The sequence below is a fragment of the Pantoea sp. S-LA4 genome, from assembly GCF_054482835.1.
Genome location: NZ_JBTLRC010000002.1, coordinates 1437110 through 1549449, shown reverse-complemented (window position 1 = coordinate 1549449; position 112340 = coordinate 1437110). Strand labels below are relative to the sequence as shown.

Genomic DNA, 112340 nt, shown 5'->3' with positions numbered 1-112340 from the left:
CGCTTTACAACAAGCTGGGCGATAAGCTGCCGATGCCGCATAAGTTTGCTTTCGGCATGGTGCTCTGCTCAGGGGCGTTTCTGGTGCTGCCGGTGGGCGCGAAGTTCGCCAGCGATGCCGGTATTGTCTCGGTTAACTGGCTGATTCTGAGCTATGCGCTGCAGAGTATCGGTGAACTGATGATCTCCGGTCTCGGCCTGGCGATGGTGGCCCAGCTGGTGCCGCAGCGTCTGATGGGCTTTATCATGGGCTCATGGTTCCTGACCACCGCTGGCGCGGCAGTGATTGCCGGTAAAGTGGCGAATCTGATGGCGGTGCCGGAAAACGTGACCGATCCGCTGATGTCACTGGCGACCTACAGCCGCGTATTCCAGCAGATCGGTATCGTTACCGCGGTGATTGCTCTGCTGATGCTGGTTACTGCGCCGTTGCTTAACCGCATGACCCAGGATACTGACGCAGAAACGAAAAAAGCTGAGGCGTAATTTCCTGACGCTTCTCCAGCCGGGCTCTGCCCGGCTTTTTTTTTGCTGCGGCGGCTCCGGTCGCAGATCCTGATCCGCGTCACTGGCAATTCTTCGCTGAGCCTTTACTATGCTGTGATCCCATCGCATCAAGGAGGCCTGGTCATGAAACTGTTTTGCAAAGCGGGTGCCTGCTCTCTCTCACCCCACATTGTCATGCGCGAATGCGGGCTCGACTTCACTCAGGTGAACGTTGATCTGGCAAAAAAACTCACGGAACGGGGCGACGATTTTCGGCAAATCAATCCCAAAGGTCAGGTACCGGCGCTGCAGCTCAGTGATGGCACGGTACTGACTGAAGGCGTGGCGATTGTGCAGTACCTGGCAGATCTCAAGCCCGATCGCCATCTGCTGGCGCCTGCCGGCAGCCTGACGCGCTATCACACCATTGAATGGCTGAGCTACACCAGCAGCGAGCTGCACAAAGGCTTTACGCCGCTGTTTCGTCCGGACACCACGGACGAGGAGAAAGCGCGGGCACGTACGCAGCTGGAGGCGAAATTTCGCTATGTCGATGAGAGCCTGCATGACAGACAGTGGCTGATGGGGCTGCGCTTCAGCGTGGCCGATGCGTATCTCTATGTGGTGACGCGCTGGGCGAAAGCGCTGAAGCTCAATTTATCGGGATGTGAAGCACTGGAGAGCTGGTTCAGTCGGGTAGCGGCGCGTCCGGCGGTGCAGGCGGCGTTAAAAGCCGAAGGGTTACAGTAAGGGAACCACTTAATAAACAGGGCCGCTGAAGCGGCCCTGTTCCGTTTTACAGTTTTTCTGCCGCGAAGTGCTGCGTTGGCGCGGCAATCGCATCCTGAGCCGCCACCAGCTGCAGTTCATACTCGCCCATCTGATGGGTTTTCAGCATCACTTCATACACTGCCGCCGTTACGTGCTCCAGCGCATCCTGCAGGCTTTTGCCATGCAGCAGATTGACCAGCAGCAGGCCGCTGGTCAGATCGCCCACGCCGACCGGCTGACGTACGCCAAAATCGACCAGCGGACGGCTGATGTGCCAGGCATCTTCAGCGGTCACCAGCAGCATTTCAAAGCGATCGCTGCGACGGCCGGCACGTGCCAGATGTTTGACCAGCACCACTTTCGGTCCCTGGGCGATCAGCGCCCGTGCGGCATCCACCGCGGCAGCGACATCGGTAATGCTGCGCTCGCTCAGCATCTCCAGCTCCAGCAGATTCGGCGCGATGATATCGCTGGCGGGCATCGCCATTTTGCAGTGAAACTCCGCCACGCCCGGTGCCACGATGCAGCCTTTTTCCGGGTGACCCATCACCGGATCGCAGAAATACCAGGCGTCGGGATTGGCCGCTTTCACCTGACGGACAATCTCTAATATCTGTTCGCCCTGCTCCGCCGATCCCAGATAGCCGCTCAGCACCGCATCACAGGTTTTCAGGCGGTCAATGTCAGCAATGCCTTTCACGATATCGGTTAAGTGGGTGGCGGGCATCACCGTGCCGGTCCAGTGACCATATTGGGTATGGTTAGAAAACTGTACGGTATTCAGCGGCCAGACGTTCGCGCCCATGCGGCGCATCGGAAACTCAGCCGCCGCGTTACCGGCATGACCAAAAACAACGTGCGACTGAATCGCTAAAATATTTTTCACTTGTTTGCCCTGTCCTGCCATAAAAAAGGGCCGGAAACCGGCCCTGAAATCTTACTGCCAGTTAATCAGGCAGTAATGTTTCTTGCCGCGACGCAGTAGCGTGTAGCGATTAAACAGCTTATCACTGTCGCTGAAGCGGTACTCGGCGTCCGACTGCTTCTCACCGTTCAGTGAGACTGCGTTTGATCCGATCATGGTACGTGCCTGGCCACGTGACGGCACCAGCTCCGCTTTCACCAGCGCCTGCTGCAGATCATCGTCAGCACCCAGCACGATGGTTGGCATACCATCCTGCGCCAGCTGGTCGAAGTCTGCTTCGGTCATCTCGCTGATGGCGCCGGAGAACAGGCTGTCGGTAATGCGTTTTGCGGCGGCCAGTCCGGCTTCACCGTGTACCAGACGCGTTACCTGCTCAGCCAGCACATACTGCGCGCGTGGCGCGGTGCCGCTGTTTTTGTCCTCTTCTTCCAGCGCATTGATCTCTTCAATGCTCATAAAGGTGAAGAACTTCAGGAAGCGGTAGACATCAGCATCCGCGGTGTTGATCCAGAACTGATAGAACTTGTACGGGCTGGTTTTCTTCGCATCCAGCCAGACTGCGCCGCCTTCGGTTTTACCGAATTTGGTGCCGTCAGACTTGGTGATCAGCGGAACCGTCAGGCCAAACACCTGGTTCTGATGCAGACGACGGGTCAGATCGATACCGGAAGTGATGTTGCCCCACTGATCCGAGCCGCCAATCTGCAGCGAGACGCCGTGGCGCTCGTTCAGACAGGCGAAGTCGTAGCCCTGCAGCAGATTGTAGGAGAACTCGGTGAAAGAGATGCCCTGGTCGTCACGGTTCAGACGCTGCTTCACCGCTTCTTTATTGATCATCTGGTTCACGGAGAAGTGTTTGCCAATATCCCGCAGGAAGGTCAGCACGTTCATGCTGCCAAACCAGTCGTAGTTATTGGCGGCGATAGCGCTGTTGCTGCCGCAATCGAAATCAAGGAATGGCGCCACCTGCTGGCGGATCTTTTCAACCCATTCATTGACGGTTTCGCTGGTATTGAGTTTACGCTCTGCGGCTTTAAAGCTGGGGTCGCCAATCAGGCCGGTCGCCCCGCCAACCAGCGCCACCGGCTTGTGTCCGGCATCCTGAAAACGCTTCAGGCAGAGCAGCGGTACCAGATGGCCCAAATGCAAGCTGTCAGCAGTGGGGTCAAAGCCGCAATAGAGCGAAATTGGCCCCTGCGCCAGTTTCTCTGTTAACGCGTCTTCATCCGTCACCTGGGCGATCAGGCCCCTCTCTTGCAATTGTTGTATCAGGTTACTGCTGGTCATCACTGACTCCAAATTGATCAGACTGCACCTATGCTGGTACACAGCTTTCCGCTGAGTTGCGGAATCGAAAAAATAAGGGCTATAGCATAAAGCGCTGACGCCTTCTGTGCCAGCGCTGAAAGGCGGGAATGTTACCGATTCAGGGTGCCAGTCGGTCGATTTTCCAGCCGTCGTGATCGCGCTGATAGAGGAAACGATCGTGCAGGCGATGTTCGCCGCCCTGCCAGAACTCCACCGTGTGAAATTTCACCCGGTAGCCACCCCAGAAACTGGGCAGCGGGATCTCGCCCTGCTGGAACTTCTGTTTAAGCTCAAGGAACTTGCCTTCCAGAATGCCGCGCGCCGAAATGCGGCTCGACTGCTTCGAGACCCAGGCGCCAATCTGGCTGTCACGCGGACGGCTGTGGAAGTATTTCAGCACCTCCAGCGGCGACAGCTTTTCCACTTCGCCCAGCACCAGCACCTGACGCTCCAGAAAGTGCCACGGGAAATGCAGCGAGATGCGCGGGTTGTGCGCCAGCTGCAGTGCCTTGCGGCTGCCCAGATTGGTATAAAACACCATGCCCTGCGCATCAAAATGCTTCAGCAGAACGATGCGTTGCCACGGCTGCCCTTCCTCATCCACCGTCGCCACGGTCATCGCCGTGGGATCGGGCAGTTTCGCTTCGCAGGCCTGGCTCAGCCACTGTTCAAACAGCGCAATCGGATTGTCCGGCAGATCCTTGCGGCGCAACCCGCCGCGGGTATATTCACGCCGCAGGTGGGCGATGGTGTGCAGCGTTTCGCTGTCGCTCATAATGTTCGCCTATTCAGATAAACAGTCAGCTGGCGGGTTGCAGCTCACAATCATTGACGACAATTTTATCGTTACGTTCGATAAACGCGCCGTTTCCTTTGGACCAGAAGACGTAGTTGCCGTCACTGTAGCGGGCGCCAGAGGCGGACACCGTCTGTTTCAGCGTCAGCGGCTGACCATCCATAATAAAACTGACCTGCTGCTGCGCTTCATCAAGCGTGACGGTCAGCGGCAGCGTCCCACAGCGGTAGTGCAGCGTCTGGGGGGCCGGCGGTTGTTTATGCATCAGGCTACAGCCCGACAGCAGCAGCGCAGCGGCAACGGTTAATCCTTTCAACATAAGCGGGTCTCCTTCACGAGTGAAGCTGGCATTATAAGAAGGATTTGGCGTGAAGTAAGTGGGAATCCACGCCAATCTGGCCGACAGCTGACATTGAGGTGCTTTATTGCGGTTTATCAGCCGGTTGTCTGAATGCACGCGCGGCTTAATCAGGCTACGCTCTATAGATCTGAAGCGAGGGAGACAAAAATGAAATTTGATAACGAAGATGCGTTTAAACTGGCGGTGGCCTTTATGAACCACAAAGAGAACGCCACCATAGCCAGCAGCTACTTTAAAACCTTTATCGACACCTACCAGAAATTCGATCGCTGGCTGAGCGCCTCCGATCCGATCAATGCGATGAAAGCCGAGAAAGCGGCCGCCAAAGCCGGGGAAGACTCGCTGCTCTGACGGCTCTGCCTGCTGAACCGTCTGACCGATCGGTACGGTTCATCGCCACGCGTGATTTTCACGCTCCGACCCGGTAGCGCATCAGGCTACCGGGTCATCAATTTCCGCAATCAGACTGGCATCCTGATGATGAATATTGCCCACCGCCTGGCTTACCGGATGCCAGGCAAATTCCTGTTCCGGCAGCGCCGCCTGCTGCGCAATCTCAACCGCCCGCTCTGGCGTGGTCTGCGGGCTTAACCACTCCGCCACGGCACTGGCAGCCAGCACCAGCGGCCGCCGATCGTGAATATCCACCATTCCTTTGTCGCTGGCGGCGGTGACAATCACAAACCCCTCTTTGCCATGCTCACGGTCATAAGGCGCTTTACCGATGGCGGCAAAGAACAGCGGCTGCTTCTGGCGATGATAAATAAACCACGGCTGCTTTTGCCTGCCGTGCTTTTGCCACTCATACCAGCCATCTGCCGGCACCACGGCCCGACCGTGCGCCCACAAGGGTTTAAACATACGCCCCTGCGCGGCGGTTTCGCTGCGCGCATTGATCAGCGGCGCCTTATGCCACCAGTCGGGACCGTACCCCCACAGCACCGGGTCTAGTTGCAGCTGGTCGTCACGCTGATTCAGTACCAGCACCCGGGTGCCGGGCGCAACGTTGTAGCGTCCGATCGGCTGCGGATCGTAAATAATCTCATCTTCAGGAATCGCCAGCGCATCGAAATAGTCATTCCGGCTGCTGTACTGCGCAAATCGTCCACACATAATCACCTCCCTCATCAAGCATAGCTGACGCTGGCGGCACAACGTGGGCAACGGCAGCACTATTATTCCACTGGTCAAACCTCTGGCCTGCGGATTATTTGCGTAAGATTTAACCGAGTGAAGAAATATTCTGCGCGGCACGTTTCGTTGGCAATAAATGCTATATCCCGGCGGCAGCAGCGCGATTATTCCCTGTTACGCCGGTTTCTGATTAAAAATCGCGCAACGAAGCGCAGCAGGGCCAGCAAAAATGATAAAGGCGTCTATGCTGTATACGTCTGGATTCACTTCAAGGAGAAGAAAAAATGAAAATGAAATCTCTGTCAGCGGTCGCGTTGCTGGCACTTTGTTTAGGTACGCTGGCAGGTTGCGCGTCTAACCAATCGATTAAGACTACTGATGGCCGCACTATTGTCACCGATGGTAAGCCACAAATTGATGATGATACCGGTCTGGTGTCCTATCGCGATGCTCAGACAGGCAAAACTGAGCAAATCAATCGCAATGAAATTAGTAACATGAGTGAACTCGACAACTAATAAAGGTGAATACGATGAAAAAAGCGCTGATTTTACCTCTTGCTGCATTGATCGGTATGACCGTATTAACCGGTTGCACCCGTACCAGTTACGCTATTCACACCAATGACGGCCGTACCATTATTAGTGACGGCAAACCGTCTGAATCAGATGCCGGTCTGCTGGCGTATAAAGATGCCAATGGCGTGAAGCAACAGATTAATAAAGCTGACGTCAAAGCCGTATCTGAAGTGCCAAATAAATAATTATTGGCCATCCCGTTATAAAGCCGCCGCTGTGCGGCTTTATTTTTGCCTGTTGGCTGCCGAAATAACCCCGCCGCTGAGGATATGCCTCGTCTGCGCGGCTGTCTCACCCTTTCTCACCCGGGCATTCAGCTGAAATAACGTCCGCTGGTTGCCCCTTCGCTTATCTGAATTTCAGGCACATCCGCAATTTTTTACCACTCTCATTCATTCCCCCGGTGCGATAAAAAAAGCAGCGACGTTTCTTTCAGAACAATATCAGCCATTTAAAGCGATTAAAAAAAGTTCATTTTATTTCCTGATGGTTTTAATAGTCTCTGCCCTGGGTTAGTAACCTTTCGTTCAGGCTGTTTTTTACTAGAATAATTATTGTGTTATTTACGTTTTCACTCAGGAGGTTACCCATGGTATTTCACGATAAATCAACCGGACATATGATTCTTGGTGAAGCAGCCATTAACCTGGCCTTTCAACAACAGGATATTACGCTGGTATCGCTGATCCGACAGTTGGGTGAGATGGCTGAAAATGAGAGTAACGACGATCGCGTGGCGCAGATTGCTGATGCGCGCAACTGGCTGAAAAGTTTTATCAATGCCTCTACCCGCGATCGCGCCGAGCTGAACTGGCTGGTGGTGACCGGACAGGAACCGGTAGAACTTAAAAACACCCGTTAACCTTTTCTCTGGCTGCCGTTCAGCCGAGGGCACCTCATCCGGTGCCCGCCTCGCCCCACCTTATCGCCCTCTGACATCTTTATGCCGTCCTACAGCCAGAAAAGTGCCTCTCCGGCCGCTGATTCGCTGTGCTCAGGGCACCCTGTGCCGCAGCATCAGGTGCTGCACCGGGCACGGCGGTCAGGGTCATCGTGGCTGGCCTGCTACTCAGCGACTGGTTCGCCGTTTTCGGTGACGCTCTGGTGCAACGGATGTTTCGCCGCATCGGTTTCGAATCCGCCACGGGCAGCAAAAACGGAACAACCAATGGCTGCCACAAGCGTCAGTAAGATAGAGGTTTTCACAAAACAGGCCTTAATATTTTACGCAGGATAATGGAGCAGGAAGCCTGGCACACTACGGGGTAATCGGAAAGGCCGGAACGCGATTTCTCTGGCCGGAAACGGCCGGGCTAGTGAAGTTTACGCGCCAGAATACGAATCGCTTTCCTGCAGGATAAGCGTGTATTCCGGTCGGGAGAGCGAACACGCAGGCTGTGCAGCGCGTTGATAATTTCATGCACACTCAGCGGCTCATCTGGCCTGATAAGGCGTGAGACCACTTTTCCTATCAGAGCACGGATCTCATCATTGATGGTTAGGTCGTCGTCTGTCACTGCTTACTCCCTGACGTCTGGCTGGCGGCAATGGTCACGCCAGTGATTAAGCGGGTGAGTCCCCTCGCTTTCTCTTTTTCTTTTTTGCTCTTTTTGCTTTTTTTTGCCGTGCATTACTGACGCCCGTTTAACGGCCACTTTAGGAAGCGATCACCTCCTAATCGGGGAAATTTCAACCCAATACTTTCAGTGCCAGGGCGAGAGTCTGTTGTTCATTGGCCACATCCCTGACTTTGCCCGCGACCCGCAACCCGTAGGCGAGGCAGATAATCAGCCCGGCGGCGGCCTCAACATCCAGCGTGGCGGAGATGGAGCCATCCTGCTGCCCCTGCTCCAGCAGCGAGACCAGTAAGCCCTGATTGCGCGACACCACCTGACCGATGCGTTGCGCCAGTGCGTCATCCAGCGTCTGTAATTCAATCGCGCTGGCAACCACCAGACAGCCGCGACGTCCCTCTACTGCGCGCGCTGAGTCCAGATAGAACTGCAACAGTTCAGCGATCTTCGCCCGCCCGCTGTCAAGCGGCTGCAGCCGACGCCGTAGCTCGGCGTTACGCAACAGCAGATAACGTTCAAATACCTGCAGAAACAGGGAGCGCTTATCTTTAAACGCCTTATAAATACTGCCTGCCGAGAGGTTCATCGCCGCACCCAGATCGTTCAGCGATGCTGCGTGATACCCCTTTTGCCGAAAAACAATCATGGCCTGATCCAGAGCCTGTTCAATATTGAACTCTCTGGGACGGCCCCGCTCTTTGTTTTTGTGCTCTGTGGCTATCGTGATCATCATTACCGGCCAGGGGAAAATGCGCTCCCGTAAAATCAACGGGGGATTGTATCTCAGGCACTGATAATAAGTATACCGCGCTGATTATTTTCACCGGCCGCGCGGACGGATGATCCATCAATTAATCACCTCAATGGTTAATATCGCTACTCAATTTATCACTTTCAGTCCGGCACTATTTTCTCAGGCAGCGAAAAAATCTGCCGGTTATTTATCCGGAAAAAGTGTGGCCTCAGCCTGACGATCGGCCTTTTGCTGCCTGCGCCGCTCACTATTTATTTTGGTCAGCCACAGCATAAATTGTTTATTCAGCAGGCTGGCATGGTTCTCATTATCTGCAAAACAGATAAACAGCTGAGATTTTATATTATTGTTCTCATCGACCGCATAAATTTCATATTCATCATCGCGACGGGTTTTGACTATCGCCGTGAAATGTATTGCAGGCCAAAGATTAATTCTGGCTTCAAATTGTCTAAAGTTCATCACATTTACCTAAATATTTTATCAATACACCCGATCAGCTAACAACTGGTCGGGCCAGGTAAAGGATAGCGCTGCAATAATTTCGCTGCGTGATAAAAAAAGCTTTTCAGCGGTTAGGGGGCGACTAAACGTTCGGGTACGGCGATTCACTTCACCACGGCTATCGGTAAATCGCTCAGTCGGGTGGTGTAGGCCGGTGACAGCATCTCTCGCTTCATCGCCCACTCTTTATGGATGCCCTGACCGGCAAACCAGAGTTTGCCTCTGCCGCTCTGGTTAATGCTATCCACCAGCTGCATCAATACCTCGCTGTCAGGCCGCGGCGCAACCTCATCAAACAGGTTAAGCTGCGCCACGCCCTGACTGAAGAAGTCTCCCAGCAGGATACCGGCTTTCATGTAGCGGTGCCCCTCTATCCAGATATTATCCAGGCACGTCATCGCCACGCGAATAATGTCACGCGTATCATGGGTGGGCGTCAGCAGCTGGCCGGTGGACTGATTGCCGTAAAAGGTTTCACCGGCCGCGTGCGGGCTGGTACGAACAAACACGCCGACCTGTCGGCAATACTGTTTCTCCTGACGCAGTTTTTCTGCGGCCCGTTCCGCATAGGCGCAGATCGCCTGGCGCATCTGCTGGTAGTCTGAGATACGGCTGCCAAACGATCGCGAGCACATGATTTGCTGTTTAACCGGGACAAACTCTTCCATCTCCAGGCAGGGCTCACCGCGCAGTTCCCTGACCGTGCGCTCCAGCACCACATTAAAATGTTTACGGATGGTCCAGGTGCTCTGGGCAGCTAAATCCCGCGCCGTCTCGATCCCCATCGCCTTCAGCCGTTTAGCGATACGTCCCCCCACGCCCCAGACATCCGTCACATCCGTCAGCGCCAGCAGTTTTTCCTGCCGCTCGCGGTTTGACAGGTCGACAATGCCGCCGGTTTTGCTCCATTTCTTGGCGGCAAAATTGGCCAGCTTAGCCAGCGTTTTGGTCGGCGCAATGCCGACGCCGACGGTCAGATGAGTCTCTTTCAGCACCCGCTGCCGGACCTGATGAGCAAAGGTCTCCAGCGCCATGCAGTTGCGTACGCCGGTCAGATCCATAAACGCTTCGTCGATCGAGTAAATCTCAACCGAAGGCGCCATTTCTTCCAGTATGGTCATCACCCGATGGCTCATATCGGCGTAGAGCGCATAGTTTGAGCTGAAGACCTGCACCGCATGGCGCGTCAGTTCCTCACGCATTTTAAAATAGGGCGCGCCCATTTTGATGCCCACTCTTTTCGCCTCGGCGCTGCGCGCAATAACACAACCGTCGTTATTCGACAGTACGACTACCGGCTTGCCGCGCAGATCGGGCCTGAACACCGTCTCGCACGAGGCATAAAAACTGTTCACGTCGACCAGCGCGAACATAATTAATGGGTCGATTTAATAACAAACGTCACGACGCCAAACACCTCAAGCGCCTCTTCGGTTTTGATGGCGATCGGCTTAAATTGGGTATTCATGGGCATCAGTTGCAGGCAGGGATGAAGCTGGAGGCGTTTAACCGTGAATTCACCGTCGACGGCGGCAACCACTATATCGCCATGCGCGGCGGTAAGTGAACTGTCAACCACCAGCATGTCGCCGTCGTTAATCCCTGCGTCAATCATCGATTCGCCGCTGACCCGGACAAAATAGGTAGCGCTTGGCCGCTGAACCATCAGTGCGTTCAAATCAATTCTTTGTTCGACATAATCCTGCGCCGGTGAAGGGAAGCCGCAGGGAATGCGTTCGATATATAACGGTAATGGCATGACGGCGCGGAGGTCCGCAGGTTTGATGAATTCCACAATTTCACTCCTTTTCCAGATAACTGTATATAAACACAGTAATATCGAATCCCCCTTTTAATCAAGCGTAACGGAAAAGGTTTAAGCGAAGGGGTTGAAGACAATGCACTTTTTTTTGTGGCTTTTTTTCACCCTGACGTCATATTCAGCAGAAAGTGGTCACTATCGCCGCATGACCTGAGCGGCGTGAGTTTTACATTAATCGTCGTGGCTAATGAATGATGCTGATTTAAGGAAAATCTGACAACGTTTCTCTGCTGCCACCGTTGTTTGAATATCCGGCGTGGCATGGTTATTCTGCGGTTTTAATCATGGAGGTGTTATGTCAGACGACAATCGCATCACGCATCTTGAAAACGAAGTCCGTCAGTTGAAAGTTGAGACCACCGTATTAAAAGCGATCCTGGGTCAGCAGATCGCACTCAATAATCTCAATTACAAGGGTAAATTTGATGATGTGCTGGCGGCGCTGGCGAAAGAATATGCCGATCGTGGGCTGGATGAAGGGGATAATCGGGCGATCCATGACACCCTGCGTCAGTACATTAAATATGAGCCACCATCCATAGAATAAGCCAATACCCGGCAGCGATGACGTTGCCGGGTATCCCCTGCTCTCCAACGCGCCAGCCGCCGGGCATAAGGTGACTGCACGTTAACGGCAGGCTTATACCTCGCTATCGCTCTCCAGGGCATCCTGAATCGCATCGGCCAGATTAGCGATTTCATTGGCGACCGCCTGCAGATCCCACGCCGTTTTTGAACCGGTCGCCGAGGTTGATGCGCTGACCGACTCTTTTGCTACTGCCAGCGCAGCCGCCACTGCCACCGTGCGCTTATGTTGTTCTTGTGTGATGCCCGCAGGCGGAAGTGCAAAGTAGTCATTAACCATGATCATCTCCTTCTGATTAAGTAAGCGCTCAACCTTAGCCTTCTGAGTAACGGGTGTGAAGTGAATTATGCTGACTCAGGGATCGGGCGGCCAGGATTGCAACGATCGTGAACGCTGCCAGCGTCAGGAGAGCCGCTTTTCCCTGGCTAAACCTGTACAGGTTTTCATGAAAAAGACGGCAGAAGTACAGACTTTAGCAAAAAGGTCTGAACAAAAATTTTGATAAAAAAAACGCAGAAAGCGAGACGATATAATTTCAACAGGCTGTAAATAAACAACATTAACCAGGGATTTTGTTTAAATCCTGTAAACATGCATTTAAGATACAGCACCGACCAGATAAAATTTTGCGAATTTCGTTGTACAACTTTGTCATTCTTGTATAGCTTTAGGCCGTGATGTTAAGTCACTTGTAACGAAAGGTGCATTGCACCGCATCTGAAGGTGTCGTGGATTTCCACCTTCAGATGCTCTTTTTTTTTGCGTCGTCCGTTAACCGGACCTGATCTGGCGCACTGACCCCCTTTTTGATGAGGCCTGATATGCAAACGACAATCAATACAGAGTCTCAGATTTCTGAATACTTCATGAACTCTGGCACTCCGGTCACTAGCGAGAAAGAAGTGATTGCAGCTGTCCATGCTGAACTCGCGCAATATAAAACCCACGTTTCCGGTAAAGACGTTGTACTGGGCCTGATTCACCGCCTGGAAAGTGAGCGTGACGTGGTTAAACAGGATATTTATCGCCAGGCGCTGGAACATGTTCTGCAGAGCGCGTCGTCGACCAGTAACAGCTAACCATCCTGTGTCTGTTGTGAGGGATCACTGATTAGCACGGATGCTTTTCCTTCCCAGAATTTGCCCCGCTTGCGGGGCTTTTTTACGCCCGTTTTTCAGGCCATAAGCATCCTGCCGGCAGGTTAATTTCCCGTCACTAATGGACCAGTAGTTTATCGCCTTTTCCCGCTTTTTTGCCGCTTATCGCCCCTGACTCCCCGGTTAATTGCTCTCGTTACGCTTTCTTTTTTCGCTATCCCTGTCCAGGCTTTTTCCTGCATCGAGTGTAAACACTGACGAGGAAAATAATCATGTTTCATCATTCATCAAAACTCCAGTTCCCGGTTCGCGTCGAGAAACCAGATCCAGAATTTGCCATGCTGTTACAGCAAGCCATCGGTGGTGTAGAAGGTGAAATTCGTGTGGCGATGCAATACTTTTTCCAGGCGATGGGCGCGCGTGGCGATGCCCGGATTCGGGATCTGCTGATCTCTACCGCAACTGAAGAACTCAGCCATATCGAAATGCTGGGTTATGCGGTGGCACTTAACCTTGAGGGCGCACCGCTCTCTTACCAGGAAGCCTCGGCGAAAGATCCGGTGGTCAATGCGATTCTGGGCGGCATGAACCCGCGCCATATCCTCTCTTCCGGTCTGGCGGCCCTGCCGGTGAATGCCAATGGTGTTCCCTTCGATATGAGCCATATCTACGCCTCCGGCAACGTGGCGGCTGACATGCTGGCCAACGTGACTGCAGAAGCGACCGGCCGTGTGCTGGCGACCCGCCTGTACAATATGACGGAAGACAAAGGGATGAAGGATTTCCTGTCGTTCCTGATTGCTCGCGACACCATGCACCAGCAGCAATGGCTGGCGGTGATCGAAGAGATGGGCGGCCTGAATGCCTCGCTGCCGATTCCGAACAGCTTCCCGCAGGAGCATGAGGCGCAGGAGCACTCTTACTACTGTCTCAACACCTCACTGGATAAACCGCTGCCGGAAGGCCGCTGGAGCAATGGCCCGGCCTACGACGGTCACGGCCAGTTCAGCGCCAAACAGCAGCCGGAGATCCTTGGCGATGAGCCGCTGCTGGGTAACGCCCGTCCAGGCTCGGGCGCGCAGCAAGAGCAGATTGACGGCATTGCATCACCGAAGCCTTAACTGACGCAGGCGTGCCGGTCAGGGCCACACCGCGCGGTATAACCCTGACCGGTTGTTTTACGCGAACGGATTTTTATGGAGGAATATTCATGTCATCGACTCAACGCCCGCAACCCCCTTTTGCCGAACAGCAACAGACGCCGCCCGGTAAGACTGCGGCTATGCAGCCACAGCCCGATCATGGCGAGCAGAGTTATCAGGGCTCCGGTCGCCTGAAAGGGAAAAAAGCCATTATTACCGGCGGTGATTCCGGCATTGGCCGCGCTGTCGCCATCGCATTTGCCCGCGAAGGGGCCGATGTTCTGATCTCCTATCTTGATGAGCATGAAGATGCACAGGATACCGCCCGGCTGGTTGAAGAGGCTGGCCAGAAAGCGGTTCTGGTCGCTGGCGATATTACCGAAGCGGCTCACTGCTCCGCTCTGGTTGATAAAGCGGTAGAGGCGTTCGGCGAGATCAATATCCTGGTGAATAATGCGGCTTTTCAGATGACGCGCGAATCGCTGGACGAGATCAGCGATGACGAGTTTGATCGGACGATGAAAACCAATCTTTACGCCCTGTTCCGCATCACCAAAGCCGCCGTACCGCATATGCCGCCAGGCGGCTCGATCATTAATACCGCCTCGATCAACGCCGACCAGCCGAAACCGAAACTGCTGCCCTATTCGGCGACCAAAGCGGCTATCGTCAACCTGTCCGGTAGCCTGGCCGCAATGCTGGCTGATAAAGGCATCCGCGCCAACGCGGTGGCACCCGGACCGATCTGGACGCCGCTGATCCCGTCGACCATGCCGGTTGAGCAGGTGAAAAATTTCGGCAGTGAAGTGCCGTTGCAGCGGGCCGGTCAGCCTGCCGAACTGGCCCCGGCCTATGTGATGCTGGCCAGCGACGAAGCCAGCTATATTTCGGGCGCCACCATTGCTGTCACCGGCGGTGTCGCGATTATCTGATGTCGCTTCCCCTTACTGCCCGTGCGGTAAGGGGAAACTCAACGGCTGCGGTCAGGCTATCCGCTGCTGCTGTTGCGCCCATTGGTAGAGCTGTTCCCGCGCCAGATTCTTCATTTTCACTTCACACATGATGTCGAACGCCTGAAACGACAGCGCCCAGTCATTGAGCGTGGCATTGAAGTAGTAATCGGAGTGCGCCCGCAGCTTGCTTTTCGATACGCCCAGCTGTTGCTGATCCGGCCAGCCCTGTTGCGGAATAATCCCTTCCTGTGAAATCGAGTAGTGCAGCACCGGTCGTACGCCGCGCCATGAGGCGATCACCGGCGCGATCCGCGCATCGTCAGGCTGGATAAACGCGTTCTCCTTCACCCAGTGATGATGAATATCCAGCACCACCGGACAGAGTGCCGCGGCCTGCAGGACATCATCCAGCGAACAGGAGATCTCGTCGTTTTCCACCGTCAGCATCAGCCGCGCTTCCGGACTCAGCTGGCCGAACGATCGTTTAAAACCGTCGAACCCTGCCTTACCGTTCATATGAATGTTGATCTTAAAATCCTGAAAAGATTTGCCATAGCCCATCAGACAGGCACAGAGCGCGTGATACTCCACATCCTGCAGCGCGCGGGTGACCACATCGGGATTATCTGACGCCAGCACCGTGTACTGTCCCGGATGAAACGAGAGCCGGATCTGATGCGCACGCGCCAGCTCACCGCAGCGGGCGAACAGTGGATAGAGCTCGGGTAAAAATGCCTCAAACAGCGGCGTCGCTTCCGGTACGGTATAGAGCGGCAGCAGATCGCTGCCGATGCGCATCATCCTTAATGGCTCCGGCAAGGTTGCCAGCTGCTCCAGCGTCAAATAAAGCTGGTTGAGATTGGTTACGGAGATCTCATAAATCAGTTGATTACGTTGCTCGTGCGGTAAACTCAGAAACCGTTTACGCGTGGTGGCGCGGAACGGGAAAAACTGTTTGCCATCGCTGTTGAGATACTTACATGCAAAGCCTAATTTCATGTCTGCTCCTGATTTATGCTTATCAGAAGTGTAACAGGCCTCAGTGACTCAGCCAGTCAGGCCGGGCTTTCAGACAATGACCGGATAAAAGGAGATTCGCTATGCAGGGTGCTGATATCCAGCGCATCGCTATTGAGACCGCCGAGCGGCTGCCTGCCGCCGAGTGCAGTTACCCGTTTGGGCCGGAACATCAGGTTTATAAAGTGTGCGGAAAGGTATTTTTACTGCTGACTACGCTGCGGGGTGTGCCGATCATTACCCTGAAATGCCAGCCGCAGCAGGCGGAACTGCACCGGGCGATCTACGCCACAATTACCGCCGGTTACCATATGAATAAGCGCCACTGGATCACCGTCTACCCTGGCGACGGGCTATCAGCGGGCCTGATCCAGCAGCTGACAGAAGAGTCGTATCAGCAGGTGGTAAAGGGAATCCCTGTCTCACGTCGGCCGGTCTGGGTTGGCTGAGGCTTCGCTTATTCAGCTATAGAATCAACAGATTAGCAGCGCGCGATCGGCGGCCATCCTGCTCTTTAGCTGGCATAATCCAGCCGGCAAACTAAACTTAACCCTGTGACTAGCTAGTCCTTCTTATCTACGGAACCTGATACGAGGCCTATCTATGACACAACAGAAATACCGGGGTGGTGCAGGCAACTTTGCCAATGACCCGGACCGTGCCAGTGAAGCTGGAAGTGCCGGTGGCAAAGCCAGCGGAGGCAATTTCAAGAACGATCCTGAAAGAGCCAGGGAAGCTGGCCGGAAAGGCGGTAAAGTCAGTCGGCGCACCTCGAAGTAGATCTGAGTGAAGCGCTTTAGGATTTTGTACGCCAGGGAGTGGCGACCTGTCCCGCATAAAAAACCCGCCGTTACGGGCGGGTCTGTCAGAGACTGAAGCGAGCTATCAGTGATGCAGCATCTCATCCACAACCTGCGCGTTGGTCATCTGATACGGATAGTAGGTCGGCCAGTTATCCATCTCCTCCAGTAACGCCTGCTGCGAACGGTTACCCATAAAGATGTGGAAATGCGCTGACTTGCGCGGTGCAATTGTATGGTCGCTGAACTGCACATATTTCGGCGCTTTGCTGTCAGCCTCCGGGCATTCAAACAGGTAACGCACCCCTTTCTTTCTGGATGCATAGGTCAGGATCTGGTGGCCGGCATAACGGTAGTGGCAGGCACTGACCTGCTCACCGATGTGAAATTCCATCACGCCATTTTCAATGCCGATCGTGTCAACCTGCGTGGCGTAGCCTTTGCGATAATAGGCTTTGACCTGCGAGGCGGTTTTGCTGCTATCCTGCTGCGCCTTCTTCTGCCATACCGGGTCCAGTTCGCCGCTCTCCAGCAACGGATAGACCGACTGCCACAGGCCATCCCAGTCAGACAACGGCCGATCTTTGACATCAGCATCCGCGAACACCCCTTCCGCCGCTTTCTGCTCCAGGGCGGATAACGGTTTGCCGTGCGAATGCCCGCCGTGCGCCACCACCTGATGACTGATGAACAGCGCGCCCAGCGCCATCGCCCACTTAACTGTATGATTTACCAACGTCGCGATCCTCGATAGAAGTAACAAATTGCAATGTTATGATATAACATTACCAACTTCAATCGCGAATGCGTCCCGACAGCAATTAAACCGACGCGTAGGCTGGATCATCGTTACAGAACAGCGCCAGCTTGTTGCCTGCCGGATCGCGCAGATAAGCCACGTAAAAATTCGGGTTATAGCGCTCGCGAATGCCCGGCGCGCCTTCATCAGTGCCGCCTGCCCGCAGGCCCGCCGCATAAAGCTCGTCAATCATTTGTCGTGTCGGCGCCCGAAAGCCCGCCATATGGCCATTACCCGGCTGTGCGGCTTCGCCATTCCACGGCTTTGCAATATAGACGGCACCCGGCCCGTTTTGCCGATCGGGCACCTCCGGCAGCGAAAAGATCAGCTGTTCGCCATCAGGCTCAGCGAGATAACCCAGCGGCAGCAATACTGCCCGATAAAAGTGACCAGAGAGCGCCACGTCATTCGCACCAATGAACAGATAACTCAGCATAACCGCCTCCAGATAGTGAATGTTGGTCAGTAATAAGCGAAACGCCAGCGTGCTTTACAGATGAATGTTCTATTTTAGTCGGTCAAAAATAAGCACGTCGATTGCAGTTAAAGTGTCGCCTTAACCCCAGCATGGGTCAGGTTGTTCTATATTTAGTGTCGTCGAAAGTAAAATAACCGCTGGAGCATGGATTAATGTCGAAAGAAACAGAGAAGAAAGAACTGAGCCACCGCGCCCCCACCACCGGTCCGGAATCATCAGAACCGGGTCTGGGTTCGCTGGCACCTCAGGATGGTTCGCATCAGCCACCCGCCGAACCCACCCCGCCAGGCAAACAACCCACCGCGCCAGGCAGCCTGAAAGCCCCTCAGACTCACAATGCCAAACTCGACCAGCTCAACGCCAGCCGTAAAAACGGCACCAACAGCCCGCTGACCACCAACCAGGGCACCCGCATCGCCAACGACCAGAATTCGCTGCGGGCCGGTTCGCGTGGGCCGACGCTGCTGGAAGACTTTATTATGCGTGAGAAGATCACGCACTTTGACCATGAACGTATTCCGGAGCGCATCGTGCATGCGCGCGGCTCAGCGGCGCACGGCTATTTCCAGCCTTACCGCTCGTTAAAAGATCTGACTAAGGCGCAGTTCCTCAGCGATCCGAATCAGGTGACGCCGGTTTTTGTGCGTTTCTCCACGGTACAGGGCGGTGCCGGTTCCGCCGATACGGTGCGTGATATTCGCGGCTTCGCCACCAAGTTTTATACCGAAGAAGGCGTCTTTGACCTGGTCGGCAACAACACCCCGGTGTTCTTTATTCAGGATGCGCATAAATTCCCTGACTTCGTGCATGCGGTCAAACCCGAGCCGCACAACGAAATCCCACAGGGCCAGAGCGCCCATGACACCTTCTGGGATTACGTCTCGCTGCAGCCGGAAACCATGCACAACGTCATCTGGGCGATGTCTGACCGCGGCATTCCGCGCAGCTATCGCACCATGGAAGGCTTTGGTATTCACACCTTCCGCCTGATTAATGCCGCAGGCAAAGCGACCTTTGTCCGCTTCCACTGGAAGCCGGTGGCGGGCAAAGCCTCGCTGCTGTGGGATGAGTCGCAGAAACTGACCGGTCGCGATCCCGATTTCCATCGTCGCGATCTGTGGGAAGCGATTGAAGCGGGCGATTTCCCGGAATATGAGCTGGGCCTGCAGCTGATCCCGGAAGAGGATGAGTTCAAATTTGATTTTGATATTCTGGACGCCACCAAACTGATCCCGGAAGAGCTGGTGCCGGTAGAGATCGTCGGTAAGATGGTGCTTAACCGTAACCCGGATAACTTCTTCGCCGAGACCGAACAGGTGGCGTTCCATCCAGGCCATATCGTGCCGGGCCTCGATTTCTCCAACGATCCGCTGCTGCAGGGCCGCCTGTTCTCCTATACCGATACCCAGATCAGCCGTCTGGGTGGACCGAACTTCCACGAGATCCCGATCAACCGTCCAACCTGTCCGTACCATAACTTCCAGCGTCAGGGGATGCACCGTCAGGATATCGACACCAACCCGGCCAACTACGAGCCGAACTCCATTAACGATAACTGGCCGCGTGAAACCCCGCCAGCCGCTGAAGGTGGCGGTTTTGAAAGCTATCAGGAGCGCATCGAGGGCCACAAAGTGCGCGAGCGCAGTCCGTCATTCGGTGAGTACTATGCGCAGCCGCGCCTGTTCTGGCTGAGTCAGACCCCGTTCGAGCAGCAGCATATTATCGGCGCTTACTCGTTCGAGCTGAGCAAAGTGGCGCGGGCCTATATCCGTGAGCGGGTGGTTGATCATCTGGCACGCATCGATCTCGGCCTGGCAAAAGGCGTGGCGGATAATCTCGGACTCGCCCTGACCGCCGATCAGCTGAATATCCAGCCACCAAAAGCGGTTAACGGCCTGACCAAAGATGACAGCCTGAGCCTCTACGCCACGCCGGATGGTGAGATCAAGGGCCGTCAGGTTGCGTTACTGATCAGCGATGGCGTGAAGGCGGCAGATGTGCTGTCGATTATGCAGGAACTGAAAGCGGTGGGCGTGCATACCAAACTGCTGGCCTCGCACATGGGTCAGGTACGCGCCGATGATGGGTCGGTGCTGCCGATTGATGCCACCTTCGCCGGTCTGCCATCGCTGACTTTCGACGCGGTGATCGTGCCGGATGGCAACATCGACGCCCTGCTGTTAAGCGGTGATGCGCGTTACTTCCTGCTGGAAGCCTACAAGCATCTGAAAGTTATTGGCCTGTCAGGCGACGCCCGTCGCTTCAAGGCGCAGTTCGGTCTGGAGGAAGCGGAGCAAGAAGAAGGCATTGTTCAGGCTGATAAAGCAGAAGGTGCCCTGATGACGGACTTTATCCAGGCGATGAAGGCACACCGCGTCTGGTCACGCAGCCAGAAAGCGCTGTCGGTTCCGGCCTGACGATCACGACGCGCTAATGCGTGTCAGCTCCTCAGTAAAAACTGCCCTTCGGGGCGGTTTTTTTTTGCTCACAATCCGGTCGTCAAGCGACGCTGCCGCAGCCAGAGATGCGCCGATCATTTCATCTTTTTGACCCGGTTTTCACGGAACAGCAAGGTGACGACACCGAATATCCCGCCGGTCAGAAAACCGTATTCAAGATCGGCGGCATCCTTACGGATATCCCGCAGTCTGATCAGCGCCCTTTCCGCATCTGGCGCGATAATTTCCTCAAACTGTTTCTGGTAGCCGTCAGCTTTAAGCCGTTCGGCTGCCGCGGTGTCCTTCCGGTCGGCAGCCACCAGCTGACGGCCTTTCCTGAAAAAGAAAAATTCGGGCATGCTGAGTTCCTTTGCAGTCACGATTTGAAGCTTCAACATAACCGCAATCGGACGCTGCGCCCAGCGGAAACTCAGGCCTGGGCAGCCAGGCAAAGCGATATTGATCAGACGCCGGCTTATCCGCGCTGACCGTAGCCTGCGTGTATTGTATTATCGGTGGAGACGGGTCGAATGCGGGTCGGGTTTGTGGCGTGGCTCTTTACATCTTTCGTGTCATTCGTCAGAAACGGCAGATGAGGCAGGATGACAAACGTTAAAGGATGGACCAACCGTACCGATACTGTTTCAATAACTGATTAGAACGCGTAAAAACAGCCAGGAATGGTCGATGGCACGAAGAAGAGAGCTCAAAGGAATTAGCCATTCTCTGAATGGCAGTTTTGTCAGTCGAAACAACGATTACAAGGGTTTCTGGACTATAGGCCTGTTGAAACAATTTTCAATTGGCCAGGGACTTAAATCAGTGAAGTTTACATTTCCCATGTATATAAGCCGTGCAAATTCTGATCTGATAAATGATACAGGGCACCGTTATACGGTCATGCTGGCAGATCTTATGCTGAAACAGCAACTACCTAACTCATGGGTTAAAAAAGCAGGTATTGTCATCGATTTTTATCCAAATGATAACGCCGCTCAGTCAGCTGAATATCATACATCAGGTGATCCTTTTAAGTGCCTTTGTCAGATAACTGATGACAGGGGTTCTGATTATTCTTCCATCATTTATGGCCGGTGTCTCCCTCACTCCCCGGCGCGAGAATTACGATCAAACCGTTATCTCTGCTGATAATTTCTTAAAAGCTTAAACAACAACCTGAGCTGGCCCTCAAAGTGGAAATCCAGCCGAAACAGGAAGCTGCGCCAGACGCTAAAGTTAAGAGAACATGTCGTAAAAGTGGAAATATTACTCACTGATAAATAAGGGAATATAATGGTGAAAAGTATTACTTATTTCAAAGATAATTTCAGGAAATGGTTTACTGCTGCAGTGGTATACATTCTGTTAGGTGGCTGGTGCTGGTATACATTGTGGGCAACAAGCATTTCCCACGATACAGTTTTAAAAAAATCGGTCCCTGAATGGAAAACCTATATTTTATCCGGCCTGTTTATGGGCATCATTATTTTGGCACTGGCTTGCTGCAGGGACACTTTTAATAAAAAGTTAAAATCTCTGTTTAATGCATTCAGTGGCGGTTTTATTCTGGGTTTTGTGTTGTCATTAAATTGTTATGATGTCTATGTTTATCTCTTCCCGGACAATGTTATAGGCTATGAATCGGAATATGAAGTTGTCTTCCCAGGCCCGTCAAGAGGCAAGTACGGGCATTGTGAAGCAGGTCTCTGGCTAAAGGATCAGAACACCCGCAGATGGAAGCAGCTTTGTATCAATAAAGAGTATCTGCACAATCACCGTAAGCAAGGAATGACAGGAGTATGGGTAACCGCTCGTGTAAATAATATTGGCACTTACATCGTGAAATATGAATTTATCTACCGGTAGATTGAGCTGGCTATAGTGATTCGCTGAAGTTATTCGCCAGGGCCTCAATCGCTATCTTCTTATTCTGCGTCAGTAAAAATGAGTAATAGTCGTTAAGGTCCGCCCTTCACTCTTAAAACATTCACCCTTTACAATCGCTGCGCAGCAATCCAGTCCCTTCCCGATTGAGCTCAAACACAACGAGCTCAACCTGGCTATCAGGCACTGGCCGTCAGCATCTGGCTGACGGCCATCCACTCAGAAGGCTTGCCAGTTCTGGTTATCCGCCTGCGGGCTGACCGCAGCAGGACGCAGTGGACTCAGCACCGGCCGGACCGGCTCGGCGGCAAACGCCGTCTGCAGACTGCCGGTTTTGAACACCGACACGGTTTTACGCAGATAGCTGGCCTGCTCTTCCAGCGAGGCGGCGGCGCTGGCCGACTCTTCCACCAACGCGGCGTTCTGCTGCGTCACGCCATCCATCTCTGACACCGCGATGCAGACCTGCTCAATGCCACGCGTCTGCTCGACCGACGAGGATGCAATCTCTTCGATCAGCTGGGTGACCCGGCTGACCGAGGTCACGATACTTTCCATCGCCTTACCGGCTTCAGAGGCATGGCCAGCCCCGGCTCTGATCCGCTCGGCTGAGCGATCGATCAGGCCACGGATTTCCTGAGCGGCACTGGCGCTGCGGCCTGCCAGTGAACGCACCTCGCCCGCCACCACCGCAAATCCGCGGCCCTGCTCACCGGCACGCGCCGCTTCAACTGCGGCGTTGAGCGCCAGAATATTGGTCTGGAAGGCGATGCTGTCGATAATCGCAATGATGCCAGCGATCTGCCCGGAGCTTTCACTGATCTGCTCCATATTAGCGATGACCCGAGCCACCGTCTCGCCGCCCTGGGTAGCAGTGGTCGAGGCCTGTTTCGATACCGCCGTGGCCTGCTGTGCATTGTCAGCGTTGAGCTTCACCGTCGAGGTCAGCTGCTCCATGCTGGCTGCCGTTTGCTCCAGCGCCGCCGCCTGCTGTTCAGTTCGGGACGAGAGATCGGTGCTGCCGGCTGAAATTTCCGCCGCGCCGGTAAAGATAGAGCGCGTGGCGTCATCAACCGAGGTGATGGTGACCACCAGCGCATCGCGCATCTGCTGCAGTTCAGTAATTAACAGGCCCATCTCATTGCGGCCTTCCTGCTGAATATCTGAGGTCAGATCGCCAGCCGATATCGCGCGGATATAGCCGGTCAGTCGGCTAAGCGGGCCGATAAGTCGTTTTTGTAATCCAACCCAGACGGCGAAAATGATCACTCCGGTCACCAGACCCAGGATCAGCAGGGTCCAGAGCGCGTCGGTCAGGCTGCGCTGGTTCTGTTCAGAGGTATTTTTCATCAGCTGAATGTTGACCGCACGCCAGGCTTCATAGGCGCTGTCGAGCCGATCCTGCGCGGCCTGCGCTTCCAGATTGCCGTAAGCCTGATAGTTGCCCTGCTTCAGGAAGTTGACCGACGCCAGCATGGTCTCGTGCATTTGCTGATAGGCGGCCTGCACCTCAGCGGCCTGAGCCTCATCCTGTCCCGCTTTGCGTGGCAACGCCTGCCACGCACGATACTCAACATCGGCGGCGGCGGCGGACTGCCCTGCTTTATCCAGCAGTGACGCCATCGCGGCCAGTGACGCCGGGTCCTGCTGGTTTTTGAGAAAACGAATCGCCACCCGGTTAATGGTTACGCGGGTTTTAATCAGGGTTTTTACCGCATCGCTCAGGTGTTGCTGTTGCAGCGTCAGCTGTTCTGCCGCCACGAAGTTCTGGTCGGCTTTTGAGACGGCGTTATACAGCAGAAAGCCGGTCAGGCTCAGCAATGCGGTAAAGATTAAAAGTACCGCGAGAATACTGTGGGTTATTTTGAGATTTTTAAGCATTTCAGCAGGCTCATGTCAGAGGAGATAAAGCAGTTATCGGCTAGCAAGCGCTTTATCTGAGTGCCGCGATGCAACGAGGCGTAGCTAAGCGGGATAATCGGGCGGAAGCGCACACTTTTCGCGGCATCTGCCGCTGTTCAGCGTCAGGATCGGTAAAACTGGCCGCCGGCCGCGCTAAACGCATTCGGCGCTCAACAACCCGCGCCGCACTGTGGTTGAATTCGCCCCTTACATTTTTCGCACGTGGTTATCATGCATTACATTCAGAGTCTGATGAGTTTTATAGAGGGAAACAGGGTGCTGTCGGTCAGCTTCAGCCTGCTGCTGTTGATAATGGCCGGGATGGTCACTCACCTGATCTGCAAATTTTTCATCGTCAAAGTGATCAGAAAGGTCTTTTTCAGCAGCCATAAACAGGGCGTTCCGCTGGATAAAGATGTCCGGCTCTCTCAGAAGCTGTCGAATTTTGTGCCGGTGATTGTGGTCTACAATTTCCTGCAATTTATGCCAGGCCTGCCTGAGAATCTGAAAGTGGCGATTCAGACCATCTGCGGCATCCTGTTTTTTGTCTATCTGTCGATCTTCTTCAATGAAGTGCTGGAGATTGTTAACAACTCCTACTCGCGCAAATCGAAGCGTAAGAACCACTCGATCAAGGGCTATATCCAGATTGGCAAAATCCTGGTGCATATTATCGCCGCGATTATGATTCTGGCGATTATGTCCAACAAGTCACCGGCGATTATTATCTCCTCGCTGGGTGCGGTCGCCGCGGTGCTGATGCTGATCTTCCAGCATACGCTGCTGTCGCTGGTGGCGAATATTCAGCTCTCTTCCAACGATGTGCTGCAACTGGGCGACTGGATTGAGATGCCGGACAGAAATATCAGCGGCGAGGTGATCGATATTGCGCTGCATACCATCACCATCCGCAACTGGGATAACACCATCTCGCGCATCCCGACCAAGAATTTCCTCACCGAGACCTACACCAACTGGCAGGCGATGTTCTCTTCAGGCGCGCGCCGTATCATGCGCAGCTTTTATCTGGATCAGAAGTCGATCACCTTTGTAAATCAGGAGAAGCTGCAGGCGATGAGCCAGATCCGCATCGCCAGCGAATCGATCACTGAGCTGCTGGATGGACGTGATATCAACGCGGTCGGCGACCGCTGGTTTATGGAGAACGGCATCACTAACCTGATGGTGTTCCGTAAATTCCTGACCGCCTGGCTGGCCCAGCGCGATGATATTAAAAAAGAGATGTATATCGTGGTGCGTCCGCTGAAGCCGTCGCCGGATGGGTTGCCGGTGGAGATCTACTGCTTCACCTCATCTATTTTCTGGGCTGATTATGAGAATACCCAGGCGGCGATTTTTGAATATATTTACGCGATGGCCCGCTATTTTGATCTGCAGATTTATCAGCATCCGGCGGGTTCGGATTTCGCCCGGCTGGCCCAGCCGCGTGCAGAGAGTGCCGCCGGAAGTACTGCCGGAAGTGCCGATATCCGGCCTGGCGGCCCGCAGTAACCTGATCCACGGCGGCGTCCCGTGCGCCGCCTTCCCCCGCTCCGGCGATGAACCGCTGCGTCAGCTTTTGCTCAGGGCAAAGTTCAGCACCTTATCGTTCTTCATCTGTACCGTCAGCGTCTGCCCTTCGGTGGTGTTCAGGGTGCGCGCTTCGCTGTAGGTCCATTTCAGCAAACGCTGTCCATCCGGATAGGGCGTCTCGCTGTCAGGCTGACCAAACAGCGAAATCAGCTGCGCTTTGCTGGTCTGGCCGGGCTGGATATGCTGCAACCGCGCGGTATCCAGATTGTGCCCGACGCGATTAGAGCAGGCAGATAACAGCATCAGTAGCGCCACAAACAGGGCTTTTTTGCTCACGTAAGGTCCTTTTAAAATATAAATTCGCACTGCTGTCGTCCGGCACGCCTGACGATGGCAGGTTAGCCAGCTTATACGGAATCGACCGGCTCCGGCAGGATTTTCTGCGCGGCTTTGGCGCACGATGAACCGCCCGGAGGATGCGAATCCACGCCATTAACGCAAATTCCCGCCTCTGTAAGACCCGCTGCCCTGCGATCGCGACATCTTAGTCTATGATTATTCTTCGTATGCCGCGTGGAAACGGTCTCATTCCTGACTTCCCGCCGCATCACGCTGAATACCAGTCCAGGATCCTGGCTGAAGAGACGCGCCAACCCATTTGGCATCCTGGTCTCGCTGACATGTTTATGTTTTTGAAGCTCGCATCATCGGCATCATTTCCGCGCGATGGCGATCATTGCGCATTTCCAGGTTAAACGAGGCAACTGAATGGAATCCAAATCATTTTTTAAAAGCTGGGGCGCCGAGCGGGTGTCCGGCGATGAGGTCCGTTTCCGTCTCTGGGCAACGGGCCAGCAACGCGTGACCCTGCGGCTATCCGGCAAAGATATTGAGATGACACGCCAGCCTGATGGCTGGTTCGAAACCCAGCTGGGCGGCGTCGCGCCCGGTGCCGAATACGATTTTGTGCTGGCCGACGGTACCTCGGTGCCCGATCCCGCATCGCGCGGTCAGAAAGATGACGTCAACGGCCCGTCGCTGGTGATCGATCCTGAGGCTTACGCCTGGCAGAACACCGACTGGCAAGGCCGTCCGTGGCAGGAGTCGGTGGTGTATGAACTGCACATCGGCACCTTTACGCCGCAGGGCACCTTCCAGGCGGCGATTAAAAAACTGCCGTGGCTGGCGGAAAACGGCATCACCATGATTGAAGTATTACCGGTTTCGCAGTTCGGCGGCAATCGCGGCTGGGGCTACGACGGCGTGCTGCTGTATGCACCCCACGCCGCCTACGGCACGCCGGATGATTTCAAAGCCTTTGTCGATGCGGCGCACGGTCACGGCCTGTCGGTAGTGCTGGATATCGTGCTGAACCACTTTGGCCCGGAAGGCAACTATCTGCCGCTGCTGTCGCCAGACTTTTTCCATAAAGAGCGCCAGACGCCGTGGGGCGCCGGCATCGCCTATGACGTTGACGCGGTGCGCCGTTATATCACCGAAGCCCCGCTCTACTGGCTGAAAGAATTTAACCTCGATGGCCTGCGCTTCGACGCCATCGATCAGATCGAAGATCCGGCCGATAAACATGTGCTGATTGAGATTGCTGAACGCATCCGGGCTGAGATTACCGATCGGCCGATTCACCTGACCACCGAAGATTGCCGCAACGTCACCTTCCTGCATCCGCGCGATGAAAACGGTCAGGCACCGCTGTTTACCGGCGAATGGAATGATGACTTCCACAATGCGGTCCACGTACTGGCGACCGGCGAAAAGCATGCCTATTACCAGGACTTCGCCGATCGACCGGAGCAGCGGGTTGCCCGCGCGCTGGCGGAAGGTTTCGTTTATCAGGGCGAAGTGTCGCTGCAGTCAGGCGAGCCGCGCGGCGTTGACAGCCGCAGCCAGCCACCGGTCACATTTGTCGACTTCATTCAGAACCATGACCAGGTGGGTAACCGTGCCCAGGGCGAAAGGCTGGTGAGCCTGGCCGGCGTGGAACGTACCCAGTTGCTGCTGGCCACGTTACTGCTGTCGCCGCACATACCGCTGCTGTTTATGGGCGAAGAGTATGGCGAAACGCAGCCGTTCCTGTTCTTCACCGATTTCCATGGCGATCTGGCCAAAGCGGTGCGTGAAGGCCGTGCCCGAGAGTTTGAAGGTCATGCTGGTCACGAAGGTGAAAGCGTGCCGGACCCTAACGATCCGCAGACCTTTGCCGATTCAAAGCTGGACTGGGAGAAGCCCGATACGCCGGAAGGCCAGCAGTGGCTGGCGCTGACGCGCAGGCTGCTGCAACTGCGCCAGCAGCACATTGTGCCGCTGCTGCAGACCGCGGGCGGCAACAGCGGTCAGGTGGTCAACACCGCGCCCGGTTTCTTCGCGGTGCGCTGGGACTTCCCTGAGGGCACGCTGTCACTGGCGCTCAACCTCAGCGACCGGCCGCAGCCGATTGCCGATCTGCCGGGTGAGACCATCTTTGCCTGGCCGCAGGAGAGCCCCGAACTGGCACCAGAGTCGATTGTGGTTCGTCTGGATCAAGGAGCCGCACAATGAATATCCCAACCGCCACCTATCGTATCCAGTTCCGCAACGGCATGACGTTTGACCGTGCCGCGGCGCTGGTCCCCTATCTGAAGCAGCTTGGCATCAGTCATCTTTACGCCTCGCCGATCTTCAGCGCCACCGCCGAATCCACCCACGGCTATGACGTCACCGACGTTAACCAGATCGAACCCTCGATCGGTGGCCGTGCCGGCTTTGACCGGATGGCGGCGGCGCTGAAAGCGGCCGGTCTTGGGCTGATCCTCGATATCGTCCCCAACCATATGGCCGCCTCGCTGGAGAACCCGTGGTGGCGCGACGTGATCGAGCACGGCGAACAGAGTCAGTATGCCCACTACTTTGACATTGACTGGTCACGCCGCCTGACGCTGCCGTTCCTTGGCGACACCTTCGAGGCGGTGCTGGCCAACGGCGAAATCAGCGTGCAGCGCGACCCGCAGAGCGGCAAACCGGCGCTGGCCTACTACGACAACTATTATCCGCTGGCCCCGCACACCTGGCAGGGCCGCGAAGAAGCGGTGCTCGGCCTGCGCGACCCGGCACAGATTGCCGCGCTGCATGACCAGCAGCCGTGGCGTCTGATGTCGTGGCGTGACGCACCCAACGACCTCTCCTATCGCCGCTTCTTCGAAGTGACCGGCCTGGTCGGGGTTCGGGTAGAAGATAAAGCGGTGTTTGATGCGGCGCATCAGCTGATCCTGGAACTGGTCCACAGCGGCGCGGTGCAGGGGTTGCGCGTCGACCACGTCGATGGTCTGGCCGATCCGCGCGGCTATCTTGAGCAGTTACGCCAGGCCGCTGGCCCCGATTGCTACCTCACGGTAGAAAAAATCCTGGGCGAGAACGAGCAGTTGCCGGATGAGTGGCCGGTTTCCGGCACCACCGGCTACGAGTTTATGGCGGCGCTGGCGAATGTGCTGGTGGACGGTAATCGCCTCAGTGCGCTGCGCAAGGCTTATCAGACCGTGATCGGCAAAACGGTCGACATGAAAGCTGAGCTGCGTGCGGCCAAGTTACTGATGGCTAATCGCAACTTCGCAGGCGAATTTAACCGTCTGCTGCAGCTGGCTCTCGGCATCGCCCGCCACGACGGCACGCCGCAGCCGGAAGCTGAACTGAAGAACGCGCTGCGCGAACTGCTGGTGGCATTTCCGGTTTACCGCACTTACGGCACGCCACAGGGGCTGACGCCTGCCGATAACGCGCTGCTGCAACAGGTGGTCAGCCAGGTCAAATCCAGTGCCAGCGCGCCGGATGCGGATGCGCTTGACCTGCTGGTACGCATTCTGCGCGGCGAGGTCACGGCAGCCGCCACCGAAGACGCCGCCCAGTTCCGCACCCGCTTCCAGCAACTGACCGGTCCGCTGATGGCGAAGTCGGTGGAGGACACCCTCTTTTTCCGTCAGCACATGGCGCTGGCGTTAAACGAAGTGGGTGCCGAACCGCTGGCGCGTCACTTTTCGCTGGATCAGTTTCATGCCGAAATGCAGGCGCGGCGCGAACATCAGCCCGACGCGCTCTCCGGCACCTCAACCCATGACACCAAGCGCGGCGAAGATGCCCGCGCCCGGCTCTATACCCTGACCGAAGCGCCGGAGCGCTGGGCAGAGTGCGTCGCCCGCTGGCGGGAGATGAATCAGGCGAAGGTCGTCCGCCTGAAAGATGGCGCGGCACCGGAACCGGCGGTGGAGTGGATGCTGTATGAAGCGCTGGCCGGCGTCTGGCCACCGACGCTGCAGCCCGACGATGCTGCCGGACTGGCGGCGCTGGAAGCGCGCTTCGTGGTTTACGTCGAAAAAGCGCTGCGTGAAGCGAAATTACGCACCGACTGGGCAGACAACAACGATGCCTATGAACAGGCGGTCCTCGATTATGCCCGTCATCTGCTGGCACCGGACAATATCGCTTTCCTGCGCGATTTCTGCTCCGCCCTGCAGCCGTTTGTGCGGGCCGGACTGGTTAACAGCCTGACGCAGACGGTGGTGAAACTCACCGCGCCCGGCGTCCCGGATATTTATCAGGGCAGCGAGGCGCTGGATTTCAGCCTGGTCGATCCGGATAACCGGCGCGAACCCGATTTTGCCGCGCTGGCGGCGATGCTGGACCAGCCGCAGCAGGAACAGGATGACGGTCACTGGCTGCGCGGTCAGGTCAATCAGCAGGCCATTGCCCGCTTGCTGGCAGTGCGCCAGCAGCAGCCGTCGCTGTTCCGCCACGGTGACTATCTGCCGCTGACCGCCCACGGCGAGCATCAGGATCGGGTAGTGGCATTTGCCCGTCAGCATCAGCATCAGGCGGTGATCGTGATTGTCCCGCGGCTGGTATTGAATCACCTGCCGGAAACGCTGGATCAGCCGCCGGCAGACCGCTGGGCCGCGACTGAAATCGCCCTGCCGTCCTCACTTAGCCAGCATCGCTACCGCGATCTGCTGAGTGGCAACGAGATTGCGCCCGGTGACCGGCTGCAACTGGATAACCTTGCGTCGGGCTGGTGTGCCGTGCTGCTGGCGCTGTAAGGGTCCGTTTTCAGGAAGTTTTTTTTAACGCGTCAATCTGGTCATTGAATAACGAGGCATAAATGTCAAACAGTAAGCGTTTTGAAATCACGGCGGGCTACAGCCATCAGCTTGGGGCAAACTTTGATGGTCAGGGCGTCAACTTCGCCCTATTCAGCGCCCATGCCGAGCGGGTCGAGCTTTGTCTTTACGATCCAGGCGGCAAAACCGAAATTGCCCGGCTGGAACTGCCGGAATTTACCCATGAGGTATGGCACGGCTATGTGCCTGGGCTGCAACCGGGCGCGCTGTATGGTTATCGCGTTTACGGCCCCTACGATCCGGAAAACGGCCACCGTTTTAACCCGAATAAGTTACTGCTCGATCCCTACGCCCGTGAACTGGCTGGCGACATTGAGTGGAACGAGGCGCACTTTGCCTATGACCTCTATCACGAAGACAAAGATCTGACCTTTGACAGCCGCGACAGCGCGCCGTTTACCCCTAAATGCCGGGTGATCGATCCGAATGAGTTTGACTGGCAGGATAAGCATCGTCCCAACGTGCCCTGGCCGAAGACGGTGATTTATGAAACTCACGTTAAAGGCTTCACCCAGCTCAACACCGCGCTGCCTCCGGAAATGCGCGGCACCTTCGATGGCATGAGCCACAAATCCACCGTCGATTACATCAAAAGTCTGGGCATCACCTCTGTCGAACTGCTGCCGGTACACTGGTTCCCGGACGATCAGCATCTGCTGGATAAAGGGCTGAAAAACTTCTGGGGCTACAACACGCTCGGCTTCTTCGCACCCGCCACCCGTTACTTCGGTCCGCGCGGTATTCAGGGCTTCCGTGACATGGTGCGCGCATTCCACGATGCCGGTATCGAGGTGATTCTCGACGTGGTCTATAACCACACCGCCGAAGGGAATGAGCTGGGCCCGACGCTGTCGTTTAAAGGCATCGATAACTTCTCTTACTACCGCACCCTGCCCGACCAGCATCGTTACTACATCAACGATACCGGCACCGGTAACACCGTGAATACCTCGCATCCACGGGTGCTGCAGATGGTGATGGATTCGCTGCGTTACTGGTCTGAATCGATGCATATCGACGGTTTCCGCTTCGATCTCGGCACCATTCTCGGCCGCGAACCCGAAGGATTCGACCCACGCGGCGGCTTCTTTGATGCCGTGATGCAGGACCCGATTCTGTCACAGAAAAAACTGATTGGTGAACCCTGGGATATCGGTCCGGGCGGCTATCAGGTCGGTGGCTTCCCGCCGGGCTGGGCAGAGTGGAACGACCAGTACCGCGATACGGTGCGCGATTACTGGAAAGGCAACAACGTCTCGACCGACTTCGCGGCGCGTCTGCTGGGATCGGGCGATCTCTACGACCAGCGCGGTCGCCGTCCGTGGGCCAGCGTCAACTTCATCACCGCTCACGATGGCTTCACCCTCAACGATCTGGTGTCGTATAACGACAAGCACAACGATGAGAATGGCGAGGACAACAACGACGGGCACAACGATAACCGTTCTTACAACTACGGCGCGGAAGGTCCGACCGACGATGAGAACATTAACGCGGTGCGCGAACGTCAGAAGCGTAATTTCCTCGCTACTCTGATTTTCTCACACGGGACCCCGATGCTGCTGGCGGGCGATGAGTTTGGCCGCAGCCAGCTGGGTAACAACAACGGCTACTGCCAGGATAGCGAAATCTCCTGGGTTCACTGGGATAACCTGCCGGAGTCCGCCGAGGCGCTGCGTGAATTTACCCGTCAGATCCTGAAGTTGCGCGCCGATCAGCCACTGCTGCGCCGTGAAAACTGGCGCGATGGCATGGATATCAAATGGTTCAACGCCGGTGGCGGCTTCCAGCAGGCGGAACAGTGGGATGAAGGCTCAACGCTGGGCGTCTACATCGGGCGGCCGGACCTGCAAACTGAAGAAGGCATCTGGCACGACGTCCTGATGCTGTTCAATCCGTTTGAAGGCAATGTGCCGTTCCAGATTCCGCAGTTTGGCGAAGGCGGCTGGGTGCTGGAGCTGACCACCAGCGATACCGCGAAGCGCGGTCTGGTGATCACCAAAGAGAAGGATTTCGAGCTGGAAGGCCGCAGCTTCGCCCTGTTCAGACGTCCGTAGGGTTAAGGCAAGGCAATCAGGCGCAGCGCATTTCGCGCTGCGCTTGAGTTTCTGGCTGTGACTGCCAGGCTTAACCGGTTGTTTACGATGAATATTGATGCTGACAAGGAGGCATAATGTCCAGATTTACGCAGAAGGTTGTGGTTGTGACAGGTGCCGGCTCCGGTATTGGCGAAGCAGCAGCTAAACGCTTTGCTGAAGAAGGCGCATCGGTCGTGCTGGTGGGACGGACGCAGGAAAAGCTGGAAAAAACCCATGCCGGGCTGGCTGCGGGCGATCATCTGGTTGCTGCCTGTGACGTTTCCGACGCTGACCAGGTCAGACAACTGTCAGAAAAAGTACTGGATAAATATGGCCGGGTTGACGTGCTGGTCAATAATGCCGGGGTGATCGTGCAGGGCCGGATTCATGAGGTCGAACTTGACGCATGGAAAACGCTGATGAAAACCGACCTGGATGGCGTCTTCCACGGCGTACACTATTTCATGCCCGCCCTGCTGCGCAGTAAAGGCAACGTGGTGAATATCTCCTCGGTTTCCGGTTTAGGCGGCGACTGGGGCATGAGCATCTATAACGCCGCGAAGGGTGCTATCACCAACTTTACCCGCGCCCTGGCAATGGATTACGGCGCGGACGGCGTGCGGGTCAACGCTATCTGCCCGGGCTTTACCTTTACCGATTTAACCGAAGATATGAAAGATAATCAGCCGTTACTGGAGCGCTTTTACGATCGAATCCCGCTGCGGCGTGCCGGAGAAGCGGACGATATCGCCCGTGCGATTGTCTTTATTGCCAGCGATGAGGCCAGTTATATTACCGGCGTAAACCTGCCGGTGGATGGCGGTATTACCGCTTCTAACGGCCAGCCTAAACAGGCTTAATCGTCTCCGCTATATAATCAAAAAGGCAGCGTATTCACGCTGCCTTTTTTCTGTTTATTAATTGCCGCGACTCACGGCTTATTGATTATCTGCCGATCCAGGCCGTCACGCTGTAGCGACAGCGGAATTAATGTTTAGGCGTGTGACGGGTTGGCGTTGCGGCGCGCGCAGGCTTAATTACCGTACTACTGGTGGGGCAGATAAAATTATTCAGGCAAACACTGCACATAGTGGCATTAGCGTGATGAATTTTCGCAACGGTTAATGCCTGTTGACGGGTATAAAGCGAACCAATAAACACGCGCTTATCGCTTTTTAACAGATTAACGCAACCTTCTTTGTGTAAAATCCATCCACCCATGGGACGTGGGCACAGATAATAATAACTGGCTTTGAGCATGGTATTCATCCTAATCGTTGCTGTATGTATCTTAAAAAAACCGACAAAATTCGTAAGGGCTTATGTTTTTATCTGAAGCTTTATTAAACTAACTGAGAGTTATGCTTAAAACCACTTTATTGTACCGGTTAAACTGACTTTGAGATTTAGCCGTTTTCAGAGACCTGAGTCGCTTTAGTCGCTCAGTGCGACATAACCCCGCCTTTGCCTCTCCGCCGCCAGTCCCATTCAGCCTGCTAATCAATATCGCTGGTAAATCACTCTAAAATAAATAATTAAAATCAAAATCTTAACTCAATAACCCCTGCGACCGCATCCGAAGATGACACGGGTTTGATTAACCTGGCTGTGGCAAAAAGTGGACACCGTCAGGTCAACGATGAGCGCTCATAAACTGAAGCATAATCGTCCGGTCATTATCTGCTGGCCTCAAAAAAGCGCAGCCGGAACAGAGCCTGACTGTGAGGTTTATCAGTTAAGGCGCACGCAACAAAAGTGAACGCACCTTGAAAAAGTAAAACGATCGCTTTACTTTTAAACTATGAAAAAGAGAGACGATATTATTCAGGCGGCCGAGCGGGTGTTCTATGCCAGCGGTTTTCACGCCACCAGTACCGACCAGATTTGCCGCGAGGCGGGCGTCTCCACGCGCACGCTTTACCATCACTTTGCCTCCAGGGAGGCACTGACCGCTGCGGTGATGCACGCCCGGGAACAACGCTTTATGGCGGACCTCTGTGCGCCACAGCAGCCAGAAGCGATTGCCCGGCTGTTTCAGGTGCTGGGCGAGTGGACGCAGGCGAATGGCGCGAAAGGCTGCTTCTTTCTCAAAGCCTGGGGCGAATATGCCGAGCGGGATGCCACTCTCGCCGGTCAGGCGCTGGCCTTTCGCACCACGCTGCGTGACTACATTCGCGACTGCGTCACCGCAGTACAGGGAAAAGAGAATCGGCTGCTGAGCGACGCCATCTGGATGCTGTTTGAAGGAGCGATTACTTCGGCGCTGATTATCGGTCATGCTGCCGCCAATCAGGCCGGCACCCTGGCCATCCAGCTGCTGCAACCGCAGGGCGCGGCGGAATGAGGTCCGCGAGCGCACTGGCGCTGACCGGATTTAGCCTGATTGCGGTGACCTATGGCATGGCGAGATTTTCGTGGGGGCTGATGCTGCCTGCGATTTCGGCCGATATTCCGTTGAGCCCGCAGCGGGCAGGTTTGCTCTCTGCCTGCAGCTTTGTGGCTTACTGCCTGACCATTCTGGCGGCGGCCTCGCTGGCGCGACGGTGGGGTTCGCGCCGCGCCGCACTGCTGGCGTCGCTCTGCGCAGCGACAGGGCTGCTGCTGCTTGCCTGTGCCTCTTCCGCGCTGCTGCTGGCGATCGGGCTGTTTATCGCCGGACTCAGTTCTGGCCTGGCGTCTCCGGCGCTGGCTGCCGCCGTCAGTCAGCGGATCAGCCCTGCCCGGCAGCCGCGCATCAATACCCTGATCAATGCCGGAACCAGTGGCGGAATCATGCTGACGGTACCTGTGCTGGCGGCCTTACCGGGCGGCTGGCGGGCGTCCTGTCTGCTGTTCGCCCTGCTGGCGCTGGTGTCTATATGGCCGATCATGCGCGCACTGCCCGGTGAGGCGGCCGCTGCTGGCGCGACCCGCCAGCCCTGGCATCAGCAACTGTTTCGCCGTTCAATGATCCGCCTGATCGCCATTGCCTTCGTGTCCGGCCTGGCGAGCGCCGCCTGGTGGAGCTTCGGCTCAGCCCTGCTGCGCCAGCATGTCGGCCTGGAACCCGCCACCACCCGCCTGCTGTGGCTGGTGGCAGGCGGCGCGGGCATTATCGGCGTGGCTACCGGGCCGGTCGCAGCCTGGATCGGTCTGAACGCCGTTTACCGGCTGTCGCTGTCAGCGATGGCGCTGCCACTGCTGGTCATCGCCTTCAGCCACGGTAATTCCGTCGGCTTACTGATAGCGGTGGCCTGTTGCGGTGCCGGTTACGTCACGCTGTCAGGGGTGCTGCTGGTCTGGGGCGCGCAGGCCACCGAAGAGGAACCTGCAACCGGCGTCGGCTTGTTGTTTTTCATGCTGGCTGTCGGCCAGGTAACGGGATCGCTGCTGTTTGGTCAGGGGTATGCTGCGCTGGGTGCGGTCACTACTCTGGTTCTGTTTGCTGCCAGCGCGCTGCTGTTGCTCTTTTTTGCGCCGCCAGAAACCGCAGATTCTGAAGGCAAAAAAAACCCGCACGCTGCGGCTGAAATAACGTTACAGAGAAAACGCTGACCTGACTGGGCAGCACGGCCAGAACGACGTTCACGCTTTTGCGGCGAATCGGTGTTTAATCGGTTGTGCGTAAGCAATAAAACAAATAAACCCACAGCCGCCTGTTTTCATTGCTGCGCTGATAAATCAGATAACGCGGATATTATTAATTCTCGGATTAATCGTCTGGTTTAACAGATCCTGTTCCGGCCCCAGATAATAAGGCACGGCACACTGCTTACCATCTTTGGTAAAAATAACCTGATTATCATGCAGAAACAGCGCAGTGAAATGGCCCAGCACCACGCCATTTAATTCAAAACAGTATTTTCTGGCTTCACGAAGCCCCTGCTTGCTATTCAGAAAATCAACAAATCGCATCACGCTGCGTCTCCTGGCAAATTTCATCCGCTCTGCTTGTTTATTACACAGAGATCAGGCGGAGGATAATATCCATAAGCGCAGCGCGGATCATTATGCTGGCGCGGTTTTCAGAAAAGACTGAATAGCCAATAATCAGTCAGGCTGAACAGATCAAATAACCGCAGCATTCTTCCCCGACTGACGCGGTCAGAGGAAATCGTTATGGTGCGGTCTGTGCATATTGCGCGGCAAAAGCGCGCGCTTTATTGTGGTTTTTTAGTCAGCATCACCGTGCAGGGCCAGGAGAGAGATAATGGAAATTTTTGACGCGGATTCACGTCATATCAGGGCGATCCAGCAGATTTATGCCTGGCATGTCCTTAACGGCACCGGCTCATTTGAAACCGTTGCGCCGGATGAAGCGGAGATGGCGCAGCGGCTGAATAAGATTCAGCAGGCGGGCCTGCCGTGGTTCATCGCTGTGAGTGACGGCGAGGTGCGGGGCTTCTGTTATCTGGCGCCCTACCGTCCCCGTCACGCCTATCGTTATACGCTGGAAGACTCAATCTATATCGATCCACAGTTTCGGCAGCGCGGCGTCGGCTCGCGTTTGCTGCGTCACGCTATCGCCTGGGCTGAACAGGCGGGTTACCGTCAGTTGATTGCTAATGTCGGAGACAGCGAGAACCGCGCATCGGTTGCTCTGCATTGCGCGGCGGGCTTTGAATTGGTAGGAACGCTGAGGTCGGTCGGCTTTAAACATGGCCGCTGGCTCGATACCGTTTTCCTGCAGCGAGCGCTGGGTGCCGGGGATGCTCTGCTGCCCGCTGACAATTAAATGCGTTCCGGAGCAATAAAGGCGGCCAGGCCTCGTTCACCGCTGATAAACCTTCTGGTAATGTGTGCGGACAAAAACAAAAAATCCGGAAGCCTTTATGTTGTCGACAATCATTTACCGCAGCCATATCGCCGGGCACGTACCGGTGAAATCGCTAAACGATTTGGCGGTAAAAGCTAATAAAATCAATGAATCCTCTGGTATTTCCGGCATTTTGCTGTTCAACGGCACGCATTTTTTCCAGGTACTGGAAGGTCCGGAACAGGCGGTAAAGGCGATCTATAGCCGGATTTGTCAGGACCCGCGTCATCATAACCTGGTGGAACTGATGCGCGATTATGCGCCATCACGCCGCTTCGGCAACGTGGGCATGGAGCTGTTTGACCTGCGGCAACATGATAAAGAGTCAGTGCTGGACGCAGTGCTGGCCAGATGCACCACAAAATTCCAGCTCACCTATGCCGATCGCGCTCTGCAGTTTCTGCGGACCTTTGTCGAAGCACGGGAAAAAGAGAACTATTACGAGATCCCGGCTGCCAGCAGCTGGACCTTTATCCGTGATGAATCGCCCCGGCGCGACGGCGAAGCGGCGCTGATTGCGGCTGATGAAGTGAGTTTTGCCTTTCAGCCGATTGTCGATCCTCTTGCCTGTGAAATTGTCTCGCTGGAGGCGCTGCTGCGCGGTCCACAGGGTGAACTGCCGCTCGACTATTTTGCACAGCTGCCGCGCGATCAGATCTACCTGACCGATCTGCAGTCGAAGAAGAGAGCCTTTGCCCAGGCTAAACAGCTGGGCATTGAGGGGCTGACGCTCTCGATTAATCTGTTGCCGATGACGCTGGTGGAAGTGCCTGATGCAGTGCCGTTCCTGCTGGATGAAATTGCCGCTCAGGGTCTGGTGCCTGAGCAGATCATGGTGGAGTTCACTGAAAACGAAGTGATCTCCCGCCTTGATGAGTTTGAAGCCGCGATTAAGCAGCTGAAGGCGGCCGGTATCAGCCTGGCGCTGGATGATTTCGGAGCTGGTTTTGCCGGCCTGTCGCTGCTGACGCGCATCCAGCCGGATAAGATCAAGATCGACCGCAATATTATCAGCGGCGTTCACAAGAGTGGTCCTAAGCAGGCGATCATTCATGCGATCCTGAAATGCTGCTCCTCACTGGAAATTTCCGTTATCGCCGAAGGCATTGAACAGCCGGAAGAGTGGATGTGGCTGGAAGCCGCAGGCGTCTCGCAGTTTCAGGGATATCTTTTCGCCAGGCCGCAGCTTAACGGCATCGCGGCGGTCGCCTGGCCAGAACTGAACGCAACCCAGATCCTCTGACGTCATCGCACAGTCTGCGATTTAGACGAATCTGTCCCGCCCCGCCTTGCCGGATCGGCCCGGTGCTGCTAATAAATAAGCAGCACCGGGTGATGATCTTCATCTCTCTGTCATCTCCCGGCTGCAAAGTCAGACATTATCAACCCGTTATTACCCCCGATGTTTAGCAGTCAGATGTTCAGTGTTTAGGCCGACGCAGCGCGCACAGCGTGCAACGTGACTCCCAGGGACAGCATTTGAGGAACTGAATGAAGCACATCATCCGCGGTGATAAAGAGCCCGCCCATATCCTGGCCGCAACGCGTGCGCTCGAAGCGCACTATTCTCGCTATGGAGAAGGCAATAAATACCACCCCATCATCTATTCCATCGCCTATCGCAGCCGGTATTACCAGGTTGAAGTCATTACCCGCCGTGAAACCATGGTTGCCACGGTGATCACCGGCGTGCGCAATCTGACCCATCTCTCGGGCGCAGCCTGACAGACGGCGTATCCCTTCATCAAACGGGGGCGCTTCGCCCCCGAATCGTCAGAGTGAATCTCAGCGCCGGTAGAGCACATTGGCCGGGTAGATCGCGCCAATCACACTCTTTTCCCGCGCGCCGGTGACCGCAGGCAGATTGCCCGGTAAGCCTGAGAGCGTGCGGAAAGCGAGCCAGGCAAATGCCAGCGCTTCCATATCGTCACCGCTGATCCCTGCGGCATCGGTGGTGGTCACTTCGGTACCCGGCAAATGGGTGGCCAGACGGGCCATCAGCAGCGGATTGCGGCTGCCGCCACCACACACCAGCAGACGATCGCAGCCATCATTGAGCTGCACCTGCCGGGAGATAGTGATGGCGGTCAGCTCCACCAGCGTGGTCTGCACATCCTGCGGCGCCAGCCCAGGGAAGTGGCGCAGATGCTGCTCCAGCCAGCCGAGGTTAAAATGTTCCCGTCCGGTGCTCTTCGGCGGCGGCAGGGCAAACCACGGCTCGCGCAGCATCGCCTCTAACAGTGCCGGGATCAGAGTGCCACTGCGCGCCCATTGTGCATCCTGATCGTAGGCTTTGCCCTGATTGCGCCAGATCCAGGCATCCAGCAACATGTTGCCGGGTCCGGTATCAAAACCGCGCACCGGCTGGCCGGGAAACAGCAGCGAGAGATTGGCGATGCCGCCAATGTTCAGCACCATGCGGCGTTCCGTGGCGTCCATTAACAGCGCCTGATGGAAAGCGGGCACCAGCGGCGCGCCCTGCCCGCCGAGCGCCATATCGCGGCGGCGAAAATCCCCGACAACGGTCACGCCGGTTGCCGCAACAATCCGGTTGTTATCGCCAATCTGTAACGTATTCGGGGCGGCACTTTGCGGTTCATGCCAGACGGTCTGCCCGTGACAGCCTATCGCGACCACATCGCTCGCCTCCAGCGATTCGCGCTGCATTAAGGTCAGCACCGCATCGGCAAACAGCTGGCCCAGCCGGGTATCGAGCTGTCCGAGCTGTGACAACGTCAGGCTTTGTCCCTGGCAAACCGCCAGAACGGCCTGGCGCAGATCGGGCGGCATCGGATGGCAGTAGCTGGCCTGCTGCGCCACCAGATTCTCATCAATCGCCGCCAGTACCACATCCACCCCGTCCAGGCTGGTGCCCGACATCACACCAATATAACGTCCTGATTTTATAGCCATTGTTTTCTCCCCGCTGGAGGTGCGAATCATTGCGATTAGCCTGACAAAATACGCAGGCTAATTCTATGATTAAATTATTTATTTCTCAGAGCTGGCGAGCCGGTAACGCAACGGCACTATTTTTCTCCGTCGATTGAATTATTGTTAACCTTACAGAGTCTATGCTTCTGTCCAGCCGTGTTTTATTCGGACAAGGATTAATTTGCCAGGTTTGTGTCTTATACTGTGTGCAGGATATCGCGATAAACGTGGCGCCTTCTCGACTAAAGGAGTTTCAAATGATTAAGCGTGTAGTGGTGGTCGCTTTGACCGGTGTGATGCTGGCAGGTTGTAGCAACACAAGTACGCTGTCGGGTGATACCTACAGTGCCAGTGAAGCCAAACAGGTTCAGAGCGTCTCTTACGGTACTCTGGTCTCGGTTCGTCCGGTGAAAATTCAGGGCGGAGATGAGAGTAACGTGATTGGTGCCATCGGTGGTGCCGTGCTGGGTGGTTTCCTCGGTAACACCATTGGTGGTGGCAGCGGACGTAGCCTGGCAACAGCCGGCGGTGCGGTACTGGGCGGCGTAGCCGGTCAGGGCGTACAGGGCGCAGTGAACAAGACTGATGGTGTTGAGCTGGAGATCCGTAAGGATGATGGTAACACTATCATGGTGGTACAGAAGCAGGCCGCAACGCGCTACTCGGTTGGTCAGCGTGTGGTGATGGCATCGAACGGCAGCCAGGTGACCGTTTCACCTCGCTAAGGCGAATGATGTGAAAAAAAACCGACGCCTGAGCGTCGGTTTTTTTATTTCTCGCGGTTCTGCAGTTCGAGAATATTTTTTTCCAGCCGGGCAATCAGCGTCACCATCTGGTTGATCTCTTCGCGGCTGATGCCGGAGAGAATATCATCGCGCGTTTCATCAATCACGCTCTCAACCTGTTCGATGATCGGTTCCGCCTGCTGCGTCAGCTTAATGCGCTTGGCGCGGCGATCGTTGGCGCAGGTCGAACGGGTAATTAATCCCTTATCCTCCAGCTGGTCGAGCGTCCGCACCAGTGAAGGTTGTTCGATGCCGATGGCTTTGGCTAATTGAATCTGTGACTGCTCTGGCGGCAGTTGATGAATATTGTGCAGCGTTACCCAGTGAGTCTGAGTCAGCTCAAGCGGTTTTAATCGCTGATCAATCAACGCGCGCCAGATGCGCACCAGTCGAGATAAATCCGTTCCGAGGGGCGTATCCATTTCATCTCCTTATAATTAGCTTGCTAGCTATCAAGCCAGATTTTACACTATTCTGCGAGTTTACAGGATAAATTACAAATCCCGGACCGCCGCGCAGCGACAGGGCATCGCTTTCGGGCTGCCGCTCGGGTTAATTAAGGATATCAAACGTGCTCACCCACCTCTTCTCCAGTGCCAAACCGCTAACCGATCTGGTGGTCGGCGCTTCGCTGTTTTTCCCGCCCATCTTCAAAGCGGTGATACTGGGTTTTCTGGTCTGGTTGCTGATTCACCCGCTGGTGCGCGGCTGGATCTACTCTGGTGATATCTGGCATCCCACGCTGTTTGATCTCTCTCTGTTTGTGCTGTGCGTTACCGCCGCACTCTGGCTCATCGGTCACGGATAATCGTATGAAATTTAACGCGGTGAAATATTTCTCCACCCTGATTGTGTTTGCGCTGGCGCTGCTGGCCGGTGGATGGATGTGGAATTACTACATGCAGTCGCCCTGGACGCGCGACGGCAAAGTACGGGCTGAACTGGTCGATATCACGCCACAGGTCTCTGGCCGCATTACTCAGCTGCAGGTCAAAGACAATCAGTTTGTCCATCAGGGTCAACGATTGCTAACGCTGGACCCGGTGCCGTGGCAAATTGCACTCGACAATGCCGAAGCGCAACTCAGCAAGGCGCAGGCCGATCTGGCCCGAACGCAGCACGAATTTAACCGGCGTAGTCGCCTGCCGCGCAATGTGATTTCAGCGGAAGATCTCGACGCCGCACGGCTGGCCGCTAACGCCGCCGTCGCCAGTGCCAAAGCGGCCGAGGCGGAGCGGGATCGGGCGCGCTGGAATCTGCAACAGACGACGCTGACCGCGCCCACTGACGGCTGGATCACTAATCTCACTCTGCGGCCCGGCAACTACGCCACCGCGGGCAGTCCGCTGTTTGCGCTGGTCGATAGCCACTCTTATTACGTGGTGGGCTATTTTGAAGAAACCAAGCTGCGCCATATTCATCCGGGCGCAGCGGCTCAGGTGGTGCTCTATAGCAATGGCGCACGACTCCAGGGCCAGGTAGACAGTATTGGCCGCGCCATCTACGACCAGAGCATTGAGACGGACAGCGGTCTGGTGCCGGACGTCAAGCCTAATGTGCCCTGGGTGCGGCTGGCGCAGCGGGTGCCGGTACGCATTCGTCTCGATCCGCTGCCGGCTGAGGTGCCACTGGTGGCCGGAACCACCTGCACGATCACCATTCAGCCATGAATTTTCAGTGGCTGGCGTGGGATCAGTTACCCTGGATTAAGGCCAACGCTAATCAGTGGCGCTATGCATTGCGCAACGCCATTGCCATGTGTCTGGCACTCAGTATCGCCTATGGGCTGGATCTGGATGAGCCTTACTGGGCGATGACCTCGGCGGCAGTCATCAGTTTTCCGACCGTGGGCGGTGCCATCAGCAAAAGCCTTGGCCGGATTGTCGGCAGCCTGCTCGGGGCCAGCGCCGCGTTGCTGATCGCCGGACATACCCTGAATGAACCCTGGCTGTTTACCTTTGCGATTGCCGGCTGGCTGGCGCTCTGTACCGGCATCGCCAATCACTATCAGAACAATGTCGCCTACGCCTTTTCTCTCGCCGGCTATACCGCAGCCATTATCGCCTTCAGCAGCGTTAACATCACCGATATTACCGATTTATGGACCATCGCTCAGGCGCGGGTCTGCGAAGTGATCTCCGGCATCCTGTGTGCCGGTTTTATGATGATGGTGCTGCCGAGCACCTCCGATGGCGAGACGCTTATCACCTCGTTAAAGCAGATGCACGCCAGGCTGCTGGAGCATGCGGTGTTACTGCTGCAACCGTCGGTCAGTGACAACATTCGTACCGCGCATGAGAATGTCATCAGTCAGATTCTGACCATGAATCTGCTGCGGATTCAGGCCTTCTGGAGCCACTACCGCTTTCGCCGCCAGAACAACGTGCTCAACTACGTGCTGCACCAGCAGCTGCGGCTGACCAGCGTGCTCTCCAGCCTGCGCCGTATGTTGCTGAACTGGCCCGACGCGCCCGACGCGCTGTTTGCTGCGTTGCAACAGCTGCTGGCTGAGCTGGGGAAACCGGAGTGTGATAAGTACCGGCTGGCGCGCATTCTGCGTAGCGTCACGCCAGCGGCCGACGGTGACTACCGGCAGCGCGCTTTTTGTCAGCGGCTGCGTTATTTTTGCTGGATGTATCTCAACGTGCTGCGCTGGATCCGGTTGCTGGATCGCGCCGATGCCGATACCCGCTTTCAGCCCCCGCCGGTTCCGGCCTTAGCACGCGACAGCGACAGCGCCGAAGCGGGCTGGAGCGCGCTGCGTACCTTCAGCATCATCGTGCTGGGCTGCGCGTTCTGGATCAATACTCAATGGTCCTCCGGTGCGGCGGCACTGACCTTAACCGCCATCGCCTGCGTGCTCTATGCCTCTTCACCGTCGCCGGGCGGCAGCGTGACGCTGCTGCTGAAAACCCTGCTGTGGCTGTTTGCCTTTAGTTTTGTGATGAAGTTCGGTCTGATGGTGCAAATCAGCCAGCTGTGGCAGTTTTTACTGCTGCTGTTCCCGCTGCTGGTGACGCTGCAGCTGTTTAAGTTACAGCAAAAGCAGCGCGCCGGGATGTGGGGACAATTTATTGTGTTTATGGGCTCGTTCATCGCCGTCACCAACCCGCCGACCTGGGATTATCAGGATTTCTTCAACGACAACATCGCCAAAGTGTGCGGCGTCCTGCTGGCCTGGCTGGCGTTCCAGATTTTACGGCCCAGCTCAGATGCGCGCCGAAGTCGTCGTCATATCCGTGCATTGCGGCTGGCGTTTCTTGATCAGCTCAGACGGCGTCCGCGCCTGAGTGAAAGCCGTTTTGAATCGCAGATTTATCATCGCATCAGCCAGCTTAGTCACAGCCGGGATGAGCAGGCGCGCGTCTGGTTATTGCGCTGGGGCGTGGTATTGCTCAATTGCTCGCATATTGTCTGGCAGTTGCGGCAGTGGCAGGCGGATTCCGCCACGCTGATCAGCGTGCGCGACAGCAGTTTGCAGAATCTTCAGCGGATTATCAGCAGTCGCGGGGTGCAGCACAGTTCGCTGGATCTGATCCTGGCGGAGCTGGAGAGAATGATCGCCTCATTGCTGGCGCTGGGCAGTAATGAGGCGAGTGAACTGGCCGGTATTCTCTGGCGGCTGCGCTGTTCGCTGGCTCAGCTGAAACAGGCGGTGCCGGGCTGATTACTGGCAATATTGCTGCTGCTGCCGGGTGAAATCATCCTGCAATTGCTGCAGCGTTTTATGGCCTTCAAAGCGGGTTTTATCAACCTCGGTCATCGGCTCGATGACCAGCGCCTTTTCATCCGGCGAGAAGATAAACCGCCGGCTCAGTTCGGTGCCGGTAAAACTTTTGCCGACAATGCCGCCGCAGACCATGGTCATGGTGCGTCGATAAATGGTGGTGTCAGTAAAATTGGTTTCGGTAGCGCTGCGATAGACCTGATCGCAACCCTGCGCTTCCAGCTTGCGCACCGTATTACGGCTCAGCCATTCACGTCCTTTAGCAATCTTTTCGCAGGTGCTGCGCATCGGGTTGGTATCAATGGTGCGCTGCAGCTCCCGCCCGGTTTCCGTCACCAACTGCGTATCGTTGGGTTTATCGCATCCCACCAGCAGCAAGCACAGCAGTAATGCGCCCTTGAATTTCATATACCTGCTCCTTCACCCATCACGCTTTCTTACCTGAATCAATATCATAGGGGGGAAATGTGCAGGATGGTACAACAATTCATAAACAGGCTGGAAGAAAAACAGGCGGCACCGATGGCCGCCCTGAAAATCAGATTACGCCGCAGGCAAAGCGTGCCCCGCCACCGCCCAGCGGTTGCGGATGATCGGCATGGTTATCGCCGCCCACATGCACCATCAGCGCTTTACCCTTAATTTCACTCAGCGATTTGAGACGTGGCGCGAGCACCGGATAGCTGGCGTTGCCTTTCTCATCCACATAGACGGCTGGCAGATCGCCTGAGTGCCCTTCCGCGTAAGGCCCCAGATGTTTCCCGCTGTTAGCCGGATCAAGATGGCCGCCTGCCGCACCGGCCGCTACTACCTTGCCCTGCGACTCGCCCGGTTCACAGCTGCCCTTTGCATGTACATGAAAACCATGAATACCAGGCTGCAGCCCTTTGAGATCGGGCGTGAACTGCAGGCCATACCGGGTCTCTTCAATCGTCACGTTACCGAGCGATTTTCCAATCCCCTCCGCGGTGACCTGATGGATGGTGACCTGTTCACTGGCGGCCTGAGCCGCTCCGCAAGTCATAAGGGCAAATAGCGCAACTGCTTTGAGCTTCATGGTGACTCCTTGTTGGTACCAGGGTATGGCATAAGCCTGGTACCGGTTGCGCTATTCTGCCGAAGATTGACGCAGTTTTACGCTTCAGGGCACATCGAAGCCTAACGCAGCCTTGCGGATGCGGAACCATTGCTGACGGTTCAGGGTCAGGTTTACCGCTGCGGCTGCTTCAGTGACGCGCGCCGTTTTGCCTGATCCGATAATCGGCAGCGGCTTGCTCGGCAGCATCATAATCCACGCATACACTACCTGCTCCATGCTGCTGGCACCGGTCTCCTGGCGTATCACCTCCAGCTCGTCTCGCAGTGGCTGATAGTGGGGATCGTTAAACAGCCGTCCGCCGCCCAGACAGGACCAGGCCATCGGCCGGAAACGTAACTGCTGGCACTGATCGAGCGTGCCGTCCATCAGCAGATTTTGCTGCACCGGCGAGATCTCCAGCTGGTTAGTGACCAGGGAAAATGGCAGACGGGACTGCAGCAGCGCGAATTGCGCTGGCGTGAAGTTAGAGACGCCTGCGTGCAGCACTTTGCCACTCTGGTGCAGCGTCATAAAGGCCTCGGCGACCTCGTCGGCCTCCATCAGCGGATCGGGACGGTGAATCAGCAGCAAATCAAGGCGATCGGTGCCGAAATGGCGCAGCGAATTTTCCGCACTCTGAATGATATGCGCTTTATCCGTATTGTAATGGCCGATCCGATGCTCAGGCCGGGCGCGGGTTGCAATCCCGCATTTGGTGACGATCTGCAGCCGTTCGCGCAGTCCTGGCGCCAGCTTCAGCGCCTCGCCAAATGCCGCTTCGCACTGATAATCACCATAGATATCCGCGTGGTCGACGGTGGTGATGCCGAGGCTCAGGTGATGCTCAATAAATGCCACTCGTTGCTGGGGCGACATCCCCCACTCCATCAGCCGCCAGTAACCCATAATGAGCGGTGAAAAATCCGGACCCTGCGACGCGATGGCTTGCGGTTGTAACATAACGATCTCCCTGTGGCACGATGGCTGGAATAAAGGTGTCAGAGAGTATAACGGAAACCGCCACGTCGTCAGAACAAGCTCGGTTGATGCGGATCAATCGGCTCCTCTTTCTTCTGTTGCCGCAGCAGTCGCAGGCGGCGCTGGTGACAGAGACGCAGCACCTCACGCTTCTGCGTGTCGCTGAAGCGCATCCAGTTGAACCGCTCTTCGCGGCTGCGTAAACATCCCAGACAGTAGCCGCGGGCATCGCTCTCGCAGATGCCACGACAGGGACTGGGAACCGGGAAAAACTCAAGCTGCTCGGCCACCACGACTCCGGTGTTAAAGATGAAACGGACTATTGAAGAGATCTTAGCCTGTTTGTGCAACAAAGAAGCAATATCTGTTACCCGATTCTTGCTGATCACCGTCACGGAGTGAACACTCTGTGCCAAAAGCGACTCGCCCGATTGCATTAGACCGACTGGTCTACTAATCTCCCTGTCATGAACAAGACGCAACCACGCAATGAAACCCGCGAACATCTGCTCCGTATTGGTGAGCAGCTTTGTCTGCAACGGGGTTTCACCGGAATGGGGCTGAGCGAACTGCTGACCCTGGCGGAAGTGCCGAAAGGCTCTTTCTACTATTACTTCCGTTCCAAAGAGACCTTTGGCGTGGCGCTGCTGGAGCGCTACTTTGCACGCTTCCTGCAGGATGTTGAGCTTCAGCTGAATCAGCCCGATGGCACGCCGCGTGAGCGTCTGCTGAACCATTTTCGGGCTGCTGAGCAGCTGTTTACCCAGCAGGGACACATCGTGGGCTGTCTCGGCGTCAAGGTATCGGCAGAGGTCTGCGATCTCTCTGAACCGATGCGCGACGCGCTGCAACAGGGCGCAGCAAAAATTACCGCGCTCTATGCAGAGACGCTGAGTGCCGCTGCTCAGCAGGAGTCGCTGGCATTGCCGCATCCTCCGGCGCAAATGGCCGAACTGTTGTCGCTGTTGTGGCTCGGTGCAAGCTTACAAAGCAAGATTTCCCGCGAGCCGCAGCCGCTGCGGCTGGCATTACGTACCATCGAACAGTGGCTGAAAATCCACTGATTTTTAAAAAAAGTGTTTGTAGACGACTGGTCTACTAATCAGGAGCTAACATGGCGAGTACCCAGCTGTTTCGTCCGCTGAAAGTCGGCGCAATTACCGTGCCAAACCGCGTTTTTATGGCACCACTGACCCGTCTGCGCAGCATTGAGCCAGGCGATATTCCTACTCCGATGATGGGCGAATATTATCGCCAGCGCGCCAGCGCCGGTTTGATCATTACTGAAGCCACCCAGATCTCTTTTCAGGCGAAAGGCTATGCCGGCGCACCAGGCCTGCATACTCAACCGCAGATTGCGGCGTGGAAAGCGATTAACGAAGGCGTGCATCAGGCGGGCGGACACACGGCGGTACAGCTGTGGCACACCGGCCGTATCTCACATAACAGCGTGCAGCCAGAAGGTAAAGCCCCGGTTGCGCCATCGGCCCTTGCTGCCGGTACCCGCACTTCACTGCGTGCCGCTGACGGCAGCGTCTACCGCGAAGAGACTTCGGTACCTCGTGAGCTGACGGTGGCTGAGATTCAGCAGATCGTCGCCGATTTCGGTCAGGCCGCCGCCAATGCGCGTGAAGCCGATTTCGACCTGCTGGAACTGCACTCCGCACATGGTTACCTGATCCATCAGTTCCTGGCACCTGGCTCTAACCAGCGTACCGACGAATATGGCGGCAGCATCGAGAAGCGTGGCCGTTTTGCGCTGGAAGTGGTTGATGCGGTGATCGCTAACTGGTCAGCTGACCGCATTGGTATCCGCGTATCGCCTATCGGCAGCTTCCAGAATCTGGATAACGGTCCGGATGAGGAAGAAGCAGCGCTGTGGTACATCGGTGAGCTGGCAAAACGCAATATCGCTTACCTGCACCTCTCCGAGCCAGACTGGGCTGGCGGCAAGCCGTACAGCGATGCCTTCCGTGAGAAAGTGCGTAACCTGTTCCCTGGCGCGATCATTGGCGCAGGTGCTTATACCGTTGAGAAAGCGGACGATCTGATCGCCCGCGGCCTGATCGATGCGGTGGCGTTTGGTCGTGATTATATCGCGAACCCGGATCTGGTGGAGCGCCTGCAGCAGGATGCGCCGCTGAACCCGCAACGTCCGGAAAGTTTCTACGGCGGCGGTGCTGAAGGCTATATCGATTACCCGACGCTGTAATCTTCTTACAGGCTGCCATCCGGGAAGATGATGGCAGCCATTATTCACTGGCGATTTTGATCGCTATACTTAGCGCTGGTGTCATCCGGCGATGGCGTTTTGATTATTAAAGAGGATGTTATGCGTTTACTTCATACCATGCTGCGCGTTGGCGATCTGCAACGTTCGATCGATTTCTACACCCGTGTGCTGGGCATGCGCGTGCTGCGTCAGAGCGAAAACACCGAATACAAATATACGCTGGCCTTTGTGGGCTATACCGAAGAGAGCGAAGGTGCAGTCATCGAGCTGACCTACAACTGGGGCGTGGATAAATATGACCTCGGCAATGCTTACGGACACATTGCGCTGGGCGTTGATGATGTGGCTGCGGCCTGCGAACGCATCCGTAACGATGGCGGCAACGTCACGCGTGAAGCGGGTCCGGTGAAAGGCGGCTCGACCATCATTGCCTTTGTTGAAGATCCCGATGGTTACAAAATCGAACTGATCGAAAACAAACACGCCGGTCACGGCCTGGGCAACTAAGCCTGCTCTTCAGCCTGCCCTGCCGGGTGGGCTGATCTTCTCTGCTCTTCTTCATCTGCTGCACCCGGGCCCGTTTTTTGCCATAATGCGCGCTGCCCTTTTTCTGCAATGAGATCCTGATGTCTGAATCGAATTCCCCCCATGCACTCAATCAACGTTTCCGTGGCTTCTATCCGGTGGTCATCGACGTGGAAACCGCCGGTTTCAACGCGCAGACTGACGCGCTGCTGGAGATCGCGGCCACCACGCTGAAAATGGATGAAGAGGGTTGGATCCATCTCGACCAGACGCTGCATTTTCACGTTGAACCTTTTGTCGGCTCGCTGCTGCATCCTGAAGCGCTGGCATTTACCGGCATCGATCCCAGTAACCCGCTGCGCGGCGCAGTGAGTGAATATGAAGCGCTGCACGCCATCTTTAAGATGGTGCGTAAAGGCATTAAGGATACCGGCTGTAATCGCGCCATTATGGTGGCGCACAACGCCACTTTCGATCTCAACTTCATGAATGCCGCCGCCGAACGCGCCAGCCTGAAACGCAATCCGTTTCACCCGTTCGCCACCTTTGATACCGCGGCGCTGAGCGGACTGGTGCTGGGTCAGACGGTGCTGGCGAAAGCCTGTAAAGCGGCAGGAATGGATTTTGACAGTACCCAGGCGCACTCGGCGCTGTACGATACCCAGCAGACCGCTATTTTGTTCTGTGAACTGGTGAATCGCTGGAAGCGACTGGGTGGATGGCCGCTGCCGTTTGCTGAAGGCGAGCCATCAGCGACCGCTGACTGAAGAACCGGCAATGAAAGACAATGAAAAAGGCCGACATCGCGTCGGCCTTTCTGTTTTATTCCGCTTCTTTAAACTTCTCTGCGGTCTCTGTGATCAGCGACTGCAGTTCACCGCGCTGGAACATCTCGACGATGATGTCACATCCGCCGACCAGCTCGCCATCAATCCACAGCTGTGGAAAGGTTGGCCAGTTGGCATATTTCGGCAGCTCTGCACGAATGTCCGGGTTCTGCAGAATATCCACGTAAGCAAAGCGCTCACCGCAGGCTGACAGCGCCTGAACCGCCTGCGCAGAGAAACCGCAGCTTGGCAGTTTCGGTGAACCTTTCATGAACAGCAGGATCGGGTTTTCTGCGATCTGGCGCTGAATTTTTTCTACAGTACTCATAATTGCCTTCCTTAATTCGTCACTTCGTGTTTGTTTATTGTAGCGACTTCGCACCAGGACTGAAAACGAGATTTTACCGCTGCCGGATTAAATCGCCATGTTTGTTAAGTCCGCTCATCAGCCCTGATGCCACCCGGTTATTAACGGCCAGTAACATATTAATAATTTGCAATAGTTTTGCCGATATAAGACGCTGAAAATGTTCATTTTCAACGCAATTGCGTGAGGCCGAAAGATTAATAAAAAAAGGCGTTACTGTTTTCAAACGAACTGGACTAGAATGGCATCGGCGCTGATCCTGGATCAGATTATTCCCAACTTTGTCGCGGTGCGTAGTGGCCCTGACAACTTAACTAAAACCGGACTATGCGTTTAATCATTACGCTTTTCATTCTTGCCTTTGCGCAACTGTTCTTTAACATCGCTTCTGCCTCACCGCAGGCGCCGGTGAATGTCAGTTCGCATAAAGCAGAGAAAAAGAGTGCGCGCGAAGATGAGCGCCGCAAGCGTCGCCCGCTGAAAACGGCGGCAAAGAAAACACGCGTCAGTCCGGTTCAGAAGCTCAAAGTCAAAAAACAGAAAAAAAGCGAACTCACCGCCAGCCATCTTCCCGCTAAGAAAAGTAAAACCTCCCTGAAAACGGCCAGTAAAAAACGCTACGGCCACCAGCGTTCGCTTAAAACCGTTGACGCCAGCAGCAGTGACACCGGCACCATTAAAATGAGCAAGTCACATCGTCAGCGTTACCAGAAAGCGCGCGAAACGGCGATGACCAAGCTGATGGGCCAGTTGGGCAAACCTTATCAATGGGGTGGCACCTCACCGCATACCGGTTTTGATTGCAGCGGCCTGGTCTGGTACGCCTATAAAGATTTGGTCAAGTTCAAGATCCCGCGCACCGCCAATGAGATGTTCCATCTGCGCGACGCCGCGCCGGTTAAACGTGAGTCACTGGAGAAAGGCGATTTAGTCTTTTTCCGCATCAATGGCCGCGGCACCGCCGATCACGTTGGGGTTTATCTCGGCAACGGCAAATTCATTCAGTCACCGCGTACCGGCAAAGATATTCAGATCAGTGCGCTGGGTGAAGACTACTGGCAGCGCCACTATATTGGTGCGCGTCGGGTCATGACGCCAAAGACCATTCGCTAACGCAGCCGTTGAGCGATCGCCAGACAGCAAAAAGCCGGGCCATGCCCGGCTTTTTCGATCAGTGCAGAATCGCGGTGAAGCTAAAAGCGACAATCATCAGCAGGCAGCCGACGGTAGTCATCAGCGCCAGTTTCAAATCGGTACTCATTTAACTCTCCTTAGTCACAATTTTTGTGGGGTTAAGCCATTTTCCCACAGGACCGGGTAAAAATCTCGTTTTATCCGCCCAGCCTTGTTAGAATCCTGCCTTTGTTGCGCAACGCGCGCAGCCCCGGTTCCGTTTGCTCTCTTTTCAGGCGCTCATTACCCGCCAGTCGCCCTGTTTACCGGTCAGAAAACCTGCATAATTGCGCAGAAAACCCTGAGCAGACGCAAACGTTTAACATTATGCTTATCATTGCGTTAGATAAGCCCTGGAGTCCGATTTTAATGGCAACAATTAAAGATGTGGCAAAACGCGCCGGCGTCTCAACGACCACCGTTTCGCACGTCATCAATAAAACGCGTTTTGTCGCTGAAGAGACGCGCAACGCCGTCTGGCAGGCGATTCAGGAACTGCACTATTCGCCCAGCGCCGTGGCGCGCAGCCTGAAGGTGAATCACACCAAAACGCTGGGCCTGCTGGCGACTTCCAGCGAAGCGCCCTACTTTGCTGAAATTATTGAAGCAGTGGAAAACCACTGTTTCGACAAAGGCTATACCCTGATTCTGGGTAATGCGCACAATGATCTGCAGAAGCAGCGCGCCTATCTCAGCATGATGGCGCAAAAGCGCGTCGATGGGCTGCTGGTGATGTGCTCTGAGTATCCGGACGATCTGCTGAAAATGCTGGAAGAGAACCGTAACATCCCGATGGTGGTAATGGACTGGGGCGAATCCCGCGCCGACTTTACCGACACGGTGCTGGACAATGCGTTTCAGGGCGGTTATCTCGCCGGGCGTTATCTGATTGAGCGTGGCCATCGCGAGATTGGCGCCATCCCCGGCCAGATGGAGCGCAACACCGGAGGCGGACGTCACGCCGGCTTCCTGAAGGCGCTGGAAGAAGCGGGTATTCAGCCGCGTGCCGAGTGGATTGTCCAGGGTGACTTTGAACCTGAATCGGGCTATCAGGCAATGCAGCAGATCCTGTCGCAGAAACAGCGCCCGACCGCGGTGTTCTGTGGTGGCGATATCATGGCGATGGGGGCGATTTGCGCCGCCGATGAGATGGGATTGCGCGTGCCGCAGGACATTTCGGTGATCGGCTATGACAATGTGCGCAACGCGCGCTACTTCGCGCCGGCGCTGACCACCGTTCATCAGCCGAAAGCGCAGCTGGGTGAGAAAGCGCTGGAGATGTTGCTGGATCGCATCACCAGCAAACGTGAGATTTCTCAGACCATCGAAGTGCATCCAACCCTGATTGAACGTCGTTCCGTAGCTGATGGTCCGTTCCGCGACTACCGCCGTTAATCTTCGCTTAACCACTCCTGATTAAGCGTTTGCGCATCACCCAGATAGCTGAGTAACCAGCCGGTCGCCGGTGATGCGCGATCTTCCGCCCAGCTGACACAACAGGGACTCTCCGGAAAAGCCACCGGCAGGGTCAGCTCCACCAGCGCGCCGCTGTCCAGCAACGGCCGGGCCAGATGACCAGGCACCATCGCCACGCACAATCCCGCCAGTACGCAATCCAGCCCGGTCTGCCATTCCGGCACCACCAGCCGACGCTGGTTGTCGAGCGTCCACGTCATCCGGCGTGGCAGCGCGCGCGAAGTATCTTCCAGAACCAGCGACGGCCAGCTGCGCAGGGTATCGTCATCTATCTGGCTCACTTCCGTCAGCGGATGGTGGTTCGCGACCACGCAGCGCCAGTTGAGCGTCCCCATATCGCGAAAGGCAAAGCGGCCGCCGACCGGGATCGCCTGAGTCGCGCCGATAGCAACCTCCACCCGGCCATCCGCCAGCGCATCCCAGACGCCGTTGAACACTTCATAACTGATGTGCAACTCCATGTCAGGAAAGTGCCGGTAAAAATCCTTCACTAATTGTCGGGTACGCTGCGGCTTGACGATACAGTCCACCGCAATACTTAACTGCCCGCGCCAGCCGTTGGCCAGCTGCTGACACTGGCGGCGGGTGGCGAGCATTTTTTTGATGACGCTGCGCCCTTCCCGGACAAAATGCTCTCCCGCAGGGGTTAATACCACCTCACGATGCTGACGTTCAAACAGCGGAACCGCCAGCCAGGTCTCCAGCTGGCGCACCGTGTAGCTGATAGCCGACGGCACCCGATGCAGCTCCTGCGCCGCCGCGCTGAAGCTGCCACCGCGCGCCACGGCATCCACCACTTCTAACGCATATTCTGACCACATATTCTGCCTTCAAATTTTTTAACAGCAATCGGCAAATATTAGCGTTTCACAGCGGCAAACGCACCTTTTACACTCTGCCGCGTTCAACCTGCAAAATGAGAATCAGATGTCACCGTCAAAAGGATTTATGCCTTATCTCGCTCTGCTGAGCATGCTGGGCTTTTTAGCCACCGATATGTACCTGCCCGCGTTTGGCGCGATGCAGCAAACTTTCAATACCTCGCCAGGCCTGATCAGTGCCAGCATGAGCCTGTTCCTGGCCGGTTTTGCCTGCGGCCAGCTGTTCTGGGGTCCGCTCTCCGATCGCATCGGGCGTAAGCCGGTGCTGCTGGCTGGACTGGCGCTGTTCGCCGTCGGCTGTGCCGGTATGCTGTGGGTAGAGGATATTTTTCTGATGCTGGCGCTGCGCTTTGTTCAGGCGATTGGCGTCTGTGCGGCCGCTGTCAGCTGGCAGGCGCTGGTGGTCGATCGCTATCCGGCCGCACGTGCTAATAAGGTGTTTGCCACCATCATGCCGCTGGTGGCGCTTTCGCCAGCCCTGGCACCGCTATTAGGCGCGTGGCTGATTGGTCATTTCCACTGGCGTTCGATCTTCCTGGTGCTGACGCTGATTGCGCTGGCCTTGATCCTCACGACGCTGCGCCTGCCGTCGGGCCGCAAAGCAACGGGCAACCAGGGCGCAAATCCGGGCTTTTTTACCCTGCTTAAATCCCGGGTTTACAGTGGTAACGTACTGATTTATTCCGCCTGTTCCGCCAGCTTTTTCGCCTGGCTGACCGGCTCACCCTTTATTCTGGCCGATCTGGGCCTGTCGCCCGCCGATATTGGTCTGAGTTATCTGCCGCAGACGGTTGCCTTCCTGATTGGTGGCTTCGGCTGCCGTGCCCTGCTTAACCGTTTTAAAGGGGCGCAGCTGCTGCCGTGGCTGCTGGCGGTCTACAGTCTGAGCATCCTGGCGCTGTTTGCCGTCGCACTCTCCGGCCACAGTACGCTGCTGAGCCTGCTGCTGCCGTTCTGCGGCATGGCGCTGGCTAACGGTGCTATCTATCCGATTGTGGTCTCCGCCGCACTGATGCCTTTCCCGGATGCGACCGGTAAAGCCGCTGCGCTGCAGAATACGCTACAGCTGGGATTATGCTTTGCCGCCAGCCTGGCCGTCTCCGCCGGATTAACCCAGCCACTGCTGACCACAACCCTGATAATGGCCCTGACCATTCTGCTCGCCCTGCTCGGCTTCGCGCTGCAGCGGGTGACAAACGCACAATCTGATGTTGCCACCCCCACGACCGCCTGCCAGGATAATCACTGAGGCAATGATTTTTAGTTAGCAACCTAACAATAAGTCATTGAATATTGACCCGCGTGAGAATATACTCATTCGGGTCAATAATTCTGCTACAAATCAACAACATAATAACGTAACAAACTGATTGGCAACCGGGTTGCCGGGATGGCGTCTGCGCGCGCGTTACTGTTACCGTGCCTGATGCTTTTGAACCGTTTCAATCCTCTGTATCACGCCAGATCTCTGGTTTACGGAGTCATCCGTGACTTTTCTCAATTCCTGAAGAAATTGACTATTCTTTTTCAGGTTAAGATTGGACAGGTGGTGGAGAAGCTATGAGTTCATCGTATGTAGAAGAAGTGAGCCTCGAAGAAAACCATTGGTATCGCATCGTTCACGAATTGCTGGAAAAAGCGGATATCGAAATTAATGGCTCACGGAGCTGGGATATTCAGGTGAAAAATCCTGACTTCTTTAAACGTGTCCTGCAGGAAGGATCGCTGGGTCTGGGCGAGAGTTATATGGATGGCTGGTGGGAATGCGATCGGCTGGATATATTTTTCCACCACGTACTCAAACATAAACTGGATCAGCAACTCCCTCATCACTTTAAAGATACGCTGCGTATTGCCGCGGCGCGCTTAACTAATCTCCAGTCGAAAAAACGCGCCTGGATTGTCGGTAAAGAGCATTACGATTTAGGAAACGATTTGTTTTCTCTGATGCTTGATCCCTATATGCAGTACTCCTGCGGCTACTGGAAAGAGGCCACGACGCTGGCCGCTGCGCAGGAAGCGAAGCTGGATATGATCTGCCGTAAATTAGGGCTGGAGCCTGGCATGTCGCTGCTGGATATTGGCTGCGGCTGGGGAGGACTGGCCGAATTTGCCGCCCGTCATTATGGCGTGAAAGTTCACGGCGTTACCATTTCCGCCGAACAGCAGAAGCTGGCACAACAGCGTTGTGAAGGTTTAGACGTCACTATTTTATTGCAGGATTATCGCGACCTGAATGAGCAGTTTGACCGTATTGTCTCGGTCGGCATGTTTGAACATGTCGGACCGAAAAATTACGCCACCTATTTCGATGTCGTGGACCGTAATTTAAAGCCAGACGGTATTTTCCTGCTGCATACTATCGGTGCGATTAAAACCGATATGAATGTTGATCCCTGGATCGATAAATATATTTTCCCGAATGGTTGTCTGCCTTCCGTTCGACATATTGCTGACGCCAGCGAGCCCCATTTTATTCTGGAAGACTGGCATAACTTTGGCGCCGATTACGACACGACCCTGATGGCGTGGCATGAGCGCTTTATCCAGGCCTGGCCGCAACTGGCGGAGAGCTACGGCGAACGTTTTAAACGCATGTTCTCCTACTATCTCAACGCCTGTGCCGGTGCGTTTCGCGCCCGTGATATTCAGTTATGGCAGGTAGTATTCAGTCGGGGTGTGGAAGGCGGATTACGCGTGGCGCGTTGATGCGGCGGCTGAGCAAGATTAAAAACAGAAAAAAAGGCGCTGATGCGCCTTATTTTTTATTCCTGCGCGGCAGGCTTTCCGGCCAGCATAGCTACCGTCCCGGCGGCATCCCGTTGTGCGAGCACCCGCTCAACGGTATCGACGATCGCCTGGGTATGCGGATCAATCTCGATGTTAACCCGGTCGCCAAAGGTTTTGGCGCCTAACGTAGTGCGTTCCAGCGTCTCCGGAATCAGATAGACGCAGAATTTGGTTTTGGTCACGTCCCCTACCGTCAGGCTAATGCCGTCGATGCCGACAAAGCCTTTGTGCAGGATATATTTCATCTGGGTCGGGTCCTGAATTTTAAACCACACTTCGCGGTTGTGTTCCGACTGGATAATTTTGCAGATCTCAGCCGTGGTCATAATATGACCGGACATCAGGTGTCCGCCTATTTCATCGCTGAATTTTGCGGCACGCTCGATATTGACCACATCGCCCTGACGTAAATCGCCGAGGTTGGTGACACGCAGGGTCTCTTTAATTAAATCAAAACTGACCCGATCGCCCTCAATAGCCGTTACGGTTAAGCAACAGCCGTTGTGCGCCACGGAGGCGCCCAGTGCCAGGCCTGGCAATAATTCTGCCGGCATCCTGATGGTGTGGGTGCGGAACAGCTCTTTCTCTTCAATGGACACTATTTCTGCGGTGCCCTGCACAATACCGGTAAACATAGTCTTTGCCTCTGCGAAGTTTGCGCTAGTTTATCACAGCTCACGTCCGCTGTTCGCTTTCAGCCAGCGGTGTTGCCTGACAGCAGAGTAAATCGCATGCAGTGACAAAGATTGGCGAATCCGGTCCTGACAGTTACACTAGCGGACGCAATTCCTGGGGCTTTTCTGACCCCGTCATTATTTTATTAACTATTCAGGTGTTAACGTGCAGAAGTATTTAACAGAAGCGCGTCAATTGCTTGCCCTTGCGATCCCGGTCATCCTTGCTCAGGTGGCTCAAACCGCAATGGGATTTGTGGATACCATTATGGCCGGCGCCGTCAGCGCCACGGATATGGCCGCCGTTGCTGTCGGCACCTCTATCTGGCTTCCGGCCATTCTGTTTGGTCATGGTCTTCTGCTTGCATTGACGCCCACGGTTGCGCAACTCAACGGCTCTGGCCGCCGCGAACGTATCGCCGAGCAAATTCGTCAGGGCTACTGGCTGGCATTTTTTGTTTCGCTGTTGATCATGGTGGTGTTGTGGAACGCCGGTTATTTAATCCGGGCGATGCACGATATCGATCCGCTGCTGGCGCAGAAAGCAGAAGGTTACCTTCATGCGCTGCTGTTTGGCGCACCGGGCTACCTGTTCTTCCAGGTGCTGCGTAATCAGTGCGAAGGCCTGTCGAAAACCAAACCGGGTATGGTGCTGGGTTTTCTCGGGCTGATGGTGAATATCCCGCTTAACTATATCTTTATCTATGGTCACTTCGGTATGCCAGCGCTGGGCGGTGTCGGCTGCGGCGTGGCAACAGCCTCGGTTTACTGGGTGATGTTCATCTGTATGCGTTTCTGGATCCGCCGGATGGGCGCCATGCGGGATATCCATCTGGTCAGTCGCTGGTCTGCGCCGTCACGGCCTATTCTGACCCGTCTGATGACGCTGGGCTTGCCGGTGGCGCTGGCGCTGTTCTTTGAGGTGACGCTGTTTGCCGTGGTGGCGCTGCTGGTCTCTCCGCTGGGAATCGTTGACGTTGCCGGACATCAGATTGCACTGAACTTCAGCTCACTGATGTTTGTTATGCCGCTGTCGCTTGGCGTCGCCACCACTATCCGGGTCGGCTATCGTCTGGGTCAGGGATCGACTGAACAGGCGAAGGTGGCCGCCTGGACTGCGCAGGGCGTCGGCATCAGCATGGCGGCGATGACCGCGCTGTTTACCGTCACCTTCCGGCATCAGATCGCCCTGCTCTATAACGACAATCCGGAAGTGGTGACGCTGGCGGCGCAGCTGATGCTGCTGGCAGCGATCTATCAGTTCTCCGATTCGATCCAGGTGATTGGCAGCGGTATTCTGCGTGGCTACAAAGATACCCGCTCGATCTTTTTTATCACCTTTATCGCCTACTGGCTGCTTGGTCTGCCGGCCGGTTATCTGCTGGCGCTCACTGACTGGCTGGTGCCACGCATGGGGCCAGCGGGATTCTGGTGCGGCTTTATTATCGGGCTGACATCCGCGGCGGTAATGATGCTTTGGCGAATCAGGCGTCTGCAGCAGTCACCTGCCGAGGTGATCCTGACGCGCGCGGCGCGCTAACCGGTTGAGCGGGCGGTAAAAGGCCCGCGACGCCTAAAAAAACGACGCATAGCACAGTTGCTGCTCAGTCACGGTGAAAAAACGCTTTTTCTCCTTGCCAGCCTCACCGGCTGCCGTTAATATTCGTCCCCGCTGTCGCCCAGACAGCGTGTTGCGCTCTTAGCTCAGTTGGTTAGAGCACCACCTTGACATGGTGGGGGTCGATGGTTCGAGTCCATTAGAGCGCACCAAGTGCGTCCGTAGCTCAGTTGGTTAGAGCACCACCTTGACATGGTGGGGGTCGGTGGTTCGAGTCCACTCGGACGCACCAATATTCAATATGCATTCAGTATGCGCTCTTAGCTCAGTTGGTTAGAGCACCACCTTGACATGGTGGGGGTCGATGGTTCGAGTCCATTAGAGCGCACCACTTTCAGAATTCCTTCAGCTTGCGCAACTCCACTTTTATTGATCTGCATCGCTTCCCCCTTCTGCTTTTTGATTGGTTTTCGCATACTTAGCGTCTATACTGTGCCGCGTTGTCCACTTGAAAGGTTTCAGCGATCACGTGCCTATTGCGATAACTCAGATAATTTGCGCAACAATAATGAGGTGGTTACCCGGCGTAACCGCACAACTTCCCTGCACGCCTGGCCTTCGTCACCTATTCTTACTCTGTACAGCCCGTTTCGATTTCAAACAGTATTCTCACTTCGATGCATTGCCATCGGATTTCGCCCTTTATCATCCATCACAACTTACAGATAACCTGTCATGAAAAAGACTAAGATCGTTTGTACTATCGGCCCGAAAACCGAATCAGAAGAGATGCTGACCCAGCTGCTGGAAGCCGGCATGAATGTTATGCGTCTTAACTTCTCCCACGGCGATTATGCCGAGCACGGTCAGCGCATCACCAATATGCGTGCCGTGATGGAAAAAACCGGTCGTCAGGCGGCTATCCTGCTGGATACCAAAGGCCCTGAAATCCGCACCATGAAACTGGAAGGCGGAAATGATGCGCCGTTGAAAGCGGGTCAGACCTTTACCTTCACCACCGACCAGAGCGTGATCGGCAACAGCGAGCGCGTTGCGGTCACCTACCCTGGCTTTACCGCTGACCTGAAAATCGGCAACACCGTGCTGGTCGATGATGGCCTGATCGGAATGGAAGTGACCGAAGTCACTGAAAATACCGTGGTGTGTAAAGTGCTGAACAACGGCGACCTCGGTGAAAACAAAGGCGTTAACCTGCCTGGCGTTTCAATCCAGTTGCCAGCGCTGGCCGAAAAAGATAAGCGCGACCTGATTTTCGGTTGCGAGCAAGGCGTTGATTTCGTGGCGGCCTCTTTCATCCGTAAACGCTCAGACGTGCTGGAAATTCGCGAGCACCTGAAGCAGCACGGCGGTGAGAACATCCAGATCATCTCCAAAATCGAAAACCAGGAAGGCCTGAACAACTTCGACGAAATTCTCGAAGCCTCTGATGGCATCATGGTAGCGCGTGGCGACCTGGGCGTTGAGATCCCGGTTGAAGAAGTGATCTTCGCTCAGAAGATGATGATCAAGAAGTGTAATAAAGCGCGCAAAGTGGTGATTACCGCCACCCAGATGCTTGACTCGATGATCAAGAACCCACGCCCTACCCGTGCTGAAGCGGGCGACGTGGCAAACGCCATCCTCGACGGCACCGATGCGGTAATGCTCTCTGGCGAAAGCGCCAAGGGTAAATACCCGCTTGAGTCGGTCACCATCATGGCGACCATCTGTGAGCGTACCGACCGCGTGATGAAGTCACGTATCGATAGCCAGAACGACACCCGCAAGCTGCGTATCACCGAAGCGGTCTGCCGCGGTGCCGTTGAAACGGCTGAGAAGCTGGAAGCGCCACTGATTGTGGTTGCCACCGAAGGCGGTAAATCTGCCAAGGCCGTGCGTAAATACTTCCCGAACGCCACCATCCTGGCGCTGACCACCAATCCGACCACTGCGCGTCAGCTGATCCTGAGTAAAGGGATTGAGACTCGTCTGGTCACTGAGATTGCCTCTACCGATGATTTCTATCGTCTGGGTAAAGAAGCGGCGCTGGAAAGCGGCTACGGTCAGAAAGGTGATGTGGTGGTGCTGGTCTCTGGTGCATTAGTACCAAGCGGAACTACCAACACCGCCTCAGTACACGTACTGTAAAACACTTTTTGCTCTTTATTTTAAGGCGCCTTTCATGGGCGCTTTTTTTTATTTGTACTTAATACAAATAGCGGAAAATTCCAATCGAAAATAACTATTCAAATACACTTTATATTAAGGTTAATCCGATTAAATCTCTCTGTTTTCGCTAAATTTTTTTATCATCTACTGCGATCCGCTGCTTCTTTGAGCGAACGATCAAATTTAAGCATCTTCTCATCAAAAATTTATTCTCAACTTAAAAAGCTTTGTGTAATACTTGTAACGCTACATGGAGATTAACTCAATCTAGAGGGTATAAATAATGAATCGTACTAAACTGGTACTGGGCGCGGTAGTTCTGGCTTCAACTCTGCTGGCTGGTTGCTCAAGCAACGCTAAAATCGACCAGCTGTCTTCAGACGTTCAGACTCTGAACGCTAAAGTTGACCAGCTGAGCAACGACGTGAACGCAGTGCGTTCAGACGTTCAGGCTGCTAAAGATGACGCAGCTCGCGCTAACCAGCGTCTGGACAACCAGGCTCACTCTTACCGTAAGTAAGAGTTCTGGTTTAAAAATGGCGCCTTTAAGGCGCCATTTTTTTTGCTTTGCATTTACGCGGTTTCCCGCGTTAATCCTTTCAGGGCGTGGCCGTTTCGGCTTTAGCCTCATCGACTGGCGCAGCAGAGGCTGATGAAGGCGTCTCCCGCCCTGCTGGCGGCGTTGTCTCGCTCCGGACCGGCTCACCATTGCTGACCAGTACCGGCATCCCTGAGCGGCGCGCTAAGGTCGCTTTAATCAGTGCGCTATCGCTCTCTTCGCTTTTAATAAACTTTTTCAGTCCGGTAGTCAGCGCTAACGGCATAGTTTGCGGATCGTCCTTATCGCTATGCGACAGGGGCTGATGCACCTCAACGTAGCGTTTACCGTCAGGCTCCACCGCATATTTCACCGGCTGATTGATAATCTGAACCCGCGTCCCTTTCGGTACCGAATTAAACAGCGCTTCGATATCCTCTGAACGCAGGCGGATACAACCGGAGCTGACACGCATACCAATACCAAACTTCGCATTGGTGCCGTGGATCAGATACTGGCCGCTGCCGCGCGCCAGACGCATGGCAAACAGCCCCATCGGGTTGTCGGGCCCGGCAGGCACTACTGCAGGCAGCGTCACGCCCTCTTTGGCATAGCGTTTACGAATGTTCTGAGTCGGCGTCCAGGTGGGATTCGGTATTTTCTGACTGATTTGGGTCACCATCACCGGCGTCGCCGCGCCCAGCTGACCAATCCCGATTGGATAGACGATCACCTTGTCTTCGCCTTTGGGATAGTAGTAGAGACGCAGTTCGGCCAGATTCACCACAATGCCTTCACGCGGTGTGTCGGGCAGCAGCATCTGCAGCGGTACGGTCAGTTGCGTGCCGGCTTTCGGCAGCCAGGGATCGGTGCCGGGATTGGCCTCCAGCATGCCGAGCAGGCCAACCTGGTAGCGGGCGGCGATCTCTTCCAGTGGACGTTTGTCGTCAGGAACCTGAGTCAGGACGTTTTCGCCAATCAGGCGACTGTCAGGCGGCGGTAGCGGGTATTCCGTGGCAAAAGCGGGTGCAGAGAGCCCAAAGCAGGTCAGCAGCAGTGCACCGGCTAAACGTAAAGCAGGTTTCATGCAATTTTCTCGTCAGATAAAAAAACAGACGCCGGTTGGCGTCTGTCGAGTGTAGCTTAGCTGAGGTTCTGAGCGGTATGGCGAATAGACCGAATCATCGCTTCCAGCCCCTGCGACCGGGTCGGCGTCAGGTGCTGCATCAGTGCCAGTTCGCCAAACCAGTGGCGCACATCCAGCGCGACAATTTCAGCGGGCGGCAGATTCTGATAAAGGCTAAATACGATAGCAATCAGACCTTTAACAATCGCGGCGTCACTGTCACCTTCAAAGGCGATGGTGCCATCTTCCTGCGGTGTCATCCTGATCCACACCTGGCTCTGGCAGCCTGAAATGGCATTTTCCGGCTGGTGTAAGGTTTCAGATGATTCCGGAAGTTTTGACCCCAGCTCAATGATGTAGAGGTACTTCTCTTCCCAGTTGGCGCAACGATTAAAGTTACGCACCAGTTTCTCTTTTTCTGGCAAATTCGCCATCGGTTACTCCGTTAAAACTGTTCAGCCGCCCAGCAGACGATGAATACGAGTCAGTCCGGCCGCCAGACGATCCACTTCCTCTTCACTGTTGTAGAAGGTGAACGAGGCGCGACACATCGCTGGCACGTTGTAGTGGTGCATCAGCGGCATTGCGCAGTGGTGGCCGGTACGGATCGCAATGCCGTACTGATCGAGGAAGCTGCCAACGTCAAAGGCGTGATGCTTGCCCAGATTGAAGGCGATCACCCCAGCACGCGCCTGCGGGCCGTAAATCTGAATATCCGGTACCGAGGCCAGCTTATCGAGCGCGTAATTCATCAGCGCCGTTTCGCGTTGATGAATCGTCTCCAGACCCAGCGCCTGAACGTAGGCCAGCGCGGCACCAAAGCCGATAATCCCGCCGGTGTTTGGCGTCCCGGCTTCGAAACGCCAGGGCGCACTGTTCCAGGTGGTCCCGGTCGGCAGCAGCACGCGGTCGATCATCGATCCACCGCCTTCCCACGGTGGCATCTCATCCAGCAGCGCTTTGCGGCCATAGAGAATACCGACGCCGTTCGGGCCATACAGCTTGTGGCTGGAGAAAACGTAGAAGTCGCAGCCGATATCCTGCACGTCGACTTTGCCATGCATCACCGCCTGAGCGCCATCAATCAGCGTCACGACGCCCGCGGCTTTTGCCTGCGCGACGATCGCCTTCACCGGGTTGACTGTGCCAAGGACGTTAGAGACATGCGTGACCGCCAGCAAACGGGTGCGGCTGTCGATCAGACCTGCCAGTTGCTCCAGCGCCAGCTCGCCATTGTCGTTCAGCGGCAGCACCCGGATTTCAGCACCGGTACGCTGCGCCACCATCTGCCACGGCACGATGTTAGCGTGATGCTCCATCTCGGTGATGATCAGGTTGTCGCCCGGCTGGAGATTCGCGCCGCCCCAGCTGTTGGCCACCAGATTGATGCCTTCAGTGGTGCCTTTGACGAACACGATCTCTTCCTGCGTGGCCGCATTCAGAAAACGCGCCGCCTGGTCGCGCACGTTCTCCATATCGCTGGTCGCCTGCTGGCTGAGCGTATGAATACCGCGATGCACGGCCGCGTAGCCGTGCTGGTAGAAATGACTTTCGGCGTTGATCACCGACAGCGGGCGTTGTGCGCTGGCCGCACTGTCAAGATAGGCCAGCGGATGACCGTTGACCTCACGCTTCAGGATCGGAAAATCTTCCCTGATGCGTTCGAGATCGAAGTTCATCATGAGTCGTCTCCAGGAAAGCGCTCAGCGATACGCTGCAGCACTGCCTGACGCAAGACCTCATTCTCCAGTGCTTCGGTCAGTTCCGCAGCAAAGGCGTGAATGATCATGGTCTGGGCAGCGTCCTGCTCAATACCGCGCGAGCGCAGATAGAACATCTGCTCATCATCGATGCGACCGATGGTGGCGCCGTGGCTGCACTTCACGTCATCCGCATAGATTTCCAGCTGCGGCTTGGTGTCCACTTCGGCCAGACGTCCCAGCAACAGGTTGTTGTTGGTCATCTGTCCATCTGTTTTCAGCGCATGCTTAGCCACTTTGATATGACCATTAAACACCGCCCGGCCTTTGTCACGCACGATGGTTTTGTGCATCTGACGGCTGACGCAGTAGCCTTTATTGTGCTCAAGGTAAGTACGGGTATCCGCCACTTCCTGACGCACCGGCAGCACCAGACTGTTCACCGCCAGCTGGGTATTCTCACCGTTTAACTGGGTGCTGGTGTTGTGACGGCTCAGACCCGCGCCCAGCAGGAAGCTGGTGCTGCTGACCTGGGCATCACTGCCGATCACCAGGTCGTTGTGCGCGAAGTGATAGCTCTCGCTGCTTTCAAACGCCAGTTTGGTGTGGGTCAGTTTTGCGTTGTTGCCGACCTCAAAGGTAAAGCGTGCGCCGGTGAAGTGCGCGCTGCCATCCAGCGAGACGTAGTGCTCAACCACTTCCGCTTCCGCGCTCTCATCCAGCTGCAGATGATGACGATGATGAACGGTGTTCATCCCGCTCTGCTGGCCGCTGGTGATGTGCAGCAGATAGAGCGGACGGGCAGCAGCTTTACCGCGAGCCAGATGAAGAGTGGTCACCTCTTCCGCCAGACTCTCGGTCAGGTGCAGGAAGACTTCCGGCTGTACCGCAGCCGGCAGTGGACGACGCTCGGCCGCCACGCTGTGGTGAATCTCAAACAGCTCGCTGTCGCGGGAACTGAACGCAGGCTGGAACTGACCATCGACATAGACCAGACGCACGGCATCCAGTGGCAGCGCCAGCGCATCAACCTGCTCAGCGCTCAGGGTTTGCGGTGCCTCTGGCAGCACAAACTGTTGCGTCAGGAAAGTATCCAGCGAGGTGTATTTCCAGTTCTCATGCTTGCGGGTCGGCAAGCCAACCCGCATCAGTTGCTGCCAGTGCTGCTGTGCCTGAAGTGAACGCACGTCACCGCGCGATTCAAACAGGTGATGCCACTGTTGCAGCGCAGAATCACTCTTCGTCGGTAAGCCAGCCATAACCTTGCTCCTCCAGCTGTTTCACCAGCGAGAAGTCGCCAGATTTCACGATTTTGCCCTGATAAAGAACGTGTACGAAGTCTGGCTTGATGTAGTCCAGAATACGCTGATAGTGGGTAACGATGATAAAGGCACGCTTCTCATCGCGCAGGCTGTTAACGCCGTTCGCCACAATTTTCAGCGCATCGATATCCAGCCCGGAATCGGTTTCATCCAGGATGCAGAGTTCCGGCTCCAGTGCCGCCATCTGCAGAATGTCGTTACGCTTCTTCTCGCCACCGGAGAAGCCAACGTTCACTGAACGGGTCAGCAGATCCTCTGGCATCTTCAGCAGATGAATTTTTTCTTCGATAAAGTCCTGGAAATCGAAGCGATCCAGCTCTTCCTGCTGACGGTATTTACGCACCGCGTTAACCGAGGTTTGCAGGAAAAACTGGTTGCTCACGCCAGGGATCTCAACCGGATACTGGAAGGCCATAAAGATACCTTCACCGGCACGCTCTTCCGGTGCCAGTTCCAGCAGGTCTTTACCTTTAAAGGTGACAGAACCACCGGTCACTTCATAATCTTCGCGTCCGGCCAGCGTGGCAGAGAGCGTACTTTTGCCTGAGCCGTTCGGGCCCATAATGGCGTGAACTTCACCCGGTTTAATTTCGAGGTTCAGACCACGCAGAATGGCTTTATCTTCAACACTTACCTGTAAATCTTTAATGCTTAACATACTTATTCCTTCACATTGCTTCCGGCAACGCGTGTGACGGCATCAGCCCACACTGTGCTCAAGGCTGATGGCTAACAATTTCTGGGCTTCCACGGCAAATTCCAGTGGCAGCTCCGAAAACACGTCTTTACAGAAGCCGTTCACGATCATCGAGATGGCATCTTCTTCACTGATACCGCGCTGCAGACAGTAGAACATCTGATCTTCGCCGATGCGTGAGGTAGTGGCTTCGTGCTCAAGCTGGGCCGTATTGTTGCGGGTTTCCACATACGGGAAGGTATGTGCGCCGCAGTCCGGGCCAATCAGCATTGAGTCACACTGGGTAAAGTTACGCGCGTTAGTGGCGGTCGGCATGATTTTCACCAGGCCGCGATAGGTGTTTTCACTTTTACCGGCCGAAATCCCTTTGGAGATAATGGTCGATTTGGTGTTTTTACCGATGTGAATCATTTTGGTGCCGGTGTCCGCCTGCTGGCGGCCGCTGGTCAGCGCGACCGAGTAAAATTCGCCAACCGAGTAATCACCGCGCAAAATGCAGCTCGGGTATTTCCAGGTGATGGCTGAGCCGGTTTCTGACTGCGTCCAGGACATCTTGCTGTGGTCGCCTTCACACAGCGCACGCTTGGTCACGAAGTTGAGGATACCGCCCTCGCCTTCACCGCCCGGGAACCAGTTCTGCACCGTCGAGTACTTCACTTCGGCATTTTTATGGATGATCACTTCCACCACCGCCGCATGCAGCTGGTAGCTGTCACGTACCGGTGCTGAACATCCTTCGATGTAGCTGACGTAACTGTCTTCATCAGCAATCAGGATGGTGCGTTCGAACTGACCGGTTTTCGCTGCGTTGATGCGGAAATAGGTCGACAGCTCCATCGGGCAGCGCACGCCTTTCGGGATATAAACAAAGGTCCCGTCTGAGGCAACGGCCGAATTCAGCGCGGCAAAGAAGTTATCGTTGGCCGGTACCACCGTGCCAAGATACTGCTTCACCAGCTCCGGATGATCCTGAATCGCTTCGCCGAAGGAACAGAAGATAATGCCCTGCTCCGCCAGTTTGCCGCGATAGGTGGTCGCCACCGATACCGAGTCAAAAATCGCGTCAACCGCCACTTCGCGCCCTTCACGTACCGGTACGCCCAGCTGGTTAAAGGCATTTTCCACTTCCTGCGTCAGATAATCGCTGGCCGGCGCGCTGCCTGATGCCTGAGTTGCTCCCGGCTCAGAGGCGCAGCTGTCATCGCAATTACCGCACGACGGTGCGGAATAGTAGCTGTAATCCTGGTAATCGAGTTTCTCGTAATGCGCTTTCAGCCAGTGCGGCTCTTCCATTTCAAGCCAGGCACGGAAAGCTTTAAGACGAAACTCCAGCATCCACTCTGGCTCGTTACGCTTGGCCGAAATTGCGCGCACCACATCTTCATTGATGCCGTTGGCAAATTCTTCGGTCTGCAGTTGGGTAAAGAAGCCCTCTTTATAATTGAGCTTGCCTTCCCAGATTTGTACATCGTCAGATGTTTCGCTGTGTCGTGACATATTTCACTTACTCGACGCCAAAGCTCTCGCCACACCCGCAGGCGTGCTGAGCTTTAGGGTTATTGAATTTAAAAATCTGATTCAGGCCTTCGCGAACGTAATCCACTTCGGTGCCATCAACAAATGGCATCGCCTGAAGCGGCACAAACAGGGTTGCGCCGTGGAACGAGAACTGCAGATCGTCATCGACTGGCTCTTTCACCAGATCCATGACGTAACCAAAACCGGCGCAGCCGGATTGTTTCACGCCTAAGCGCAGACCCTTGACATCAGGGTCCTGAGCCGCCAGATTGAGAATTTGTTGCGCTGCGGTTTCAGTCAGCGTCAGCCCTTTCCAGACATAGTCGTCGGGTGAGAAAGAGTCTGCATTAACGGATGCCATGTTGATACCTCTTGAGTCCGGACCTTTTCAGGCTATCCCCCTATGGTAGTGATCTGACCAATCACTTCAACCTCTTGTTTTGCAGGGATAATCATCTTGTGCTGTTTTATTCGCCTGTTTATTAAGCATAGACCCTTCAACTCACTTTGCGGTGAGACAGAACACAGGAAGAGTCCCGATATAACCTATTAATAAATCACTCTTTTTAAAATCATCACTTTTCGTAAAAGTCGTTATTGATAGGTTACGCCTTTCTGCGATGTAAACAGATTGTTATTTCCGATTATACCGACAGGCCAGATAAATCGTTAAATTTTTCTGCCGCAGCAATTGCAATCCCGGCCCAGTTGAATATGATAATTATTATCATTCACGTTCAGGGTGGCGTTATGACGCTTTCAGTCTCTGCCTGGCTGCAGCATAAGATCGACGAGTACAAATTTTCGGTGCGCGATATCACCGTCGACTTCTACCTGGCGCAGGCCAGACTTGACCGGGCCGACTGTTCCCTTCAGCAATTACGTCAGTTTAATGATACCTGTCTGGATATGGCAGAAGTCTGCCAGCTGAACGGAGATGACCAGAGCTACCTGCATGCGATGGGCAAACTGCATCACCGCCTGGTGCAGGAGATGGGCAATAGCGAACGCGACCGCCTGTTTCGCATTCAGGCCTATCAGCTGGCGCGCCTGTCCCTGACCCGTCTCTGCCATCAGCTGGCGATGATCGGTGAATGGGACAAAGCCACCGCGCTGCAAAGCGAATTTGTGCGTCACGCGGGCTGGATATTCTAATCCAGCCACGTCGTGACGTCGCGCACAATTTTTTTACATAAGTTCTAACAATGCCTGCAGTGGATGTCGCATCCCGTTCCCTTCCACGCGTTTTACCTGGCTGCGGCAGGAGTAGCCGGTGGCCAGGCAGCGCTGGCGCGGCAGGCGCTGCAGTTGCGGATGCCAGGAGAGCGCGTAGATCCCCAGCGAGTTTTCGAAGTTTTTAGTTTCGTGGCCGTAGGTCCCTGCCATTCCACAGCAACCGACGTTGATGTTCTCCAGCTTGGCGCCAAAACGGGAAAAAATCTCCTGCCACTGATTGGGCGCGGACGGCAGCGCTGTCACTTCGGTACAGTGTCCAAACAGATACCATGACTCTCCGCTGGTGGTCTGTACCGCGCGTTCAGCCAGCGCCTGCTGTAGCCACTCATGCACCAGCAAGACGCTGAACTCACCGCGCGCCTCACCCAGCGTCTGATGATACTCATCGCGATAGCAGAGCACCGTGGCGGGATCGACGCCAACCATCGGCATTCCCAGCTTTGCCACCCGATTGAGGAAGTCAGCGGTACGGCTGGCGGTGCGGGCGAAACGTTGCAGGAAACCTTTCACATGCTGCGCTTTGCCATTCGGCGAAAACGGCAGCAGAACCGGTCGGTAGCCCAGCTTCTCAATCAGGCGGATAAAGTCATTCACCAGCTGCGCTTCATAGAAGCTGGTAAACGGGTCCTGCACCACCAGCACCGTGTCAGCGCGTTCAGCCAGCGAGAGCTGCTCCAGCTGTTCCAGCGTCATATTCATCGCCGGATGGCCGCTTAGCTGCTGTTTCAGCGTCGGTGAGGAGAGCAGCGGCAGATCGATCATGCCAATCTGCTTTTTGCTCAGCTCTTTCAGCCACGGCTGGCGCAGAAAGAAGTTAAAGGTTTTGGGCGCTTTCGCCATCAGCGGCGCGTAGCTTTCAACGGCCGCCACCAGATGATCGCTGACCGGCCGCAGATAACGGGTGTGGTAGAGCTGTAAGAAGCGCGAGCGGAATCCGGGAACGTCAATTTTGATTGGACACTGGGTCGAGCAGGCTTTACAGGCCAGACAGCCAGACATCGCCTCTTTGACCTCATGCGAAAAATCGTATTCGCCTTTACTGGCATGCCAGCTGTTGCGGGTACGGGCGATCAGCGCCCGCAGCGACAGTCGGTTCTCCGGCAGTTGCTGCTCCAGCACCAGCGGATCGACGCCCTGATTTGCCAGCAGTCGCAGCCATTCACGGGTCAGCGTCGCGCGCCCTTTCGGTGAATGAATACGGTTACGGGTGATCTTCATCGACGGACACATCGGGCTACGGGCATCAAAGTTAAAGCACAGACCGTTGCCGTTACACTCCATCGCACCGCGCCATTCATCGCGCACCGTGACCGGAATCTGGCGGTCAAACGTGCCACGCTTCTCCGCATCGACCTGCATCATCTCGTCATGGCTGTCAAACGGGGTGCAGATTTTGCCGGGGTTGAGGCGGTTAAGCGGATCGAATGCCGCTTTAATCCGACGCAATTCATTGAACAGGGTTTCGCCAAAAAATGCCGGGCTGTACTGCGCGCGGAATCCTTTCCCGTGCTCGCCCCAGAGTAAGCCGCCATAGCGCGCCGTCAGCGCCACCACTTCATCGGAGATCTGTTTCATCATCATCTCCTGCTGCGGATCGCACATATCCAGCGCCGGACGAACATGCAGCACGCCCGCATCGACATGCCCGAACATGCCATAACTCAGCCCGTGGCTGTCGAGCAAGGCGCGAAATTCAACAATGTAATCAGCCAGGCTCTCCGGCAGCACGGCAGTATCTTCTACAAACGGGATGGGCTTGGCGCGACCTTTGGCATTACCCAGCAGCCCGACCGCTTTTTTGCGCATATTATAAATGCGCTCAATGCCCTGCAGATCGTCGCAGAACTGATAACCGATGACGCCGCCCTGCTGTTGCGCCATCAGCGCATCCAGACGCGCGCACAGCTGGCTGATCTGGCTGTCGATTAATGCGGCATTGTCACCGGCAAATTCGACAATATTCAGCCCCAGCATCTCTTTATCCGGCACGTCGGTAATCAGCTCCCGCACCGAATGCCAGACGATATCTTCCCGCGCCAGATTCAGCACTTTCGAGTCGACGGTTTCGACCGACAGCGCCTGCGCTTCAACCATAAAAGGCGCATTGCGCAGGGCCGAATCGAACGAATCATATTTGATGTTGACCAGCCGGCGTACTTTCGGCAGCGGCGTGATGTCCAGCCGGGCTTCGGTAATAAAAGCCAGCGTTCCTTCGGCACCGCACAGCAGGCGCGTTAAATCGAAGGTTTGCATATCGTCGCTAAAGACGTGCCGCAGGTCATAGCCGGTCAGGAAACGGTTGAGACGCGGGAATTTTTCCAGAATCAGCGCGCGCTGTTCACGGCAGCGACTCAGCACCTGCTGATAGATCCGGCCTTCCGGCGTGGCCGTGCGGGCCAGCGTTTCGGCCAGTGCTGTCGCCATTGGCCGGGTATCCAGGATATCGCCGCCCAGCAGAACGGCTCGCAGTCCAATGACATGATCGGAGGTTTTACCATAGACCAGCGACCCCTGGCCGGAGGCATCGGTATTAATCATGCCGCCCAGCGTGGCGCGATTACTGGTCGACAGCTCAGGCGAGAAGAAGAAGCCAAACGGTTTAAGATAAGCATTCAACTGATCTTTGATAACGCCCGCTTCTACCCGCACCCAGCCTTCGTCAGTGTTAATCTCCAGGATGCGGTTCATGTAGCGCGACATATCCACCACAATACCCTGGTTCAGCGACTGGCCGTTGGTGCCGGTGCCACCACCGCGCGGCGTGAACACCAGGCTCTCAAAGCGTGACTCGCCGGCCAGCCGGGCAATCAGCGCAACATCGGCGGTTGAGCGTGGAAACAGTGCCGCATCGGGCAGCAGCTGATAGATGCTGTTGTCGGTGGAGAGTGAGAGGCGATCGGCATAGCTGGTGGCGGTATCGCCGGTAAAACCCTGCTCTTTCAGCGACTCGAGGAATGTCAGCACCAGTTGAACCAGGCCCGGCGCCTGCGAAATCTGTGGGATCATGATTGTCTGACCGAAGATGTTGTAAACGTTTGCGTTTGCGCGTTTGCGGTCCCTCGTTTTATCACATTTTTTCCACGGCTGCCGTTTTTTCAGGAAAGGTAAAAACCTTTCCCCGCGGCTCTGTTTAATCCGCGGTAAATAGATCATGATAAAAACGGGCGCAGAGAGCCCGGCAATGAAGGATTTGGATGAGGTTATGAATCAATGATGAAAAGCCTGTATCGGGACATGGATTTACCGCAGATACTTTTTACCCTGATGTTTATTCTGTTACTGATCATCGCCTGTTTATGGGTGGTACAGCCCTTTATTCTGGGGTTTGCCTGGGCCAGCATGGTGGTGATCGCTACCTGGCCACTGATGCTCAGGATACAGCGGCTGTTATGGGGACGTCGTTCACTGGCGGTGATCGCCATGACCCTGCTGCTGTTACTGCTGTTTATTATCCCTATTGCTCTGCTGGTCAGTAGCCTGATCGATAACAGCGCACCGGTAGTCGCCTGGGTAACGCAGGGGCACCTGGTGCCTCAGTTGTTATGGATTAATGATGTGCCGATGGTAGGCCGTAAACTTTACAGCAGTTATCACAAACTGGTGGAAGGCGGCGGCTCCGGCATCATGGCGAAAGTACAGCCCTATATTGGCCGCACTACCGGTTTCTTTGTGGCGCAGGCCGGCCATTTTGGTCGCTTTATGATTCACCTGGCGGTGATGCTGCTGTTCAGCGTGCTGCTCTACTGGCGTGGCGAACAGGCCGCGCAGGGCATCCGCCACTTCGCGTTCCGCATGGCCGGACGTCGTGGCGATGCTGCGGTACTGCTGGCGGCGCAGTCGATCCGCGCCGTGGCGCTGGGAGTGGTTGTCACCGCGCTGGTACAGGGCGTGCTGGGCGGCATTGGCCTGGCGATCTCCGGTATCCCCTATGCCACGCTGTTAACGGTGCTGATGATCCTCTGCTGCCTGGTGCAGATTGGTCCGCTGCTGGTGCTGGTGCCTGCCATTATCTATCTCTACTGGAGCGGCGATACTACCTGGGGCACCGTCCTGCTGGTCTGGAGTTGCGTCGTCGGCACGCTGGATAACGTGCTGCGACCGATGCTGATTCGGATGGGGGCTGACCTGCCGATGATCCTCATCCTCTCCGGTGTCATCGGCGGCCTGTTCGCGTTTGGTATGATTGGCCTGTTTATCGGTCCGGTAGTGCTGGCGGTCTCTTATCGCCTGGTTTCCGTCTGGGTACATGAAGCGCCCGCCCCGGACGACGACCCGCTGGCCGTGGCGGAGGCCCTCTCCGACCATGAAGAAACCCCACCTTAACGCCCTTTAAGCAATGATTAGTGCGGTTAATGATCATTAACCGCACCGCTTCTTCTTCTTCACCTTAATACTGTTTTCCATTAGCGGTTTTTAAGAAAAAAGCCATGTTTAGCCAGAAATGCACCATTCCGGGTTAAAAAAGATTATTTTCTGCACTGTTTCTTAAGTGAAATGCGCCATAAAAGGTGACAAAAGATTATCGGCCTTAAACTAATAAGAGGATTCTTAAAGACGCCAGCCGGTCTGGTGAATAACATGTTTCCTATGTTCGAAATCATCTTACTGATTTCTAAACAACAGTCTTCCCCTGAGTAGAGTAAAGAATTGCTGTGTGTAGTCTTTGCCCATCCCCTGTGATGGGCTTTTTTTTGCCCGCAATACAGCCACCTGATAAAAAAAAGGCCAGCTAAGCTGGCCTTGTCACTGCAATCGGTAGGATTGTCAGGCGGATTTATTGAGCTGTGCCAGGCTGACCCAGGTCTCAACCACGGTGTCCGGGTTGAGCGACAGGCTGTCTATCCCTTCTTCCATCAGCCAGGCGGCAAAGTCCTGGTGATCCGACGGACCCTGACCGCAAATCCCGACATACTTGCCCTGCTTTTTCGCCGCTTTGATCGCCATTGAAAGCAACGCCTTGACCGCGTCGTTACGCTCATCAAACAGCGCGGAAACCACGCCAGAGTCGCGGTCCAGCCCCAGCGTCAGCTGCGTCATATCGTTGGAGCCAATCGAGAAGCCGTCAAAGTGCTGCAGGAACTGCTCAGCCAGCAGGGCATTCGACGGGATCTCACACATCATGATCACCTTCAGCCCATTCTCGCCGCGCTTCAGTCCCTGACGCGCCAGCTCTTCCACCACCGCCTGCGCCTGATCGACGGTACGCACGAACGGAACCATGATCTCGACATTGGTCAGTCCCATCTCGTTGCGGACCCGCTTCACCGCTTCACACTCCAGCGCGAAGCAATCACGGAAGCTGTCAGCAACATAACGGCCGGCACCGCGGAAGCCGAGCATCGGATTTTCCTCTTCCGGCTCGTAACGTTCGCCCCCGACCAGATTGGCGTATTCGTTAGTTTTAAAATCGGAAAGTCGCACAATTACCCGTTTCGGCGCAAAAGCGGCACCAAGAGTGGCAATCCCTTCAGTCAGACGACCGATATAAAATTCTACCGGATCGTCGAATCCTTTCATCAGCTTGCGAATCTGCTGCTGTATTTCCGGCGTCTGCTGATCAAACTCCAGCAGGGCTTTAGGGTGAACGCCAATCATGCGGTTGATGATAAATTCCAGCCGCGCCAGGCCAACGCCCTCATTCGGCAGACAGGCGAAGTCAAAAGCCCGGTCAGGATTGCCGACGTTCATCATAATTTTCAGCGGCAGCTCCGGCAGGGAATCGACCTGCGAACTGGTGACGTCAAAGTCCAGCAGCTGATCGTAGACATAGCCGGTATCCCCTTCGGCGCAGGAGACCGTCACCTTATGACCTTCTTTCAGCCGATCGGTGGCATCTCCGCAGCCGACCACCGCCGGGATACCCAGTTCACGCGCAATGATCGCGGCATGACAGGTACGACCGCCACGGTTGGTCACGATTGCCGAGGCTTTTTTCATGATCGGTTCCCAGTCCGGGTCGGTCATGTCCGTGACCAGCACATCACCTTTTTCAATCCGGTTCATTTCGCTGATGTCGTGGATGACTTTCACTTCACCCGCGCCAATACGATGACCAATGGCACGACCTTCAACCACCACACTGCCCTGACCCTGCAGCGTATAGCGCTCCATCACCTGACCATTTGAGCGCACCGTTTCAGGCCGCGCCTGAACGATAAATAACTTGCCGGTATGACCATCTTTGGCCCATTCAATGTCCATCGGACGCTGATAGTGTTGTTCGATCAGCACCGCCTGCTGCGCCAGCGCCTGCACTTCGTCATCCGAGAGACAGAAGCGATCGCGCTCAGTTTCGGGCACATCTTCTATCCGGACCTGTTCGCCATGCGCCAGGGAATCGGCGTAAACCATACGCACTTTTTTCGACCCCATGTTGCGACGAACAATCGCCGGGCGGCCCGCCGCCAGCGTCGGTTTATGGACATAAAACTCATCCGGGTTGACCGCGCCCTGCACCACCATCTCACCCAGGCCCAGCGCCGCGGTGATGAAGACTACCTGGTCGAAGCCGGATTCGGTATCGATAGTAAACATCACGCCGGATGCAGCCAGATCGGAACGCACCATACGCTGAATGCCCGCTGACAGTGCGACGCCACGGTGATCATAGCCCTGATGGACACGGTAGGAGATTGCGCGATCGTTAAACAGTGAGGCATAAACATGTTTCACCGCCACCATCACTGCCTCAATGCCCTGCACGTTCAGGAACGTTTCCTGCTGGCCGGCAAATGAGGCATCGGGCATATCTTCGGCGGTCGCCGATGAACGTACGGCAAAAGAGGCATCAGCATCATCAGAAGAGAGTTGCTGGTAGGCCTCCAGGATCGCCGCTTCCAGTTCCGGCAAAAACGGCGTTTCGACTATCCACTGACGAATCTGCTTACCGGCTTTTGCCAGCGCATCAACATCATCAATATCGGTGCTATCCAGTAATGCATAAATGCGCTGGTTCAGTCCGCTTTGATCGAGAAACAGGTTGAAGGCGTAAGATGTGGTCGCAAAACCATTGGGTACCGATACTCCCAGCGACGACAGATTGGTAATCATTTCACCCAGAGAAGCATTTTTGCCTCCCACCCGATCAACATCATGCATGCCAAGCTGGTTATACCAGAGCACTAGCGGCTGTTCGCCTTTATTGGACATTGAGCTTATCCTTTATCAATGAATGGGCACATGGAATATTCTGCAATCAACCCATTCAGCCTGGCATAACGTCCTGCTAATAACGATCTGTTGAATCGTTAAAGCAGAATATCGGCAACAGATTCGGAATTGTGCATGGCGTAATTTTCTGTTGCGCAAGCCGCTTATTTTAAGCTAAATGACTGATGCAACAGTAAATCACCCATTTTCAGTCACTTAATAATCGATTTTTGTTGCGCAACAGGCTGAATGGCTGTTTTTATTGCCGCTTAAAGCCATCACGAAAATATGCGAAATGAAACACCCTTTCATTTTCTCTGCTGTGCTAAAACAGGGCGGTAATACTAAAAATGAAAAATTCATAACTGAATAATATGGATTATTTATTTTATCTTGCGGCACCGACTGACCGCTCACTCTTTTCAGAGGCCGACACGTCATGAGTACTGACAGAAGCGTTTTTTATATTTCCGATGGCACGGCCATCACCGCCGAAGTGCTGGGCCATGCGGTGCTGTCCCAGTTTCCGGTCAACATCACCAGCCTGACGCTGCCGTTCGTTGAAAACGTTCAGCGGGCGCAGGCGGTCAAAGCGCAGATTAATGCGCTCTATCAGCAGAGCGGCGTACGACCGCTGGTGTTCTTCTCTATTGTCACGCCGGAAGTGCGCGATATCATCGTGCAGAGTGAAGGCTTTTGTCAGGATATCGTGCAGGCGCTGGTGGCACCGTTACAGCAGGAACTGGGGCTGTCGCCAGCGCCGGTGGCGCACCGCACGCACGGTCTGGATGCCAGTAATCTCGGTAAATATGATGCGCGTATCGCCGCTATTGACTATACCCTGGCGCACGATGATGGCATTTCACTGCGCGGTCTGGAAGATGCGCAGGTGATTTTGCTGGGGGTATCGCGCTGTGGCAAAACGCCCACCAGCCTCTACCTGGCGATGCAGTTTGGTATCCGCGCCGCCAACTACCCGTTCATCGCCGATGATATGGATAACCTCAAACTGCCGCCGGCGCTGCGCGCCCATCAGCACAAACTGTTCGGGCTGACCATCGATCCGGAGCGGCTGGCCGCGATTCGCCAGGAGCGGGCGGAAAATACCCGTTACGCCTCAATGCGCCAGTGCCGGCTGGAAGTGGGTGAAGTGGAAGCGCTGTTCCGCACCCATCAGATTCGCTATCTCAACAGCACCAACTACTCGGTGGAGGAGATCGCCACCAAAATTCTCGACATTATGGGTCTGACCCGTCGCATGTATTAACGCGCTTTCCACGGCGGCGATGTAAAGCGTCGCTGCCGTCGGTTTTGATTTCATTATTAATTCCCGGGTTGAATTCGCAGGCTAATGGTTTATTGTGACCACCATCACTTCCCGGTATTTCACCGTTGCGAAGAATCGTTTTCGAGAAACTCATGAACAAAACCGACGAACTGCGTACCGCCCGCATTGGCAGTCTGATTACGCCTGCCAGCCTGGCGGCTGAGCATCCTGTTTCTGCCGCCATCGCGGATAATGTTACCGCCGCCCGCCAGCGCATCGCCCGTATCCTGACCGGTGAAGATCCGCGTCTGCTGGTGATTATAGGCCCCTGCTCGCTGCACGATCCGAAAGCGGCGCTGGAGTATGCGGAGCGCCTGAACGCGCTGCGCGTGCGTTATCAGGATCGACTGGAGATCGTGATGCGCGCCTACTTCGAGAAGCCTCGCACCGTGGTGGGCTGGAAGGGCCTTATCTCCGATCCCGACCTGGACGGCAGTTATGATGTCAACCGGGGTATCGGTATTGCCCGCCAGTTGCTGATTGATATCAACGCCCTGGGCTTGCCGACCGCAACAGAATTTCTTGATATGGTGATCGGACAGTTTATTGCTGACCTGATTAGCTGGGGCGCGATTGGCGCACGCACCACTGAAAGTCAGATTCACCGTGAAATGGCGTCGGCACTCTCCTGCCCGGTCGGCTTCAAAAACGGCACTGACGGCAACGTGCAAATTGCGGTGGATGCGATTCGCGCTGCCCGCGCCAGCCACATGTTTCTGTCGCCGGATAAGCAGGGCCAGATGACGATTTATCAGACCAGCGGCAACCCGCATGGTCATGTGATCCTGCGCGGTGGCAAAGCGCCAAACTATCATGCCAGCGATGTGGCAGATGCGGCGGCCAGCCTGGCGGAGTTTAATTTACCGCAACAGCTGGTGATCGACTTCAGCCACGGCAACTGCCTGAAGCAGCATCGCCGCCAGCTTGATGTGGCGGCGGATGTGGCGCAGCAGATTGAGACAGGATCGCGGGCCGTGGCTGGCGTAATGATTGAGAGCTTCCTGCAGGAAGGCAATCAGAAAGTGGTGGGCGGTCAACCGCTGGTTTACGGTCAGTCAATCACCGATCCCTGCCTCGGCTGGCAGGAGAGTGAAGCGGTGCTTGCCCTGCTCGCCGACGCGGTTTCCCGCCGTTTCTGAGTTAACTGGAGCAGCTGACCTCTAAAGTTTTACCCCAGTCTGGCGGCCGCTGACGATATTCAGCGGCGGTCAGATCGCTGAAAGGCTGCTGCAGTGCCTGGTGCAATCGCGCCAGCGCGCCCTGCTCTCCCCGCTCTGCCTCTTCAATTGCCTGCTGTGCCAGATAATTTCGCAGCACCACTGCCGGATTCGACGACTTCATCAGCGTCTGGCGCGTATCATCGCGACTCTCCTCCTGCAATAAGCGCGCACGATAACGCTGGTACCAGCTATCAAAGGCTTCACGATCGATAAACTCATCGCGCAGCGGTGAACGGGTTTCTGCCTGCTGGGTCTCACTTAACAGCCTGAAAGTCAGCGTGTAGTCGCTGTGCTCTTTGGTCATCAGCGCCAGCAGTTCAGTCAGAATCTCATTGTCGCCGCTCTCTGCCGTTTGCAAGCCGAGCTTAGCCCGCATCCGTTCGCCCCATATCCGCATCAGTTCCGGCTCGTAAACGCTCAGCGCCTGCTTCAGTTGTTCGGTGGTCATCAGCCCGGACAGCGCATGTGCCAGCCGGTTGAGATTCCACAGGCCGATCATCGGCTGGTTTTCGAAGCTGTAGCGGCCCTGATAATCGCTGTGATTACAGATGTAGTCGGGCTGGTAATCATCAAGAAAGCCGAACGGACCGTAATCGAGCGTCAGACCCAGAATCGACATGTTATCGGTGTTCATGACGCCATGAGCAAAACCGACACTTTGCCACTGCGCGATCAGGCGCGCGGTGCGCAGGACCACGTCGGTAAACCACAGCTGATAGCGGTCAGCCTCTTCCTGCCACTGCGGCCAGTGGTGGCGAATGGCGTAATCGGCCAGCTGCTGCACTTTCTCCTGCTGCTGGCTGTAGAAGAAATGCTCGAAGTGGCCGAAGCGCAGATGGCTCGGCGAAATGCGCATCAGCATGGCACCACGCTCCGGCGTTTCCCGATAAACCGGCTCATCACCAATGGATAAGGTCAGTGCGCGGGTGGTGGGGATCCCCAGGTGATGCAGCGCTTCTGAGGCCAGAAACTCACGCACGCTGGAGCGTATCACTGCACGACCGTCGCCCATGCGCGAATAGGGCGTCAGTCCCGCCCCTTTCAGATGCCAGTCGAGTTTGCTGCCATCCGCCAGCCGCTGCTCACCGAGCAGGATGCCACGGCCATCGCCCAGCTGTCCGGCCCAGACTCCAAACTGGTGTCCGCTGTAGACCTGAGCCAGCGGCTGCATGCCGGGCAACAAGGCCGCGCCCTGCCAGACATCATGACCGTCACCGGTAAACAGCGCCTCATCCAGCCCCATTTCGGTGGCCAGCGGGGCATTATGGTAAAGCAGGCGTCCGCCTGCCAGCGGAGTGGGGTTCAGTGCGGTGTAACACCCTGTCAGCTCGCGGAACCAGGTGTTATCAAAAGAGATCTTGCCAGAGGACATTGTTTCTCCCATGCGACGCTCAGCGATACGTCGTTCAGCTAAAACCTTCAGTGTAACGCTGATATCGGGGATTAAACAGGTCGCATCAGCCTGGATGCAAAGAGGAAGGCACGCGATTGTCAGCGCAAACCAGCGAAGACAACGCATCGGATTTAACCACCGGGAATAGCGCGCCCTGCAGATGCACGCCGTTAAGTTGCAGGGCTTTATCCAGCAGGCGATCGTCGTCTATGCCACAAATAATGATCTGATCGCAGTGAGAACGGAAGTTATCGACAATGCTTTGAATAAAGGGGATGAACGAAGCCCGTTTGGCCAGCGAATGAATAAATCCCTTATCAAGACTGATGCAGGTAAACAAATTATCGTAAACCGCATTGGCAGGTGATTTCCCGGCACCAAAATGCGAAAGCGATAAATTAAATTCAGCGTTCAGGCTCTGCAGCAACGGATTATTTCTGCCCAGTTTAAGTTGCGGAAACGTTTCAGTGATATCCAGCAGCACAAAGGGCAGCTGTTTTATTTTCCGCATCAGTAATTCATTTTCCAGCAGGGTGTGGGCCATCCCTTCGTCAATACGAATTAATGCAGAAATCGCGTGCGAATCAAATAGCGCGCGATTCTGTTCCAGTAAACCGATCTGACTTTGTAACAGCCGCAACTGCTGCGATTTGTCCAGCTGTGGCAGCAGCAGGTCCTGCGGCAGAGTGATAGGTGCACTCTCATGCACAAACTGGGTTACCAGCTCGACAGCGGTCAGCCGCCCATCAACATCACAGGCAGGATAGAACCAAATTTCCGACTGATAGTCGGCCGATAAGTGAATTTTCATTTCTACTGCCAGAATAAGCGGCGATAGTTATATCCTATCTGAATGGATACACGCAGGCAATAGGACCAAATCATTGAAGAGATGGACTTCTTTACCCTTCCACCGCCGTTTGCGGCCGGGTAATCACGCTTAAGCCAAATAGTGCCAATCAAAACCCGGTTATTAGTAGAAATAAAGGTGCACTTATTATGATTAATTAAATCCCGGCGGGATAAATATCATTTTAAATAAAACTTTTACCGGCGGGTTCCGGTCTATTTAAAATTGGACTTAAGTCAGCCTCTGCAGGCTGCGATTAAATGCGCCGCGCCTGCCAGAACACTTTGCGCCAGTAGACATTATCCAGTGAAGAGCGGATCACGCCCTGGCTGGTTGAGGCATGGATAAAGGCGTTGTCGGTATCGTAAATTCCGACGTGCAGGCCATTCTCGCCTCTGCCGGTTTTAAAGAACACTAAATCGCCAGGCAGCAGTTCATCTTTACTGATGCGCGTACCGATATCGCTCTGCGCCGCCGTGGTACGGGGCAGTTGCAGCGCGAATTTGTCGCGGAAGGTGAGATAGACAAAACCGGAGCAATCAACGCCGTTGCGGCTCATACCGCCATAACGATAAGGCGTGCCTCGCCAGTTGCCAAGCTGGTCATTCAGCTCTGCAATCACGGTGATCGAATCGGAAAGACGGCCATTAATGGGCGGCGCGTGATGACTGCATCCCGTCAGTAGCAGAACTAAAATCAGCAAAGCCAGGCGCATCGCCAAATGTCCTTATCAGAAGTTACGACCGGCTTAATGTAGCGGGAAAGCGCGCCGGGTGGCAAGTGTCAGGACTGTACCATCAGCAGTGTGCGCCCTTCTGTTTCCAGCTGGCGAAACGCAATCTGATACAGCGGGGTCAGCTGCGCCGGGGTCAGCACGGCCGCGGGCGTTCCCCGGGCGACAACTTCGCCCTGATGCATCAGCCAGACGCAATCGGCCCGTTGCAGGCTGTGATTGAGATCGTGGCTGCTGGCGATCACGCTGATGCCCGCAGCACACAGCCCGGCAATCAGATCATCCACCGCTTTCTGCTGCGCCAGATCCAGTGCCGTTAACGGTTCATCGAGTATCAGTAACCGGCCTTGCGGGTTGATCTGCGGATCGATCTGAGCACAGACCGCCGCCAGCCGGACGCGCTGCCACTCGCCACCTGACAGCTGGCTCAGCAGACGGGATAACTTATCATCGAGCTGCAGACGCTGGAGCAGCGTTGCCAGTCGCGCATCGGCGCGGGCATCATCCGGTTGCAGATGCAGGCGTAAATAGTGCCAGACCGGCATCTGACTGAGCGGTAACTGCTGCTGCGGCAGCCAGCCACGCACCCGTGCCAGCGCCTTGCCGTTCCATTCACTTAACGGACGCTCATCCAGCAGCACGCTGCCGTCAGCGGCTTGCAGACCCGCAATCACACTCAGTAAGGTGCTCTTGCCGGCCCCGTTCGGACCCGCCAGATGCAGCAACTGCCCGGCATCCAGCGTACTGCTAAACGGCAGTAGCCGTCCGGAGACGGCCACCTGTTTCAGCCGGAGCAGCATTTACTTTGCCAGTGCCTGCTTGATGGTTTCCAGAATGATCGGATCTTCTGGTGTCATATCGGGCGCAAAGCGCTGAATGATAGTGCCATCACGGCCAATCAGGAATTTTTCAAAGTTCCACAGGATATCGCCTGGCGCTTTCGGGCCGCGCCCCTTGCTCACCTGCCGCTCGTAGAAGCCGCTGCCTTCCGGACGCACCGCGTCGGGCCGTGCCGCCACCAGTTGCGCATAGAGCGGATGACGATGCTCGCCATTGACGTCTGTCTTCTCAAACATCGGGAACGTCACGCCATAAGTGGTGCTGCAGAACGTTTTGATCTCCTCGCTGCTGCCCGGCTCCTGCTCAAGAAACTGATTGCAGGGAAAGCCCAGCACGCTGAAACCGTCGTCCTGCCAGGCTTTTTGCAGATTTTCCAGCTCCTCATACTGCGGTGTCAGACCGCATTTCGACGCCACATTGACCACCAGCAGCACCTTGCCCTGCCACTGTGACAGCGTGGTTTTTTCCCCATCAAGCGTAACCAGTTCAGTTTGATAAATGCTCATTCTGGATTCCTATCGTGGATGTTAAATAACCAGCCGAGGCTAGCGTGAAGATTTCAGCAGTAGCGCAATAAACAGCGGCGCACCGAGGGTCGCGGTCACCACGCCGATCGGTAATTCTGCAGCGGTCAGCGCCAGACGGGCGATAATATCGGCACCCAGCAGCACACTGCCACCGGCCAGCGCAGATGCCGGTAGCAGATAGCGGTGATCGCTGATGCCGCTCAGGCGCAGCAGGTGCGGGATCACCAGCCCGACAAAGCCGATGGCTCCCGCCATCGCCACACTGACGCCCACCAGCCAGCCCATCGCCAGCACCAGCAGATTGCGCCAGTAGAACAGCGACAGGCCGAGCTGCCGCGCCGAGGTCTCGCCCAATGCCAGCAGATTCAGTATCCGGCCGCTGCCGTTCAGCGCCAGCATCACCGGCAATATGCCCAGCATCATCCAGCCGTAGCGCCAGTCAATCCCGCTGAATCCGCCCATCATCCAGTACATCAGCTGACGTAAGTCGAGACTGGTACTGAAGTAGACGGCCCAGGTCATGATGGCGCTGCAGATGATGCCCAGCGCAACGCCGGTCAGCAGCAGCCGGGTCACCGAAAGCTGGCGATGGGCGAAATGCAGCAGAATCAGGGTAACGATCAGCGCGCCAGCCATCGCGGCGAGGCTCAGGCTCCACAGCGATCCGCTGCCGAGCAGGACCCCGAGTACCAGCCCGATCCCGGCGCCATTCGAGACGCCAAGCAGTCCTGGCTCTGCCAGCGGATTAGTAAACAGCGCCTGCATTACCACGCCGCACACCGCCAGCGAGGCGCCAACCAATACCACCGCCAGGCTGCGCGGCAGCCGCAACTGCCAGACAAACAGCCGGCCGCTATCACTCAGCCAGCGCGAAGGCGCAATCCAGCTGTCGCCGGCGCACAGGCTGACAACAAGCAGCGCAAGCAGCGCAATACTCAGTCCCACCAGCCATTTCTGGCTGCGGCGGTCGGCCTGGTGAGCAAGCTGGTCTAGCAGAGACATAAGCAGGATTAGCTGAGAAAACAGAGATTTGATTGTAGAGGGATTGCAGAAAAAAGAAAGGCTGGCAGTGAAGCCGTCAGGCTGAGCGGTAAATCGTGTGGCGATAGCGGCGGGCGGTGGTGAAAACGGGGTAATAAAAAAAGGCCGCTTGCGCGGCCTTTTTGAAACGCTGAAATCAGTCAGTTTCTTTGGGTGTGGCGTTCTCTACGCGGCTTTTCAGCTTCTGCCCTGGGCGGAAGGTTACTACGCGACGCGCAGTAATCGGAATATCTTCCCCCGTTTTCGGGTTTCTGCCAGGACGCTGGTTTTTGTCGCGCAGGTCGAAATTACCAAACCCAGACAGTTTTACCTGTTCTCCATTTTCCAAAGCGCGGCGTACCTCTTCAAAAAACAGCTCTACCAACTCTTTCGCATCGCGTTTGCTCAGCCCGAGTTTCTCAAACAGGTACTCTGACATTTCAGCTTTTGTAAGCGCCATAGGTTCAATCCCTCAAGGTTGCCTGGAATCGCTCTTTTAATGCCGCAACGCATTTGCCAACGGTCGCGGCAATCTCCTCTTCTTCGAGTGTCCGGCTGGTATCCTGCAAAATCAGGCTGATTGCGAGGCTCTTGTAACCCTCAGAAACGCCCTTACCGCGGTACACGTCAAACAAGTTTACGCCAACTACCTGATTTACGCCAACTTTCTTACACTCCGCGATGATATCTGCTGCAGGGACGTTTTCAGACACCACAACGGCAATGTCACGACGGTTCGCCGGGAAGCGTGAAATCTCGCGCGCATCAGGCAGGACGCGGTCTGCGACCTTATTCCAAAGCAGTTCAAAGACTAAGGTGCGGCCATTGAGATCAAGCTTACGTTCCAGCTCAGGATGAACCACTCCGATAAATCCGATTCGTTCATCATGCAAATAAATCGCAGCGCTCTGTCCTGGGTGCAACGCCGGATTGGCTTCAGCACGGAAGCTGATGTCATCCAGTTTGCCGGTTAAATCGAGCAGCGATTCTAAATCGCCTTTTAAATCATAGAAGTCAACCGTCTGGCGCGCCAGATCCCAGTGCTCTTCCGCGCGGTTGCCGCTCAGTACGCCAGCCAGCATAAGATCCTGACGGATGCCGAGATCGGCCTGAGTATCTGGCACAAAGCGTAATCCGCTCTCAAACAGACGCACCCGGCTCTGCTGACGGTTCTGGTTATAGACCACCGCGCTGAGTAAACCGGTCCACAGAGAGAGACGCATGGTCGACATATCGCTGGAGATCGGGCTTGGCAGCAGCAGCGCCTCTTCACCCGGATGCAGCAGCTGTTGGATTTTCGGGTCAACGAAGCTGTAGGTGATCGCTTCCTGATAGCCTTTGTCGACCAGCAGAGTTTTGGCACGCTTCAGCGACAGGTTCGCTTCGCGGTGCTTCGTCATCACCAGGCCAGCCTGAACCGGCACGTCCGGAATGTTGTTGTAGCCGTAGATACGGGCGACTTCTTCAACCAGATCTTCTTCAATCGCCATATCAAAACGCCAGCTCGGCGCAACCGCCTGCCACTGGCCTTCAGCCACGCTGACCTGACAACCGAGACGGGTCAGAATATCGGTCACCTGCTCATCCGGGATAAAGTGACCAATCAGACGGTCCAGCTTCTCACGACGCAGAGTGATGGTAGCCTGCGGCGGTAACGCAGCCTGCTGAGTCTGATCGATGATCGGGCCCGCTTCGCCACCACAAATCTCTAACAGCAGCGCAGTCGCACGCTCCAGAGCCATATGTTGCAGTGCCGGGTCTACGCCACGCTCATAGCGATGTGACGCATCGGTATGCAGGCCATGACGACGCGCACGGCCGGTAATCGAGAGCGGATCAAAAAAGGCGCACTCAAACAGGATATTTTGCGTTTCGCTGTTCACACCGGAATGCTCGCCGCCAAAAATACCGGCCATCGCCAGCGCTTTATGGTGATCGGCGATCACTAAGGTATCGCTCTGCAGCGTGGCTTCGGTGCCGTCCAGCAGCGTCAGGGTTTCGCCCTCTTTCGCCATCCGCACCACGATCCCGCCATCAATGCGGTCGAGATCAAAGGCATGCATCGGCTGACCCAGCTCCAGCAGCACATAGTTAGTGATATCGACGATCGGGTCGATAGAGCGAATACCACAGCGGCGCAGCTTCTCTTTCATCCACAGCGGAGTAGCCGCCGTGACGTTGACGCCTTTCACGACGCGGCCCAGATAGCGCGGGCAGGCATCGGTCGCATCGACGCGAATCGGGAAGGTTTCGCTCAGGGTGGCCGCGACCGGTGTGATCTCAGGCATATTGAGCGGCAGGCCATTCAGTACCGCCACATCACGCGCAATACCGATGATGCCCAGACAGTCGGCGCGGTTCGGCGTGACGCTGATTTCGATGGTGTTATCATTCAGCTGCAGATAGTCGCGGATGTCAGACCCGATCGGCGCGTCCGCTGGCAGCTCGATAATGCCGTTGTGGTCGTCGGAAATGCCCAGCTCGGAGAAGGAGCAGAGCATCCCTTCGGACGGTTCGCCACGCAGTTTTGCCGCTTTGATTTTGAAATCACCCGGCAGCACGGCACCCACCGTTGCTACGGCGACTTTCAGGCCCTGGCGGCAGTTTGGCGCGCCACAGACGATATCCAGCAGGCGATCGCCGCCAACGTTGATTTTAGTGACGCGCAGTTTGTCGGCGTTCGGGTGCTGGCCGCACTCAACCACTTCACCCACTACCACGCCGTGAAACGCGCCCGCGACCGGGTCAACGCCATCCACTTCCAGACCGGCCATGGTGATTTGCTCAGACAGCGCCGCGCTGTCCAGGGCTGGATTTACCCATTCGCGTAACCAGAGTTCACTGAATTTCATTGGATAACCTGCCCTTACTTAAATTGTTTGAGGAAACGTAAATCGTTTTCGAAGAATGCACGCAGATCGGTGACGCCATAGCGCAGCATGGTCAGACGTTCCATACCCATGCCAAAGGCGAAGCCGGAGTAAACTTCCGGATCGATACCCACATTGCGCAGTACGTTTGGATGCACCATGCCGCAGCCCAGCACTTCCAGCCATTTGCCGTTTTTGCCCATCACATCCACTTCCGCTGAAGGCTCGGTGAACGGGAAATAGGAGGGACGGAAACGAATCTGCAAATCTTCTTCGAAGAAGTTGTTCAGGAAATCGTGCAGCGTGCCTTTGAGATTGGTGAAGCTGATATTTTTGTCGACAATCAGCCCTTCCATCTGATGAAACATCGGCGTGTGGGTCTGATCGTAATCGTTACGGTAGACACGGCCTGGCGCGATGATGCGAATCGGCGGCTGCTGATTTTTCATGGTGCGGATCTGCACGCCGGACGTCTGGGTACGCAGCAGTCGCGTGGCGTCGAACCAGAAGGTATCGTGATCGGCACGCGCCGGGTGATGTCCGGGAATATTCAGTGCATCAAAGTTATGGTAGTCATCTTCGATTTCCGGGCCTGTCACCACCGCGAAACCCAATTCGCCGAAAAAGGTTTCGATACGATCGATAGTGCGGGTCACCGGATGCAGTCCGCCATTCTCAATCCGGCGGCCAGGCAGTGAAACATCAATGGTTTCGGCGGCCAGACGCGCGTTCAGTACCGCAGACTCCAGCGCATCTTTACGGGCATTCAGACGTTCAGTGACCTGCTGTTTCGCTTCGTTGATCACCGCACCGGCTGCCGGACGCTCGTCGGCTGGCAGCTCACGTAAGGTGGTCATCTGCAGGGTCAGATGGCCTTTCTTACCCAGATATTCGACGCGCACCGCGTCAAGGGCGGCGATATCTGTCGCCCCGTCGATGGCCGCCGTGGCGTTGGCCACCAGTTCTGCGAGTTGGGACATAGTTTCCTCTTTTTCCAGTCAGGCTGGTCAGTTCTCGTTGGGACCTGCCGGTCCAATATGCTAGCGCCAGAAACAAAAAAGCCTCCACGAGGGAGGCTTTCAGCGCGATTTTTCGTTTCTCTTCTTATGCGCAAAAGCCCCCGAATGTCAGGCGCTAAAGTAAAAAAAGAAACGGAAAATAGCAGCATTCATGCTTGCGGTTACCTTGTCATGAACCATGAGGGCACTATTGAAATGCGTTGCGATGAAAATGTCAATCTTTTGCGCGAGTTACAGGCAATAAAAAAGGGAGCAAGCTCCCTTTTTCATCCGGCTTACGCCAGTGCTGATTTCGCTTTTTCGACCAGTGCAGAGAATGCCACTTTGTCGAATACGGCGATGTCAGCCAGGATCTTACGGTCGATCTCAATGGCTGCTTTTTTCAGACCATTGATGAAACGGCTGTAAGACATGCCGTTCTGACGTGCCGCTGCGTTGATACGCGCGATCCACAGCTGACGGAACTGACGCTTACGTTGACGACGGTCACGGTAAGCATACTGACCAGCTTTGATAACAGCCTGGAAGGCAACGCGGTAAACACGTGAACGTGCACCGTAATAGCCTTTAGCTTGTTTTAAGATTTTTTTGTGACGTGCGCGAGCAACTACACCACGTTTTACACGAGCCATTTAGCTCTCCTGTTTAATATTCTGAATTAATGAAAAAATTTACTTATGCGTATGGCAGGCAGGCAATAACCAGACCCAGATCGCCTTTAGACACCATGCCTTTAGGGCGCAGGTGACGTTTACGCTTAGTAGATTTTTTGGTCAGAATATGACGCAGGTTTGCGTGCTTACGCTTGAAGCCGCCAGAAGCGGTCTTCTTGAAGCGCTTAGCCGCGCCACGTACAGTTTTAATCTTTGGCATTTTAAAAAATATCCACTTCGCATTGTTGATAACATGACCCAGACAGGCGAACAGAAAACCGCACAGCGCGAACGCTGCGCGGTCAATGCTACTTGAAAGCCTACTGTTTCTTCTTAGGAGCGAGCACCATGATCATCTGGCGGCCTTCGATCTTCGAAGGGAAGGATTCGACAATGGCCAAATCCAGATCTTCACACAGGTCTTTACGGACGCGGTTAAGCACTTCCATACCGATCTGCTGGTGCGCCATCTCACGACCGCGGAAACGCAGCGTGATTTTGGCTTTATCGCCTTCTTCCAGAAAGCGAATCAGGTTGCGTAGTTTGACCTGATAGTCGCCATCATCGGTTCCAGGACGGAATTTAATTTCCTTAACCTGAATAACTTTTTGCTTCTTCTTCTGTTCCTTAGAAGATTTGCTTTTTTCATAGAGGAACTTGCCGTAATCCATAATGCGGCAAACCGGCGGTTCGGCATTCGGGCTGATCTCAACCAGATCAGCACCCGATTCCTCGGCTTTTTCCAAAGCTTCGCGTAATGTGACAATGCCAATCGGCTCGCCATCCATGCCTGTTAAGCGCACTTCAGTCGCACGGATTTCACTGTTGATTTTGTTCGGTCGCGTCGGTAGTACTCGTTTTCCGCCTTTAATACTTTATTCCTCCAATTGGTGAAGATTTCGGCTGCGAATCTCTTGTTGAAGTTTCTCAACAAACACATCGACATCCAGCGACCCAAGGTCTTTACCACGGCGGGTGCGAACGGCAACTTTGCCAGATTCCACCTCTTTATCACCACAGACCAGCATATAAGGGACGCGACGTAATGTGTGCTCGCGGATTTTAAAGCCTATCTTCTCATTTCTCAAGTCTGCCTTCACACGAATGCCAGCATTCTGCAGCTTACGCGTCAAAGACTCAACATATTCTGCTTGTCCATCGGTAATATTCATTACCACGACTTGCAGCGGTGCCAGCCAGGTTGGGAAAAAACCGGCGAATTCTTCGGTAAGAATACCGATGAAACGCTCCATTGACCCCAGAATCGCACGGTGAATCATCACTGGCGTCTGACGATCGTTGTTTTCACCCACGTAGGTTGCCTCAAGGCGTTTTGGCAGGGAAAAGTCTAGCTGAACGGTTCCGCACTGCCAGGCGCGATCAAGACAATCGTACAATGTGAACTCAATTTTAGGACCGTAGAACGCACCTTCGCCTGGCTGGAACTCAAACTCAATATTGTTTTCGTTCAGCGCGGCCGCCAGATCTTCCTCGGCACGATCCCACATCTCATCCGTGCCGATACGCTTCTCAGGACGGGTAGATAACTTCACCACAATCTTTTCAAAGCCGAAGGTGCTGTACATGTCATAGACCATGCGGATACAGCTGTTCACTTCGTCACGTACCTGCTCTTCAGTACAGAAGACGTGTGCGTCATCCTGGGTAAAGCCACGAACGCGCATCAGACCGTGCAAGGCACCTGATGGCTCGTTACGGTGACAACTACCAAACTCGGCCATACGCAGCGGCAGGTCACGGTATGATTTCAGACCCTGATTAAAGATCTGTACATGGCCTGGGCAGTTCATCGGCTTGATGCAATATTCACGGTTCTCTGAAGAGGTAGTGAACATCGCTTCTTTGTAGTTTTCCCAGTGTCCGGTTTTTTCCCACAACACGCGATCCATCATAAATGGACCTTTGACTTCCTGGTACTGATACTCTTTCAGCTTGCTGCGGACAAACACTTCCAGCTCGCGGAAAATGGTCCAGCCGTCATTATGCCAGAAGACCATGCCTGGCGCTTCTTCCTGCATGTGGTAGAGGTCAAGCTGCTTACCAATCTTACGATGGTCGCGCTTCGCCGCCTCTTCCAGGCGCTGCAGATAGGCTGCCAGTTGTTTCTTGTCTGCCCATGCGGTGCCATAAATACGCTGCAGCATTTTATTGTTGCTGTCGCCACGCCAGTAGGCGCCGGAGATTTTCTGCAGCTTAAAATGATGACAGAAACGCATGTTCGGCACGTGCGGACCGCGGCACATGTCGACATATTCTTCGTGATGATACAAGCCAGGCTGATCATCATGACTGATATTTTCATCCAGGATGGTGGTCTTGTAGACTTCACCACGCGCGGCGAAGACATCGCGCGCTTCCTGCCAGCTGACTTTTTTCTTAACGACGTCATAGTTGGTTTCAGCCAACTGGTGCATGCGTTTTTCCAGCAGGTCGATATCTTCCTGGGTCAGGGTGCGATCGATATCAACATCATAATAGAAGCCGTTATCAATCACCGGGCCGATCGCCATTTTAGTGTCCGGCCACAGCTGCTTAATCGCATGCCCTAACAGGTGCGCGCAGGAGTGACGAATAATCTCCAGGCCCGCTTCATCTTTGGCCGTGATGATCGCAACGGCAGCATCTTCAGTGATGGGATCGACAGCATCAACCAGTTCACCATTGACGCGACCTGCGATGCAGGCTTTTGCTAATCCCGGGCCGATGTCCAGCGCGATATCCATAACGCTGACAGGGCGATCAAAAACTCGCTGGCTGCCATCAGGAAGCGTAATTACAGGCATTTCATATCCTTAATTGCAGTGGTAAGCCACACGAAAGCCTACATGCAACGTCGTGTAAATTTAATGACCTGGCGTAATGTCTGACCCACAGTGTCGGAATGTCGCCAGGATTGCAGTGCGGAACAGATGATAGCAGTTTTCCCCGGCGAGAAAAACCCATGCCGTTTTCGCTAAGCCTCGGAGAGATCAAAAAAAAGCGGCCTGACACTTTGTCAGGCCGCCGCAGCTGCTGCGATGGAAAAGCCGCTTACATCGCGTATGAGAGCATGATAGAGGTTTTGGTATCGGTACGATCCGGCGCAGATTCTGGCGGATTGTTGTTCCAGGTGACGTTGTAAGCCAGCTTCAGCGCGAAGTGGCTGTTGATTGCCACCTGCAGGCCGGTTTCTGAGTTGACGGTGGTGTCTTCGCCAAAGCTGCTCAGCACGGAAACGCCCTGCACGAATTTGGTGGTATCGGTCAGCTGCCACTGGTAGCTGATAGCACCGTAGCCCAGCGCTTTCGTTTCGTGGCCGCCATCATGGAAGTCATCGTAGCGTACGCCCGGACCAAATTCCGCGCGCAGTGAATGCACCGGACCGTTCAGGATCTGACGACCATAACCGGCGGTCAGCACGTCGCGGGAATCGTAGCCGTTGAAGCGATCGCTTAACCAGCTAGCCTGACCGAACAGGTAGTCATAGGCGTTGAGGTTATAACGTGAACGGCCGCCGATATTGTAGGTCTCGGACGAGCGCTCATCATTTGAAGAGGTGTTGGCGGCGTTGCCCCACAAACTGTATGCCATCGATGACTGATACCAGGTCATGTTGGTCTGAGCAGTCATGGATGAACTGGTGGTGTTACCGGTTTGCGCCAGGTAACCCGCAGCAGCAGAACCTTCGAACGGTTTTTTCGCCGTGGAAGGGTCATCCATGGAAGTGAATACGGCATTATCGGCCAGTGCCTGGTGGCAAAACGCTCCGGCGGAGAGCAAAAGTACAGCAGACAGCTTGTTAAAGGCTTTCATTAAATGTGATCCGTGCGACAGTTTAAAAAACGGAGAGTCTGAAGCGTTTTGCCCGGCAATCAACGCAATTTACGGTAAGTTTTGTAAAATATTATTAACTCGCTCGAAATGCGTGGTATTGCTCTGAAACCGCATGTTAATTGGGACTCATCTGATTAACGCGGCGCATTATAGTGGTGCGCAATCGAAAATACAGCCGCTGCGCGACAAGATTTTTCAGATCGTTACCGGCTGCGGTTGACAGAATTTTACTTTTCAACCGTGGTTGAGCTTTCATTATCCCCTTCATAATTCGCTCATTTTTTCAGCATGGTCTACGCTCAGTTCAGTTTCTCTACCCTGAGGTGAATGATGAGCAACCATTCTTTAAGCCGTTATATTGTGACGTTGCGCTATCAGGAGTCTGGCTTGAGTGACATTCTTGAGCTGACCGGCGCCATGACCGCCGCCGGATTTACCACCACCCTGACAGATGACGATGGACACCCGCATGAGCTGGGAACCAACAGTTTTGGCATTGTCACTACGCTGGATGAGGAGGATCTCAGAGAGCAGGTGACGTCAGCGGGTGAAAGCGCGCTGGGACAAAAGCCAGAGGTGACCGTGACTCCCTTTGAGCAGTACCTGCGCGACGCAGCCGATCATCGCCCTGCCGCTTCACCTGCAGAATAAAGGGTGCGTCAGCGCTGGTTTTGGTGAAGATTTACGCGCTACAATCGAACTTACGCAGCGAATAACGAGGATAGCCCGATGTGGTCAGCCATTAGTCGTCTGTTAAGCGAGCAGTTAGGCAACGCCGAAATCACTCAACGCCACGCCCTGCCCGGTGGCGATGTCCATCCCGCCTGGCGTATCCGCTACGGTGATCATGACGTCTTTGTGAAATGCAACAGTCGCGAGATGCTGTCGCTGTTTACCTGGGAAGCCGATCAGCTCGCCCTGCTGGCGCGCACCCAGACCGTCACCGTGCCGAAAGTGTACGGTGTCGGGCATCATCGCGAAGAGAGCTTTTTGCTACTGGAATATATCGAGCCGCAGCCGCTTGATCAGCAGAGTGCCTTTCAGCTGGGACAGCAGCTGGCGCATCTGCATCAGTGGAGTGAGCAAACCCAGTTCGGGCTCGACTTCGACAACAATATCACCACCACCCCGCAACCCAATAGCTGGCTACGACGCTGGTCGGTTTTCTTTGCGGAACAACGCATCGGCTGGCAACTGCAGCTGGCGGCGGAAAAAGGCATTCAGTATGGCGACACCGAGCTGATTATTGCCTGTGTGCAGCGGGTGCTGGCATCACATCATCCCCAGCCTTCCCTGTTGCATGGCGATCTCTGGCCCGCTAACTGCGCAGGCAGCGCAGCGGGACCGTGGATTTTCGATCCCGCCTGTTACTGGGGCGACCGGGAATGCGATTTAGCGATGCTAAACTGGTTCCCGGATCTGCCACGCCAGATCTTCGAGGGGTATCACACCGTCTGGCCGCTGCCGGATGGCTTTTCGCAGCGGCAGCCGGTATACCAGCTTTATTATCTGCTAAACCGGGCCAACGTGTTTGGCGGCCACTGGCTGGGCGACGCCCAGTTCGCCATTGGTCAGCTGCTGGATGAAGATGCGCTGGCGGCTCGTCAGGCCAGACCGGCCTGACCGGCTCAGATAAAGCCGAGCAGCGACAGCACGAAGTAGCCAGCGACGGCAATCACTATCGGCAGCACGTAAAGCGGGAAAATTTGCAGGAAAATGGTGTGGCGCGGCACCCGCACCTTCTCTTCCAGCTGCTGACGCGTGCGCCCTTCACTGCCCTTAACCTGCTCCAGAATCATCTGATCCTCAATGCCTTCTTTGACGTGACGCGCCTGACGGCCCATCCGCGCCCCTGACGACTCCAGCGCCAGCCCGACAAAAATCAGAATGTAGATCAGCCAGAAGCCTGGGTTCATCTGGCCGTTAAACTCCGGCACCGGCGAATTATGCCAAAAGAAGTTAAGGAACGGGGTGTTAAACCGGATCATATCGATCATCACATGAACAAAATCGAGCATTACGGCATCAATGCCAGGCTGCTTCTCACTGTGCTTAAACATAAAGCTCAGCACAGAAATAATGGTTGAGAGTAGCGCCAGTAAAAAAATCACCCAGCCAGCCACACGCTTGAGGATGGCGATGCGGCCAGCCTGTTGATAGGTCATGATATCTCCTGAACCCGGAATCCAATTTGCTGTAAGTCTACCTGCCAATGGCGAAATTTCCCAAATAAAGCGTGACGCGCTGCCCGTCGACCCGGGACCGGCTGAACATGCTAAGGTAGACCAAACTGTATAAGGAGACCTCAGATGCCCTATCACCGCCCCGTTCTCGCCGCGCTGTTTGACATGGATGGATTACTGATTGATTCAGAGCCGCTGTGGGACCAGGCTGAAATGGATATTTTTTCCACGCTGGATGTCGACCTCTCTCGTCGCAGCGAAATGCCTGACACTCTGGGCTTACGCATCGATCAGACGGTGCGCATGTGGTACGAAACCCTGCCGTGGCACGGACCCAGCCAGCAGGAGGTGACGCAACGGATCATTGCCCGGGCGATGGCGCTGGTCGAAGAGACGCGTCCGTTGCTGCCCGGCGTTGAGCGCGCGCTGCAACTCTGCCGGGAGCACAACCTGAAAATCGGTCTCGCCTCTGCCTCACCGCTGGCGATGCTGGAACGGGTACTGGAGATATTTAATTTGCGCCACTATTTCGACGTGCTCTCCTCGGCGGAAGCGCTGCCCTACAGCAAACCGCATCCTCAGGTCTATCTCAACGCGGCCAGCAGTCTGGCGATCGATCCGCTGAACTGCGTCACGCTGGAGGACTCCTTCAATGGCATGATTGCCACCAAGGCAGCACGGATGCGTTCAATTGTGGTGCCTGCCGCGGAGCATCGTAACGATCCGCGCTGGTCGCTAGCCGATGTCAGACTGGACGATCTGACCCGTCTCACGCTGGCTGATTTACAAGGCTAATCACTGCCCGCCATCAGGCGGGCAGTTTCAACGCCATCACCGGCTATTGATCTACTCCGCAAATAAATAAAACAACGTTTCATTTTTATTGAATTCATATCCCACTCTGCCTAAGATGCCCGAACAGTCCCTGTTCCGGGGCATGCTTAACCTGATCTGCAGAGAGGCCTGAGATGGACGTTCGTCAAAGCATTCACAGTGATCACGCCAGACAGCTGGACACTGACGCGCTGCGTCGCCAGTTTCTGATTGAGAAGATTTTTACTGCCGATAACTACACCCTGACCTACAGCCATATCGATCGCATCATTATCGGTGGCGTGATGCCGGTGAATAACCCGGTCACCATTGGCGATGAGATGGGCAAACAGCTGGGGGTCAGCTATTTCCTTGAGCGCCGCGAACTGGGCATGATCAACATTGGCGGGCCAGGCCTGGTGGAAGTGGATGGCAAGCGCTGGGAAATCGGCCATGAAGAGGCGCTCTATGTCGGCAAAGGCGCGCGTAATTTAGTATTCAGCAGCCTGAACCCGGCGCAGCCAGCGAAGTTCTACTACAACAGCGCCCCGGCACACGCGACCTTCCCGGATAAAAAAATCACCTTACAGGAAGCGGCTACCGCCACGCTCGGCGATCCCGCCACCTCTAACCGCCGCACCATCAATAAATTTATCGTGCCGGATGTCCTTCCCACCTGTCAGCTCACTATGGGCTTAACCAAACTGGAGGAAGGCAGCCTGTGGAACACCATGCCGTGTCACACCCATGAACGCCGCATGGAGGTTTATTTCTATTTCGACATGAGCGAGGAGAGCGCGGTATTCCACATGATGGGCGAGCCGCAGCAAACCCGTCATCTGCTGGTGCATAACGAGCAGGCGGTGATCTCGCCCAGCTGGTCAATCCATGCGGGTGTTGGTACGCAGCGCTACACCTTTATCTGGGGCATGGTGGGCGAAAATCAGGTCTTTGATGACATGGACCACGTCAAAATCAGCGAACTGCGCTGAGCAGAGGAGAAATATCATGGTACTGAATGCGTTTAGCCTGGAAGGTAAAGTGGCGCTGGTGACCGGCTGTAACACCGGTTTAGGACAAGGTATGGCGCTGGGCCTGGCGCAGGCGGGATGCGACATTGTCGGCGTTAACCGCGACGGTCCGGACGAGACCCAAAGCAAAGTAGAAGCGCTGGGCCGCCGTTTCTGGCCGATACAGGCGGATCTGATGAAAACGGAGGTGGTCGGCTCAGTGGTTGAGCAGGCGCTGGCCGCAGCCGGTAAAATCGACATTCTGGTGAATAACGCCGGGATTATCCGACGCGAGGATGCACTCAATTTCAGCGAACAGGACTGGGATGATGTGATGAATCTCAACAGCAAAAGTCTGTTCTTTCTGTCACAGCAGGTTGCCCGGCAGTTTATTGCCCAGGGTAACGGCGGCAAGATCATTAACATCGCGTCGATGCTCTCCTTCCAGGGCGGGATTCGCGTTCCGTCTTACACCGCGTCAAAAAGTGCCGTGATGGGGCTGACCCGTCTGATGGCCAACGAGTGGGCGAAGCATGGCATTAACGTTAACGCCATTGCGCCCGGCTACATGGCGACCAATAACACCGAACAGTTACGCAGCGACGAGGCACGCAGCGAAGAGATACTTGGCCGTATTCCGGCAGGTCGCTGGGGCGTGCCGGATGACATGATGGGGCCGGTGGTGTTCCTCGCGTCCGCCGCGTCTGACTATGTTAATGGCTATACGCTGGCGGTAGATGGCGGCTGGCTGGCACGCTGATCAATCTGGCGGGCAATGCGCGATGCTTGTCCGCCTTTAATGCGTAATTATTAACGCTTCGTTACAGCGTCACATGTTCTCATTCACTGGATAAATCCCTATACTGGATGCATCGACAGTTTTCTTTGCAGCCAGGTTCCATCATGACGGCCGAGGGCCATATCATTTTCGCCATTGCGAGCGCCATATTTGCCAAACGTGCTGAACTTACGCCAGTGCTGGCGCAGGCAGACTGGTGGCATCTCGTTCCATCAGCCTTGCTGACCTGCCTGTTACCCGACATCGATCACCCGAAGTCGGTGCTGGGACAGCGGCTGCGCTGGCTCTCTCATCCGATTGCGCGCGCCTTTGGTCATCGCGGCTTTACCCACAGTTTGCTGGCGGTCGCCGCCGGGCTGTGGCTGTTCCAGATCAATCTGCCCAAAGAGTCCCCGATTCCGGCCGATGTGTTACAGGGGCTGACGCTGGGTTATCTCAGTCATATTGTCGCCGATATGCTGACGCCGGCGGGCGTCCCATTATTGTGGCCCTGCCGCTGGCGCTTCCGTCTCCCTATTCTGAAAAGTCAGAAAGGTAACCAGCTTGAGCGAGCGCTATGCCTCGGACTGGTCGGCTATGCGCTGTGGTTCCCGGTGGGTATGCCTTCGTTTGGTGCAAACGGCTGGCCGGCTCAGCTGTTCGATACCCTGCAAAACGGTGTTGGCCGGCTCATTTCCAGCCAGACTGCGCATTAAACCAACAAATTCAGGCAATAAGTTATAAAGCATTCCATTTGGATATAAGGTCTGCACCCTCTCCTGCTGCTAACATTCCCGCAGTCTTAATTCGTGATTAACATTATGCGGTTTTCCCGACGCGGAAAGCCGCATTACTCTGGAGTTTCAGTATGGACCTTCCCTTAACGCTTAACCTCGTCGCCTTTGTGGTGCTGCTGGTGTTGCTCTCGCGCTTTAGCCGCAACAACTGGAGCCTGTCAAAGAAAGTGCTGACCGGTCTGGTGATCGGCGTGCTGTTTGGCCTGGTGCTGCAGCTGATTTACGGTGAAAACAGCGCGGTGGTTAAAACTTCCATCAGCTGGTTTAACATCGTCGGTAATGGCTATGTTCAGCTGCTGCAGATGGTGGTGATGCCGCTGGTGTTTGTTTCAATTCTGAGTGCGGTTGCCCGGCTGCATAACGCCTCCTCGCTGGGTAAAATCAGCGTACTGACCATCGGCGTGCTGCTGTTCACCACCGCTATCTCCGCGCTGGTCGGCGTATTTGTCACCGGCCTGTTTGGTCTGAGCGCTGAAGGTCTGGTGCAGGGCGTGCAGGAAACGGCGCGTCTGAGCGCCATTCAGAGCAACTACGTCGGTAAGGTCGCTGACCTGAGCGTGCCGCAGCTGGTGCTCTCCTTTATTCCGAAAAATCCGTTTGCCGATCTCACCGGCGCTAACCCGACGTCGATCATCAGCGTCGTCATCTTCGCGGCCTTCCTCGGTGTGGCCGCGCTGCAACTGCTGAAAGATGATGAAGTCAAAGGTCAGCGTGTGCTGGTCGCGATCGACACGCTGCAGTCGTGGGTGATGAAGCTGGTTCGTTTAGTGATGAAGCTGACCCCCTACGGCGTGCTGGCCCTGATGACCAAAGTGGTGGCCGGTTCGAATCTGCAGGACATCATCAAACTGGGAAGCTTCGTGGTTGCCTCTTATCTTGGCCTGGCGATTATGTTTGGCGTCCACGCGCTGCTGCTGTCGGTGAACGGCATTAACCCGATGCGTTTCTTCCGCAAAGTGTGGCCGGTGATTACCTTCGCCTTTACCAGCCGCTCCAGCGCCGCCAGCATTCCGCTGAGCGTCGAGACGCAGACCCGTCGCCTTGGCGTACCGGAGTCGATTGCCAGCTTCTCGGCCTCTTTCGGTGCCACGATTGGTCAGAATGGCTGTGCCGGACTCTATCCGACCATGCTGGCGGTGATGGTTGCGCCAACCGTCGGCATCAATCCGTTTGACCCGCTGTGGATCGCCACGCTGGTCGGGATTGTAACGCTGAGCTCTGCCGGCGTGGCCGGTGTCGGTGGCGGTGCTACGTTTGCCGCGCTGATTGTGCTGCCCGCGATGGGCCTGCCAGTGACGCTGGTCGCACTGCTGATCTCCATCGAACCGCTGATCGATATGGGCCGTACCGCGCTGAACGTCAATGGCTCAATGACGGCCGGTTCCCTGACCAGCCGCTGGTTAGGTCTGACCGATAAGCGCGTGCTGGAAAGCGATGAACACGCCGAACTGGCACATCGTTAATCCAGGTTAAACCTGGCGCGCCTGCGCCAGGTTCTCTTCTCCTCTCCCGCCTTCCTCTCTCCATAATTACCCCGCTTGATGGCGACGTCGTTAAGAAAGCGTTAAGCGTGGTAAACAGGCGAAAATTCGCCGCTTTAGCGCTTGTCATTAGCCGGTAAAAAGCCAATTCTGCGTGGAGTCTTATGAGGAGAATGCCCGATGAAAAAAGTTATCGCCTCACTGCTGGCGTTAACCCTGTTAACCCCGGCTATCGCTTTTGCCCATCCCGGCGAATGGGGCCCACACGGCGGTCCTGGTCCTCACTGGGGCGGCCCCGGTCCGGTGCGCTTCCTGCCTGAAGCCGCCACGGCAGTACTGATTGGCGGCCTGACTTACTACCTGCTTAACGGTAATTACTATCAGCGCCACGGCGAGGAGTATGTGGTGGTGGAGCCACCTGAAGAGCGCCGCGTCAGCGACGATATGCGGGTACTGGACTTCAACGGTAAACGCTTCTATGTCCAGCAGGGACACTACTATCAGCGCCAGATCGATGGCGACTACGTCGAGGTTCCGCGCCCGGCAGGGTTATAAGCCGCACCAAAACGAAAAACGGCCCGTCGTCTGACGGGCCGCTTATTATTCAATTGGGGCTTTACAGCGTATAACTTACTGCTGAACCTGCGGATCGGTATCGTATTCCGCACAGCTCTGGAAGCCGTAGTTCATTACGCGACCGGTATCGTTATAGCTCACGAAGTAGGTCTGTGCTTTGCCATCACGCTGGCCCAGAACGTAGGTCTGGCAGGTGCCGCGCGCGTGAACCATGGTGATCTCGGTTGACGGTGCGCCAGCGATCTGACGAACCTGGTCACGGGTCATCCCTTTTTTAACATCTTTCACCACCGGCTTGGTGACGTAGCTTTCAGCGCGGTCGTAAGTCGTACAACCAGACAGTGCAGCCAGCGTCAGCGCCGCAGCGATACATCCCATCACTTTATTCATCTTGTTGTTCCTCATTTATTGTCCATGTGCAGACAAGCCTGGAACATAAATTCAGGTTTATCAAGTTTATGGCGAACTTTTAATGCACTGACAACCGTCAGGATTTCTTAAAGAAGGCTGTTTTGCTGTCAACGGGCACGTATAATCAGCGCCAAAAAAACGGCGCCTCTCGCGGCAACAACCCATCTGCCGAGTGCAGTTTGCCATCACCGGCAGTGCCAGGACCGGCTCCGGCATCCGTGACCGCCTGTGAAGGCGTTGTCTGCCTGCTGTTCACCCATCGCTTCAGATACTGAGAATAAATGACACCTGTACATTCCAACCGGCTGGTTTATGCCATTACGCTGGGCCTGCTGGCCGCACTCGGCCCGCTGTGTATCGATCTCTACCTGCCCGCGCTGCCCCAGCTGGCGCGTGACCTGCAAACCGAAACCGCCACGGCACAGCTTAGCCTGACCGCCGGATTACTCGGCCTGGGTGCCGGTCAGCTGGTGTTTGGTCCGATGAGCGACAAATTTGGGCGTCTGCGGCCGCTGGCGCTGTCACTGGTGCTGTTGTTTATCGCCTCGATCGGCTGTGCGCTGGCGCAGGATATTCATCAGCTACTGCTGGCCCGTCTGTTTGAAGGCTTAGCCGGCGCGGGCGGTGCAGTGTTATCACGCGCCATCGCTCGTGATATGTACAGCGGTCACGAACTGACCCGCTTCTTTGCGCTGCTGATGCTGGTCAATGGCCTGGCCCCGATCGCCGCACCGGTACTTGGCGGCGTGCTGATGACGGTGCTTAACTGGCGCGGCATTTTTGTGGTGCTCGGCTGCATTGCCCTGCTGCTGATTTTGCTGGCGCGCTGGAAACTGCATGAAACTCTGCCCGATGCGCGACGCAGTAAAGGTTCCATTTTCTCCGCCTACGCAGCGCTGGGACAGGTGGTGACTCATCGTCCTTTCATGGGCTTCTGTCTGACGCAGGGCTTTATGATGTCCGGGATGTTTGCCTATATCGGCGCTTCACCGTTTGTGCTGCAGCAAATCTACGGACTCTCGCCGCAGGCGTTTAGCTTCTGCTTTGCCGCCAACGGTGTCGGGCTGGTGATCGCCTCGCAGACCAGTGCCCGTCTCTGCCCGCTGTGGGGAGAATATCGGGTGCTGAAAGGTGGACTGACGCTGGCCTTTGTTGCCTCCAGCCTGCTGCTGCTGGCCGCGCTAACGCAGGCGCCGTTACCGCTGCTGCTGGTGGCGCTGTTCTTTACCATTGCCAGTAACGGGGTGATCGCGACGACGGCCTCCTCACTGGCGATGCAGAGCCAGGGCCATCGCGCCGGTAGCGCCTCGGCAGTGATTGGCGTCACCATGTTCACCCTGGGCGCTATCACCGTGCCGATTACCGGCATTGGCGGCACCTCGGTGCTGAGCATGACCGCTACCATTTTTGGCTGCTTTATGCTGGCGATCCTGATGTTCATTGTGCTGGCCAAAAAACCGCAGCCGCAGGTGAAAACTGTCTGATTTCGCAACGGTTAACTGAAATCGACTGCCGCTTTGGCTTGTTGTTTTCGCTGAGGCACGTTAGCTTTAATAAAACGTTCGCATCGAGCCGACGGGCCACTGACCTGAGGAGAAGTTCATGTCACTGCAGCAGGAAATCATTGAAGCACTGGGCGTTAAGCCTACTATCGACGCCGATCACGAAGTGCGCGTTAGCGTCGATTTTCTTAAAGCCTATCTGAAGCGGCACAGCGCCATTAAGACGCTGGTGCTGGGGATCAGCGGCGGTCAGGACTCGACCCTCGCAGGCAAGCTGGCGCAGATGGCGATCGGCGAACTGCGCGAAGAGAGCGGCGATAATGACTACAGGTTTATCGCGGTACGCCTGCCCTACGGCGTGCAGGCCGATGAGCAGGATTGCCAGGACGCGCTGGCATTTATCCAGCCCGATCGCTCGCTGGTGGTCAATATTAAAGAATCGGTGCTGGCCAGTGAGCGGGCGCTGCAGGCGGCCGGCATTACACTGTCTGACTTCGTGCGCGGCAATGAAAAAGCGCGTGAGCGTATGAAAGCCCAGTACAGTATCGCCGGTATGACCAAAGGCGTGGTGGTGGGTACCGACCATGCGGCTGAAGCGGTCACCGGATTCTTCACCAAATATGGTGATGGCGGTACCGACATTAATCCGCTGTTCCGTCTTAACAAACGCCAGGGCAAGCAACTGCTGAAGCAGCTCGGCTGCCCGGAACATCTCTACCTGAAGAAACCCACAGCTGACCTGGAAGACGATCGTCCCGGCCTGCAGGATGAAGTGGCGCTGGGCGTAACCTACGAGATGATTGATGACTATCTGGAAGGCAAAACCATCGACCCGGATAACGCGAAAATCATTGAAGGCTGGTATCAGAAAACTGAGCACAAACGTCGCCCACCGATTACCGTATTCGACGACTTCTGGAAGTAAACCCGTCCCTCCCTTGCTGCGGCAAGGGAGGCTTTCTCCTGCCTCATCCCGTTGATAGCGACATGCCTGCTACTGTGACACGCGCCACCCTGATCGGTCTGATCGCCATTCTGCTCTGGAGCACCACGGTTGGCCTGCTGCGCAGCGTCAGTGAAGCCTTTGGCGCGACCGGCGGTGCGGCCCTGATCTATACCACCACCGCCCTGCTGCTCTGCATTACTCGCGGTTTGCCCAGACCCGGCGCGATGCCCGCCGCGTACTTAGCCATCGGCGGTGCGCTGTTTGTCGGCTATGAAATCTGTCTGGCGCTGGCGATTGGGCTGGCCAGCGATCGCAGCCAGTCGCTGGAGCTGGGCATGATCAACTATCTCTGGCCCTGCCTGACGGTGGTGCTGGCGATCCCGTTTAACCAGCAGCGCTTTCGCCTGTGGCTGTGGCCGGGACTGGCGCTTTCTCTGCTGGGCATTGTCTGGGTGATGAAGGCCAACGGCGGCGGCTCGCCCGCCCTGATGTGGCAGAACCTGTTGCGTAACCCAACGGCTTACACGCTGGCGTTTATCGCCGCCATAACCTGGGCGCTCTACAACAATATCACCCGTCGCTATGCCCGCGGCGCGAATGGTGTCACGCTATTTTTTATCCTCACCGCGCTGGCGCTGTGGGTCAAAACCTTGCTGAGTGCACCAGCGGCACCGATGCAATTCGCGCTGCTGCCGCTGCTGGAAGTATTCTTTGTCGGGGCGTCGACCGCTATCGCCTACTCCGCCTGGAATCACGGTATTCAGCACGGCAATCTGACACTGCTGGCCACCGCCTCCTACTTCACACCGGTTTTTTCCGCCCTGCTGGCCTCACTGTGGCTGGGCCTGACGCCGCCGCTGGCCTTCTGGCAAGGCGTGGCGATGATCACGCTCGGTTCGCTGATCTGCTGGCTGGCGACGCGGCGTCTTTGATCGGCTGGCTGGCGATCATTTCACCTGCCTGTTATGCTGTATGGACAACCAGTAAATGGAGTCCATCTTGGTCAGACGTGCTGCAACGCACCGCCTCGAATTCGACGCGGCTGCAATTTATCAATATCCCGAACACCTGCGTGAGTGGCTGGAAGGCCTGCCCAATCAGCCCGGCGTCTATACCTTTCACGGCGAAAGTGATTCGCTGCCGCTCTACATTGGCAAAAGCGTTAACCTGCGCTCGCGGGTGATGTCGCATTTCCGCACCCCGGACGAGGCGAAAATGCTGCGCCAGTCGCGGCGCGTCAGCTGGATCCCAACCGCGGGCGATCTCGGCGCGCTGCTGCTGGAAGCGCAGATGATTAAAACGCAGCAGCCGCTGTTTAATAAGCGCCTGCGTAAAAACCGCCAGCTCTGCTCGTTGCAGATTACCGACGGTAAACCGCAGGTGGTTTACGCCAAAGATCTCGACTTCAGCCAGTCGCCCAATTTGTTTGGCCTCTATCGTAGCCGCTTTGCTGCGATAGAGCGGCTGAAGCAGCTGGCCGATGAGTATCAGCTCTGTCACGGTTTGCTCGGGCTGGAAGCGCTCAGTGCTCAGCGCGGCTGTTTCCGTTCCGCGCTGCGCCGCTGTGCCGGTGCCTGCTGCGGCAAAGAGCCGGTCAGCGATCATCAGGATCGGTTGCTGGAAGCGCTGGAAAATGTACGGGTCTTTTGCTGGCCGTGGCAGGGCGCGGTCGGGCTGGTCGAGGAAGGCAAACAGATGACTCAAATCCACGTCATCGATCACTGGTTTTACCTTGGCTCGGTCAGCAATATCGAGGAAGCGAAAACGTTGCAGCGTCCCAAAGGGGGTTTCGATCACGACGGTTACAAGATCCTCTGCCGACCGATTCTGTCGGGCGATTATCCTATCCTGCCGCTGTAAATAAAAAAAACCGCCGACGCTGCCCACTTACTGTCAGTGGACAAGGCCGGCGGTCTCAGACCGTTCGCTTAACGAAAATTATTCAGCGGGTGCGGCTGGCGGTGCCATTTTGTCATCGTGCGGACGTTTCTCAGTCAGACGCTTTTCAAAATTGGCGTTGTACTGCTTCTTCTGCTCTGGCGTCAGCACGTTATAGAGTTTGTTCTGGGTTTCCAGCATTTTCAGCGCATGATCTTTCGCATTGGCGGTCATTTTTTCCGCCTGCGCTTCAGCTTTGCTCTGATCGAAGCTGTCCGCGGCAACAATGCTGTGCATCGCACGGCGCTCTTCCAGCGACGGTCGTTTCATCTCTTTGCGGCTCTCTTTCATGATGTCACGTATCTGGGTTTTCTGTGCGTCAGTCAGGTTCAGACCTTTAAACATCATCTCCATGCCGCCGTGACGCATTGGCGGTTTATGCATCGCTTTTTCACTGCCAGCTGGCGGTGGCGTCAGGTTATCAGCGGCGGCGTGAACGGCGCTGGCCGCGCCAAATGCCAGTGAAGAAGCCAGTAACAGGGAAGTCAGTTTGCGCATAATAGTGTCCTTATTATTGATTCGGGATTATGACGACAGCACTCTGTCGCGTCTTCGGAAACAAGCATACGATGCTGAACGTCAACAACTCAGAGGCTGAGTAAAGCCGTGAAAGCATAAAAGACAAAAATCAGGCAATCATGAAGAGAATGCGAAGAAAGGCGTGAGGAATTGCAAAACTTTATGAATTTAAAGCGAATCTGGCAGAAATCATGGAGAGGTGTGCGGGGAGTGTAAGGGTAATGGCAGGAAAGCGGAAGTAAAACTCCCGCCTGTTTTCGCTGAATTTGCCCGACGTCAGATCGGCAGCGCCTGAGTCTGTTCGCCCTCTTCAATCAGCATCAATCCGGCGCGCAGGCCGGCAGCGACATTGGGGTTGGGAAACAGAACATACTCGCGCGCCTGCTGGACGTAATAGCGGGTCTCCCCATCCTCCGCCAGCAGCGCGCCCTGCGGAAAGGCGGTGAAGTTGAGCGTTTCCGGTGACATGTGGAGCTGGAAATGTTCACTCAGCCGGGTAATCTGCTGCGCCACCCGGTAGTGACGCGGTGTGGAGGTCGCCGGTGGCAGCGCATCGCCGTATAGCAGGGCCGCCAGCGCCTGCTGCGTCGCGCTGAACTGCGTGAGATCGTTCGCGCCAAACGGCAGCGCTTTGCCCAGCTCCAGCGTACAGCTAGCCGCCCCGAAGTGCTCGCAGCTGAAATGGGTAAAGGTACCGCCCGGCGAACGGTGGAATACCAGCGCCTCCAGACCGGCAGCCGCCAGCCATTTGAGAAACTCAGGCGGCCACGGACGCTCATTGTGCGGCATCACGCCGAAGCGTGGATGATAAGAACCGCGAATCGCGGTGTGCATATCAAGGTGCCAGCGTGTCTCATCGCATTCGCCGACCTGCCAGAAGGTCTCCAGTGTCTGCTCCAGACGCAGCACGCGACGGGCTTCGTCACCGTCATCAATCTGCTGCCAGCGTCCGCCAAACAGCCGGTTAATATCATAGCGAACGTAGCGTTTGCCGCTGCGTAGCGCCGAGGGATTGCCGAGGATCACCAGCATCCGCTGCTGCAGCGGCTTCTCGCCCCGCAACAGCGGATTAATCACCTGATTGAGAATTTCGACCGGCGCGGTTTCGTTACCGTGAATACCGGCTGACAATACCAGCGCCTGCTTAACCGGCACCGTCGGTTCCATTAACAGAATGCCGTGATACAACCACTGCCAGCGAAGATGCGCCGTTTCACCACTACGCTTACGCGGCGCCTCGCCGGACAGCGTTTGCTGTAAAAAGTCCTGCATCGTTCCTCCTTTGAGCCTGAAGTGAGCGGCAGCCGCTGCTGCCGCGCCCTTCACTGCTGAAATGCATACACATTTCCTAAGTCTAGCAGCTTCGTTAATTCATCCAGCGCTTCACGTCCTTCGCGCAGTAACTGCGGATCGACCAGATCGGCCTGCGTCAGGCGATCGCGATAGTGGCGATCAACCCATTGGTTCAGCCGGGTAAATAGCCGATCGTTCATTATTACAGCGGGATTCACCGCCTGCTGCTCCTGTGGCGTCAGCACCACCCGCAAACGCAGGCAGGCCGGTCCGCCTCCGTTATACATGCTTTCACGCAGATCAAACACCTTCAATGCCTTGAGCGCACCCTCACTCTCCACCTGCTCGCACAAATAGTCCCAGACGCCCGCATGCTGGCGCGACTCTTCCGGCAGCACCAGCAGCATACTGCCGTCAGGCTGGCTCAGCAGCTGGCTGTTAAACAGATAGGTGTTGACCGCGTCTTTGACCGATACCCGACTTTCCGGCACTTCCAGTGCCACAAATCCCGGCACCCGCGCCTGTAGCCGGGCCAGTAACGCAGGCTGGTCGACAAACGCCTGCTGGTGACAGAACAACATCTGCTGATTGCTCACGGCTATCACGTCATTATGAAACACACCCTGATCGATAACCGCCGGGTTTTGCTGCGCGAACATCACCTGTTCGGCCGGGAGCTGATGCAGTCGCGCCACCGCTTCACTGGCTTCGCGCGTCTGACGGGCCGGATACCGCTGCGGCGCCCTGCCTTCATGGCTGCTGTCACGACCATAAACAAACAGCTGCAGGCCCGGCTCGCCATACGCACCGCCGAGCCGGTTATGGTTGGCCGCGCCCTCATCACCAAACATCGCCACCTGCGGCAAGGCATCATGCACGCTAAAGTGGCGACTATCGCGGAAGATGGCGCGCAACAGTAATGCGGTCTCCGGCGCTTCCATCGCCCGATGAAATTTATTATTGAGGTTAGCCACGGTCAGATGGACCCGCCCATCGCCACTGTCAGCCGACGGCGAGACCGTGGCGGCATTCGCCACCCACATCGCCGAAGCGGAGCTGGCGGCCGAAAGTAAACCTGGTGCGGTTTTTCCGGCGTGGGCCAGCACCTGCTCATCGCTGCCGCTGAAGCCTAACTGGCGCAGCGCGCCGATGTTGGGTCGCTCATGCGGCGGAATAACGCCTTGCAGATAGCCCATATCCGCCAGCGCTTTCATCTTCAGCAGGCCCTGCTTTGCCGCCAGCCGGGGGTTCGACGGCTGCAGCTGATTGCGGGTCGAAGCCTCATTGCCAAACGACAAGCCGGCGTAATGGTGGGTTAAACCCACCAGCCCATCAAAGTTCGCTTCCACTGCACTCATTTCGCCGCTCCCTGAGGTGAAAAATCGAGTCCCGGCGAGAGTGAGGCAGGCAGCGTCAGATCCGCCGTTTCCAGCGAGGCCATCGGCCAGGCGCAGTAATCGGCGGCGTACCAGGCGCTGGCGCGATGGTTGCCTGACGCGCCAATGCCGCCAAACGGCGCGGTACTGGCTGCACCGGTCAGCGGTTTATTCCAGTTTACGATACCCGCTCGTGCCTCAAGCAGCAGCTGATCGAACTGGGCGCGGGAGGGCGAAATCAGGCCGCACGACAGACCGTAGCGCGTCTGATTAGCCAGCCGGATCGCCTGATCGTAATCGTCATAGCGAATCACGCCCAGCAGCGGACCAAACACCTCTTCATCCGCCACGCCCGCGACATCGGTTAAATCGATGATGCCAGGCGTCAGCAGTGCGCTGTGGCGATCCGGCCAGCGCATCGCCAGCAGCACTTTGCCGCCCGCCGTCACCCGCTGTTGCCATTCCCCGAAAATCTTTTCCGCCGCGCCGGTCGAAATAACGCTGCCCATAAACGGCTGCGGCTCAGCGTTCCAGCCGCCCGGCTGCAAACGACCGGCGACCTCCACCAGACGCTGTAAAAACGCATCGCCCGCTGCGCCGCGTTTCACCAGCAGGCGACGGGCGCAGGTGCAGCGCTGACCGGCGGTAATGAACGCCGACTGCAACGCAATGTGGACCGCGGCGTCAATATCGGCCGGATCTTCAACAATCAGCGCATTGTTGCCGCCCATCTCCAGCGCCAGCATCTTTTCAGGCTGTCCGGCAAACTGGCGGTGCAGCTGGTAACCGGTATGCGCGCTGCCGGTAAACAGCAGGCCATCAATCTGGCTATCCGCAGCCAGCGCCTGACCGGTTTCCCGGCCGCCCTGCAGCAGCGCCAGCACACCGGCTGGCAGGCCAGCCGCCAGCCAGAGCTGCACGGTTTTCTCAGCCGTCAGCGGCGTCAACTCACTGGGTTTGAACACCACGCAGTTACCGGCCAGCAGCGCCGGAACGATATGACCGTTCGGCAGATGGCCGGGGAAATTATAGGGACCAAATACCGCCAGCACCCCATGCGGACGATGGCGCAGGCTGCTCTCGCCGTCCGCCTGTTCGCCAGTGCGGCTATGCCAGGCCTTCACCGAAATGGCAATTTTATTGATCATCGCGCCGACTTCAGTCAGCGCTTCCCAGCGTGGCTTGCCGGTTTCGCGGGCGATGGTTTCCGCCAGCTCAGCTTTGTGTGCTTCCAGCTGTGCGGCAAACTTTTCTACCGTCGCCTGACGCTCGGCAAACGGACGTCTGGCCCAGCCGGGAAAGGCCGTGCGTGCCGCCCCGCAGGCGGCGCTGACCTGGGCTGGCGAAGCTGCCACGCCCTGCCACAGCGTATCGCCACTGACCGGGTCAGTTTTGACCAACGCCTCTGCTTCGCCGCGCAGCCATTGTCTATTAATCAGGTGGGTCATACTTTTTTCTCCTCACTGCAAAGCGGCACGACGCGCAGGCTATCGCCCGGCTGGCAGTGCAACGCCCGCATCTGTTCATCCGTCAGGTGCACGCAGTCGCCATCCGCTTCGGCCGGTATCAGCGCCACGCGAAACTGGCGATAATTGTGGTTAGCGACCAGGCATAGCGGCGCATCGTGGCGGTTTTCGCCCGATTCAGCGCAGCGCAGGCGGCTTTTGCATACCGCCCGGATACGATCGATGTCGCACTCCAGCGTCGGGCCGCCGTCAAAGATGTCGACATAGTTGAGGTAGCGGAAACCTTCCGCCTCCAGCACGGCGCGGGCTGGCGCAGTTTTGGGATGTACCTCGCCAATTACCGCCTGTGCCTCTGGCGACAGATAGTGAATATAGAGCGGATGTTTTGGCATCAGCTCGGCGATAAAGGATTTCTGACCGGTGCCGCTCAGGAAGTCCGCTTTGCTGAACTCCATCGAGAAGAACCGGCTGCCGACGCTCTCCCAGAATGGCGAATGTCCCTGCTCATCGCTGACGCCGCGCATCTCAGCCACCACCCGATCCATGAAGCGTTCGCGGAAGTTAGCCATAAACAGAAAGCGCGACTTCGACAGCAGGTAGCCGTTTTTGCCGTCGCGGTAGTCCGGGTCGAGAAACAGCGTACAGAGCTCGCTGCTGCCGGTGTGGTCGTTACTCAGCGACAGCGTAGGCAGCGCGGCATAGACATTCAGCTCTTTGGAGGCGTGTACCTGGGTACCGACCCGGAAGTTATACCAGGGATCCTGCAGGCCGACCGCCACTTCAATGGCGCAAATGCCCACGGCCCGATTGTCCTCACTGTCGGCCAGCACAAACACGTAGCCCTGCTCGGCGCGCGGCAGCGTATCCTGCCAGGTTTGCAGCGATCGATCGATGCGCGCCTGCAACGTGGCGCTATCCACCGGCAGCGAGGTCAGCCCGCCGCCGGTTTTACCGGCCAGCGCCAGTAGCTGGCTCAGGTCGTCGCGTTCAACCGGACGGATCACCATCATGATGCGGACCCTCGTACCAGGCTTTCACACACCTCGGCGAAGCGCGCCATGCCCAGCTTCACTTCCTGCTCACTGATGTTGAGCGCCGGCGCGAAACGCACCACACTGGCACCGGCAATCAGCACCATCACGCCCATTTCAGCCGCCGCGAGATTAATCTGCTTCGCTTTGCCGGCGAAATCGTCGTTCAGAACCGCACCAATCAGCAGACCCAGACCGCGCACCTCTTTAAACAGATGCAGCCGTTGGTTGATCTCATTAAGTGCCGCAACGATCCACTGGTGACGCTCGGTCACGCCCGCCATCAGGGCCGGTTGATTGATCAGCTCCATCACTTTTCCCGCCACCGCGCCGGCCAGCGGATTGCCGCCGTAGGTAGTGCCGTGGGTGCCGACACCCATCACCAGCGCGAGATCCTCACGCGTCAGCATCGCCCCAATCGGGAAGCCGCCGCCAAGCGCTTTCGCGCTGGTCAGCACGTCTGGCGTCACGCCGTAGTGCATATAGGCGTAAAGCGAACCAGTGCGGCCAACGCCGCTTTGCACTTCGTCAAAAATCAGCACCGCGTTGTGCTTATCGCACAGTTCACGCAGGCCACGCAGAAAGGCCGGTTCGGCCGGTACCACGCCGCCTTCGCCCTGAATCGGTTCGACGATCACCGCACAGGTCGTGTCGTTAATCAGGGCGGCCGCAGCGGCCAGGTCGTTAAAAGGCGCATGCTGGATATCTGGCGGCAACGGCGCAAAATCTTTTGAATAGGCGGGCTGACCGCCAGCCGAAACGGTAAACAGCGTGCGGCCGTGGAAGGCATTATTAAA

Annotated in this window: 117 protein-coding genes, 3 tRNA genes, 1 other RNA gene and 1 other annotated feature (2 of these 122 running past the window's edge); of the genes, 61 read left to right on the top strand and 60 right to left on the bottom strand. The window is 55.8% G+C overall.

Annotated features, from left to right (window positions below):
• Both dtpA and gstA read left to right on the top strand, forming a co-directional pair.
• A protein-coding gene (dtpA, locus tag ACX3P5_RS08145; RefSeq protein WP_458968525.1) for a dipeptide/tripeptide permease DtpA crosses the window boundary here: on the top strand, positions 1 to 485 show its 3' portion. Its footprint begins 1012 nt before the window's first position; 485 of the gene's 1497 nt are visible here — the last part of the coding sequence; the start codon falls outside the window, past its left edge; the stop codon is at positions 483 to 485.
• A gap of 144 nt (positions 486 to 629) precedes the next feature.
• A complete protein-coding gene (gene gstA, locus ACX3P5_RS08140; protein WP_233984418.1) occupies positions 630 to 1235 on the top strand; it encodes a glutathione transferase GstA in 606 nt (201 codons plus the stop codon).
• Positions 1236 to 1281: 46 nt separating this feature from the next.
• Here the strand turns inward: gstA and pdxY are convergent, their stop codons facing one another.
• The 4 genes from pdxY to ACX3P5_RS08120 form a co-directional block, all read right to left on the bottom strand.
• Positions 1282 to 2142: a pyridoxal kinase PdxY gene (gene pdxY / locus ACX3P5_RS08135; RefSeq protein ID WP_233984419.1), complete on the bottom strand. Its 861-nt coding sequence runs from the start codon at positions 2140 to 2142 to the stop codon at positions 1282 to 1284.
• Positions 2143 to 2193: 51 nt separating this feature from the next.
• The gene (gene tyrS, locus ACX3P5_RS08130; protein ID WP_233984420.1) at positions 2194 to 3468 is read right to left on the bottom strand and encodes a tyrosine--tRNA ligase; all 1275 of its coding nucleotides are present in this window, start codon (positions 3466 to 3468) and stop codon (positions 2194 to 2196) included.
• Between the two features lie 139 nt (positions 3469 to 3607).
• Complete coding sequence (gene pdxH, locus ACX3P5_RS08125) at positions 3608 to 4264, bottom strand: pyridoxamine 5'-phosphate oxidase (RefSeq protein WP_233984421.1); 657 nt, start codon at positions 4262 to 4264, stop codon at positions 3608 to 3610.
• Positions 4265 to 4289: 25 nt separating this feature from the next.
• Complete coding sequence (locus tag ACX3P5_RS08120; protein WP_031377360.1) at positions 4290 to 4604, bottom strand: MliC family protein; 315 nt, start codon at positions 4602 to 4604, stop codon at positions 4290 to 4292.
• Positions 4605 to 4793: 189 nt separating this feature from the next.
• On the opposite strand from ACX3P5_RS08120, the gene ACX3P5_RS08115 reads away from it, so the two are divergent.
• Positions 4794 to 4997 carry a hypothetical protein gene (locus tag ACX3P5_RS08115; protein WP_031377361.1) on the top strand — a complete coding sequence of 68 codons (204 nt, stop codon included), beginning with the start codon at positions 4794 to 4796 and terminating at the stop codon, positions 4995 to 4997.
• 81 nt (positions 4998 to 5078) lie between these two features.
• Here ACX3P5_RS08115 and ACX3P5_RS08110 read toward each other — a convergent pair whose 3' ends face one another.
• Positions 5079 to 5759, bottom strand: a complete 681-nt coding sequence (locus ACX3P5_RS08110; RefSeq protein WP_233984422.1) for an SOS response-associated peptidase family protein — start codon at positions 5757 to 5759, stop codon at positions 5079 to 5081.
• 305 nt (positions 5760 to 6064) lie between these two features.
• Between ACX3P5_RS08110 and ACX3P5_RS08105 the strand changes: the two genes are divergently transcribed.
• The 3 genes from ACX3P5_RS08105 (at position 6065) to ACX3P5_RS08095 (ending at position 7220) form a co-directional block, all read left to right on the top strand.
• Complete coding sequence (locus ACX3P5_RS08105; RefSeq protein ID WP_233984423.1) at positions 6065 to 6298, top strand: YgdI/YgdR family lipoprotein; 234 nt, start codon at positions 6065 to 6067, stop codon at positions 6296 to 6298.
• A gap of 14 nt (positions 6299 to 6312) precedes the next feature.
• Entirely contained in the window at positions 6313 to 6543 is a 231-nt protein-coding gene (locus ACX3P5_RS08100) for a YgdI/YgdR family lipoprotein (RefSeq protein ID WP_031377364.1), read from the top strand.
• A gap of 404 nt (positions 6544 to 6947) precedes the next feature.
• Positions 6948 to 7220 carry a hypothetical protein gene (locus ACX3P5_RS08095; protein ID WP_233984424.1) on the top strand — a complete coding sequence of 91 codons (273 nt, stop codon included), beginning with the start codon at positions 6948 to 6950 and terminating at the stop codon, positions 7218 to 7220.
• Between the two features lie 203 nt (positions 7221 to 7423).
• Here the strand turns inward: ACX3P5_RS08095 and ACX3P5_RS08090 are convergent, their stop codons facing one another.
• The 5 genes from ACX3P5_RS08090 to umuD all read right to left on the bottom strand — a co-directional run bounded on the left by ACX3P5_RS08090 (position 7424) and on the right by umuD (position 10985).
• On the bottom strand, positions 7424 to 7564 hold the full coding sequence (locus ACX3P5_RS08090; protein WP_293000984.1) for a hypothetical protein: 141 nt from the start codon (positions 7562 to 7564) through the stop codon (positions 7424 to 7426).
• 483 nt (positions 7565 to 8047) lie between these two features.
• Entirely contained in the window at positions 8048 to 8662 is a 615-nt protein-coding gene (locus ACX3P5_RS08085; protein ID WP_233988182.1) for a TetR/AcrR family transcriptional regulator, read from the bottom strand.
• Positions 8663 to 8869: 207 nt separating this feature from the next.
• Positions 8870 to 9148, bottom strand: coding sequence for a hypothetical protein (locus ACX3P5_RS08080; RefSeq protein WP_233984426.1), 279 nt, complete (start codon positions 9146 to 9148; stop codon positions 8870 to 8872).
• Positions 9149 to 9294: 146 nt separating this feature from the next.
• Entirely contained in the window at positions 9295 to 10563 is a 1269-nt protein-coding gene (umuC, locus tag ACX3P5_RS08075; protein WP_233984427.1) for a translesion error-prone DNA polymerase V subunit UmuC, read from the bottom strand.
• A gap of 2 nt (positions 10564 to 10565) precedes the next feature.
• Entirely contained in the window at positions 10566 to 10985 is a 420-nt protein-coding gene (umuD, locus tag ACX3P5_RS08070; protein ID WP_458968524.1) for a translesion error-prone DNA polymerase V autoproteolytic subunit, read from the bottom strand.
• A 322-nt stretch (positions 10986 to 11307) separates the two neighbouring features.
• Here umuD and ACX3P5_RS08065 point away from each other — a divergent pair, with 322 nt between their 5' ends.
• Positions 11308 to 11559, top strand: coding sequence for a hypothetical protein (locus ACX3P5_RS08065; protein WP_094121381.1), 252 nt, complete (start codon positions 11308 to 11310; stop codon positions 11557 to 11559).
• A 93-nt stretch (positions 11560 to 11652) separates the two neighbouring features.
• Here ACX3P5_RS08065 and ACX3P5_RS08060 read toward each other — a convergent pair whose 3' ends face one another.
• Positions 11653 to 11877 (bottom strand): hypothetical protein, encoded by a 225-nt coding sequence (locus tag ACX3P5_RS08060; RefSeq protein ID WP_094121380.1) that lies wholly within the window; start codon positions 11875 to 11877, stop codon positions 11653 to 11655.
• A gap of 542 nt (positions 11878 to 12419) precedes the next feature.
• On the opposite strand from ACX3P5_RS08060, the gene ACX3P5_RS08055 reads away from it, so the two are divergent.
• The 3 genes from ACX3P5_RS08055 (at position 12420) to ACX3P5_RS08045 (ending at position 14769) form a co-directional block, all read left to right on the top strand.
• A complete protein-coding gene (locus ACX3P5_RS08055; protein ID WP_458968523.1) occupies positions 12420 to 12677 on the top strand; it encodes a biofilm development regulator YmgB/AriR family protein in 258 nt (85 codons plus the stop codon).
• Between the two features lie 290 nt (positions 12678 to 12967).
• Positions 12968 to 13816 carry a manganese catalase family protein gene (locus tag ACX3P5_RS08050; RefSeq protein ID WP_233984429.1) on the top strand — a complete coding sequence of 283 codons (849 nt, stop codon included), beginning with the start codon at positions 12968 to 12970 and terminating at the stop codon, positions 13814 to 13816.
• Between the two features lie 89 nt (positions 13817 to 13905).
• Positions 13906 to 14769: a glucose 1-dehydrogenase gene (locus ACX3P5_RS08045; RefSeq protein ID WP_336755116.1), complete on the top strand. Its 864-nt coding sequence runs from the start codon at positions 13906 to 13908 to the stop codon at positions 14767 to 14769.
• Between the two features lie 51 nt (positions 14770 to 14820).
• On the opposite strand, the gene ACX3P5_RS08040 is transcribed toward ACX3P5_RS08045, so the two are convergent.
• Positions 14821 to 15789, bottom strand: coding sequence for an apurinic/apyrimidinic endonuclease family protein (locus ACX3P5_RS08040; protein WP_336755115.1), 969 nt, complete (start codon positions 15787 to 15789; stop codon positions 14821 to 14823).
• Positions 15790 to 15890: 101 nt separating this feature from the next.
• Between ACX3P5_RS08040 and ACX3P5_RS08035 the strand changes: the two genes are divergently transcribed.
• Together ACX3P5_RS08035 and ACX3P5_RS08030 are read left to right on the top strand one after the other, a co-directional pair.
• The gene (locus ACX3P5_RS08035) at positions 15891 to 16256 is read left to right on the top strand and encodes an MmcQ/YjbR family DNA-binding protein (protein WP_458968522.1); all 366 of its coding nucleotides are present in this window, start codon (positions 15891 to 15893) and stop codon (positions 16254 to 16256) included.
• A gap of 154 nt (positions 16257 to 16410) precedes the next feature.
• Positions 16411 to 16587 (top strand): con-10 family general stress protein, encoded by a 177-nt coding sequence (locus ACX3P5_RS08030; RefSeq protein ID WP_031377378.1) that lies wholly within the window; start codon positions 16411 to 16413, stop codon positions 16585 to 16587.
• A gap of 105 nt (positions 16588 to 16692) precedes the next feature.
• Here ACX3P5_RS08030 and zinT read toward each other — a convergent pair whose 3' ends face one another.
• Positions 16693 to 17343, bottom strand: coding sequence for a metal-binding protein ZinT (zinT, locus tag ACX3P5_RS08025; RefSeq protein WP_458968521.1), 651 nt, complete (start codon positions 17341 to 17343; stop codon positions 16693 to 16695).
• An 85-nt stretch (positions 17344 to 17428) separates the two neighbouring features.
• Entirely contained in the window at positions 17429 to 17842 is a 414-nt protein-coding gene (locus tag ACX3P5_RS08020; protein WP_233984433.1) for a VOC family protein, read from the bottom strand.
• A gap of 194 nt (positions 17843 to 18036) precedes the next feature.
• On the opposite strand from ACX3P5_RS08020, the gene katE reads away from it, so the two are divergent.
• From katE to ACX3P5_RS08000, 4 genes are all read left to right on the top strand, one after another.
• Complete coding sequence (gene katE / locus ACX3P5_RS08015) at positions 18037 to 20301, top strand: catalase HPII (RefSeq protein WP_233984434.1); 2265 nt, start codon at positions 18037 to 18039, stop codon at positions 20299 to 20301.
• A 107-nt stretch (positions 20302 to 20408) separates the two neighbouring features.
• Entirely contained in the window at positions 20409 to 20810 is a 402-nt protein-coding gene (locus ACX3P5_RS08010) for a hypothetical protein (RefSeq protein ID WP_458968520.1), read from the top strand.
• A gap of 199 nt (positions 20811 to 21009) precedes the next feature.
• Positions 21010 to 21471, top strand: coding sequence for a hypothetical protein (locus ACX3P5_RS08005; RefSeq protein ID WP_233984436.1), 462 nt, complete (start codon positions 21010 to 21012; stop codon positions 21469 to 21471).
• 144 nt (positions 21472 to 21615) lie between these two features.
• Positions 21616 to 22188, top strand: coding sequence for a hypothetical protein (locus ACX3P5_RS08000; RefSeq protein WP_233984437.1), 573 nt, complete (start codon positions 21616 to 21618; stop codon positions 22186 to 22188).
• Between the two features lie 237 nt (positions 22189 to 22425).
• Here ACX3P5_RS08000 and ACX3P5_RS07995 read toward each other — a convergent pair whose 3' ends face one another.
• Positions 22426 to 24087 carry a methyl-accepting chemotaxis protein gene (locus ACX3P5_RS07995; RefSeq protein WP_458968519.1) on the bottom strand — a complete coding sequence of 554 codons (1662 nt, stop codon included), beginning with the start codon at positions 24085 to 24087 and terminating at the stop codon, positions 22426 to 22428.
• A gap of 252 nt (positions 24088 to 24339) precedes the next feature.
• Here ACX3P5_RS07995 and ACX3P5_RS07990 point away from each other — a divergent pair, with 252 nt between their 5' ends.
• Positions 24340 to 25620 carry a mechanosensitive ion channel family protein gene (locus tag ACX3P5_RS07990; protein ID WP_233984439.1) on the top strand — a complete coding sequence of 427 codons (1281 nt, stop codon included), beginning with the start codon at positions 24340 to 24342 and terminating at the stop codon, positions 25618 to 25620.
• Positions 25621 to 25680: 60 nt separating this feature from the next.
• Here the strand turns inward: ACX3P5_RS07990 and ACX3P5_RS07985 are convergent, their stop codons facing one another.
• Complete coding sequence (locus ACX3P5_RS07985) at positions 25681 to 25944, bottom strand: hypothetical protein (protein WP_458969172.1); 264 nt, start codon at positions 25942 to 25944, stop codon at positions 25681 to 25683.
• Between the two features lie 465 nt (positions 25945 to 26409).
• Between ACX3P5_RS07985 and treZ the strand changes: the two genes are divergently transcribed.
• The 4 genes from treZ to budC all read left to right on the top strand — a co-directional run bounded on the left by treZ (position 26410) and on the right by budC (position 33741).
• Positions 26410 to 28197: a malto-oligosyltrehalose trehalohydrolase gene (treZ, locus tag ACX3P5_RS07980; protein ID WP_458968518.1), complete on the top strand. Its 1788-nt coding sequence runs from the start codon at positions 26410 to 26412 to the stop codon at positions 28195 to 28197.
• Positions 28194 to 30722, top strand: a complete 2529-nt coding sequence (gene treY / locus ACX3P5_RS07975; RefSeq protein ID WP_458968517.1) for a malto-oligosyltrehalose synthase — start codon at positions 28194 to 28196, stop codon at positions 30720 to 30722. Before treZ ends, treY begins: the two co-directional genes overlap by 4 nt.
• A 62-nt stretch (positions 30723 to 30784) precedes the next feature.
• A complete protein-coding gene (glgX, locus tag ACX3P5_RS07970; RefSeq protein WP_336755111.1) occupies positions 30785 to 32860 on the top strand; it encodes a glycogen debranching protein GlgX in 2076 nt (691 codons plus the stop codon).
• Between the two features lie 116 nt (positions 32861 to 32976).
• Positions 32977 to 33741 (top strand): meso-2,3-butanediol dehydrogenase, encoded by a 765-nt coding sequence (gene budC / locus ACX3P5_RS07965; protein WP_233984444.1) that lies wholly within the window; start codon positions 32977 to 32979, stop codon positions 33739 to 33741.
• Positions 33742 to 33868: 127 nt separating this feature from the next.
• Here budC and ACX3P5_RS07960 read toward each other — a convergent pair whose 3' ends face one another.
• On the bottom strand, positions 33869 to 34141 hold the full coding sequence (locus ACX3P5_RS07960; protein ID WP_094121385.1) for a hypothetical protein: 273 nt from the start codon (positions 34139 to 34141) through the stop codon (positions 33869 to 33871).
• 541 nt (positions 34142 to 34682) lie between these two features.
• On the opposite strand from ACX3P5_RS07960, the gene ACX3P5_RS07955 reads away from it, so the two are divergent.
• Together ACX3P5_RS07955 and ACX3P5_RS07950 are read left to right on the top strand one after the other, a co-directional pair.
• A complete protein-coding gene (locus tag ACX3P5_RS07955) occupies positions 34683 to 35225 on the top strand; it encodes a TetR/AcrR family transcriptional regulator (RefSeq protein WP_233984445.1) in 543 nt (180 codons plus the stop codon).
• Positions 35222 to 36415: an MFS transporter gene (locus tag ACX3P5_RS07950; protein WP_458968516.1), complete on the top strand. Its 1194-nt coding sequence runs from the start codon at positions 35222 to 35224 to the stop codon at positions 36413 to 36415. Before ACX3P5_RS07955 ends, ACX3P5_RS07950 begins: the two co-directional genes overlap by 4 nt.
• 126 nt (positions 36416 to 36541) lie before the next feature.
• On the opposite strand, the gene ACX3P5_RS07945 is transcribed toward ACX3P5_RS07950, so the two are convergent.
• Complete coding sequence (locus ACX3P5_RS07945) at positions 36542 to 36775, bottom strand: hypothetical protein (protein WP_233984447.1); 234 nt, start codon at positions 36773 to 36775, stop codon at positions 36542 to 36544.
• Positions 36776 to 37070: 295 nt separating this feature from the next.
• Between ACX3P5_RS07945 and ACX3P5_RS07940 the strand changes: the two genes are divergently transcribed.
• The 3 genes from ACX3P5_RS07940 to ACX3P5_RS07930 all read left to right on the top strand — a co-directional run bounded on the left by ACX3P5_RS07940 (position 37071) and on the right by ACX3P5_RS07930 (position 39401).
• Positions 37071 to 37595 (top strand): GNAT family N-acetyltransferase, encoded by a 525-nt coding sequence (locus ACX3P5_RS07940; protein WP_233984448.1) that lies wholly within the window; start codon positions 37071 to 37073, stop codon positions 37593 to 37595.
• A 97-nt stretch (positions 37596 to 37692) separates the two neighbouring features.
• A complete protein-coding gene (locus tag ACX3P5_RS07935) occupies positions 37693 to 38919 on the top strand; it encodes a diguanylate phosphodiesterase (RefSeq protein WP_336755108.1) in 1227 nt (408 codons plus the stop codon).
• Positions 38920 to 39167: 248 nt separating this feature from the next.
• Positions 39168 to 39401, top strand: a complete 234-nt coding sequence (locus tag ACX3P5_RS07930) for a DUF4060 family protein (RefSeq protein ID WP_233984450.1) — start codon at positions 39168 to 39170, stop codon at positions 39399 to 39401.
• Between the two features lie 60 nt (positions 39402 to 39461).
• Here the strand turns inward: ACX3P5_RS07930 and anmK are convergent, their stop codons facing one another.
• Positions 39462 to 40583, bottom strand: a complete 1122-nt coding sequence (anmK, locus tag ACX3P5_RS07925; RefSeq protein ID WP_233988185.1) for an anhydro-N-acetylmuramic acid kinase — start codon at positions 40581 to 40583, stop codon at positions 39462 to 39464.
• A 284-nt stretch (positions 40584 to 40867) separates the two neighbouring features.
• Here anmK and slyB point away from each other — a divergent pair, with 284 nt between their 5' ends.
• Entirely contained in the window at positions 40868 to 41335 is a 468-nt protein-coding gene (gene slyB / locus ACX3P5_RS07920) for an outer membrane lipoprotein SlyB (protein ID WP_094121943.1), read from the top strand.
• A gap of 44 nt (positions 41336 to 41379) precedes the next feature.
• Here the strand turns inward: slyB and slyA are convergent, their stop codons facing one another.
• Positions 41380 to 41817 carry a transcriptional regulator SlyA gene (gene slyA, locus ACX3P5_RS07915; protein ID WP_233984451.1) on the bottom strand — a complete coding sequence of 146 codons (438 nt, stop codon included), beginning with the start codon at positions 41815 to 41817 and terminating at the stop codon, positions 41380 to 41382.
• A 149-nt stretch (positions 41818 to 41966) separates the two neighbouring features.
• Here slyA and ACX3P5_RS07910 point away from each other — a divergent pair, with 149 nt between their 5' ends.
• Genes ACX3P5_RS07910 through ACX3P5_RS07900 form a run of 3 tightly spaced genes read left to right on the top strand, consistent with a single transcriptional unit; the run spans position 41967 to position 45062 of the window.
• The gene (locus ACX3P5_RS07910; RefSeq protein ID WP_233984452.1) at positions 41967 to 42203 is read left to right on the top strand and encodes a DUF1656 domain-containing protein; all 237 of its coding nucleotides are present in this window, start codon (positions 41967 to 41969) and stop codon (positions 42201 to 42203) included.
• A 4-nt stretch (positions 42204 to 42207) separates the two neighbouring features.
• A complete protein-coding gene (locus ACX3P5_RS07905) occupies positions 42208 to 43065 on the top strand; it encodes an efflux RND transporter periplasmic adaptor subunit (protein ID WP_458968515.1) in 858 nt (285 codons plus the stop codon).
• Positions 43062 to 45062: an FUSC family protein gene (locus tag ACX3P5_RS07900; RefSeq protein ID WP_233984454.1), complete on the top strand. Its 2001-nt coding sequence runs from the start codon at positions 43062 to 43064 to the stop codon at positions 45060 to 45062. The genes ACX3P5_RS07905 and ACX3P5_RS07900 overlap by 4 nt, the downstream gene beginning before the upstream one ends.
• Here the strand turns inward: ACX3P5_RS07900 and ACX3P5_RS07895 are convergent, their stop codons facing one another.
• The 4 genes from ACX3P5_RS07895 to ACX3P5_RS07880 all read right to left on the bottom strand — a co-directional run bounded on the left by ACX3P5_RS07895 (position 45063) and on the right by ACX3P5_RS07880 (position 47468).
• Complete coding sequence (locus ACX3P5_RS07895) at positions 45063 to 45530, bottom strand: hypothetical protein (RefSeq protein WP_233984455.1); 468 nt, start codon at positions 45528 to 45530, stop codon at positions 45063 to 45065.
• A gap of 130 nt (positions 45531 to 45660) precedes the next feature.
• On the bottom strand, positions 45661 to 46179 hold the full coding sequence (sodC, locus tag ACX3P5_RS07890) for a superoxide dismutase [Cu-Zn] SodC (RefSeq protein ID WP_233984456.1): 519 nt from the start codon (positions 46177 to 46179) through the stop codon (positions 45661 to 45663).
• 84 nt (positions 46180 to 46263) lie between these two features.
• A complete protein-coding gene (locus ACX3P5_RS07885) occupies positions 46264 to 47160 on the bottom strand; it encodes an aldo/keto reductase (RefSeq protein WP_336755104.1) in 897 nt (298 codons plus the stop codon).
• Between the two features lie 68 nt (positions 47161 to 47228).
• A complete protein-coding gene (locus tag ACX3P5_RS07880; protein WP_458968514.1) occupies positions 47229 to 47468 on the bottom strand; it encodes a DUF1289 domain-containing protein in 240 nt (79 codons plus the stop codon).
• Between the two features lie 177 nt (positions 47469 to 47645).
• On the opposite strand from ACX3P5_RS07880, the gene ACX3P5_RS07875 reads away from it, so the two are divergent.
• From ACX3P5_RS07875 to rnt, 4 genes are all read left to right on the top strand, one after another.
• Entirely contained in the window at positions 47646 to 48242 is a 597-nt protein-coding gene (locus tag ACX3P5_RS07875; protein WP_233984459.1) for a TetR/AcrR family transcriptional regulator, read from the top strand.
• A 50-nt stretch (positions 48243 to 48292) separates the two neighbouring features.
• Complete coding sequence (gene nemA / locus ACX3P5_RS07870; RefSeq protein WP_233984460.1) at positions 48293 to 49390, top strand: alkene reductase; 1098 nt, start codon at positions 48293 to 48295, stop codon at positions 49388 to 49390.
• A gap of 120 nt (positions 49391 to 49510) precedes the next feature.
• Complete coding sequence (gene gloA / locus ACX3P5_RS07865; protein ID WP_031375718.1) at positions 49511 to 49918, top strand: lactoylglutathione lyase; 408 nt, start codon at positions 49511 to 49513, stop codon at positions 49916 to 49918.
• A gap of 119 nt (positions 49919 to 50037) precedes the next feature.
• Positions 50038 to 50703 (top strand): ribonuclease T, encoded by a 666-nt coding sequence (rnt, locus tag ACX3P5_RS07860; RefSeq protein ID WP_233984461.1) that lies wholly within the window; start codon positions 50038 to 50040, stop codon positions 50701 to 50703.
• A 55-nt stretch (positions 50704 to 50758) separates the two neighbouring features.
• On the opposite strand, the gene ACX3P5_RS07855 is transcribed toward rnt, so the two are convergent.
• Complete coding sequence (locus tag ACX3P5_RS07855) at positions 50759 to 51094, bottom strand: Grx4 family monothiol glutaredoxin (RefSeq protein WP_458969171.1); 336 nt, start codon at positions 51092 to 51094, stop codon at positions 50759 to 50761.
• Positions 51095 to 51457: 363 nt separating this feature from the next.
• On the opposite strand from ACX3P5_RS07855, the gene ACX3P5_RS07850 reads away from it, so the two are divergent.
• A complete protein-coding gene (locus ACX3P5_RS07850; RefSeq protein ID WP_233984462.1) occupies positions 51458 to 52243 on the top strand; it encodes a C40 family peptidase in 786 nt (261 codons plus the stop codon).
• Positions 52244 to 52301: 58 nt separating this feature from the next.
• Here ACX3P5_RS07850 and cydH read toward each other — a convergent pair whose 3' ends face one another.
• Positions 52302 to 52391: a cytochrome bd-I oxidase subunit CydH gene (gene cydH, locus ACX3P5_RS07845; RefSeq protein WP_095707274.1), complete on the bottom strand. Its 90-nt coding sequence runs from the start codon at positions 52389 to 52391 to the stop codon at positions 52302 to 52304.
• A gap of 281 nt (positions 52392 to 52672) precedes the next feature.
• Here cydH and purR point away from each other — a divergent pair, with 281 nt between their 5' ends.
• Positions 52673 to 53698: an HTH-type transcriptional repressor PurR gene (purR, locus tag ACX3P5_RS07840; RefSeq protein WP_233984463.1), complete on the top strand. Its 1026-nt coding sequence runs from the start codon at positions 52673 to 52675 to the stop codon at positions 53696 to 53698.
• Here the strand turns inward: purR and punR are convergent.
• Positions 53695 to 54600, bottom strand: a complete 906-nt coding sequence (gene punR, locus ACX3P5_RS07835; RefSeq protein WP_336755101.1) for a DNA-binding transcriptional activator PunR — start codon at positions 54598 to 54600, stop codon at positions 53695 to 53697. The two genes, purR and punR, sit on opposite strands and share 4 nt — an antisense overlap.
• Positions 54601 to 54706: 106 nt before the next feature.
• Here punR and punC point away from each other — a divergent pair, with 106 nt between their 5' ends.
• Together punC and cfa are read left to right on the top strand one after the other, a co-directional pair.
• Positions 54707 to 55909, top strand: a complete 1203-nt coding sequence (gene punC, locus ACX3P5_RS07830; RefSeq protein WP_458968513.1) for a purine nucleoside transporter PunC — start codon at positions 54707 to 54709, stop codon at positions 55907 to 55909.
• Between the two features lie 311 nt (positions 55910 to 56220).
• Entirely contained in the window at positions 56221 to 57369 is a 1149-nt protein-coding gene (gene cfa, locus ACX3P5_RS07825) for a cyclopropane fatty acyl phospholipid synthase (protein ID WP_233984466.1), read from the top strand.
• A 56-nt stretch (positions 57370 to 57425) separates the two neighbouring features.
• Here the strand turns inward: cfa and ACX3P5_RS07820 are convergent, their stop codons facing one another.
• On the bottom strand, positions 57426 to 58085 hold the full coding sequence (locus tag ACX3P5_RS07820) for a riboflavin synthase subunit alpha (protein WP_233984467.1): 660 nt from the start codon (positions 58083 to 58085) through the stop codon (positions 57426 to 57428).
• Positions 58086 to 58290: 205 nt separating this feature from the next.
• Between ACX3P5_RS07820 and ACX3P5_RS07815 the strand changes: the two genes are divergently transcribed.
• The 6 genes from ACX3P5_RS07815 (at position 58291) to ACX3P5_RS07790 (ending at position 62371) form a co-directional block, all read left to right on the top strand.
• Positions 58291 to 59664, top strand: a complete 1374-nt coding sequence (locus ACX3P5_RS07815) for an MATE family efflux transporter (protein ID WP_233984468.1) — start codon at positions 58291 to 58293, stop codon at positions 59662 to 59664.
• Positions 59665 to 59817: 153 nt separating this feature from the next.
• Positions 59818 to 59894, top strand: a tRNA-Val gene (locus ACX3P5_RS07810).
• Between the two features lie 3 nt (positions 59895 to 59897).
• Positions 59898 to 59974, top strand: a tRNA-Val gene (locus ACX3P5_RS07805).
• A 22-nt stretch (positions 59975 to 59996) separates the two neighbouring features.
• Positions 59997 to 60073 (top strand) — tRNA-Val (locus ACX3P5_RS07800).
• 344 nt (positions 60074 to 60417) lie between these two features.
• Positions 60418 to 61830 (top strand): pyruvate kinase PykF, encoded by a 1413-nt coding sequence (gene pykF / locus ACX3P5_RS07795; protein ID WP_233984469.1) that lies wholly within the window; start codon positions 60418 to 60420, stop codon positions 61828 to 61830.
• A 304-nt stretch (positions 61831 to 62134) separates the two neighbouring features.
• Positions 62135 to 62371 (top strand): major outer membrane lipoprotein, encoded by a 237-nt coding sequence (locus tag ACX3P5_RS07790; RefSeq protein WP_009090492.1) that lies wholly within the window; start codon positions 62135 to 62137, stop codon positions 62369 to 62371.
• Between the two features lie 79 nt (positions 62372 to 62450).
• Here the strand turns inward: ACX3P5_RS07790 and ACX3P5_RS07785 are convergent, their stop codons facing one another.
• The 7 genes from ACX3P5_RS07785 to sufA are packed head-to-tail and all read right to left on the bottom strand — an operon-like array spanning position 62451 to position 69113.
• Positions 62451 to 63476, bottom strand: coding sequence for a L,D-transpeptidase family protein (locus ACX3P5_RS07785; RefSeq protein ID WP_233984470.1), 1026 nt, complete (start codon positions 63474 to 63476; stop codon positions 62451 to 62453).
• 56 nt (positions 63477 to 63532) lie between these two features.
• A complete protein-coding gene (sufE, locus tag ACX3P5_RS07780) occupies positions 63533 to 63949 on the bottom strand; it encodes a cysteine desulfuration protein SufE (protein ID WP_233984471.1) in 417 nt (138 codons plus the stop codon).
• A 21-nt stretch (positions 63950 to 63970) separates the two neighbouring features.
• On the bottom strand, positions 63971 to 65194 hold the full coding sequence (gene sufS / locus ACX3P5_RS07775) for a cysteine desulfurase SufS (RefSeq protein WP_233988186.1): 1224 nt from the start codon (positions 65192 to 65194) through the stop codon (positions 63971 to 63973).
• Positions 65194 to 66474: a Fe-S cluster assembly protein SufD gene (sufD, locus tag ACX3P5_RS07770; protein ID WP_233984472.1), complete on the bottom strand. Its 1281-nt coding sequence runs from the start codon at positions 66472 to 66474 to the stop codon at positions 65194 to 65196. The genes sufS and sufD overlap by 1 nt, the downstream gene beginning before the upstream one ends.
• On the bottom strand, positions 66449 to 67195 hold the full coding sequence (gene sufC / locus ACX3P5_RS07765; protein WP_094120315.1) for a Fe-S cluster assembly ATPase SufC: 747 nt from the start codon (positions 67193 to 67195) through the stop codon (positions 66449 to 66451). The genes sufD and sufC overlap by 26 nt, the downstream gene beginning before the upstream one ends.
• A gap of 42 nt (positions 67196 to 67237) precedes the next feature.
• Positions 67238 to 68731, bottom strand: coding sequence for a Fe-S cluster assembly protein SufB (sufB, locus tag ACX3P5_RS07760; RefSeq protein WP_233984473.1), 1494 nt, complete (start codon positions 68729 to 68731; stop codon positions 67238 to 67240).
• 7 nt (positions 68732 to 68738) lie between these two features.
• Complete coding sequence (sufA, locus tag ACX3P5_RS07755) at positions 68739 to 69113, bottom strand: Fe-S cluster assembly scaffold SufA (RefSeq protein ID WP_233984474.1); 375 nt, start codon at positions 69111 to 69113, stop codon at positions 68739 to 68741.
• A gap of 389 nt (positions 69114 to 69502) precedes the next feature.
• On the opposite strand from sufA, the gene ACX3P5_RS07750 reads away from it, so the two are divergent.
• Entirely contained in the window at positions 69503 to 69907 is a 405-nt protein-coding gene (locus ACX3P5_RS07750) for a hypothetical protein (protein WP_233984475.1), read from the top strand.
• 33 nt (positions 69908 to 69940) lie between these two features.
• On the opposite strand, the gene ydiJ is transcribed toward ACX3P5_RS07750, so the two are convergent.
• Complete coding sequence (ydiJ, locus tag ACX3P5_RS07745) at positions 69941 to 72994, bottom strand: D-2-hydroxyglutarate dehydrogenase YdiJ (protein ID WP_458968512.1); 3054 nt, start codon at positions 72992 to 72994, stop codon at positions 69941 to 69943.
• A 207-nt stretch (positions 72995 to 73201) separates the two neighbouring features.
• On the opposite strand from ydiJ, the gene ydiK reads away from it, so the two are divergent.
• On the top strand, positions 73202 to 74311 hold the full coding sequence (gene ydiK, locus ACX3P5_RS07740; RefSeq protein WP_233988187.1) for an AI-2E family transporter YdiK: 1110 nt from the start codon (positions 73202 to 73204) through the stop codon (positions 74309 to 74311).
• A gap of 264 nt (positions 74312 to 74575) precedes the next feature.
• Positions 74576 to 74683, top strand: an RNA gene (rprA, locus tag ACX3P5_RS07735) — antisense sRNA RprA.
• 69 nt (positions 74684 to 74752) lie between these two features.
• Here the strand turns inward: rprA and ppsA are convergent.
• Positions 74753 to 77137, bottom strand: coding sequence for a phosphoenolpyruvate synthase (gene ppsA, locus ACX3P5_RS07730; protein ID WP_233984477.1), 2385 nt, complete (start codon positions 77135 to 77137; stop codon positions 74753 to 74755).
• A gap of 439 nt (positions 77138 to 77576) precedes the next feature.
• Between ppsA and ppsR the strand changes: the two genes are divergently transcribed.
• On the top strand, positions 77577 to 78404 hold the full coding sequence (gene ppsR, locus ACX3P5_RS07725; protein WP_094120311.1) for a posphoenolpyruvate synthetase regulatory kinase/phosphorylase PpsR: 828 nt from the start codon (positions 77577 to 77579) through the stop codon (positions 78402 to 78404).
• Between the two features lie 152 nt (positions 78405 to 78556).
• Positions 78557 to 79603 (top strand): 3-deoxy-7-phosphoheptulonate synthase, encoded by a 1047-nt coding sequence (locus tag ACX3P5_RS07720; protein ID WP_458968511.1) that lies wholly within the window; start codon positions 78557 to 78559, stop codon positions 79601 to 79603.
• Between the two features lies 1 nt (position 79604).
• Here ACX3P5_RS07720 and ACX3P5_RS07715 read toward each other — a convergent pair whose 3' ends face one another.
• The 15 genes from ACX3P5_RS07715 to ACX3P5_RS07645 form a co-directional block, all read right to left on the bottom strand.
• Complete coding sequence (locus ACX3P5_RS07715) at positions 79605 to 81056, bottom strand: protein adenylyltransferase SelO (protein WP_442956293.1); 1452 nt, start codon at positions 81054 to 81056, stop codon at positions 79605 to 79607.
• An 85-nt stretch (positions 81057 to 81141) separates the two neighbouring features.
• Complete coding sequence (locus ACX3P5_RS07710; RefSeq protein WP_458968510.1) at positions 81142 to 81888, bottom strand: EAL domain-containing protein; 747 nt, start codon at positions 81886 to 81888, stop codon at positions 81142 to 81144.
• A 295-nt stretch (positions 81889 to 82183) separates the two neighbouring features.
• Positions 82184 to 82642: a C40 family peptidase gene (locus ACX3P5_RS07705; protein WP_233984480.1), complete on the bottom strand. Its 459-nt coding sequence runs from the start codon at positions 82640 to 82642 to the stop codon at positions 82184 to 82186.
• A 68-nt stretch (positions 82643 to 82710) separates the two neighbouring features.
• Positions 82711 to 83460 (bottom strand): vitamin B12 ABC transporter ATP-binding protein BtuD, encoded by a 750-nt coding sequence (btuD, locus tag ACX3P5_RS07700; RefSeq protein ID WP_458968509.1) that lies wholly within the window; start codon positions 83458 to 83460, stop codon positions 82711 to 82713.
• Positions 83461 to 84006, bottom strand: a complete 546-nt coding sequence (locus tag ACX3P5_RS07695; RefSeq protein WP_233984482.1) for a glutathione peroxidase — start codon at positions 84004 to 84006, stop codon at positions 83461 to 83463.
• A 39-nt stretch (positions 84007 to 84045) separates the two neighbouring features.
• Entirely contained in the window at positions 84046 to 85029 is a 984-nt protein-coding gene (gene btuC, locus ACX3P5_RS07690; protein ID WP_233984483.1) for a vitamin B12 ABC transporter permease BtuC, read from the bottom strand.
• A 175-nt stretch (positions 85030 to 85204) separates the two neighbouring features.
• Positions 85205 to 85507: an integration host factor subunit alpha gene (ihfA, locus tag ACX3P5_RS07685; protein ID WP_003853259.1), complete on the bottom strand. Its 303-nt coding sequence runs from the start codon at positions 85505 to 85507 to the stop codon at positions 85205 to 85207.
• Between the two features lie 4 nt (positions 85508 to 85511).
• Positions 85512 to 87899, bottom strand: a complete 2388-nt coding sequence (pheT, locus tag ACX3P5_RS07680) for a phenylalanine--tRNA ligase subunit beta (RefSeq protein WP_458968508.1) — start codon at positions 87897 to 87899, stop codon at positions 85512 to 85514.
• Positions 87900 to 87913: 14 nt separating this feature from the next.
• Positions 87914 to 88897, bottom strand: coding sequence for a phenylalanine--tRNA ligase subunit alpha (gene pheS, locus ACX3P5_RS07675; RefSeq protein ID WP_094120303.1), 984 nt, complete (start codon positions 88895 to 88897; stop codon positions 87914 to 87916).
• Positions 88898 to 88968: 71 nt separating this feature from the next.
• Positions 88969 to 89094: a sequence feature (Phe leader region), on the bottom strand.
• Entirely contained in the window at positions 89045 to 89089 is a 45-nt protein-coding gene (gene pheM, locus ACX3P5_RS07670) for a pheST operon leader peptide PheM (protein WP_106120997.1), read from the bottom strand. Its footprint overlaps the feature before it by 45 nt.
• Before the next feature lie 117 nt (positions 89095 to 89211).
• Positions 89212 to 89568 (bottom strand): 50S ribosomal protein L20, encoded by a 357-nt coding sequence (gene rplT, locus ACX3P5_RS07665; RefSeq protein WP_003853267.1) that lies wholly within the window; start codon positions 89566 to 89568, stop codon positions 89212 to 89214.
• Positions 89569 to 89611: 43 nt separating this feature from the next.
• Positions 89612 to 89809, bottom strand: coding sequence for a 50S ribosomal protein L35 (gene rpmI / locus ACX3P5_RS07660; RefSeq protein ID WP_004157374.1), 198 nt, complete (start codon positions 89807 to 89809; stop codon positions 89612 to 89614).
• A gap of 100 nt (positions 89810 to 89909) precedes the next feature.
• Entirely contained in the window at positions 89910 to 90461 is a 552-nt protein-coding gene (gene infC, locus ACX3P5_RS07655; RefSeq protein WP_094120302.1) for a translation initiation factor IF-3, read from the bottom strand.
• Between the two features lie 3 nt (positions 90462 to 90464).
• The gene (gene thrS / locus ACX3P5_RS07650) at positions 90465 to 92393 is read right to left on the bottom strand and encodes a threonine--tRNA ligase (protein ID WP_233984485.1); all 1929 of its coding nucleotides are present in this window, start codon (positions 92391 to 92393) and stop codon (positions 90465 to 90467) included.
• A gap of 247 nt (positions 92394 to 92640) precedes the next feature.
• Positions 92641 to 93402: a DUF481 domain-containing protein gene (locus ACX3P5_RS07645; protein WP_233984486.1), complete on the bottom strand. Its 762-nt coding sequence runs from the start codon at positions 93400 to 93402 to the stop codon at positions 92641 to 92643.
• 351 nt (positions 93403 to 93753) lie between these two features.
• Here ACX3P5_RS07645 and ghoS point away from each other — a divergent pair, with 351 nt between their 5' ends.
• Positions 93754 to 94074, top strand: coding sequence for a type V toxin-antitoxin system endoribonuclease antitoxin GhoS (ghoS, locus tag ACX3P5_RS07640; protein ID WP_233988189.1), 321 nt, complete (start codon positions 93754 to 93756; stop codon positions 94072 to 94074).
• Positions 94075 to 94152: 78 nt separating this feature from the next.
• Positions 94153 to 95046 carry a fructosamine kinase family protein gene (locus ACX3P5_RS07635; protein ID WP_233984487.1) on the top strand — a complete coding sequence of 298 codons (894 nt, stop codon included), beginning with the start codon at positions 94153 to 94155 and terminating at the stop codon, positions 95044 to 95046.
• Between the two features lie 5 nt (positions 95047 to 95051).
• Here the strand turns inward: ACX3P5_RS07635 and ACX3P5_RS07630 are convergent, their stop codons facing one another.
• Positions 95052 to 95588, bottom strand: coding sequence for a YniB family protein (locus ACX3P5_RS07630; protein WP_233984488.1), 537 nt, complete (start codon positions 95586 to 95588; stop codon positions 95052 to 95054).
• 144 nt (positions 95589 to 95732) lie between these two features.
• Between ACX3P5_RS07630 and hxpB the strand changes: the two genes are divergently transcribed.
• From hxpB to ACX3P5_RS07600, 6 genes are all read left to right on the top strand, one after another.
• Positions 95733 to 96401 (top strand): hexitol phosphatase HxpB, encoded by a 669-nt coding sequence (gene hxpB / locus ACX3P5_RS07625; protein WP_336755091.1) that lies wholly within the window; start codon positions 95733 to 95735, stop codon positions 96399 to 96401.
• Between the two features lie 173 nt (positions 96402 to 96574).
• Positions 96575 to 97411, top strand: coding sequence for a 5-dehydro-4-deoxy-D-glucuronate isomerase (kduI, locus tag ACX3P5_RS07620; RefSeq protein ID WP_233984490.1), 837 nt, complete (start codon positions 96575 to 96577; stop codon positions 97409 to 97411).
• Between the two features lie 16 nt (positions 97412 to 97427).
• Positions 97428 to 98189: a 2-dehydro-3-deoxy-D-gluconate 5-dehydrogenase KduD gene (kduD, locus tag ACX3P5_RS07615; RefSeq protein ID WP_233984491.1), complete on the top strand. Its 762-nt coding sequence runs from the start codon at positions 97428 to 97430 to the stop codon at positions 98187 to 98189.
• 143 nt (positions 98190 to 98332) lie between these two features.
• The gene (locus ACX3P5_RS07610) at positions 98333 to 98923 is read left to right on the top strand and encodes a metal-dependent hydrolase (RefSeq protein ID WP_233984492.1); all 591 of its coding nucleotides are present in this window, start codon (positions 98333 to 98335) and stop codon (positions 98921 to 98923) included.
• Between the two features lie 152 nt (positions 98924 to 99075).
• Positions 99076 to 100467, top strand: coding sequence for an L-cystine transporter (locus ACX3P5_RS07605; RefSeq protein ID WP_233984493.1), 1392 nt, complete (start codon positions 99076 to 99078; stop codon positions 100465 to 100467).
• A 198-nt stretch (positions 100468 to 100665) separates the two neighbouring features.
• On the top strand, positions 100666 to 101040 hold the full coding sequence (locus tag ACX3P5_RS07600) for a DUF6515 family protein (protein WP_458968507.1): 375 nt from the start codon (positions 100666 to 100668) through the stop codon (positions 101038 to 101040).
• A gap of 75 nt (positions 101041 to 101115) precedes the next feature.
• Here the strand turns inward: ACX3P5_RS07600 and osmE are convergent, their stop codons facing one another.
• Complete coding sequence (gene osmE, locus ACX3P5_RS07595) at positions 101116 to 101451, bottom strand: osmotically-inducible lipoprotein OsmE (protein WP_003848350.1); 336 nt, start codon at positions 101449 to 101451, stop codon at positions 101116 to 101118.
• A gap of 302 nt (positions 101452 to 101753) precedes the next feature.
• Here osmE and ACX3P5_RS07590 point away from each other — a divergent pair, with 302 nt between their 5' ends.
• The 4 genes from ACX3P5_RS07590 to cho all read left to right on the top strand — a co-directional run bounded on the left by ACX3P5_RS07590 (position 101754) and on the right by cho (position 105780).
• The gene (locus ACX3P5_RS07590) at positions 101754 to 102956 is read left to right on the top strand and encodes a multidrug effflux MFS transporter (RefSeq protein ID WP_233984495.1); all 1203 of its coding nucleotides are present in this window, start codon (positions 101754 to 101756) and stop codon (positions 102954 to 102956) included.
• 118 nt (positions 102957 to 103074) lie between these two features.
• Complete coding sequence (gene nadE / locus ACX3P5_RS07585) at positions 103075 to 103899, top strand: ammonia-dependent NAD(+) synthetase (RefSeq protein WP_458968506.1); 825 nt, start codon at positions 103075 to 103077, stop codon at positions 103897 to 103899.
• A 62-nt stretch (positions 103900 to 103961) separates the two neighbouring features.
• Positions 103962 to 104852: an aromatic amino acid DMT transporter YddG gene (gene yddG / locus ACX3P5_RS07580; RefSeq protein ID WP_336755087.1), complete on the top strand. Its 891-nt coding sequence runs from the start codon at positions 103962 to 103964 to the stop codon at positions 104850 to 104852.
• 67 nt (positions 104853 to 104919) lie between these two features.
• A complete protein-coding gene (gene cho / locus ACX3P5_RS07575; protein WP_233984498.1) occupies positions 104920 to 105780 on the top strand; it encodes an excinuclease Cho in 861 nt (286 codons plus the stop codon).
• 78 nt (positions 105781 to 105858) lie between these two features.
• Here cho and spy read toward each other — a convergent pair whose 3' ends face one another.
• The 6 genes from spy to ACX3P5_RS07545 form a co-directional block, all read right to left on the bottom strand.
• Positions 105859 to 106356, bottom strand: coding sequence for an ATP-independent periplasmic protein-refolding chaperone Spy (gene spy, locus ACX3P5_RS07570; RefSeq protein WP_233984499.1), 498 nt, complete (start codon positions 106354 to 106356; stop codon positions 105859 to 105861).
• A gap of 297 nt (positions 106357 to 106653) precedes the next feature.
• Positions 106654 to 107649, bottom strand: a complete 996-nt coding sequence (gene astE / locus ACX3P5_RS07565) for a succinylglutamate desuccinylase (protein ID WP_233984500.1) — start codon at positions 107647 to 107649, stop codon at positions 106654 to 106656.
• Positions 107650 to 107699: 50 nt separating this feature from the next.
• Positions 107700 to 109028, bottom strand: a complete 1329-nt coding sequence (gene astB / locus ACX3P5_RS07560; RefSeq protein ID WP_458968505.1) for an N-succinylarginine dihydrolase — start codon at positions 109026 to 109028, stop codon at positions 107700 to 107702.
• Entirely contained in the window at positions 109025 to 110494 is a 1470-nt protein-coding gene (astD, locus tag ACX3P5_RS07555) for a succinylglutamate-semialdehyde dehydrogenase (protein WP_458968504.1), read from the bottom strand. The genes astB and astD overlap by 4 nt, the downstream gene beginning before the upstream one ends.
• A complete protein-coding gene (astA, locus tag ACX3P5_RS07550) occupies positions 110491 to 111522 on the bottom strand; it encodes an arginine N-succinyltransferase (protein WP_458968503.1) in 1032 nt (343 codons plus the stop codon). Before astA ends, astD begins: the two co-directional genes overlap by 4 nt.
• A protein-coding gene (locus tag ACX3P5_RS07545) for an aspartate aminotransferase family protein (RefSeq protein WP_233984504.1) crosses the window boundary here: on the bottom strand, positions 111519 to 112340 show its 3' portion. It continues 399 nt past the right edge of the window; only the last 822 of its 1221 coding nucleotides appear in the window; the start codon falls outside the window, past its right edge; its stop codon occupies positions 111519 to 111521. Before ACX3P5_RS07545 ends, astA begins: the two co-directional genes overlap by 4 nt.

Coding starts and splice junctions, on each gene's coding strand:
- gstA (WP_233984418.1), top strand. CDS start 630: ATGAAACTGTTTTGCAAAGCGGGTGCCTGCTCTCTCTCACCCCACATT.
- tyrS (WP_233984420.1), bottom strand. CDS start 3,468: ATGACCAGCAGTAACCTGATACAACAATTGCAAGAGAGGGGCCTGATC.
- pdxH (WP_233984421.1), bottom strand. CDS start 4,264: ATGAGCGACAGCGAAACGCTGCACACCATCGCCCACCTGCGGCGTGAA.
- ACX3P5_RS08120 (WP_031377360.1), bottom strand. CDS start 4,604: ATGTTGAAAGGATTAACCGTTGCCGCTGCGCTGCTGCTGTCGGGCTGT.
- ACX3P5_RS08115 (WP_031377361.1), top strand. CDS start 4,794: ATGAAATTTGATAACGAAGATGCGTTTAAACTGGCGGTGGCCTTTATG.
- ACX3P5_RS08110 (WP_233984422.1), bottom strand. CDS start 5,759: ATGTGTGGACGATTTGCGCAGTACAGCAGCCGGAATGACTATTTCGAT.
- ACX3P5_RS08105 (WP_233984423.1), top strand. CDS start 6,065: ATGAAAATGAAATCTCTGTCAGCGGTCGCGTTGCTGGCACTTTGTTTA.
- ACX3P5_RS08100 (WP_031377364.1), top strand. CDS start 6,313: ATGAAAAAAGCGCTGATTTTACCTCTTGCTGCATTGATCGGTATGACC.
- ACX3P5_RS08095 (WP_233984424.1), top strand. CDS start 6,948: ATGGTATTTCACGATAAATCAACCGGACATATGATTCTTGGTGAAGCA.
- ACX3P5_RS08085 (WP_233988182.1), bottom strand. CDS start 8,662: ATGATCACGATAGCCACAGAGCACAAAAACAAAGAGCGGGGCCGTCCC.
- ACX3P5_RS08080 (WP_233984426.1), bottom strand. CDS start 9,148: ATGAACTTTAGACAATTTGAAGCCAGAATTAATCTTTGGCCTGCAATA.
- umuC (WP_233984427.1), bottom strand. CDS start 10,563: ATGTTCGCGCTGGTCGACGTGAACAGTTTTTATGCCTCGTGCGAGACG.
- ACX3P5_RS08065 (WP_094121381.1), top strand. CDS start 11,308: ATGTCAGACGACAATCGCATCACGCATCTTGAAAACGAAGTCCGTCAG.
- ACX3P5_RS08060 (WP_094121380.1), bottom strand. CDS start 11,877: ATGGTTAATGACTACTTTGCACTTCCGCCTGCGGGCATCACACAAGAA.
- ACX3P5_RS08055 (WP_458968523.1), top strand. CDS start 12,420: ATGCAAACGACAATCAATACAGAGTCTCAGATTTCTGAATACTTCATG.
- ACX3P5_RS08050 (WP_233984429.1), top strand. CDS start 12,968: ATGTTTCATCATTCATCAAAACTCCAGTTCCCGGTTCGCGTCGAGAAA.
- ACX3P5_RS08045 (WP_336755116.1), top strand. CDS start 13,906: ATGTCATCGACTCAACGCCCGCAACCCCCTTTTGCCGAACAGCAACAG.
- ACX3P5_RS08040 (WP_336755115.1), bottom strand. CDS start 15,789: ATGAAATTAGGCTTTGCATGTAAGTATCTCAACAGCGATGGCAAACAG.
- ACX3P5_RS08035 (WP_458968522.1), top strand. CDS start 15,891: ATGCAGGGTGCTGATATCCAGCGCATCGCTATTGAGACCGCCGAGCGG.
- ACX3P5_RS08030 (WP_031377378.1), top strand. CDS start 16,411: ATGACACAACAGAAATACCGGGGTGGTGCAGGCAACTTTGCCAATGAC.
- ACX3P5_RS08020 (WP_233984433.1), bottom strand. CDS start 17,842: ATGCTGAGTTATCTGTTCATTGGTGCGAATGACGTGGCGCTCTCTGGT.
- katE (WP_233984434.1), top strand. CDS start 18,037: ATGTCGAAAGAAACAGAGAAGAAAGAACTGAGCCACCGCGCCCCCACC.
- ACX3P5_RS08010 (WP_458968520.1), top strand. CDS start 20,409: ATGCGCCGATCATTTCATCTTTTTGACCCGGTTTTCACGGAACAGCAA.
- ACX3P5_RS08005 (WP_233984436.1), top strand. CDS start 21,010: ATGGCACGAAGAAGAGAGCTCAAAGGAATTAGCCATTCTCTGAATGGC.
- ACX3P5_RS08000 (WP_233984437.1), top strand. CDS start 21,616: ATGGTGAAAAGTATTACTTATTTCAAAGATAATTTCAGGAAATGGTTT.
- ACX3P5_RS07995 (WP_458968519.1), bottom strand. CDS start 24,087: ATGCTTAAAAATCTCAAAATAACCCACAGTATTCTCGCGGTACTTTTA.
- ACX3P5_RS07990 (WP_233984439.1), top strand. CDS start 24,340: ATGCATTACATTCAGAGTCTGATGAGTTTTATAGAGGGAAACAGGGTG.
- ACX3P5_RS07985 (WP_458969172.1), bottom strand. CDS start 25,944: ATGCTGTTATCTGCCTGCTCTAATCGCGTCGGGCACAATCTGGATACC.
- treZ (WP_458968518.1), top strand. CDS start 26,410: ATGGAATCCAAATCATTTTTTAAAAGCTGGGGCGCCGAGCGGGTGTCC.
- treY (WP_458968517.1), top strand. CDS start 28,194: ATGAATATCCCAACCGCCACCTATCGTATCCAGTTCCGCAACGGCATG.
- glgX (WP_336755111.1), top strand. CDS start 30,785: ATGTCAAACAGTAAGCGTTTTGAAATCACGGCGGGCTACAGCCATCAG.
- budC (WP_233984444.1), top strand. CDS start 32,977: ATGTCCAGATTTACGCAGAAGGTTGTGGTTGTGACAGGTGCCGGCTCC.
- ACX3P5_RS07960 (WP_094121385.1), bottom strand. CDS start 34,141: ATGCTCAAAGCCAGTTATTATTATCTGTGCCCACGTCCCATGGGTGGA.
- ACX3P5_RS07955 (WP_233984445.1), top strand. CDS start 34,683: ATGAAAAAGAGAGACGATATTATTCAGGCGGCCGAGCGGGTGTTCTAT.
- ACX3P5_RS07950 (WP_458968516.1), top strand. CDS start 35,222: ATGAGGTCCGCGAGCGCACTGGCGCTGACCGGATTTAGCCTGATTGCG.
- ACX3P5_RS07945 (WP_233984447.1), bottom strand. CDS start 36,775: ATGCGATTTGTTGATTTTCTGAATAGCAAGCAGGGGCTTCGTGAAGCC.
- ACX3P5_RS07940 (WP_233984448.1), top strand. CDS start 37,071: ATGGAAATTTTTGACGCGGATTCACGTCATATCAGGGCGATCCAGCAG.
- ACX3P5_RS07935 (WP_336755108.1), top strand. CDS start 37,693: ATGTTGTCGACAATCATTTACCGCAGCCATATCGCCGGGCACGTACCG.
- ACX3P5_RS07930 (WP_233984450.1), top strand. CDS start 39,168: ATGAAGCACATCATCCGCGGTGATAAAGAGCCCGCCCATATCCTGGCC.
- slyB (WP_094121943.1), top strand. CDS start 40,868: ATGATTAAGCGTGTAGTGGTGGTCGCTTTGACCGGTGTGATGCTGGCA.
- slyA (WP_233984451.1), bottom strand. CDS start 41,817: ATGGATACGCCCCTCGGAACGGATTTATCTCGACTGGTGCGCATCTGG.
- ACX3P5_RS07905 (WP_458968515.1), top strand. CDS start 42,208: ATGAAATTTAACGCGGTGAAATATTTCTCCACCCTGATTGTGTTTGCG.
- ACX3P5_RS07900 (WP_233984454.1), top strand. CDS start 43,062: ATGAATTTTCAGTGGCTGGCGTGGGATCAGTTACCCTGGATTAAGGCC.
- ACX3P5_RS07895 (WP_233984455.1), bottom strand. CDS start 45,530: ATGAAATTCAAGGGCGCATTACTGCTGTGCTTGCTGCTGGTGGGATGC.
- sodC (WP_233984456.1), bottom strand. CDS start 46,179: ATGAAGCTCAAAGCAGTTGCGCTATTTGCCCTTATGACTTGCGGAGCG.
- ACX3P5_RS07885 (WP_336755104.1), bottom strand. CDS start 47,160: ATGTTACAACCGCAAGCCATCGCGTCGCAGGGTCCGGATTTTTCACCG.
- ACX3P5_RS07875 (WP_233984459.1), top strand. CDS start 47,646: ATGAACAAGACGCAACCACGCAATGAAACCCGCGAACATCTGCTCCGT.
- nemA (WP_233984460.1), top strand. CDS start 48,293: ATGGCGAGTACCCAGCTGTTTCGTCCGCTGAAAGTCGGCGCAATTACC.
- gloA (WP_031375718.1), top strand. CDS start 49,511: ATGCGTTTACTTCATACCATGCTGCGCGTTGGCGATCTGCAACGTTCG.
- rnt (WP_233984461.1), top strand. CDS start 50,038: ATGTCTGAATCGAATTCCCCCCATGCACTCAATCAACGTTTCCGTGGC.
- ACX3P5_RS07850 (WP_233984462.1), top strand. CDS start 51,458: ATGCGTTTAATCATTACGCTTTTCATTCTTGCCTTTGCGCAACTGTTC.
- cydH (WP_095707274.1), bottom strand. CDS start 52,391: ATGAGTACCGATTTGAAACTGGCGCTGATGACTACCGTCGGCTGCCTG.
- purR (WP_233984463.1), top strand. CDS start 52,673: ATGGCAACAATTAAAGATGTGGCAAAACGCGCCGGCGTCTCAACGACC.
- punR (WP_336755101.1), bottom strand. CDS start 54,600: ATGTGGTCAGAATATGCGTTAGAAGTGGTGGATGCCGTGGCGCGCGGT.
- punC (WP_458968513.1), top strand. CDS start 54,707: ATGTCACCGTCAAAAGGATTTATGCCTTATCTCGCTCTGCTGAGCATG.
- cfa (WP_233984466.1), top strand. CDS start 56,221: ATGAGTTCATCGTATGTAGAAGAAGTGAGCCTCGAAGAAAACCATTGG.
- ACX3P5_RS07820 (WP_233984467.1), bottom strand. CDS start 58,085: ATGTTTACCGGTATTGTGCAGGGCACCGCAGAAATAGTGTCCATTGAA.
- pykF (WP_233984469.1), top strand. CDS start 60,418: ATGAAAAAGACTAAGATCGTTTGTACTATCGGCCCGAAAACCGAATCA.
- ACX3P5_RS07790 (WP_009090492.1), top strand. CDS start 62,135: ATGAATCGTACTAAACTGGTACTGGGCGCGGTAGTTCTGGCTTCAACT.
- ACX3P5_RS07785 (WP_233984470.1), bottom strand. CDS start 63,476: ATGAAACCTGCTTTACGTTTAGCCGGTGCACTGCTGCTGACCTGCTTT.
- sufE (WP_233984471.1), bottom strand. CDS start 63,949: ATGGCGAATTTGCCAGAAAAAGAGAAACTGGTGCGTAACTTTAATCGT.
- sufS (WP_233988186.1), bottom strand. CDS start 65,194: ATGAACTTCGATCTCGAACGCATCAGGGAAGATTTTCCGATCCTGAAG.
- sufD (WP_233984472.1), bottom strand. CDS start 66,474: ATGGCTGGCTTACCGACGAAGAGTGATTCTGCGCTGCAACAGTGGCAT.
- sufC (WP_094120315.1), bottom strand. CDS start 67,195: ATGTTAAGCATTAAAGATTTACAGGTAAGTGTTGAAGATAAAGCCATT.
- sufB (WP_233984473.1), bottom strand. CDS start 68,731: ATGTCACGACACAGCGAAACATCTGACGATGTACAAATCTGGGAAGGC.
- sufA (WP_233984474.1), bottom strand. CDS start 69,113: ATGGCATCCGTTAATGCAGACTCTTTCTCACCCGACGACTATGTCTGG.
- ACX3P5_RS07750 (WP_233984475.1), top strand. CDS start 69,503: ATGACGCTTTCAGTCTCTGCCTGGCTGCAGCATAAGATCGACGAGTAC.
- ydiJ (WP_458968512.1), bottom strand. CDS start 72,994: ATGATCCCACAGATTTCGCAGGCGCCGGGCCTGGTTCAACTGGTGCTG.
- ydiK (WP_233988187.1), top strand. CDS start 73,202: ATGAAAAGCCTGTATCGGGACATGGATTTACCGCAGATACTTTTTACC.
- ppsA (WP_233984477.1), bottom strand. CDS start 77,137: ATGTCCAATAAAGGCGAACAGCCGCTAGTGCTCTGGTATAACCAGCTT.
- ppsR (WP_094120311.1), top strand. CDS start 77,577: ATGAGTACTGACAGAAGCGTTTTTTATATTTCCGATGGCACGGCCATC.
- ACX3P5_RS07720 (WP_458968511.1), top strand. CDS start 78,557: ATGAACAAAACCGACGAACTGCGTACCGCCCGCATTGGCAGTCTGATT.
- ACX3P5_RS07715 (WP_442956293.1), bottom strand. CDS start 81,056: ATGTCCTCTGGCAAGATCTCTTTTGATAACACCTGGTTCCGCGAGCTG.
- ACX3P5_RS07710 (WP_458968510.1), bottom strand. CDS start 81,888: ATGAAAATTCACTTATCGGCCGACTATCAGTCGGAAATTTGGTTCTAT.
- ACX3P5_RS07705 (WP_233984480.1), bottom strand. CDS start 82,642: ATGCGCCTGGCTTTGCTGATTTTAGTTCTGCTACTGACGGGATGCAGT.
- btuD (WP_458968509.1), bottom strand. CDS start 83,460: ATGCTGCTCCGGCTGAAACAGGTGGCCGTCTCCGGACGGCTACTGCCG.
- ACX3P5_RS07695 (WP_233984482.1), bottom strand. CDS start 84,006: ATGAGCATTTATCAAACTGAACTGGTTACGCTTGATGGGGAAAAAACC.
- btuC (WP_233984483.1), bottom strand. CDS start 85,029: ATGTCTCTGCTAGACCAGCTTGCTCACCAGGCCGACCGCCGCAGCCAG.
- ihfA (WP_003853259.1), bottom strand. CDS start 85,507: ATGGCGCTTACAAAAGCTGAAATGTCAGAGTACCTGTTTGAGAAACTC.
- pheT (WP_458968508.1), bottom strand. CDS start 87,899: ATGAAATTCAGTGAACTCTGGTTACGCGAATGGGTAAATCCAGCCCTG.
- pheS (WP_094120303.1), bottom strand. CDS start 88,897: ATGTCCCAACTCGCAGAACTGGTGGCCAACGCCACGGCGGCCATCGAC.
- rplT (WP_003853267.1), bottom strand. CDS start 89,568: ATGGCTCGTGTAAAACGTGGTGTAGTTGCTCGCGCACGTCACAAAAAA.
- rpmI (WP_004157374.1), bottom strand. CDS start 89,809: ATGCCAAAGATTAAAACTGTACGTGGCGCGGCTAAGCGCTTCAAGAAG.
- thrS (WP_233984485.1), bottom strand. CDS start 92,393: ATGCCTGTAATTACGCTTCCTGATGGCAGCCAGCGAGTTTTTGATCGC.
- ACX3P5_RS07645 (WP_233984486.1), bottom strand. CDS start 93,402: ATGAAAGCCTTTAACAAGCTGTCTGCTGTACTTTTGCTCTCCGCCGGA.
- ghoS (WP_233988189.1), top strand. CDS start 93,754: ATGAGCAACCATTCTTTAAGCCGTTATATTGTGACGTTGCGCTATCAG.
- ACX3P5_RS07635 (WP_233984487.1), top strand. CDS start 94,153: ATGTGGTCAGCCATTAGTCGTCTGTTAAGCGAGCAGTTAGGCAACGCC.
- ACX3P5_RS07630 (WP_233984488.1), bottom strand. CDS start 95,588: ATGACCTATCAACAGGCTGGCCGCATCGCCATCCTCAAGCGTGTGGCT.
- hxpB (WP_336755091.1), top strand. CDS start 95,733: ATGCCCTATCACCGCCCCGTTCTCGCCGCGCTGTTTGACATGGATGGA.
- kduI (WP_233984490.1), top strand. CDS start 96,575: ATGGACGTTCGTCAAAGCATTCACAGTGATCACGCCAGACAGCTGGAC.
- kduD (WP_233984491.1), top strand. CDS start 97,428: ATGGTACTGAATGCGTTTAGCCTGGAAGGTAAAGTGGCGCTGGTGACC.
- ACX3P5_RS07610 (WP_233984492.1), top strand. CDS start 98,333: ATGACGGCCGAGGGCCATATCATTTTCGCCATTGCGAGCGCCATATTT.
- ACX3P5_RS07605 (WP_233984493.1), top strand. CDS start 99,076: ATGGACCTTCCCTTAACGCTTAACCTCGTCGCCTTTGTGGTGCTGCTG.
- ACX3P5_RS07600 (WP_458968507.1), top strand. CDS start 100,666: ATGAAAAAAGTTATCGCCTCACTGCTGGCGTTAACCCTGTTAACCCCG.
- osmE (WP_003848350.1), bottom strand. CDS start 101,451: ATGAATAAAGTGATGGGATGTATCGCTGCGGCGCTGACGCTGGCTGCA.
- ACX3P5_RS07590 (WP_233984495.1), top strand. CDS start 101,754: ATGACACCTGTACATTCCAACCGGCTGGTTTATGCCATTACGCTGGGC.
- nadE (WP_458968506.1), top strand. CDS start 103,075: ATGTCACTGCAGCAGGAAATCATTGAAGCACTGGGCGTTAAGCCTACT.
- yddG (WP_336755087.1), top strand. CDS start 103,962: ATGCCTGCTACTGTGACACGCGCCACCCTGATCGGTCTGATCGCCATT.
- spy (WP_233984499.1), bottom strand. CDS start 106,356: ATGCGCAAACTGACTTCCCTGTTACTGGCTTCTTCACTGGCATTTGGC.
- astE (WP_233984500.1), bottom strand. CDS start 107,649: ATGCAGGACTTTTTACAGCAAACGCTGTCCGGCGAGGCGCCGCGTAAG.
- astB (WP_458968505.1), bottom strand. CDS start 109,028: ATGAGTGCAGTGGAAGCGAACTTTGATGGGCTGGTGGGTTTAACCCAC.
- astD (WP_458968504.1), bottom strand. CDS start 110,494: ATGACCCACCTGATTAATAGACAATGGCTGCGCGGCGAAGCAGAGGCG.
- astA (WP_458968503.1), bottom strand. CDS start 111,522: ATGATGGTGATCCGTCCGGTTGAACGCGACGACCTGAGCCAGCTACTG.